Source organism: Microbacterium maritypicum (assembly GCF_008868125.1).
Lineage (GTDB): Bacteria > Actinomycetota > Actinomycetes > Actinomycetales > Microbacteriaceae > Microbacterium > Microbacterium maritypicum.
In genome coordinates, this window is record NZ_WAAQ01000001.1 from 1871381 (window position 1) to 1983322 (window position 111942).

Below are 111942 nucleotides of genomic sequence, written 5' to 3' on the forward strand. Positions count from 1 at the left end.
GGGCATCATCGGCGCCGCATCCCTCGCCGGCGACTGATCCACGCACGTCCCTGACGCCGAATACCCCGATGACTGCCGTAGTCATCGGGGTCTTCGCGTGTTCGCGAAGGTGCGGGCCGGAGCCTCCTCCCCCGCTCAATCGATCGGAGGTTCCCGTCGAACGCGGGTCCTCATGGCCAGACCCACTCCGGCGGCGGCGAGCACGCCGGCGGCGAAGAGCAACGCGGGGCCGCTTCCGAGCCGGTGCGCCGCGGCACCGACCACCGCGCCTCCCGCGAGGGATCCCCACAGCAGGAGAGGGCGGCGCCAGGCGGATCCGGAACGCCCGGTGAGCAGCGCCGCGACCGCGAGACCCAGACTGACCAACGTGCCGGTCGCGTACGTGATGGCGACCCGCGCACGTCCGTCCGAGAGGTACAGGGTGTTCAGCGCCCCCATGGCGAAGGCCAGCATCCAGAACCGAGCAGGGCTCGTCGGTACCACCGCAGCGAGGACGGCGCTCAGAGCGACGGCGGACGCGGATGCCGCCACCGCCCAGGCGCGCCGTCGCCCGTTCCCGCCGATCATCGCGCCGACGGCGACGCCCAGGACGAAAGCCACCACCAGCGTCAAGGGCAGAAGCGACGACGCCAATCCCTGCTCGAGGATGTCCACACCGGCCTGGGTCGAATTGCCGCTCATGAAGGAGACGAAGAAGCCGCCGGTGTCGATGAACCCGATCGCATCCACATACCCCGCGACGCCGCTGAGCACCAATGACAAGGCCAGACCCCGTCGTGTGACATCTCTCATGGCGTAGGCCTCATGGACGTGCCTTTCTGGGTGACTACTCCGAGCCTAGGCGGTGCGGTCCGCCGCGCCCCGGCACGCCCTCCCTGAGAACAGCGCTCTGGGCGCGCTGCCGGGAGTCGGGCGGAAGGAGACCTGATCAGATCTTCTTTATGCGAATGGGCCGACCTGTACGCCGGGTTCTGTTCCGGGGTTCTTCGCCCCTTCGACGGCCATCTCTCTCGGCGACACGTTGCCGTGGCACTCTAGCGGTCTACCCGAGGACTCGGCGAGCCGCGTCAACATCCTCTGTCTGACCTTGCTCCGGACGAGGTTTACCTGGCGGGCCATGTCACCATGGCCCCCGGTGGTCTCTTACACCACCCTTTCACCCTTACCCCTTGCGGGGCGGTCTACTCTCTGTGGCACTTTCTCGCGGATTGCTCCGGGTGGGCGTTACCCACCGTCCTGCCCTGAGGAGCCCGGACGTTCCTCGGTGCGGTTGCCCGCAACGCGGCCGTCCAGTCGACCCATTCGCGTCTCCAGTCTACGTTCTCGGAGACCCGCGGCCTGCGGCTACTTCTGCGCAGACTCCGCGATGCGCAGATCGAGGGGCACGTCGATCGGGAACGAGCCGAACAGTCGCGTCGTCGCCGTGGCCGCCGCCTCGCGCACGGCCTCGGCCGCCGCCTCCGCATGTTCGAGCGGCACGTGCAGGATCACCTCGTCGTGCAGGAAGAACGCCAGGTGCGGGGAGCGTGCGAACGGACCGGAGGCCGCAGCCTCGGCGAAGACCTCGGGGATCTGCTGCAGGCGGTGACGGATCTCGGCCAGCCAGATCAGCGACCACTCCGCAGCCGTGCCCTGAACGACGAAGTTCCGTGTGAACCGCCCCCAGTCGCGCGCCCTGCGCCGAGCGAGGGCCACCACCGCGGGATCGGCATCCGCATCGGTCGCCTCGGATTGCAGTCGCATCCACTCCACGGATGGGCGGGGTGATGATCGACCGAGCCAGGTCGACACGATGCCGCCGTCCTCCCCCGTTCGTGCCGCTGCGTCGACGAGTCCCATGGCGCGCGGGTACACCTTGCGCAGCCGCGGGACCAGTCGGCCGCTGTCGCCCGTCGTGGCACCGTACATCGCACCGAGGACCGCATACTTCGCCTCCTCGCGAGTGGCGACCGCCCCGGAAGCGACGACGCCCGCATAGAGGTCGCTCCCCCTGGCCGCACGAGCCATCGCCTCGTCGGCTGCCATCGCGGCGAGCATCCGCGGCTCGAGCTGCGCGACATCGGCCACGACCAGCGTCCACCCGGGGTCGGCACGCACCGCAGGGCGCAGGCTCCGCGGAAGCTGGAGCGCTCCCCCACCGGCGGAGGCCCATCGCCCGGTGACGACACCTCCGGGGATGTACACGGGGCGGAACCGGCCGTCATGCACCCATTCCGCCAGCCACGCCCACCCGTTGGCGCTGAGCAGCCGGGAGAGCTTCTTGTACGCCAGCAGCGGTTCGACGACCGGGTGGTCGTGCTCGGCGAGCTCCCACCGGCTCGTGGACTCGACCTGCACCCCGACGCGGTGCAGCGCCCTGAGCAGCTTCTGCTGACTGTCCAGGTGCAGCGAAGCATCGCCGAGGAGCTCGCGCACACGATCTCCGAGTTCGAGCATGCGACTCGGCACGCCGCCGGCTACCGGGCGGGTGCCCAGGCTGTCGGTGAGGATCGCGTCGTGCACGCCCTCGTCCCACGGCAATCCTGCGGCCCGCATCTCTTCCGCGATGAGTCCGCCCGCCGACTCCGCTGCGCACAGGAGCGTGAGACGTCCATCCGGCGCCGCGGCGATCACGCGGCGCTGCGCCCGGTACTGATCCAGAGTCGCGGCGATCGCATCCTGACCGCCCACCTCATCGAACACATCGAAGAGGGACGGTGCCGCCACGGTCGGTTCCCGCCGTTCCCAATCCTGAGAGGCCGGGAGTGGCGTCGGCACCGAGGAGGTGTCGCGGAGGATCGCATGACACAGCACCAGGTCGTGACTGCGAGTGATCCGCACTCCGGCTCCAAGGAGGAGCGCGTAGGTTTCGGCGGCGGTCCGCATGATCCATCGCGGGGCGTCTGATGCCTCGGCGGTGCGGACCCAGTCCGGGAGGTCATCGGTACGCAGCGACGTGCGATCCTGCTCCTCGTCGTTCCCGTCGAGCTCGACGGCGACGTACTCGTGAGCGCCGACGGAGATGAGCGCGATGCGTCGTTCGACGCCCGACGCCGGCGCTGTCATCGCCGGCGAGCGGAGGCACCGCTCATGCGAGCCCTGACTCCTCGGTACGCACGAGGATGCACCCGCACTCGGGGCAGGAGACCACGAGGTCGTCCGCCGCGCGGCGGATGTCGTTCAGATCGGTGCTGGGAAGCAGGATGCGGCAGCCTTCGCAGGTGCCACGGGTGAGCAGCGCGGCACCCGCACTGTTCACGGCGCGACGGGCGTACTCCGCCAAGAGCTCGGGCGACACTCCCTCGGCGACGGCCGCACGATCGCGGGAGAGCTGCGCACCCAGGTCTGTGGCGGCAGCGACATCGGCCTTCGCCTGTGCGGTGAGCGTCGAGCCCTCGGCTGTCGTCGCGTCCAGAAGCGCCTGCTGCGCGGCGAGGGCGGCTTCTGCCTCTTCCAGTCGACCCATGACGTCGAGTTCGGCGTCTTCAAGGTCGCTCTGACGCCGGGCAAGGCTCGCGAGTTCGTGCTCGAGCGCCTGCGCGTCCTTCGAGTTCGTCGACGCGGCGAGGCGCTCCGCATCGCGATTCCGACGCGCCTCGACGACGGCGACGTCGGACTCCAGACGCTTCAGCTCGGTGCGCACGTCGTCACGGGTGCCGGCGAGAGCGGTCAGCTCGCGCAGCTGCTCCTGACGGATGGCGACGAGCTCGGTGATCCGCCCCGCCTGGCTCGGCTTCGTTCGGGCACGCTCGGCCTGCGCGATGCGCCGGTCGAGGTCGGCGATGTCGAGCAGGGTGCGCTGGTTCTCGGGGCTGGCGTTCACGCTTCCAAATCTAGTCGCTGTCGCGACATCCGCCCATCAACCCACGTCGCCGTCGACGTAGTACCAGTGCCGGTCCTCGCGCACGAAGCGGCTGCGCTCATGGAGCGAGCCCCTCGCAGCGCCCTGCCGCCAGAACGCCTCGAACTCCACCACGCCCTCGCGGTCGAAGGGGCCTCCGGCCGCGCGATCGATCACCAGCAGCCGTCGCCACTCGAGGTCCGGCTCGAAATCGATCGTCTCCGGCCTCGTGGTCGAGTGCCAGGTGCGCAGGAGGTGCCCGGCGTCCTGGAGGCCGAACGCGGTGTAACGCGAGCGCATCAGGCGCTCCGCCGTCGGCGCGGGCGCACCTTCGAGCAACGGCCCGCAGCAGCCGCCGAACACGTCCCCGGAAGCACACGGGCAGCGATCCTGGTCCTCGATCACGGTGTCATCCGACGCCATCTCCGCCTCCGTCGTCATCCCCTCAGCGTACGCTCGGGGAAAGGCCAAGAAGGAGCACCGTGACCACTCAGCCCGTCGTCCCCTCGTTCACCGCCCACAACGGGTTCGCCCTTCCGGCCATCGGCCTCGGCACCTACGGACTCCTCGGAGATGCCGGGGCAGACGCAGTCGCCGGAGGCATCGGCGCGGGTTACCGTCTCGTCGACACGGCGTTCAACTACGAGAACGAGGGTTCGGTCGGCCGTGGCGTCGCGGCCGCCGATGTGCCGCGCTCCGAGGTCATCGTCACCACGAAGCTCCCCGGTCGCCATCACCCGTCGGCGAAGGCACGCACCAGTATCGAGGAGAGCCGTTCGCGCCTCGGACTCGATGTGACGGATCTGCACCTGATCCACTGGCCGAATCCCCGCCAGGACGAGTACGTCCAGGCGTGGGCCGCGCTCGTGGACGCCCAGTCCCGCGGCGTGGTCCGACAGATCGGCGTCTCCAACTTCCTTCCGGAGCACCTGGAGCGCCTCGAGCAGGAGACCGGGGTGCGACCCGTCGTCAATCAGATCGAGGTGCATCCGTACTTCCCGCAGGAGGAGCAGCTCACGTATCACCGGGAACACGGCATCCTCACCGAAGCGTGGAGCCCGTTGGGGCGGGCGAGGGAGCTCTTCGACGAGGCCGTGATCCACGAGATCGCTGCGGCCCGCGAGATCACGACCGCCCAGACCGTGCTCGCCTGGCACGTCGCCCGCGGTACGGTGTCGATCCCGAAGGCGTCGTCGCTCGCGCACCAGGTGGCGAACCTCGCGGCGGCGCAGATCGTTCTCGACGATGCCGAGGTGGCGGCGATCACCGCGCTCGGACGTCCGGACGGACGCCTGTTCGACGCCGACCCGAGGACTCACGAGGAGTCGTGACGCAGACCCGCCTCAGAGACCCTGCGTCACCCGCCTGCTCACGGCCGCAATGATGCGGCGGCTGCCGTGAGCGCGTCAGCGGACTGACGCAGCAGCGCCAGCTCACCCTCCGAGAATGAGGTGTTCCGGATCGGCACGGCACCCTTCGCGCTCACGATCGACGGCACCGAGAGCGCCACACCGTCCAGCCCGTGGAAGTCGCGCAGCACGGTGCTGACGGGCATCACGGCATGCTCGTCGCTCAGGATCGCTTCGACGATGCGTGCACTCGACAGTCCGATTGCGTAGTTGGTCGCCCCTTTGCCGAGGATGACCTTGTACGCGGCGTCGCGCACGTCGACGGCGATCTCCTGCAGTTCGTCGAGGGTGAAGCGAGGGTGGCCGGGCGTCTCCCACTCCAGGATCGGCACGGTGCCGATCGTCGCACGAGACCAGAGGGGGAACTCGGTGTCGCCGTGCTCTCCGATGATGTGCGCGTGGACGCTGGCGGTGGAGACACCGGCTCGCTGGGCGAGCTTCCACCGCAGCCGCGAGGTGTCGAGCACCGTTCCGGAGGCGAAGATCCGCTCGGGAGGAAGCCCGGTCTCCTCCTGCGCGATGACCGTGAGCACATCGCACGGGTTCGTGACGATCACATAGATCGCGTTCGGGGCGACCTCGAGCAGGTCGGGCATCATGCTGCGGATGATGCCCGCGTTGACCTCGGCGAGCTCGATGCGGGTCTGACCGGGCTTCTGCTTCGCGCCCGCGGTGATCACCACGACGTGCGAGCCGGCGGCGACCGAGATGTCGCTGCCGCCGATGATGTCGCTGGAGCCCGTGAACTGCGTGCCGTGGGCGAGGTCGAGCACCTCTGCCTCGACCTTCTCGGTGGCGATGTCGTACAGCGCGACATGACGGGCGGAACCCCGGATCAGTGCCGCGTAGGCGACACTCGACCCGACGCTTCCTGCGCCGACGACCGTGAGCTTCGAGTTCTCGATGATCTCCATGCGCTCAGTCTCGCAGTGGTGAACCCCGATCAGCGAGCGATCTCGCCGGATCAATGTGGTCCACAGAGAAGGTCACAGAGCGGCGGCGACCGCCTCCGTCGCGGTCGCGTGCGTGAACCGGAACCCCGAGCGCTCCAGCACCAGCGGCTGCACGTCGGCATCGGGAAGCAGCAGCGAATCGGCCGCGTCGCCGAGGGCGAAACGCAACGCCCACGCCGGCGCCGGCACCCAGAACGGCCTGTGCATCCGAGCGGCCAGGGCTCGGCCGATGTCGTTCGCAGACGCCGGTGTCGGTCCCGTGAGGTTGACCGGGCCCGCGATCTTCTTGTCCAGGATGTGGCGGATCGCCCGTACCTCATCGTCGAGCGAGATCCAGGGCCAGATCTGCGTCCCGCGCCCGAGCGGCCCGGAGACGCCGAAACGGGTCAGCTGGATGAGCGGCTTGAGCACTCCGCGCCGGTGGATGACCGGAGCCGTGCGGAGCAGCGCGACCCGGGTGTGGTCTTCGGCCTGACGCGCCTCGGCCTCCCAACGCACGGTCAGATCGGCCAAGAAGGTCTGCCCCGCAGCGGAGTCCTCGGTGAGGACCTCGCCGGGCGCAGAGCCGTAGTAGCCGACGGCCGATGCCGAGATGAGGGCCGGAGCGTCGGAGCGCAGTGCACGAAGCGCGGTGGTCAGGGTACGCGTCGCTCCCAGGCGCGAGTCGATGAGCTCCTGACGGTAGCCACGCGTCCACGGGAGTCGTCCGACGCTGGCACCGCCGAGCGCGACGACCGCATCTGCTCCCGCCAGCACCTCCGGATCGAGCGCGCTCTCCCCCGGCTCCCACTGCGCCTCGTCCTCCGACCGCGGCGGGCGGCGGACGAGGGAGGTGACCTCGATGCCGTCGGTGCGCAGGGATGAAGCGAGGGCGGAGCCTATGAGGCCCGATGCCCCGCTGATGACGATGCGTCGTGCCATGTGTGAGAGCTCCCGTTTCCGATCGCCGAGTCGTGTCGTGCGTTACAGCGTACGCGTCGGCGTGGACAGGCGCCGCCGGACAGGAGAATCGCTGCATGCTCCCGCGCAGCCCACCGGTGAGAGGGAAGGAGGAAGCCCCGTGCGGGCGTCGAGGTCTGCGAACAGACGGCCACCAGGTTCTGCAGGATGAGGGTGTGGGCCCTGCCGGGATCGAACCGACGACATCCACGGTGGAGTCACAGCGGTTGGCACCCATCACCGACATCTTCACAGCGCGTGCATCATGAGCGACGTGCTATTCGACATGGATCCGCCAGCGCTCGTCTACCGCCGTCCGAACACGATACCGATGCACAAGATGCGCTGCCGAGAATGCCATCGGGCAAAGTCGATCAACGGCGGCGGGGCGAATCAAGAGGTCGAGTACGCGATCTGCCATGACTGCTTCACCGCGGCCGGCCGCACGGGTGAGCTTGCCCGCCGTGGCGGCGTCAGCGGACGCGAACTCGTCTACGGCGATACACCGTAGACGCCGACGGCTCGCGTGAACGACGCGCTCAGCGAATCGCCGCGATTCCTGGGCGCGTCGGTCGTCGCGGCCCATTCCCGTGAATCCATACGGTCAGATCACAGGCTCAGAGGGGGCCTCTACCGAGGGAGTAATCATGCAGTTCCAAGACACCACCGCGCTTGAGATGTTCGTCGACTACCAGCGAGCGCAGAACCTCGCAGTGACGACCATCCGCAACCGGCGGAGCATCCTCACCACCTTCGCACGGAAGACCGGCACGCTGGTCGATTGCGACGTGTTCACCCTTCGCCGCTACATCGGCCGCGCCGAGGACGTGAGCCCCGGCACCCGCCGCACCGAGCGCGGAGCACTGATCGCCTTCTACACGTTCCTCCACGACGAGGGGCTCCGCGCCGACAACCCCTCGACCAAGCTCCCCGTCGTGCGCGTGCCGAAGGGCAAGCCCCGCCCGTTCACCCGCGAGCAGATCGACGCGATGCTGAACTCGGGTGCCTACTCCCGCACTCGCGCGATGATCCTCGTCGGCTACTACCAGGGGTTCCGCGTGTCCTCGATCGCGCGCGTGCACGGCCACGATATCGACCTCGCCAGCATGACCATCGGCACCGTCGTGAAGGGCAGCAAGGCCGTGAGGCTCCCGCTGCACGAGGTCGTCGCCGAGCTGTCCCTGACGATGCCGGCAGATGGCTACTGGTTCCCGGCCCGCGACGGATCGGGCGGACATGTGCGGTCGACATCGGTCACCGACCTCATCACGAAGGCGAAGGTCCGCGCCGGGATCACCGATCCGAAGCTCACCCCGCACTCGCTCCGCCACGCCTTCGGAACTGACCTCGTCGAGCAGGGTGTCGATATCCGCGTCGTGCAGGAACTGCTCGTACACGAGAACCTCTCGACGACGCAGATCTACACCGGAGTGAGCGAGAGTCGTAAGTCGGCCGGCATCGCAACGCTGGAGACTCGCTCAGTTCCCGAGCGCTCTGGGAGGGGTGCCGCTAGGATCGCGGCATGAAGCGTATCGGCGCGGTTGCCACCCTCGGTCTTGTTCTGCTGCTCGCGGCGTGCTCGAATTCCAGCGCTCCGCCAGTCGAAACGATCACGCCTTCGGCGGACTCATCACCTGAGACCACCCCCACGCCCGAAGCCGAGCGAGGCTCGCGCGACAATCCACTATCGGTCGGGGAACAGCGCAAGCTCACCGAAGACTCAATGTGGTCGGTCGGCGCGGCCGCTGCATCGCAGGTGGGCGCCGGGTACATCGCCCTGCCGATCCACGTCAAGCTCGATTGGGACGCCGCGAAAGCTCAAGGTATGCCCGAAGGTGAAGGGGTCGACCCGAACATAGCTCTTTGGATCGAGTATGTGTCTGCAAGCGGCCGCAGCTTCAGCACCGACGACGTCGGCATACTCGATGTTCCAGATCCGCTCTACCAAGTCGGCACCGTATACCCGCCACTCGCGGAGCTTTCCGCTAACTACATCGTGACTCTTCCAGACGCCGAGATCGCCGGCGGCGTCTGGAAGGTAGCCAATTCGAAGGGCGACGCCGTCTTCATCGCCGCGCAGTAGTGCTAGAGGTCGCGTCGGAGCATCTCGCCGACCGGGATCGCTCCTGTTTCGGTCGGAACCTGCTTGGCGAGCTCGACGTTCTCGCGCGTGAGCCGGTCGTTCTCTTCGCGGAGCGCTGAGAGGGTGCCGTTCGTCTGGCGGTCGATCTTCTTGATCTGTTCTCCTTGCTTGCCGAGGGCGTAGAACGTTCCCCCGGCGGTGGTGGCGAGGCCGAGGACGGTGATCAGGAGGGTGGTGAAGTCCTGTGAGGACTCCGGGCGGAGGATGAGCAGGAGCACGCTCCCGGCGAGGCCGACGAACGCCAGTGCGGCGAACGTCACGAACATGACCGTCTTGTTCACGGCTTCCTACTTTCCGGAGCGCATCGCCGCGCAGTCCTGCTCGATGCGGCGTGCGTGGTCGCGGGTGATGTGCTTCGCATCGACGGTGATCTGGTATGCCTGTGCGAGACGGGACGCGTAGTCCCCGGAGACGCCGGAGACCGGCGAGTAATAGCCGTTCGTGTCGGTGATGATGTACGTATCGACCGGGTTGCTCGCAGTCGCGGGCAGGTCATTCTTCGTGGTGTAGAACATCGCGGGGGTGCGCATGTCGTCGTCCTCCTCGGACTCAGTAGGGGTTGTGGTGTTCCCGGCGGGTGCCGGGTCGTTTCGGTGCTGGTCGCGCCACCACTGGTACTCGAAGTGGTGGCGCTCGGTCGGATCGTCGGCGGCCGTGCGAATCCAGCCGTGCTCCTCTGCCAGGGCGATATAGCCGGGAGTGGTCCAGTCGTCAGAATCGTCCGCGAGGCCCATGCAGTGCTTGGACAGCCACGGAGCGACGGCGCGCGAGTGGTTCGGCTTGGGGCCTCGGCCCGCGACCCACGCTTCCCACGCCTTCCACATGCGCTCCTGGAGGTCGTAGTCCCGCGTCGACGAGTTGCAGTCGTGCGGGCGCCCGAGGGCGGCCTCCAGGCGGCGCATGGATGCGGCCGCGTCGGGTGCGTATCCGACGCCGGGGCGGAGGTACTCGATGACCGGTGCGCCACCCATCATGCCTCCAGCGCGTCGATGCGTGCGGCGAGGGTCGCGACGGTAGCGGCCATGTCCTGCAGTGCACCGATGGCGACGAGTGCGAGGCGCTCGTAGTGGACGGTATCCGGCTCGCCGTCTGCGTCGTAGTGGACGAACTCCGACAGGCCCGCCTCGATCAGCTCCTCGGCGATCACCCCGACCTCGACGGGTGCTTCTTCCCATCCCTCGCCGAACACCGACGCACGGAGCCGGTAGGTGCGCAGTCGGATCGCGAGGAGGTCGGCGACGGAGTACCCGTGGTCGTGGATGTCTTTCTTGAACCGGCGCGCCGATGGCGACTTCCCCACCCGGCCATCGTTGTTGATGTACGCGGCGACGTACCCGGCTGTGACAGGCGTCGCCGCGGGCACGTAGAGCTGACCCTGCACGTACACGCTGTTGAGGTACTGCGGGTTCGCGCTCCAGAAGCTGTCCACGTACGATTTCGTCGCGAGGTGCGCGGCGGCGGTCGGTGCGGCGCTCGCGAGCTGACCACCCTCGGAGTACTGCGGCACCTTCGATCCCTCGGCGACGTTCGGTGCGGCGAGGTTCACGCCCAGGTTCGAACGTGCGGCCGCGGCGGTGGTCGCCCCGGTGCCACCCTTCGCGATGGAGAGTGTCACCATCGTTCGTCGGGCGAGCTCGTCCGCGAGGCGGTTGATGTACTCGTCGAGATCCGCGCCGAGCCCGGTCCCGGGAACGAGGGGGATGCCGGCGGCGAGAGCGTCGGCGCCGGGTGTGGGGGTGAGAGGCATCGTCGTTCCTTTCAGAGCGCGTTGATCGTGCCAGGCAGGCTGTTGATGGTCCCGGCAAGCAGGTCGATTGCGCCGGCCGGGGTGTCGGTGGTGCGGCTGGTGATTTCCACGGAGTCGTCGCCGAAGTCGTAGCGGACGCTGGCGATGATGCCGGTCTGGATGGGAGTGTCTTCGAGCAGGATGCTGAGCGCCTGGTCCGTGACCTCATCCCACGCGGGGTTCGCCGTCACGGAGACGGTGCGCCCGGTGCCCTGCGCGCGCTCGACCATGTACTGCGCGCGGCCCGGACCCGGGTAGGGGGTGTTGCGCAGCTCGACCTTCGCGATCTTCGACGCACCCGGGAGGGCGAACGCGTCGAGGCGGCGCTGCTCGATGCCGTCATCGTCGGTCCAGATGTACTCGTACACCGCCCCGTCGCGCCAGGAGTTGTCGTCACGAGACAGGCTCTCGCTGGCGGTCTTGATGTTCACCCCGTACCGGTAGGCCTGCGCCCCGCCAGCACGGTAGTCGTTGCCTCGCAGGAACCACCGCCGCTGCTCGTCGCACACGATGCGAAGACCTGCCGACTTCAGCAGCGTCTCCAGGAACGCCATGCCGGAGTCGCCGGCCGACCAGCGGAGCGCCTCTGGGCGCCGCTCCACCGCGGGTGTGCGAGTCGAAGTCGAGGCGTGCACTGCGGCCTGCCACGCGTACGTGTAACCGCCTCCCGCGGCCGTCGCACCGTCGTAGTAAGGGATCACCTCGTTCCCCTCGTGGAACATCGCGCACGACGCGTAGTGCAGGTTCCCCGAGGCGTTGCCAACGGTGTTGATGTACGGGACCGCCTGCTCGGCTCCCGGCGGGCACTGCGCGATCACGGACACACGACGGAACGCGGTGACATCGGACGTGATGAACGCGCCGTACGAGGTGGAAGACGCCACGGATCCGCCCGCGCTCCACCACTGAATCGCCGCGCGAGCCTGCCGGGTTGTTCCCGAGCACAGGTACGCCGTGAACACGTACCACTTGCCTGGCGTGACTCGGTAGAGGGCCGAGAGCGGGACAGCATTGGAATCACCGGCTGCAGCGGTCCACCGGTAGGCCGTGTTGCCCACTGGAGGCAGAGGGGCGGACATCACCAGACGGCCACCGCCGGATGCCCCGGAGCCGGTCTGCCATGCATTCGCATCGTTGGCGAGGCGCGGGTTCGGGACGAGGTTCGTGACGGACCAGTATGCCGTCACGTCCGCGTCGGGGCCGCCGGCTTGCAGCGCGGCGCCGATCTTGCCGAGCACGTAGTTACACACCGCACGTAGCGACGCCTGGTGCGCTCGTGGGCCGTTGTCATCGACCAACTGCGCGTAGTCCATGAGGACCGCTTCATCGGACGCGAGCCGCAACGTCACGGTCCCACCAGCCCTGTCCGGGGTCGCCTCCCGGACCCCGAGATTGAACGTGCGAGGGCTCCCGCCGTCGCGAGCTGCGGTGATGGCCAGTCGGCGGGAGTCGCGCGGGTCGAGGTCTTCGAGCAGCATGGCGTCCTCGACGGCGATCTTCACGGTGCCCTGCACATACGGGAACGCCGCCGAGTCGAGGGTCACCTGTCCCGGGGAGTTCTCCGCCCACGACAGCGGAACATCGCCGCCCGGGTTCAGGAGCCGGACGGAGACCTCGTGCTCGGAGATGGTGGTCATGCGATCTCCTGGAACGGGACACGCAACGACCAGACACCGGCGGAGCTGAGCGCATGGCTGAGGTCGCCGCCCGCGACGACGAACTGCATCGCCACCTCGATCACACCGGAGTTCGAGAGGGTGAGCGGCTGCGGCTCGGAGAGCACCGTCCACGCCGCCGCCGCCGCCGCTCCGGTAGCGAAGACGAGCGTGAACTCACCGCGCCGAAGCCCGGTGGGCCGCAGCGTGATATCCGGATCAGAGCGCCCGAGGATCGGATGCACGATCGAGCGTGTCTCCGCGGACGCATCCCACGCCGCCATCGACGCCGATATCGTGCCGCCGGCATGCGTGATCGTGGTACTCACTGGTTCCACCCCATGTTCGCCGAGAACGCCTGGCTGAGCTTGGCCGTCACGGTCATCGTTCGAGGGCGGGTCAGCGCATCGAGGTCGATACGCACCTTGTCCAGACCGTTCACTCGCGCGTTCACCACGGCCTCCTGGCCGTCAACCTCGTTCACCTTGTCTTCGACTCGCTGGATGTCCTCGGTCGCGCGTTGGGTCTGCGCGTTCACAGACACTTCGGTGTCATCGGGCAGCCGATAGATCGCGTTGCCGAGAGCGTCCGTCTCCCCGGTAGCGACGCCCACGCTCTTCGCGTATTCGTAGTTCGCGCGCTCTGCGACGGCCGCCGCATCTGACCCGCTGATGTAGCCTTCCCCGGTCGCCTTCACTGCCGCTTCGAGTTCCCAGATCCGCCCAGGCGAGAGCTTTCCAGACGCCTCCGCGTTCCGTGCGAAAGCATCAGTCAGCTTCCCCAACTTGTCACCGCCCGAGGCCAGAGCGTCGATCACATCGACCTGATCCAGTCCGGACGCGGCAGCAAGGTCAGTGACCTGCTTGTACTTCTCCGTGCTGCTGGTCCATTCGCTCACGCGCTGTGTGTAACCAGCCGTGGCCATCGCCCCGGCAACGTCGTAGGCGAGCGAGAACGCGGAGTCCCGAGCCTCCTCGGCGGCCTCCTCGACCTTGTTGAAGGTCTCGATCATCGCCCCGCCGGCACCTGCCACAGCGATACCGGCAGCAGCACCCGCGGGACCGAACCCGGCGAAGGCGTTGGCGGCGATCTCCTGCCCAAGTTCGGCGATCGACTCGAAGGAGCCGTCGAAGCTCGCGGCCGTCTCACGGGCAGACTGCTGCGCCTCCTGCTTGAAGTCCTTGACGCCCTCCTCGGCACGCTCCATCCCGCGTCGCGCCTTGTCGCCGGCGTCGTCAGCTTTGTCTCCGAGCTCCTTCGTCTCCCGCTGCGCCTTCTTCAGCGCATCTTCGAGTTTGTCGACGCCCTGCTCGCCCTCACCGGCCCCGCGCTCGCCTTCCCGTCCGGTGTCCTTGAACTCGTCGCCGAGCTTGTCGACGGCGCGGCGGGCGTCGTCTGCTGAGACGCCCATCTGTTTGAGGGCGTCGCGGATCTCGTCGTCGCTCTTCCCGGCCTTGCGTGCGGCATCTGCGAGCTTGTCGGCGAAGCTCGCGACCTGATCCCCAGCCTTGCCAGTCGCGGCCCCTGTGCCGCCGGTAGCGTCGGCGAGGCGATCCATCGCTCCAGCGGCGTCCTCGGTCGGCTTGATGACACCGGACTTGATGCTGTCCTCGAACGCGCGGGTATCCGCACCGATCCCGATCTCATGAACTTTCGCCATCACTGCTTCCCATCGAATGCGTCGAGCAGTGCTCGATAGGCGGACTGGATCGCAACGGACGCGATGCGCGGGATCGACGCGCGTGCGGCCGGGTAGACCACGTTGCCGCCGCGACGCGGGGCGCCGAACACGTTCCCGAGCCGGCGCTTGTACGGCTTGCCCTTCCGGGAGCGCTGCTCGATCTGCTTGTCGGGATTGCCGCCGAACTCCGCGCCGAATGCGACCGTGGGCACGGGCGTGCCGGACGACAGCTTCCCGACCCCGCCAGAGCGGAGGTAGATGTTCCGGGTGGCGACGCCGACCCGGGCCGTGTTCACGAGAGCCCGCTGCTGCAGGCGCGTCGTGGCACGGTCCCGGGTCTCTTCGAACCAGATGGGCTCTGCTTCCTTGCGCATGTACGTGGTGACACTCTTGCGCGCCTCCGCGGGTACTGCCCGCAGAGCGATGAGCAGATCCCGCAGAGGCGAATCGACCAGAAGGCTGATCCGCCCAGTGGGCATGTCAGCCCCCGGCCGGGGGGATGACCGTAGGCTGGCCGACGACACCGAGCCCCTGAGAGACGCTGTGTCGACCGGTGTTGCCGCCGAAGGGCACGTCCTCCCAGCGGATGTTGCCGGAGCGGCCCTCTCCGCCATCCTGCGGGGTGTACGCGAACGGGATGACGTTGCCAGCCATGACGGGCGACTTCCGCGACAGAGAGCCGTCCGTGATGTGGTCCTGGTGGAACTCGATGTTCGCGACCCAGGTCGGCTTGCCGATGAAGATCTGCACGTCGCCGGAGATGTCGACGACGGTCTCTCGCGGCGTCGTCGGGACGAGGCCGAAGGCGGTGACACCGAACTGGGTGTCGCCGTCGAGGACGATGGTTCCGGCCTGCCCGATGTAGGCCTTGTTGGTGATGTTCGACATGACTACTGCTCCTTGGATTCGGTGAGGACGATGGTGTGGACGCGCCAGACCCATTGGCCCGCGGTGAGACGCTGCTTCTCGGCAGTCGACCAGTACATGTCGGACTGGACGTCGATCACCTGCACGAGGGTAAGGGCGAGCTGATCGACATCGTCCTCACCGCCACCTTCAGCGGTCTTCGGCGAGCCGAGCACGATGTCGACCGCGGCGCCGACCTGCCCTGTCCCGAGCGTCTGCCCTTCCGGGGCGGACTCAAGTCGGGTGAATTCGAACGTGACCAGCGGCGAGCGGTACTCGGTGGGCGGCTGACTGAGGTGCTCCTCGATCGACCAATGGTCCGGGAGCGCGGGCGCGAGGCGGGCCTTCAGCGCAGAGCGCACTCCGGCGATGTCAGAAAACACGAGCAACTCCCGACTGCGGGCGGATGATCTTCTGGATCTCCCGAGACAGCGGCCGCGGCACGAAAGCGAACCCGTCCGGGCCGCTCGTGTCGCCGACGATCCGGCCGGCGTTGAACAAGTTCTTCGCCTGCTGCAACTGGGCGAAGACGTACCGGGCGGGGGTTCCCGGGTCGACTTCGCCCAGCGCGGCCACGACCATCGAGATCGTGGCCGCGGGGTATCCGAGCACGGTGAGCAGGCGGGTGACCTGCTCACCGTTGGTCTCGGCCGTGGCGTACTCCAGCACGTCACCGCGCGCGACCTCAAGGAGCGTCTCGCACAGCTCCGGGTCGATCGCGCCCGCGTCGGACCAGGCATCTTCGAGACGATCCCGAGACGCCTGGTCCGACGCGCTGTACCACTCCATGATCAGGCCGCGGTGCCGATGAAGACGGTGGCCTCAGGGCGGACGACGAACGTCTCCAGGAAGCCGACCGTGGCGCGGTCGACGCCGAACTTCGCGACGTTGAGGGCGTCGATCTGGATCGGGGTCTCGCCGAGCTCCTTGAACTCGATGGCGTTCTTCGCTCCGGCCATGACCTGCGGGTCGGTCGCCTTCGTGCCGATGAACGCCGACTGCGGCGCCTTGCGGACGATGATCTTGCCGTCGACGTCCGCCTCGCCCGTGCCGACACCGACAGCGAGAGTGACGAACTCCGGCAGGAGATCCTTCGGCGTGAAGATGAGCTGGGACCACAGGACCGGGTTGACGACAGCCCAGGCCGGGTCGTCGTTTGCGTCGGAGATGGCCTCGAGCGCCTGGATGAGCTGGACCACACCCGGGTAGTACGCGGAGTTCGCGGGGGTGCCGGCAGGCAGCGAGCCGGGTGCCACCATGCGGGAGAGCGCTGCGCCCGTGTCGCGGGAGGCGACGCGGAACATGGTGGCGAGAGCCTCCATATCGGTGACCTTCGCGTAGGAGTTCGCGACGCCCTTCCAGAAGGACTCCAAGACCTCAGCACCGCCGGAGAGGTAGGTCCACTCCGCGGCGACATCGGCGGCGTAGCCAAAGCTGTCGCGGGTGCTCTCGCGCTTGGAGGTCGTGGCAGAACCAGTCGGGAGCTCCGTCTTCTCGCCTGTGCGCTTCTGCACCAGGTCCTCGGTGCCGTCGAGGCGGAATCCCGCGCGGCCGCCGAGGTCGATGGGACCGAAGGTGTGGTTGTTGAGCGGGAGGTACTTGCGCACGTACTCCTTGCCCTGCCACAGCTTGCCGACCCAGTTCGGCTGGATCACGCCAGCGGCGGGCAGTGCGCCGTCCCCGGCGGTCTTGATGTCGGCGAGGGCGAACAGGGCGCTCTCATTGTCCTCGAGCTGGACGCCGGCCTTCACCGCTGCCATTGCCGTGAACACGGCGTGGAGGTCCACGTCCTTGGCGGGCGGCGCGACGTTGGGCGTCACGAGCGGAGCGGGGGTCTGGCCCGCGGCGGATGCAGTCATGTTCTCCTCCTCAGGAGCGTTGGGGTTCTCCTCGTCCGCGGGCGCGGAGTCGGTGATCTTGGTGACGGTGGTCTCTCGCTTCGACGTCTCGACGCGACGCCACTTCACGCCCTCGTCGTCCGTGAACTCGGTCACGTACTCCGAGCTGCTCGACGACTCCGGGGCGGTGTACTCGTCGGACGAGGGAACCTCCTCCGTGAACTCGGCGCTCACGCCCGGGGCGAGGGAGAACAGAGCGGCCGATGCGAAGGCGGCCGCATCGCACACGGTGGCTCCGGTCAGGCGGGAGCGGACGGCGTTGGCACCGTTGCGCACCAGCGAGCCCAGCTCCGCCGACAGCTTCCGCTTCGTCCCGGACGCGAGGAACGCGTCGCCTTCGTCGGTCGTCGCGATGGTGAACTCGGCGACGACTCCGGCTTCCGTGACCTCCAGCGAGGTGGCGCGGCCGATGGGGTTGAAGCGGTCGTGCTCGACGTTCAGGGTCACGATCGACGGGTCACGCGGGATGGTGACGCTCCCGGCGCTGAACATCGTCGGGGGTGTGTTGCTGCTGCTCGGGCTGGACAGCTCCCCGAACGGGAGCAGCAGCCCCTTCACGGTGCGAGAGTTGGCGACGCGGGAAAACAGGCCCGCCTCGTCGGTCACTGGAACACCGCCTTGTTGGCCCACATCAGCGCCTCTTCGAGCGCGGTGAGGGAGAGCGACTTGTACCGGCTGTCGGGAAGCTGGCTGATCTGCTCCGCGGCGGCGGTGATCGCGCCGGCGTTCTGTCGGACGATGGCGACCTGGTCGTGCGAGGGGGCAGCGCTCGTCGCCGCGGTGACGAACCGGGAGGCCAGCTCAGGCGGCAGCGTGGCCGGCGTCTCGCCGGGCTTTTCGTCAGATGCGGGCGCCGGGGTGTTGGTCTTGTCGGACATGTCAGTTCTCCTTGATGGTGGAGGACGCGCTGTCGCCCGCCTCCGGATCGATGGACAGCGGGGCGGGTACTGCAAACGCGGAGGCATCGGCGCGGACCTCTGCGCCCTCACCCACGACGACGTCAGCGGACAGTGCAGCAGCGATCGCGATGGCGTACTCCGACGACCCGAAGGTCCACAGGTCGGAGGTCTCGCCGTTCACGTTCTGGTACTGGACGTTTCCGCCCGACCCTCCGCCCTCCTTGGACGCGCCGACGAAATTCAGCGGGACGCCGGTGTGCATGGCGAGGTCGATGCGGACGGAGTTCTTCGCCTCCTCGAACAGGTCCAGCGAGCCCGAGGTGCCGCGCTCCTTGACCTCGATGTAGGTCGGGGTAACGGAGATCGAGGACTTGTTGCGGCCCTCCTTGTAGTTCGCGATGAGCTTCTGTGTCTCCTCGCGCTCCATGCCATCGAAGGCCGGGTCGGTAATGTGCAACTCGGTCGCGGCGGGCGGGCTGTCCAGGCGCGCCTGCCGCGCGATCTCGATCTTCCGCGCCTGCCGGATCGAGTCGATGCCATCGACGAGGAGGCCGGAGCTACCCAGCGGGACGACGACCGCACGCATCCGATACGCGGCCGGGACGCTCTTATCGATGACGACGGACTGCGTCTCCGGGTCGACCGACCACAGATTCCGGGGAATGGTGATCCAGTCGTAGACGAGCTGAGGATCCGAGGTGTCCAGCCAGCACCCGAGCACGCCGAAGCCCTCGAAGTACAACTCCTCGACGAGCTGCTTCACGGCGAGCCACCGCGACATTCCGGGGTACTCGCAGGAGCTGACCCAGTGCGGCTGATCCTCGGTGCGGGCGGCGGGCGTGCCCGCGACGTACTTCTCGAACCGCAACTTGGTCACGAGCGACTGATGCGCAGCCAGCGCGCGGCGAACCTCAGGCACGCGGCGCGCGACAGCCCGGTTGACCGCCTCGCCGGGGAGCTGTCCGAAGTAGTCGCCGACGATCGCCTGCGCGAGGTGGTCACCGGAGTACGGCGAAGCGAGCATCGGGGGTGCGGCCTGAGTCAGCCGCCTGCCGCCGGTGAGGAAGTTGTAGAGCCCCAACGTCACTCCCCGGTCTCTGAATGCTTCGCGATCACGCGCTCAAGCTAGCATGCCGATTTATCCTTAAGCGGATTATTTGGCATCTTCGGCGTGTCGCGAGCGTCATCCGAAGGTGATGGCGTCGGCGATGTTGCCGCGCTCGCGCTCGTCAGCGAGGAACCGCAGCGCGAGGGCGCACGCCTCCAGCGGTGTCACGTCGGCCTCCGGGTCGCTCTTCGGTGGACCGAACCGGAACGTGCCGTAGTTCCCGAACGCCTGGCGTGTGGCCGTGCGCGCCGCCCGCTCCAGCTCGGGATGGTGGAAGATCACGAGGTCGTCGTCCTCCAACGCCTTCAGGAATCCCACCGTGGACCCAGGGATGTCGGCCGTGACGGTCGGCTTCATCACGATCCGCGGCCGCGCGGTGGCGATGCGTTTCTCCGCGATCTCCTCCGTGTAGCCGCGCTTGTCGTAGTGCAGCGTCGTGGGCCGGCGGCGGATCCGGGACAGCACCTCCCGTTCGAGGTTCGTCGTGCCGGGCTGCCACCACCACAGCGCGACGGCGCGCTTCATCTTCCGGCCTTGTTCCCCCACGAGCTCGAGCGCATCCGTCACCAGGTCGCCGGGCTCCTGGTACTCCCATGCGATAGCGAGCGACGCGGCGTGGCCGAGGTGGTGGACCTTGAGAGCGGCCGAGAACTTCGCAGGCGGCGGCGGGAACTCGGAGCGACGCAATGCGCGCTCCAGGTGTGCGGGCGGGATCAGCACGTCGGCCGCGCCCTCGAACCCGAACTGCCCGCCGTACTCGATGAGGAAGTCATCGAGCGGCACCCGATCGTAGGAGCGCTTCGGGGCTCCCGCGAGCGTCGTGAACCCCATGCCGGGGTGGGTGCGCTCGATCCACTCCCGCATCCGTCCGCCCGTTGCACCCGTCTTCGGGTGCGGGAGATCCGGCTCCCAGGACACGAGCTCGGCGCGGTCGACGTTCTCGGGGATACCGTGCCATGCAACCGCGGCGTCGTCGTCGTGCAGCGTCTCCCAGAGGAGCTGCCCGGTGCGCCACTTCTGACCGGTCCCCGCGATCACGAACTGCGCACCCGGCTTCGTGTCCATCGTCGGGATGACGGCGCGCACGACGTCCGCGCCCTGCTCGACATCGGCCTCGCCACCCTCGTCACCGAAGGCGAAGTCGAACCCGCCCGATCGGAAGCCGTCACCGTTCGGCGTCGACACGACGAGCGTCGCGCCCGTGTGCTTGAACGTGAGCTGCTCGCTGCCCTTGCCGAGGTTGACGGCGATCGGGCTCTCGGACTTCGTCGGGTACAGCTTGTCGAGGTGCGCGACGATGTCCTCACGGAACCGGGCGCCGGCCTTCGCGCCCGTCGTGAACATCGTCCACCCGACGCGGTAGTCCTCCCGAGCCCAGCATCGCCCCATCATGACCGCCTGAACGGCGGTCGTCTTCGTCGACCGGCGGGGCTCGAAGATGCCGTTCATGAACCGACCCGACGCGAGCAGGTCAGCGATGACGAGCTGCATAGGAGAGGGACCGCGCCCCCCGTCCCCTGCCCGCTGACGCTGATCGAGGCGGAGCAGCCGCGCCCCCTGGATGAACTCGCCCCGCGATTGCTCCGTGGTCGTCAGTGTGTCGAGGCGGATCGGCGTCAGATGGTCGATGCGCGAACGCCATTCGAGCCACGTCCCCTCGTCCCACAGGTCCGAGAGCGTAGGCAGTGCGGGAGTCACGATGACCTCCAGTTCAGGGGGAGAATGACGAGTTGGAGCCGAAGGCGGGGGTTGCTCGTCCGCTCAAAAAAAGACCGGATCACCACGGCGCGAGCCCGTCCGACGACCTGCGTCGAGGCGGCGGGGCTGGTCGTGACGCGCGGCGAGCAGCGTTGGTGATCGCGGCACCGCGCCGGCCACCCTCCGATCGGTTGCTCTTCACGGTCTCGGGTGCGAGGTTCGCGATGGAGTGACCGCCGTCCGGGTCGATGTGGCCCACGTCGAACGGGCGACCCGGCACGAGCATCCGACCGGTGCGCCAGCAGTACACGTCCTGCCCGAGACGCCACGACCGCCGCACCCGAGCACGCACGATCTTCGCGTTGCGGATGTACTCGGGGTCGCGGTGCTTGTCGGTCACGATGCTCTCCGGTCAGGGCGGTCAGGGCGGTCAGGGCTGTTGCTCTACTTCTCTTCTCTCTTCTCTTTACGTGAGAGTAAGTAGGAGATAGGGCTGACCGCCCTGACCAGCCCGCCCCCTGCCTGGGTTCGAGGGCTGACCACAGCCCTGACCAGACCCTGACCACAGCCCTGACCACCCCCATTCCATCGGCGAAGCTCAGTTGAATGTGGGGCGCGGGGAGCGGGCCAGGCCCGTTTGCCCTGACCGCGGTCAGCCCTGACCAGCCCAGGACGCTCATGCGGAACCCGGCGTCAGGATCACGCCGATGCCCTGGTAGTGGTGGATGCGAGCGCCGCCGACGCGGGGGCGGGTCGCGGTGACGCCGTGCTGCTTGAGGCGCTGCGCGAGGGAGGCGCTGTTCATGGCCTGGTAGCCGTTGCGCCGCGACCACGACGTGTACGCCTTGTACACATCGTCCTTCGGACTCGACTGGTCCTCACCGAGCCACACAGCGTCGTCCTCGTCGAGCCAGGTGAGGAACGGGTCCGCCTCGTCGTGCAGGCGCTTCGTGACGTCCAGGGCGGCGGCGGGCGGGTCGAACTTCCCGCGCTCCATGACCCGTCGCAGGCCCAGCATGGCCTCGTTGAAGATGCCAGGGGCGTCGTCGTGCAGCACGGACTCGTCGAAGACCGCCCCGGACTCGTTCTCGATCTTGTGCGGGAACTCGATCACCATCCACCGCCGGCGCCACCCGTATGAGGTGTCGGAGACGCGGAAGAACGGCGGGTTCATCGCGAACAGCGGCACCGCGTAGGGCACGTACTCGAACGCCTGGCCGTGCTTGCGCGAGGCGGAGATCGAGTCACCACCGGTGATCTCTTTGAGGATCTGCGGGTCGCGGAGGAACGCCGCGGACAGGTCGCCCGAGATGTTCGCCGTCTTGCCGTAGAGGTTCGAGGACGCGAACCTGTCCTCGACGAGCTGATGCATCGAGACGCTGGAGTAGTTCGCCTTGCCGAGCATCGCCCGGATCAGCCGCATGAGGGTGCCCTTACCGTCGCCACCGCCACCGTAGAGCAGGATGATCTTCTGGAGCGGGTTGCCGGTCATAAGCAGGTAGCCGAGCACCTCCCACATGTGGCGCAGCATCTCATCGTCGCTCTCGAAGACCTGGCTCAGCCAGTCCCGGAAAGTGTGGGGCAACGCGATCGGGTCATACGTGATCGGGAGCTTGGTGAGCGCGCCGAGCATCTCGCTGTGAGGTGTGAACTGGTCGTCTTGCCACCAGTAGACGCCGTTCTCGAGCACGATGTAGTCGAGGTAGCCGCGGGGCAGCTCGGGCAGACCAACCTCGGTGAGATCGATGTTCAGCAGGTGCGCGGCGGCCTGAGTCTCGACGTTCTTCGTGTACGACGCACCGAGGGCTTTCGCGCAGCGGCGGGTGACGACCCGCTCGTCGCGGACGTACACGCCTTCGCGGTACTCATACAGGTCACCCGCGAAATCGCGCCCGAGCTTCGTGGGCTCGTGCGCGATGTGATCCGCGAGCAGCGTGGCATCAAATCGACCCGTCTCCGGATGCAGGAAGCTCGGCAAAGGGGATCACCTCCTCAGAGATGCGTATGCCGCACCGCGCGCAGCGCACGCCCACGACGATGACAGACCGACCACCGCGCACCTCGAAGATCGTGACCGAGTCCGGAACGTGAACCCCGAGCAGGCACGTCAACGCGGTCACGGCTGGCCGCCGCTCTCGACGTCTGGCCAGAGCTCATCGACGACGGCGCGCACGAGCACGCTCACGTCGATTACTCCGTCGATGACGAACAGATCGCCGTCCGCGTCGTGCGGGATGACGTGCGTCACGATCTCGTCCTCGGGCGATTGAATTGCCGCGGGTACGAGACTCTCGGTGAGTGCATCCCAGATACGGGTCTGGAGCGCGGCCTGCTCAAGGATCATGACCGGGTCTCCCGATCGTGCACCCAGCAACCGAGCCGGTACGCGAGATAAGCGCCGACGATGATCAGGAGAATCGAGCCATTGATCATGAGTCCGCACCTTCCGCGAGGGCGAGAGCGAGCATCCCGATTGCCATGCGAGCATCCGTGAGCTGCACCTCGATCGCGCCGAAGTCGATCGCGCCGGCCGGTTTCTCAGGAAGCAACCCGAGGTGGAACTCCACCATCCGGATGTTCTCCAGACATTGCCGCATGTCGCTCCACATCGAGAGCGTGCGGTGCGAGGGCCGCAACTGCTTGATCTTCTCGAACGACGCCTCAACGTCGCGCGTCACCTCGTCGTTCTCACGCTGTCCGGCCATAGCCATGCTCCGTTCTCGTCGAGGCCCTGACTCGCGCGGTGATAGAACTCCGCGATCTGCTCGGGCGTGTAGTTCGCTTTCATGTACCAGTGATCGCGGTCGACCCTGACCGCGAACAGCTCGCGTTCCGCCGACGCCAGCTCCCGTTGCAGACGCTCGATCTCCGAGCGCATGAACAGGAAGCTCGCGGGCGAGATGTGCGGCGTCCGCGACTCGACCGGGAACGTTCGATGCGGGCTCATCGCCGCTCACGCTGCATCCCACGGCTCTCGAGCAAGGATCGCCTCGATGTCGGCGGCGGCGTAGCGACGTTGCGTGCCACCCGGTCTAATCGCGCGAACCTCGCCCCGTTCGGCAAGACGGGAGACTGTCTTGGTCGTCACGCCGAGGGCGGTCGCCGCCTCTGCAGGCGTGATCCAGACGATCTGCTCTGGATCCGGAAGCTGACTTTTTGGCATGTTTCGGACGATAGCAGACAAATTGGCAGTATCGGGAATATCAGGAACTACTCAGGCAGAATGTCCGCTATGTCCGCTAGCATGCCGATATGAGCACAGTGAGCCCGATCCGGACGAGTGAGCCGGTCGATGTCATCGTCGGTCGTCGCATCCACACCCTGATGTGGGAACAGCGCGTGAAGAACAAGGACCTTGCCGAGCTTCTCGGCATCGAGGCGACGGGCGTCGGCAAGAAGCTGCGTGCCGAGCAGCGATTCAGCATCGAGCAGCTCGTCGCAGTGGCGGCCCGCCTGAACACGACGGTGGGCTACCTCGTGGGAGAGGTCAGCGCACCGAATCCGGTGGGCCCTGCCGGGATCGAACCGACGACATCCACGGTGTAAACGTGGCGCTCTACCAGCTGAGCTAAAGGCCCTGGTGTCGTCAGTCTATCGGGAGGCCGATGCGCACCCGTGTCGTAGAAGAGGGATAGGCTGAATCCGGCGCGCGTTGTGCACAGCTGACAAGGCTGCCCGTGTCGCTTCCCGTTTCCTTGGCATGACCTGCCAGCTTGACGAAAGGTTCCCCCGTGACCGTGCACGACCAGGATCCGTACTCCCAGGGCCCCCTCGACAGCGATCCGGAGGAGACCGGCGAGTGGCAGCAGTCCCTCGATGAGCTGGTGGATGCCAAGGGCCACGGCCGCGGCCGCGAGATCATGCTCAGCCTGCTCAAGCGCTCGAAGGAGCTGCACCTGGGCGTGCCGATGGTCCCGACGACGGACTACATCAACACCATCGCATCGGAGAACGAGCCCGAGTTCCCCGGTGACGAGGAGGTCGAGCGCCGCTACCGCGCCTGGATCCGCTGGAACGCCGCGATCACGGTGCACCGCGCTCAGCGACCCGGCATCGGCGTCGGCGGCCACATCTCGACCTACGCCTCCTCGGCGGCTCTCTACGAGGTGGGCTTCAACCACTTCTTCAAGGGTGCGGACAACCCCGGTGGTGCAGACCAGATCTTCATCCAGGGTCACGCCTCCCCCGGTACCTATGCCCGGTCGTACCTCGAAGGACGCCTGACCGAGGACCAGCTCGACGGATTCCGCCAGGAGAAGTCGCACGCCCCCTACGGCATCCCGTCCTACCCGCACCCGCGCCTTATGCCGGAGTACTGGCAGTTTCCGACCGTGTCGATGGGCCTCGGCCCGATCAACGCGATCTACCAGGCGATGTCGAACAAGTACCTCGAGAACCGCGGCATCAAGGACACGTCCCAGTCGCGTGTCTGGGCCTTCCTGGGCGATGGCGAGATGGACGAGGTCGAGAGCCGCGGACAGCTGCAGGTCGCCGCGAACGAGGGCCTCGACAACCTGACGTTCGTCGTGAACTGCAACCTGCAGCGTCTCGACGGGCCCGTGCGAGGCAACGGCAAGATCATCCAGGAGCTCGAGTCGTTCTTCCGCGGTGCGGGCTGGAACGTCATCAAGGTCGTCTGGGGTCGCGAATGGGACGACCTGCTCGCCCGCGACACCGAGGGCGCGCTGCTCAACCTGATGAACGTCACCCCCGACGGCGATTACCAGACGTACAAGGCCGAGTCCGGCGCGTACGTCCGTGAGCACTTCTTCGGCCGCGACGAGCGCGCCGCAGCCCTCGTCAAGGACTACTCCGACGACGACATCTGGAACCTCAAGCGCGGTGGCCACGACTACCGCAAGGTCTACGCCGCGTTCAAGGCAGCGACCGAGCACAAGGGCAAGCCCACCGTCATCCTCGCGAAGACCGTCAAGGGCTACGGCCTCGGTCCGCACTTCGAGGGCCGCAACGCGACCCACCAGATGAAGAAGATGACGCTGGACAACCTCAAGACGTTCCGCGACGCGATGCACATCCCGATCACGGATTCGCAGCTCGAGGAGAACCCGTACCTGCCCCCGTACTACAACCCGGGCCCCCAGGACGAGACGATCCAGTACATGCTCGAGCGTCGAAACGCGCTCGGCGGCTTCCTGCCGGAACGCCGCTCTACCCATGTCGGCCTCTCGCTGCCGGATGACACCGCCTACGCCCTACCCAAGAAGGGCTCTGGCACGCAGGAGATCGCCACGACCATGGCGTTCGTCCGTCTGCTGAAAGACCTGCTGCGTTCCAAGGACTTCGGTCACCGCATCGTCCCGATCATCCCGGATGAGGCACGCACCTTCGGAATGGACGCCTACTTCCCTTCGGCGAAGATCTACAACCCGAACGGCCAGCACTACACCTCGGTCGACCGCGAACTCCTCCTCGCCTACAAGGAGAGCCCGCAGGGCCAGATCGTCCACGTCGGCATCAACGAGGCGGGCGCCCTCGCGGCGTTCACCGCGGCCGGCACGTCGTACGCCACGCACGGCGAGCCGCTGATCCCGATCTACCTCTTCTACTCGATGTTCGGATTCCAGCGCACGGGCGACGCCCAGTGGGCAGCCGGCGACCAGATGGCCCGCGGGTTCATCATGGGCGCGACGGCAGGGCGCACCACCCTCACGGGTGAGGGTCTGCAGCACGCCGACGGCCACTCGCACCTGCTCGCCGCCACCAACCCGGCGACGGTCTCGTACGACCCGGCGTACGGCTATGAGATCGCGCACATCATGCGCTCCGGTCTCGAGCGCATGTACGGCGGCAACCACGAAGACCCGAACGTCATGTACTACATCACGCTCTACAACGAGCCGATGGTGATGCCGGCGGAGCCGGAGAACGTGGACGTCGACGGCATCGTGCGCGGCATCCACCGCGTCTCGGTCGGCGAGGGCGAAGGCCCCCGTGCCCAGCTCTTCGCCTCGGGCGTCGGACTCCCCTGGGCCCTCGAGGCACAGCAGCTGCTGAAGAACGACTGGGGTATGATCGCCGACGTCTGGTCGGTCACCTCGTGGACCGAGCTGCGCCGCGACGGCCTCGCCGCCGACGAGCACAACTTCCTGCACCCGGAGGAAGAGCCTCACACCGCGTACCTCACCCAGAAGCTGCAGGGCGCCGAAGGCCCCGTGGTCGCCGTCAGCGACTTCATGCACGCCGTGCAGGACCAGATCCGTCCGTGGGTGCCGAACCGCTTCGCCACGCTCGGCGCCGACGGTTTCGGCTTCTCGGACACCCGTGCCGCTGCCCGTCGCTTCTTCAAGATCGACGGCCCGTCGATCGTGGTGCGCACCCTGCAGTCGCTCGCCGAAGACGGGGTCGTCGACCGCTCGCTCGCCGCGCAGGCCATCCAGAAGTACAGCCTGCACGATGTGAACGCCGGCACCAGCGGCAACGCGGGCGGCGAAAGCTGAGCCCTCGGTGACAGGTTCTCCTCCTTCCGGCATGGACAAGGCCGCGACGCTCACCTGGCTGCGCCGGATCTCCGGTGACATCGCCTCGGTGACGATCAAGCGCCTGGAGGACACCCTCCCGTGGTACGCCGACATGCCACCAGCCCGCCGCTCTGCGGTCGGGCTGGTGGCCCAGGCGGGTATCACGTCGTTCATCCAGTGGTACGAGGACCCCACCTCCACTCCGTGGATCGCGGCGGACATCTTCGCGGCGGCTCCTCGCGAGCTGCTGCGAAGCGTGAGCCTCCAGCAGACTCTGCAGCTCATCCGCGTGACCGTCGAGGTCACCGAGGAGCGGGTCGCCGGGCGGGGGAACGATCTGCGCGAGGCGATCCTGCTCTACTCCCGCGACGTCGCCTTCGCGGCGGCCGACGTGTACGCGAGGGCAGCCGAGGCCCGCGGCCTATGGGACGCGCGCCTGGAAGCACTCGTCGTCGACTCGATCCTCACCGGCGAGGCCGATGAAGAGCTGCCGAGCCGGATCGCCGCACTCGGGTGGCACGGTCACGGCGAGGTCGCCGTCCTCGTCGGGACGACACCTCCGCAGTTCGACGTCGACTTGGTCCGCCGCACCGCCAGGAAGCTCGCCGTCGACGTGCTCATCGGTGTGCAGGGCTCCCGCCTCGTCCTGGTGCTCGGCCGCGCCAGAGTCGAGGGTCAGGAGCTCGAAGAGGAAGAACTCGGCTTCCAGGAGATCGCCTCCCGCCTGGAACCGTCGTTCGGACCAGGATACGTCGTGCTCGGACCCGAGGTCGCGGCGCTCGTGGACGCGAGCCAGAGCGCCCGTGCCGCCCTCGCAGGATTCGCGGTCGCCCGCGCATGGCGCGGCGCACCCCGTCCGGTCGAGGCCGACGATCTGCTGCCAGAGCGCGCACTCGCCGGAGACCCGTTGGCGAAGCAGACGCTGATCGAGCGCATCTTCCGCCCCTTGCAGGCGCACTCCACCGACTTGGTCACCACCCTCTGGAGCTACCTCGACAACGGGCGCTCCCTGGAGGCCACGGCGCGCGAGCTGTTCGTGCACCCCAACACCGTGCGCTACCGCCTCAAGCGCGTGAGCGAAGTCATCGGCTGGGATGCCACCGGCCCCCGCGAAGCGCTCATCCTGCAGACCGCTCTGATCCTCGGCTCGATCGGTGCGGCGGATCAGGTCCGTCGGCGCGCCCCGCTCCGACGCACCCAGCGCTGAACCCTTCTCTGTACGCCACACACAAGGGTTTTTCGGAATCTTGTGATGGATCATCCACCGCTCTGTCGCAAACGTTGGCAGACTGGGTGGGTGATTGTCGTCGTATGCCCAGGTCAGGGCTCGCAGACCCCCGGATTCCTCGCTCCTTGGCTCGAGCTCGACGGAGTGGCAGAACGCCTCGACGCCTACTCGGACTCCGCGGAGGTCGATCTTCGCGAACACGGCACGGTATCGGACGCCGACACGATCCGGGACACCCGCATCGCTCAGCCGCTGATCGTCGCCGCGTCGCTGATCGCCGGGGATGCCCTCACGCAGCGCGCCGGTCGACGTGCCGACGGCATCGCCGGGCACTCGGTCGGTGAGATCGCCGCACTCGTCGGCAGCCGTGTGATCGATGCCGACACCGGCATGCGCCTGGTGGGCATCCGCGGCCGCGCGATGGCCGATGCGGCAGCGCAGGAGCAGACAGGAATGAGTGCGGTCCTCGGCGGTGACGAGGAAGCCCTTCTCGCGCGCCTCGCCGAACTCGACCTCTCCCCCGCCAACTACAATGGCGGCGGACAGATCGTGGTCGCAGGCGCCCTCCCCGCGCTCGCGGCACTCGCCGAGGAGCCCCTCAAGGGCACCCGCGTGATCCCTCTGCAGGTCGCCGGCGCGTTCCACACGCGGTACATGGCATCGGCCGTCGCCGCGCTCCGCGATGCGGTATCCGACGTCACGCCCGCCAACCCCGACATCACGCTGTGGACCAACCGCGACGGCTCCGCCGTGGCCGACGGAGCGCAGGCACTGAGCTTCCTCGTCGATCAGGTGTCGTCCCCGGTGCGTTGGGACCTCTGCATGCAGTCCTTCGCCGACGCGGGCGTCACCGGTGTCATCGAACTCGCTCCGGCCGGCGCCCTGGTCGGCCTCGCCAAGCGCGGCCTCCGCGGTGTACCGACCGTCGCCGTGAAGACCCCTGAAGACCTTGATGCAGCCGTCGCGCTGCTGAACGGAGAAGCCGCATGAGCGTCACGCTCGCCCAGCTCACCGGTCCCGCGTACACGCGCATCTACTCCTACGGCGCCGCCCGTGGCGAGAATGCCGTGCCGAACGAAGACCTGATCGGCCCCATCGACTCCAGCGACGAGTGGATCCGTCAGCGCACCGGCATCGTCACCCGCGCTCGCGCCGACAAGGGCACCGATGCGATCGACCTCGCGACCGCGGCGGCTGCCGAGGCCATCGAGAAGTCCGGCGTCGCGGCGGACCAGGTCGACCTGGTGATCGTCGCGACCATCAGCAACCCCAAGCAGACCCCCTCGGTCTCGGCCATCGTCGCCGACCGTGTCGGGGCGAACCCCGCAGCCGCCTACGACATCAACGCGGCCTGCGCAGGATACGCCTACGCGATCGCCCAGGCCGACGCGCTGATCAAGGCCGGCGCCGCCCGCTACGCACTGGTCATCGGCACGGAGAAGCTGTCCGACGTCGTCGACCCGACCGATCGCAGCATCTCGTTCCTGCTCGGCGACGGTGCAGGCGCAGCCCTGATCGGTCCGAGCGACACGCCGGGCATCGCACCGGCGGTATGGGGTTCGGATGGCTCGAAGGCCGACGCTGTGGGAATGAACGGCACCCTCACCGACTTCCGCGACGGCGTGGTGCCGTGGCCGACCCTTCGTCAGGAGGGCCCGACGGTCTTCCGCTGGGCCGTCTGGGAGATGGCCAAGGTCGCCCGTGAGGCGCTGGACAAGGCCGGCGTCGAGCCGACCGACATCGCCGCGTTCATCCCCCACCAGGCCAACATGCGCATCATCGACGAGTTCGCCAAGCAGCTCAAGCTGCCGGAGAGCACGGTGATCGCCCGCGACATCGAGACCACGGGCAACACCTCGGCGGCGTCGATCCCGCTGGCCAGCCACCGCCTGATGGCCGAGCACCCCGAGTTGTCGGGCGGTCTCGCACTGCAGATCGGCTTCGGCGCCGGCCTCGTGTTCGCCGCACAGGTCGTCGTCCTTCCCTGAGAATGCGCTGACTTTCCCTAGACTGTTCCACGGTTCCGAAAACAACCCGCAAGAAAGAGGAAGACCACATGGCTTTCACCAACGATGAGGTCCTCGCTGGCCTCGCAGAGCTCATCACCGACGAGACCGGCATCAACGCTTCCGAGGTCGCCCTCGAGAAGTCGTTCACGGACGACCTCGACATCGACTCCATCTCGATGATGACGATCGTCGTCAACGCCGAGGAGAAGTTCGGCGTCACCATCCCCGACGACGAGGTCAAGAACCTGAAGACCGTCGGCGACGCCGTCAGCTTCATCGTCGCGGGCCAGGAGTAATCCCGGCAGGATGCCACCCCCGCACCTCGCGGGGAGTGGCATCCTCCGACCTGCCCTCCCACCCGTTCGACTTCGTTTCGACAAGGAACCACACCCCATGACCAAGCGCATCGTCGTCACCGGCATCGGCGCCACCTCCGCCATCGGCGGAACGGCCCCGGAGAACTGGACGAACCTGCTGGCCGGCATGTCCGGCACCCGCACGCTCGAGCACGACTGGGTACAGCAGTACGAGCTGCCCGTCACCTTCGCCGCCGAGGCGATCGTCCGCCCGGAAGAGGTTCTCCCCCGCCACGAGGCCAAGCGTCTCGACCCCTCGTCGCAGTTCGCGTTGATCGCGGCGCGCGAGGCGTGGGCGGATGCCGGTTCCCCCGAAGTCGCCCCCGAGCGACTCGGTGTCGACTTCGCCACCGGCATCGGTGGACTCTGGACGCTCCTGGACGCCTGGGACACCCTCCGCGAGAAGGGCCCGCGACGGGTGATGCCGCTCACCGTCCCGATGCTCATGCCGAACGCCGCTGCAGGAAACCTGTCACTGCAGTTCCACGCCCGCGCCTACGCGCAGACCGTCGTCAGCGCGTGCGCCTCCAGCACCGAGTCGATCATCCATGCCTTCCACCACCTTCAGGACGGTCTCGCCGACGTCGTGATCGCCGGTGGCACGGAGTCCGCGATCCACCCGATCACGATGGCATCGTTCGCCTCCGCGCAGGCGCTCTCGCGTCGGAACGACGACCCGGCCCACGCGTCCCGACCGGGCGCGATCGACCGTGACGGATTCGTCATGGGCGAGGGGGCCGCAGCCCTGATCCTCGAGACCGAGGAGCACGCGAAGGCTCGCGGCGCCAAGATCTACGGCTATGTGCTCGGCGGAGGCGTCACCGCCGATGCCTACCACATCACCGGCAACGACCCCGAGGGCAACGGTGCCGCACGTGCGGTGACGCAGGCGCTCGAAGAGGCCGGCATCACCGCCGACCAGGTCACCCACATCAACGCGCACGCGACGTCGACACCGGTCGGCGACCCCAACGAGTACGTCGCGCTCAAGAAGGTCTTCGGAGACCGGATCGACGAGATCCCCGTCTCGGCGACGAAGGCATCGACCGGGCACCTGCTCGGAGGCACCGGCGCACTCGAGGCGATCTTCGCGCTCCTCGCCCTGCGCGACCGTGTCGCACCGCCCACGATCAACATGACCGAGCCCGATCCCGCTGTCCCGTTCCGTCTTTCGGGCGACGCCACCCCGTTGGGCGAGGGTCCGCAGTTCGCGATCAGCAACTCGTTCGGATTCGGCGGTCACAACGCCGTGCTCGTGGTCGCCAGCGCCGACTGACACTCCATAACGATGAGCGGCCCTCGGGATTCCGAGGGCCGCTCTTCTCATCTGCATGAGGATCACACGGATGCATGAGCATCCACCGGTACTCAGTCATGCACCTGTGCGCAGGTCATGCAGGTGCGCGGTGATCCGTCAGGCGGAGCGGAGCAGACCGAGCTTCTGCGAACGCGCTTCCCTCATCCGCGTGATGCGCGGCAGGAACCAGCCGATCAACGGCCCGACGCCGAACGCGAAGAGCACGGTTCCCACGCCGACGGGTCCACCGAGCAGGAAGCCGATCAGCAGCACGCCGCCTTCGATCAGTGTCCGCACCAGCCACACCGCCCAGCCGGTACGTCGGACGAGGCCCGTCATCAATCCATCGCGGGGTCCGGGGCCGAAGTCTGCGGCGATGTACAGACCGGTCGCGAAGGACAGCAGCAGGAGTCCGAAGACGAACATGGGGGCGCCGATCCACACCGAAGCGGGCTGCGGGATCAGAGCGAGTGCGAGGTCGGCGCTGGGCCCGACGAGGAGCGCGTTCAAGACGGTGCCGAGCCCCACGCGCTGACGCAGCGGGATCCACAGCAGCAGGACGACGATGGACACGACGACGGTCATGACGCCGTATCGGAGGTCGGTCTGCTCGGCGAGACCGAGCGCCAGCACGTCCCACGGCGCGACGCCGATGCCGCCGCGCACCATGAAGCCGAGGGCCACGCCGTAGAGGAAGAGACCCACGAGCAGCTGTACGAGCCGCTCGACGAGGTCACGCCGACTGGTGGCGGTCACGGGGAGCACGACGGAGCGCAGGAGCATGCTTCCACTCTGGCCCCTGGGCCACGTCCGTCAGCGAATCCACTCAGCGCAAAGTGGCCTGCACTCGTCAGGCCACTTTGCGGCATGCTGGACGCATGGGATCACGACTCGTCGAACAGCTCGGGGCGCACAACGTCGCGGGCTCCGCAGCGACGACGCTCGCCGACCGGATCAGGGCGCTGATCCTCGACGGCCGGCTCACGGTCGGCGAACGTCTGCCGAGCGAGCGCGCCCTCGCGGTGGAGCTTCGCCGTTCCCGCTCCACGATCACCCGCACCTACGGGCTCCTCGAGGCCGACGGCTACGTCTCCCGTCTGCACGGAGGCAGCACGCGCGTCACCCTGCCGAACGGACACGCCGCGCCCGGCACGGATGCCGACGACGACGCCATCGATCTGTCCATCGCGTCGATGGACTCCACACCGGGACTGTATGACGCGACGGTCCGATCCCTCCCCCGTCTTGCGGCCTTGCGCGGCACCAGCGGATATTCCCTCCGTGGCCTTCCGGAGCTCCGAGAGGCCGTAGCGCAGCGGTACCGCGATCGCGGAGCACCGACCTCGGCCGACGAGATCATCATCACCTCCGGGGCGCTCAACGCGGTGAACCTGATCCTCGCGGCGATCGGACGGCGCGGCGAGAGGGCCCTGGTCGAGCAGCCCACGTTCCCGCACGCGCTCGAGGCGCTGCACCGGCATGGATACCGTCTGCTTCCGACCCCCGTCGACGTCGACGGATGGGACACGCGCCATCTGAACGAGACTCTGCTCGGCTCCCGCCCCCATGTCGCCTACCTCATTCCCGACTTCCACAACCCGACCGGCGCCACGCTGCCTGACGAGGAGCGCTCACGCATCGTCACGACGGCGCGCAACGTGGGCACTCAGCTCATCGTCGATGAGACGACCACCGAGCTCGATATCGACCGCGGCTGGTCGCCGGCTCCGATGGCCGCGAGCGGACCCAATGTGATCACGGTCGGATCGATGTCGAAGATCGCGTGGGGCGGGATGCGCATCGGTTGGATCCGTGCGGAGCGCACGGTCATCGCTCGACTGCTCGCCGTTCGTCCCTCCTTCGAGCTGGGCACCGCTCTGCTCGAGCAGTGCATCGCCGTCGAGCTTCTCGCCGACATGCCTGCGCTCACCTCGCACGTCGGTCAGCGTCTGCACGACGGTCGCGCAGCGGTGGAGGCCGGCGTGGCGGGCATCCCCGGCTTCCGGATGCCACCGACACCAGGAGGGCTGTCCGCATGGCTCGACATCGGTGCGCCGCTGTCCACCTCGCTGTCCCTCGCTGCTCGCGAGCGGCAGCTGATCCTGCCTCCCGGACCGCGCTTCACGACGGGCGGCGTGCTCGAACGTCGACTGCGCATCCCCATCACCCTGCCGCCCGAGCGCACGGCTGAGGCCATGCGTCGCCTTTCGTTGGCCTGGGAGGACGTGCGCGGCGCCGGCACGTCCCCGCACGCTGAGCTGCAGCACGCCGCGGTGATCTGACCGACGACGAGGACCCCGCCTCGTCTCCGGGGCGGGGTCCTCGTCGTGCGGAGCGGGGAAACGTCTTCTCAGCGTCCGGGATGACTCACCGGCATCCGATACTCACGCCTCCCCCGTTCCGGCCTGTGGGGTCGGGCTAGCCGACCTTGTGGAGCCAGACGACTCTGGCGTCGTCGCTGGCATGGCGGAAGGGCTCGAGTTCCTCGTCCCACGCGGAGCCGAGGGCGATGTCGAGCTCGCGCTGCAGCTCGACCGCGCTGCCCGCAGCGATCTCCATGGCATAGCGGATGCGGTCTTCACCGATCACGATGTTGCCGGCGGCATCGGTCTGCGCGTAGTGGATACCCAGATCGGGAGTGTGCAGCCAGCGGCCGCCGTCGCTGCGGGGCGTGGGATCCTCGGTCACCTCGAAGCGGAGGTGCTCCCACCCGCGGATCGACGTCGCGAGAGCGGCACCGGTGCCGACGGGGCCGTCCCAGTAGAACTCCGCACGTCGGGCGCCGTCGAGGACGGGCTGCTCGGTCCAGTCGAAGTTCACCGCACGCCCGATAGCGCGACCCACCGCCCATTCGAGGTGCGGGCAGAGCGCGCGAGGCGCAGAGTGGATGAACACCACTCCGCGTGCGTAAGCCGTCGCCATGATCTCTCCGTTTCATCAGGTGCGTCTTCCCCAACGACCTGAACCACGAAATGGCGAGAATATGCGGTTGTGGGCCCATTCTCGCCGAGATCTGCGGAAACCACAAGCATGTCATTCGACGACGAAGGCCCCGGTCATGACGACCGGGGCCTTCGGACCGCGAACGGTCGAGTCGGTGAGGTCAGGCCTCGCTCATGGCCTGCTTGACCTGCTGGCCCTTGGCGGCGTAGTACGCCGCGCGGGCAGCGTCCTTGCGCGCCTGCTCGGCGTAGCCGAACTCGAGCGTCTCCTGGTCGACCTCGTAGTTGGGCACGTCGTCGGTGCCGTGGTACTTCTCGATGTAGGCGTCGAGCTCGGGGCCCGAGGTCCACGACGTGATGAGGCAGTAGCGCGGCTCGGTGCCGTTGTGCGTGGCGGCGTGCCACAGGCGCTGGGTGTCGACGATGAGCTGAGCGCCGGCGGGGAGCGCGATGCGGTACTCGATGCTCGGGTCGGTGCGGTTCTCGCGCAGGACGAAGTAGCTGTCCTTGTCATCGGTGAGGTTGAAGAAGCCGCGGACCACCCAGCCGGTGCCGTCCGGGTTCAGACGGTTGTTGTCGTCCTGGTGGAGGTTGTAGAGGCAGTCTCCGTACGGGGTCGGCTGCAGCTCGATCACGCGGCAACGGCCGACGTTGGCGCCCGGCTCCTGCGCGCGACGCGTCAGGTTCGGGGCCTTCTCGGTCTGCGAGTCGATCCAGACGCCGTCCTTGTCGGTGCGCGGCGGCTTGTGGTTCCAGAACCCGTTGCACTCGATGTCGCCGAAGGCACTGGCGAGCGGCGCGAAGCGGGTGTCACCCGACGACTTCCAGTCGTTGTACTCGATGTCGAGCCATTCCTTGGGGTCGAGCTCCTGGTTGTAGCTGTCGAGGACGACGAATCCCTTTTCCTCGAGGGCAGCGGACTTGATGTAACCCATGATCGAGTCATGTTCCTTTCATCGGGGGCCAGCACGTTTTAACAGGCCCTGATAAGGCAAGCCTAACAGCGTCACCCGCGAGCCCTTCGGAGGTCCGCCGTGCATAACCGAATAGACTGAACGGGGCGCCCGGCGAGTCCTCGGCACCCGTCGCTACGGGAGGACGAGACACCAGCATGAGCACCGCGACCAACGTCGAGGCGACAGCAGTCAACACGATCGAGTGGCTCGCGGCGGGCACCACCGCAATCGTCGTCCCCGTGTATCAGCGGCAGTATCGGTGGGACATCGGGGGATGCGAACGTCTCCTGTCCGACATCCGCGCGGTCGCCCGTGAAGACGACGCCCACCGTCACTTCATCGGTTCGATCCTGTCCGCCGAAGACGGCGCCTCAGCCGATTCGGACCTGATCCTCATCGACGGGCAGCAGCGCATCACCACGCTCATGCTCCTGGTGGCGGCTCTGCATCACGCGGTCCGCGACACCGACCAGGCTCTGGCCGCGGCGCTCGAACGCGTGCTGGTGCGCTCCGATGCCCCCGGCCGCACGAAGCTGCGCCCGCACGACGCCTGGGCAGACCTATACGAATCCGTGGTGCTCGACCGACGCGACGATGCCGACCGCGAATCGCGCTTCGACGACAACTACGCCTTCTTCCGCAGCCAGATCCACGTGGACGAGGTTCCGCTCATCTGGCGCGGGCTGCAGAAGCTCGAGCACGTGTCGATCACCCTCGGCGCGCAGGCGAACGCCCAGCAGATCTTCGAGAGCCTGAACTCGACGGGTGAGCCATTGCGCGACCACGAGCTCATCCACAACTACATCCTCATGGGGCTGAGCCACGCTGAGCAGGTCGATGTCGAATCCCGCTTCTGGGTGCCCATCGAGCGGCACACCGGCGAGGCGATCGGCGCCTTCTGGAGGCACTACCTCGTGCTCGTCACCGGACGTGAGGTCGCGGCGAACGGCGAGCACGGCGTGTACAGCGCGTTCCGGCAGTCGTTCCCCCGCGTCGACCTCTCCCATCTGCAGGCGGATGCGTCCGAGTGGCGGCACCACGCCGAGATCTACGGCATCCTGCTCGATCCGTCGCGGGAGCAGGACCCCGAGATCGCGCAGCAGCTGCGCCACGTCAACACGTTCGGCCGCTCCTCGTATCCGCTCGTGATGAGCGTCTACAGCGATCACGCGCGGGGCGTCATCGACCGCTCCGAGCTCATCGAGACATTGGAGTGGCTGCAGACCCTCTACCTTCGACGCGCACTGGTGAATCTGCCGACCGAGAGACTCGTCGCGAGGCTCTGCCGCGCGCGGCGCGACGGCCGGGACGCACTCGCACGTGCGTTCGCGCGCATCACCCCGTCCGACGAACGTGTGAGCGCCGTCCTGAAGTACAGCGAACTCCCTCACCCGGCCTACGTCCTCGGCAGGCTGGAGGGGGTCGACGACCTCGAGTCCTTCGACGTCGAGCACATCGTGCCTGTCGTGCCGGGTGACACGTGGTCCGGCGATGGCGAACGGCCCTGGATCGAGTACACCGAGGACGAGCAGAACAGCCACCGCGCCCTCGCCCCGACCCTCGGCAACCTGACCCTGCTCGAACAGCCCCTCACCGAGCGGGTGTTCGGCGCCTCGTTCCCCGTCAAGCGCACGGACGCCTACGCCCGCAGTTCCGTACCCGCCACGCGCGACCTCGCCGACGTCGACGCGTGGAACACGGCGGCAATCACTCGGCGCACGATCGCACTCACCGCCGACCTGATCCGCATCTGGGCGCGTCCCGCACTCCCGGAGATCGACGACGACGGCCTGACGCCGATCCTCGATGCCGTCCGCCGTCGCGGATGGCCGACGGGCTGGGAGCGGGAGTTCGACTACGTCGAGTACCGCGGTGAGCGCTGGGAGGTGCCCGACGTGAAGTACCTGTTCAACCGGGTCTTCCGTCGCGCCTGGACGGACACGAGGACCGCCGCGCTCGCGTACTGCGCCGCACACGGGGGCCCGATCTACCAGGACATGGCCTGGAAGGGCCAGTGGGACGAGCTCGACGAGGGCCATTTCCTCTACATGGGCTGGGATTCCAACTACATGATGACCGCTGTGCAGGGTGTGCTCGAGGAGTCGGGCATCGCCTCGGAGGTCTTCGTCAAGTACTCCTATATCGGAAATGTGATGTGAACATGAGCACCGTCATCCGCACGCTGCAGGATCTCACCATCGAAGAGCACACGCTCACCGTCCCCCTGGTGTGGGGCGATCCCGCCGACCACCGCACGATCGACATCTTCGCGCGCGTCGTCGCCCGCGAAGGCGGAGAGTCCCTCCCCTACCTCGTCTTCCTGCAGGGCGGGCCGGGGCACGAGGCACCGCGCCCGTTCCACTCCTCGACGTCGCCGGCCTGGCTCGATGAAGCACTCGCCCACTACCGCCTGGTCCTTCTCGACCAGCGCGGGACCGGACTCTCCACCCCGGTCGGGGATCACGACCTCGCGCGCGGCGCGGAGGCCGTGGCCGAGCACCTCACGCACCTCCGCGCCGACGCGATCGTGCGCGACTGCGAGGCGATGCGGGAGCACCTGGGCGCCACCACGTGGAGCGTGCTCGGGCAGTCGTTCGGCGGCTTCACGACCCTGGCCTACCTCTCCACCGACGCCGCCTCTCTCGAAGACGTCTTCATCACGGGTGGTCTCAGCGCCGTCGGACGCCACCCCGACGATGTCTACGCGCTCTGCTACGACAAGATGCGCGACGCGTCCGAGCGCTACTACCGCCGATTCCCGGAGCACCGCGACGCCATGCGGCGACTCGTCGATCTGGCGGATGCCGGTGGCATCGTCCTTCCCGACGGCGAGGTGGTCTCCCGCTCGCGCCTGCGGTCGGTGGGGTCGGCGCTGGGCACCAACGACGGGTGGCAGACCCTGTGGTCGATCCTGGAGCGCGATCCGTCCTCCAACGCCTTCCGGTACGACCTGATGCACGCGATGCCCTACGACGGCCGCAACCCGCTGTACTTCGCGTTCCACGAATCGAGCTACGCCGACGGCCATGCCACCCGGTGGTCGGCCGAGCGCACCGAGCCGACAGACTTCCGCGACGACCCTACGCTGTTCACCGGCGAGCACATCCGCCGCGAGTGGACCGAGACGGTGCCCGCGTTCCAGCCGTGGCGCGATGTCGCCCTCCACCTCGCCGAGTTCGAGTGGCCGAGCATCTACGATGCCGCCGCCATCTCGGCGTCGGGTGCGACCGGTGCGGCCGCGGTCTACATCAACGACGTCTACGTGCCCTACGAGTTCTCTCTCGAGACCGCGAAGCTGCTCCCGGGCGTGCAGCTCTGGCAGACGAGTGAGCACGAGCACAACGGCCTGCGCAGCGGACCGGTGCTGTCCCACCTGATCGACCTCGCCCACGGCCGCCGCGTGCGCTGAGTATCTCCTCCTCGAGGAGGATGCCCTCGTCCCACCCGACGCCTAGTCTGGAGCGCATGGAACAGGGTGTGGGGGTGATCGTCACGGTCGGAGTGCTGCTGCTCCTGGTCTCCGCCGTGATCGTCATGATCGCCTTCGGCTTCTCGAAGGTACCCATCGAGAAGAAGTACGAGAGCAGTGGTGGCGGCCTCGGCGGCGCGTTCGACGCCGTCTGGTCGCCGACTGCGCATGAAGCGGGAATGGAACGCGACCGCCAGACACAGAGGACAGCTCCGGCACCGGCGCCCGGCGATCCCCCTGACACGATCGACGACGGGCGGATCCGGCTCGACCTCTGACGCCTCGGAGCACGGTCGGATGCGACGTCGACATCTGAGAATGAAGAAGGCCCCACGCTCCGAGGAGCATGGGGCCTTCTTCGTGACGGTCGTTACTTGGACGAGCCGCCGAAGCCCTTGAAGCGCTGGTTGAACTTCTCGACGCGGCCGGCCGAGTCCATGATGCGCTGCTTGCCCGTGTAGAACGGGTGCGAAGCCGAGGAGATCTCGACGTCGATGACGGGGTACTCCACGCCGTCCAGCTCCATGGTCTTGTCGCTCGACACGGTCGAACGGGTGAGGAACGTCTCGCCCGATCCGAGGTCGCGGAACACGACAGCCTTGTACTCGGGGTGAATGTCAGTCTTCATGGGATTCCTTAGTTGCTGCCCTGGATTGTGCCAGGGACGAGGGAAGTCTGCGGTGCAGAGAGCACCAAGGGTCGATTCTATCAGACGCTCATCAGGATGCTGCGCGTGCCGCGTAGCGTCCGTCTTCGCTGGTGAGCACGATCGGCATGCCGAAGGTGTCGGTGAGCGCCTCCGCGGTGAGCGTCTCGGCGATCGGTCCTGCGGCCACGACGGCACCGTCGCGGATCAGCATGACGTGGGTGAACCCCACGGGGATCTCCTCCACGTGGTGCGTCACCATGAGCATGGCCGGGGTCGTCGGGGAGGAGGCGTAGCCGCTGAGGAGCGCGAGGAGCTCTTCCCTGGAGCCGAGATCGAGCGATGCCGTGGGCTCGTCGAGCAGCAGGAGCTCCGGGTCGGTCATCACGGCGCGCGCGATCTGGACGCGCTTCTGCTCGCCGTCACTGAGCGTGCCGAAGGTGCGGTCGGCCAGGTGGTCGAGGCGCCAGTCGGCGAGGACACGGAGCGCGCGACGCTCATCGATGTCCTCGTAGCTCTCGTTCCATCGGCCGAGCACCGAGTAGGCGGCAGTGAGCACGGTGTTGAGGACCGTCTCGTCACGAGGGACCCGCTTGGCCATCGCCGAGGAGGCGAACCCGATACGCGGACGCACCTCGAACACGTCGGTGCGGCCGAGGGTCTCCCCCAGCACCGTCACTGTTCCGGCGGTCGGGTGCATGAGCGTGTCGGCCAGCTGCAGGAGCGTCGTCTTGCCCGCGCCGTTCGGGCCGAGGATCACCCATCGCTGATCATCGTCGACCTGCCAGGTCACGTGATCGATGATGTTGCGCCCCTCACGGCGCACGACGACGTCAGTGAATTCCAGAGCGCTCGGCATGTCCCCAGCCTATCGGCTCAGGCGGTCAGCTCCGCGTAGAGCGCGCGCGTCGTCTCGGCGATCGCCGCCCAGCTGAACTCGTTGCGCGCCCGCTCGCGTCCGGCCTCGCCGTAGGCGCGTGCCCTCTCCGGATCCATCGCCACCTCGGTGAGCACGGCGGCCAGATCCGCGACGTAACGCTGCGGATCGACCGGTGTGCCCGTGCCGTCCTGCACCTGCTCGATCGGGACGAGACGCCCGGTGACGCCGTCGGCGACGGCCTCCGGGATCCCGCCGGTCGCCGTTCCCACCACGGCAGCACCACACGCCATGGCCTCGAGGTTCACGATGCCCAGCGGCTCATAGATCGACGGGCAGACGAACGTCGTCGCTGCCGTCAAGATGGCGGACAGCTCGTCCCGCGGCAGCATCCGCTCGATCCAGATCACACCGTCGCGGTTCTGCTGGAGCAGGCGCACCCCCTCCTGCACCTCGGCCATGATCTCCGGCGTGTCCGGAGCGCCGGCGCAGAGCACCAGCTGCACCTCCGGAGGGAGCAGCCGCGCAGCCTGCAGCAGATAGGGCAGCCCCTTCTGCCTCGTGATTCGTCCTACGAAGACCACCGAAGGACGGTCCGGATCCATCCCGATCGAGCGCAGGAACGACTCGTCCTGCACAGGGCGCCAGCGTTCGACGTCGATTCCGTTGTGGATCACCCGGACCTTCGCCGGGTCGACCTGTGGGTAGCTGCGCAGGATGTCGGCGCGCATCCCTGCGCTCACGGCGATCACGGCTGCGGCGTTCTCATAGGCCAGTCGCTCGATCCCGCTCGAGACGGCGTAACCGCCCCCGAGCTGCTCCGCCTTCCACGGCCGCAGGGGCTCGAGGCTGTGCGCTGTGAGGACGTGCGGGATGCCGTGCAGCTGGGAGGCGAGGTGACCGGCGAAGTTCGCGTACCAGGTGTGACTGTGCACCAGGTCGGCGTCGGCGATGGCCGAGACGATCTCCAGATCGGTGCCGAGCGTCTGCAATGCGGCATTCGCCCCCGCGAGCGCCACGGGCGTGCGGTACGCGAAGGTACCCGCCTCGTCTCGGGGAGCGCCGAACGCGCGCACCTGCACGTCCACGTGCTCCCTGAGGGCCGCGACGAGCTCGGCGACGTGCACGCCGGCACCGCCGTAGACCTCCGGCGGGTACTCCTTCGTGATCATTTCAACTCGCATGTCTGAACGCTAGTACAGCGACGACGAAGGCATCTATGGTGGAGCCATGTCCGCTCCAAAGAAGGTCTTCGGGATCATCCTCGCCGGCGGCGAGGGCAAGCGCCTCATGCCCCTCACGGCCGACAGAGCGAAACCCGCAGTGCCGTTCGGCGGACAGTACAGGCTCATCGACTTCGCCATCTCGAACCTCATCAATTCAGGACTGCGCCAGATCGTGGTGCTGACGCAGTACAAGTCCCACAGCCTCGACCGGCACATCTCGCAGACGTGGCGGATGTCGGCCCTGCTCGACTCGTACGTCACGTCCGTGCCCGCGCAGCAGCGCCTGGGCAAGCGGTGGTTCTCCGGCTCTGCCGACGCGATCCTGCAGAGCATGAACCTCATCAACGACGAGAAGCCCGACATCGTCGTGGTGATCGGCGCCGACCACGTCTACCGCATGGACTTCCGTCAGATGCTCGAAGCCCACATCGAGTCCGGCGCGAAGGCGACCGTCGCCGGCATCCGTCAGCCGCTCGCGCTCGCGTCGCAGTTCGGTGTGATCGACGCCGACGCGGAATCGGGACGGATCAAGCAGTTCCTGGAGAAGCCGACCGACATCGCAGGTCTCGAGGACTCCCCCCACGAGGTGCTCGCCTCGATGGGCAACTACATCTTCGACGCCGACGCGCTGATCGCCGCCGTCGAGGCAGACGGGGAGTCCCCCGTGTCGGGGCACGACATGGGTGGCGACATCGTCCCCTATTTCGTCGAGCGCGGCGAGGCCGGCTACTACGACATGAAGCAGAACGAGGTCCCCGGCTCCTCGCCGCGCGACCGCTCGTACTGGCGAGACGTGGGGACGATCGATTCGTTCTACGACGCGCACCGCGATCTGATCTCCACCCTGCCCATCTTCAACCTCTACAACATGGAGTGGCCGATCCACTCGCAGGCGGTCAACTCCCCGCCGGCGAAGTTCGTCCGTGACTCGGTCGGTCGCATCGGCAACGCGATCGACTCGATCGTCTCGCTCGGATCCGTGCTGTCCGGTACCCACCTGGAACGCAGCGTTGTGGGTCCGTGGACCCTGGCAGGGGGCGGATCGACCATCACGGACTCGGTCGTCTTCGACCACGTGCACGTCGGGCAGGGGGCGCGCATCCATCGGGCGATCCTCGACAAGAACGTGGTGCTGGCCGATGGCGCGACGGTCGGCGTCGATCGCGAACGCGACCTGGCCCGTGGTTTCACCGTCACCGAATCCGGCATCACGGTCGTCGGCAAGGGCGTCTTCATCGAACGCTGAGTGCGTCACGGAGCACGCCGACCGTCCCGGTGATCGCTAGGCTCGACGGGTGACTGCCGCGCGTTTCCTCGTCGTCCTCGATGCCGATTCCACCCTCATCCGCAATGAGGTGATCGAGTTGCTTGCCGACGAAGCCGGACGGCGCTCCGAAGTGCAGGCCGCTACGGAGGCGGCGATGCGCGGCGAGGTCGATTTCGCGACGAGCCTGCGCTCCCGAGTGGCGGCACTCGAAGGCGTTCCCGTCTCGGCGTTTGAGCGTGTCCGGGCGCGGATCGAGCCCACCCCCGGGGTACGTGAACTCACCGCGGCCGTCCACGACCGCGGAGGTGTCGTCGGCGTCGTCTCGGGAGGCTTCCACGAGATCCTCGACAGCGTCGCCCCCGAGCTCGGCGTCGATCGCTGGCGAGCGAACCGCCTCGACGTCGCAGACGGCGTGCTCTCCGGCCGGGTCGACGGCGACATCGTCGACGGCGCCGCGAAGGCATCCTCGCTCCAGGGATGGGCCGCAGAGCTCGGCGTCGGCCCCAGGGCGACCATCGCGATCGGCGACGGCGCGAACGACCTGCAGATGATGGCGGTGGCAGGCCTCGGCATCGCCTTCAACGCCAAGCCCGCCGTGCGCGCGGCCGCCAGCCTCGTGATCGGCCCGCAGGATCTTGCCGAGGTCATCGCACTTCTGCCGTAGACCGAAGCCTGGAGAAAGCCCGGCGCCACCGCTAGCGTCGGTTCATGGACATCCTGCTCATCCCCGGCCTCTGGCTCGACGCATCCAGCTGGGAAGGGGTGGTCCCCGCCCTCGAAGAGGCAGGGCATCGCGCGCATCCGCTCACCCTGCCCGGACTCGATGACCCCGCGTCGACCTCTGCCGAGATCGGCATCGCGCACTGGATCGCGGCAGCGGTGTCCGCCGTGGACGCTCTGTCAGGAGACGTCGTGGTGGTCGGTCACAGCGGGGGCGGGAACGTCGCGTGGGGCGTGGCCGATGCGCGCCCCGAGCGCGTGAGCCGTGTCATCTTCGTCGACACCGCTCCGCCGCCGGCCGGGAGCGGGATCAGCGAGTTCGAGGTCGTCGACGGTGTGGTGCCCTTCCCCGGCTGGGAGTTCTTCCCCGACGAGGACGTCAGCGATCTCGACGAGTCGACGCGAGCGCGTACGGCGCCGCTCACCCGCAGTGTTCCCGCCAGAGTGCCCACCGACGCCATCGCGCTGGTGAACCCTGCGCGGTACCGAGTGCCGGTGACGCTGCTGATGGGTGGCCTGGATCAGGCCGCGTTCGAGGGGATGATCGACCAGTGGGGCGCCTACGCCGCCGAGTACCGTGCGATCGACGACGCCGAGGTCGTGCGCATCGGCTCCGGTCACTGGCCGCAGTTCTCGGTTCCCGAGAGGCTCGCGGAACTCCTCAGCGCGGCGATCGCACGCTGAGATTCGACCTCGGGATCAGTGCCCCATCCCGAGTCCGCCGTCGACGGGGATGACCGCGCCCGAGATGTAGCCGGCGTCATCACCCGCGAGCCAGGTCACCACGCCCGCGACCTCGTCGGGGGTCGCGAATCGTGCCGCCGGGATGCTCGCCTTGTACTGCTTCTGGGTCTCCTCGGGCAGTTCCGCGGTCATGTCCGTCTCGATGAAGCCTGGAGCGACGACGTTGGCCGTGATCCCGCGGGCCCCGAGCTCACGCGTGATCGAGCGGGCGAAGCCGACCAGGGCGCTCTTCGATGCGGAGTAGTTCGCCTGCCCGGCGGAACCGTAGAGCCCCACGACACTCGAGATCAGGATGATGCGGCCGAACCGCGCGCGGAGCATGCCCTTCGAGGCACGCTTGACGACGCGGAACGTTCCTCCCAGGTTCGTGGCGACCACGCTGTCGAAGTCGTCCTCGCTCATGCGCATGAGGAGGGTGTCCTTCGTGATGCCGGCGTTGGCGACGACGATCTCGACCGGACCGAGCTGCTGCTCCACCTCGGTGAACGCGGCGTCGAGGGCAGCGGCATCCGTGACGTCCGCGCGGACGGTGAGCGTTCCCTCCGGCCCTTCGCCGCTGCGGGCGGTGACCGCGACGCGGTACCCATCCCGCACGAAGCGCTCCGCGATCGCGCGGCCGATACCGCGGTTTCCGCCGGTGACGAGGACGACGCGCTCAGCGCTCATGGGGACACTCCTGCTCTGGGCCGGTGGCCCGAGTTCCCGAGCCGTCATCGATCCTACCGACGATGCCCCGCCCGACCACCTCCCGGCGTTTGACAGGCACGGACGGTGCTGGAACTCTGATCGAGACGAAAGGCTTCACCGTGAGCGACAACCGCACTCCCCCTCCTGCCGGCGAGCCACCTCGCATTCCGCCTCGGCCGCCCGCTCCGGCTGCCTTCCCCGTCGTACCGGCCCTTCCCGCGTATCCGGTGCAGCCCGCCCCGCAGCCGGCGCAGAACCAGCCCGTCCCGCCGGCGTACAGCCCGACGACCCCGCCGACCTGGGAGATCCCGCCCGCAGCTGCGACCCCGCCTGCATATGCGCCCTACGGCGCACCGGTCTACCCCGCAGTCCCGGCCCCGCGCCCCACGAGTGGACTCGCGATCACCTCGCTGATCTGCGGCATCGCCGGAGTCGTGCTCGTCTGGGCCATCATTCCGGTGCTGGCGTCGATCGCAGCCGTCATCACCGGTCACATGGCGCTCGGGCAGACCCGGCGTGATCCCGGCATCGGCGGTCGAGGCATGGCCATCGCCGGACTGATCCTCGGCTACGCGATGATCGCGATCGCCGCTTTCACCCTCATCGGCATCATCATCAGCTTCCTGTTCGTCGGAGCGTTCAGCCTGCCCTTCATCTTCTCCCGCTGATCTGCCGCAGAAGGGGCACGCCGACGGGTCGGCAGCGGCGTAGGCTTGAGGCATCGTGAAGAACGCGCGTCAAGTCCCGGCCGTCACCTCCCTGCCGCAGTCTCCGCAGGACGAGGCTGACCATCGCGTGCGCCGATATGTCCTGACGATGACCATCCGCATCGTGTGCTTCGCACTCATGGTGCTCGTCCAGCCCTACGGGTGGTACACCTGGGTCTTCGGGATCTCGGCGGCCGTGCTTCCGTACATCGCCGTGGTGTTCGCGAACGCGGGCAGCGACAGCACCGAAGCCACGGCGGAGTCGCCTTTGCAGGAGCTGGAATCGCCGGGACCGGTTCCGATCGAGCCCGAGGCGACGACCCCGCCGGTGTTCACGATCCATGAAGGCCCCAAGGACCGATGACACAGCTCGAATGCTCGCGCGCCGGGTGCCGGAGCGCGGCGACCAGACAGGTCGTGTGGCGTAATCCTCGGATCCACGCCATTGATCGGGAGAAGATCTGGCTGGCCTGCGATGAGCATGTCGAGTACCTCCGCGACTACCTCGCAGCACGTGAGTTCCCGGTGACTGTTCGAGACGGAGTTCCGGCATGAGCCGACGACTGACCCGGTGGGTCATCTACGTGCTCATCGCGATCGGATTCGGGGTCGCGTGCGTGTTCCTGTCGCATTGGCAGTTCGAGCGGAACGAATCCCGCGCCGCGCAGATCGAACTCGTCGAGCAGAACTACGACGCCGACCCCGTCCCCCTGACCGATCTCATCGGAGACGACGGCGCGCTCGATCCGGCCGATGAGTGGCGCCCGGTGGTCCTGAAGGGCGAATACCTGGCGGAACAGCAGCTGCTGGTCAGGAACCGCCCTCACGGTGGGACCAGTGCTTTCGAGGTGCTGGTGCCGTTCCGTGACGCCGATGGACGCATCTTCATCGTCGATCGCGGCTGGGTGCCGCCCGGCGATGGCGATGCCCCGGATTCGGTGCCGGCCCCTCCCTCGGGGGAAGCCGAGGTCACGGTGCGACTTCGCCCGGGCGAGCAGCTACCGGCCTCGGGTCGCGGGGCACCCGAAGGACAGGTCCCGACCATCAACCTGCCGTCGATCGCGACGCTCGTCGACGGCGATGTGATCACGAGCGCCTACGGACGAGTGATCAGCGAGGAACCGGCAGGGGACGGCGCACTGGGTGGATTCGACTCCCCCACCGACGATCCCGGTCCCCATCTGTCGTACGCGATCCAGTGGATTCTCTTCGCCCTGATGGGCTTCATCTTCATCGGATACATCATCCGCACGGAGATCGTGAAGCACCGCGAAGAGGTCGAGGGCGCGCCGGCCCCGGTCAGGAAGTCGCGTCGCAAGGACCACGATGCCGACGTCGAGGACGAACTGCTCGACGTGCGCTGATCGGTGCAGCCGCTGCGGAGACAGAGCCAGCGCCGTTCATCGCGAGACGTCGAAGCCACCGTGGTGGGTGCGCCATTCCTCGAGCGTCCCGACCTCGACCACCTGACAGTCGCTCATGCACGTCCGTCGACGATCTGATCGCTCTCCACGCCGGTGATCGAGCCCATCACGGTGCGTTGCCAGCCACCCTCCGCGCGACGATAGATGATCCGGTTATGATTCCGGTCCGCTGATCCCTGCCAGAACTCGACTCGCGTCGCAACGATCCTCCAGAGAACCCATTCCCCCGCCGCGATGCCACCGCGGGCCTCGGCCGAGCGCGCGGCGAGATCTGCGGCGCTCTCCACCGGAGAAGCTTCTCGGATCATTCCTCGCACGCGAACGGCTCGCCGGAGCGGCTGCCACCAGAAGTTCAACGCCGCGGCGGGGCGCGCAGCGATCTGCTGGCTCTTGCGGGAAGAGCGCGCCCCGGCGAACGACCATCCCTCCGCATCGACGTTCTTGAGGATCAGTGTCCGCGCATCCGGTATGCCGTCACCGTCCACCGTCGCCAGTGTGGCCGTGTGCGGCTCTGCGACCCCGCTCTCGGCCGCCTCCCCGATCCAGTCGACGAAGAGCGGCTCAGGATCCTCGGGAAGCTCTGCGAGGTCGAGCGTCGGCGCGGCGCCGGTGAGGGAAGGCTGCGCACGCAACCACTCCCTGATGTCTGACAAGGACGGGGGTGGCGCAATCGACATGGTCCCGACTATGCCACGAATACTCTGCGGGCTCACCCGTTCCCGCGAAGGGATCAGGCGAGCTCGATGAGGTCCTGGTACTCCTGGCTCCAGATGTCCTCGACACCGTCGGGCAGGATGAGCACGCGCTCGGGGTTGAGCGACTGCACGGCGCCCGGATCATGCGAGACGAGCACGACAGCGCCCTCGTAGTGCGCGAGCGCACCGAGGATCTCCTCGCGGGAGGCGGGGTCGAGGTTGTTGGTCGGCTCGTCGAGCAGCAGCAGGTTCGCGGACGAGACGACGAGCGTCGCAAGCGACAGACGCGTCTTCTCTCCACCGGAGAGCACTCCGGCGGGCTTGAGCACATCGTCGCCCGTGAACAGGAACGACCCCAGCACCTTGCGGGCTTCGGTCTCGGTGATGTGCGGCGCGGCCGAGACCATGTTCTCCAGCACCGAGCGGTTCACATCGAGGTTCTCGTGCTCCTGCGCGTAGTACCCGACCTTGAGACCGTGCCCCGGCTCCAGCTGCCCCGTGTCCGGCTGGTCGACACCGGCGAGCATGCGCAACAGCGTGGTCTTGCCCGCACCGTTGAGACCGAGCACGACCACCTTGGAACCGCGATCGATGGCCAGGTCGACATCGGTGAAGATCTCGAGCGATCCGTACGACTTCGACAGGCCTGACGCCATCATCGGCGTCTTGCCGCAGGGCGCCGGCTTCGGGAAGCGCAGCTTCGCGACCCGGTCTTCCTGGCGCACCTCGTCGAGCCCCGCGAGCAGCTTCTCGGCGCGCGCGATCATCTGATGCGCAGCAGCGGCCTTCGAGGCCTTCGCCCCGAAGCGTGCGGCCTGCAGCTGCAGGGTCGTCGCCTTCTTCTCGGCGTTCGCACGCTCTTTCTTGCGGCGCTCCTCATCGGCCACCCGCTGGCGCAGGTAGTTCTTCCAGTTCATGTTGTAGGTGTCGATGCTCTGGCGGTTGGCGTCGAGGTAGAACACGCGGTTCACCGTCTCGCCGACCAGCTCGACATCGTGGCTGATCACGATCAGTCCACCCTTGTAGCCCTTGAGGAACTCCCGCAGCCACACGACGCTGTCGGCGTCGAGGTGGTTCGTCGGCTCGTCGAGGATCATCGTCTCGGCGTCGGAGAACAGGATGCGGGCAAGCTCGATGCGGCGACGCTGACCACCGGAGAGCGTCGACAGCGGCTGGTCGAGGATGCGGTCGGGAAGCGACAGGTTGTTGGCGATGGAGGCGGCCTCGGCCTCTGCCGCATAGCCGCCCTGTGCCTCGAACTGCTCGGTGAGGCGGGCATAGCGCTTCATCGCCTTGTCGGCCACCGCCGGGTCGTCGGAGCCCATCGCGAGCGCGGCCTCGGTCATGCCGAGGTTGAGCTGACCGAGCCCGCGAGCATCGAGGATGCGGGTGCGCGCGAGGTCTTCGGGGTTGCCCGAACGGGGGTCCTGCGGCAGGTAGCCGAGCTCGCCGGAGCGGGTCACGCTTCCGCCGGAGGGCAGCACGTCGCCCGCGAGCACCTTGGTGAGCGTGGTCTTTCCGGCCCCGTTGCGGCCGACGAGTCCGATCTTGTCTCCGTCGGCGACGCGGAACGAGACGTTCTCCATCAGCAGGCGCGCGCCAACGCGGATCTCGAGGTCGTGCACGGCAAGCACAGCGGACGTCCGTTCTTTCGGGGAGGTTGTTCGGCCGATCGGCCAGCCTCCCAGTATAAGCGTCGTAGCCGGGCGTCGCGGTCAGCAAGATCAGCCCGGAGAGTGAGCGTCCCGATACCTCAGAGGGATGCCTGTGCCATCGCCTGCCGCATAACGTGCGGGAGTGGACATCCTCAACGAGCTCATCATGCAGGCGATCGCGTCGCCCTGGCTGTATCTGGTGCTGTTCGCCGTCACCATCATCGACGGCTTCTTCCCCCCGATCCCCAGCGAGACCGTGCTCGTGGCCGCGGCGGCCGTCACCGCCTCCACCGGCGAGGGGAATCTGCTGCTGCTCGGTGCCGTCGCCGCGATCGGCGCGGCCATCGGCGACAACATCGCCTTCCTCATCGGCCGCGGGCTGGGCACCACCCGTTTCGCGTGGATGCGACGGCCACGGGTCGCTGCGGCGTTCGCACATGCCCAACGCGCACTCGATCGCCGCAGCGCCACCCTGATCCTCGGCGCCCGGTACATCCCCGTCGGACGGGTCGCCGTCAACATGACGGCTGGGGCCCTCGACTTCCCCTGGCGGCGTTTCCTCCCGCTCAGCCTGATCGCCGGAGTCAGCTGGAGCGTGTTCAGCCTGGCCATCGGTCTGCTCGCCGGCGCCTGGATCAAGGATCAACCTCTGCTCAGCGCCGGGCTCGGCATCGCCATCGCGTTGGTCGTCGGCTTCGTGATCGACAGGATCGCCGCAGCCCGTCGACGCCGTGTGCCGACCCCGCAGCTGGCAGGATGACTGTCATGGCACGCCGCCGCGAGCGCTCACCTCGCCGACCACGGATCAGCCGCCGCACCTCCGCCTTCATTGCGCTGTGTGCGGCGGTCGTGGCGCTGTTCTCGGTGCTGGTGTCGCTGCAGAGCGTGCTGTACGGCACTCCGCTGCCCCTGTCGTTCATCCTCGGCGCGGCTCTGTGCGTCTCTCCGCTGCTGTCGATCTCGCACCCCCGCTGGGCCATCGGGCTCTTCACCGCCGGGGCGCTCGCCCTTCCGCTCACGGTCGTGCCGGAACTGGCGATCCGCTCCCCCTGGCCCTGGTCCGTCCCCGCGCTCCTGACGTTCGTCCTGTTCGTCGGTGTCCTCACGTTCCTGCACGGCGCACGGCTCGGCGCCTTCGCACTGATCCTCGGGGCGATCGCTTCTCTTCTCGCGCCGCTGCTTCGTCCCGACATGGTGGCGCTGCCGGAGTCATCCGCGAGCGCCACAGCCGACCTCATCGTGACGACGGCCGTCGCCTCCGCCATGTTCCTCATCGCGGCGCTCATCGCCGGACGCGCCAGAGTGGCCGCCGAGCTGACACGTGAGAAGGAGCACAGCGCGCTCGAGGAGGCCAGACGCGCTCTCGTGGAGGAGCGCACGAAGATCGCCAGAGAGCTGCACGACGTGGTGGCGCACAGCATGTCCGTGATCCAGGTGCAGGCCTCGACCGCGAAGTACCGGATCCCCGAGCTCGACGATGCGGCGATCGCCGAGTTCGACGACATCGCGGCGACCGCCCGGGGCTCACTCACCGAGATGCGCCGCATGCTCGGCGTGCTCCGCACCGAGGACCAGAGTGCCGAGCTCGCGCCCCAGCAGGGTATCGACGACATCCCTGCCCTGGTCGACAGCATCCGCCGCGCCGGCGTCGAGGTCGGCCTCCTGCTGGAGGGCGGCGAGACCGCCGCCTCGGCCGCCCCCGCCGTGCAGATCGCCGCGTTCCGCATCGTCCAGGAGGCGTTGAGCAACGCCGTCCGCCACGCCCCGGGTGCGCGGATCTCCGTGCGTGTGCGCGCGGAGGCCCGCACTCTCCGCATCCTGGTGCACAGCGCCGCACCACCACACAGCCCGGACGGTCATGGCGGCGGCTACGGCCTCCGCGGAATGCGCGAGCGCGCAGAGATCCTCGGCGGAAGCCTCTCCGCAGGACCGGCGCCGGACGGCGGGTGGAATGTCGACGCCGCGCTCCCCCTCGACGCCGGTGTCGCCGCTGACACGACCGCGGCCCCGTCGCTGAGGAGCCCAGCACTGTCCACCCCCCTCGAGAAGGAGAACCCGTGACGATCAGCGTGCTCATCGCCGACGATCAGGCCATGGTACGAGCAGGCTTCGCTGCGCTCCTCGATGCCCACGACGGCATCCGCGTCACGGGGCAGGCCGCCAACGGTGCGGAGGCGGTCACCCTGGCGGCGCGTCTCGATCCCGACGTGATCCTCATGGACGTGCGCATGCCCGAGCTGGATGGGATCGAGGCGACTCGGCGCATCCTCGGCCCCGCCTACCCCGCGGCGCACGTGCCCCGGATACTGATGCTGACGACGTTCGACATCGATGACTACGTGTACGACGCCCTCGAGGCCGGTGCCAGCGGGTTTCTGCTGAAGGACGCACTACCGGAGGAACTCGTGCACGCGGTGCGGGTCGTTGCAGGTGGAGATGCGCTGCTCGCCCCCAGTGTGACCCGTCGCATGATCGAGCAGTTCGCCGGCCGTCGCCCCCGGGCACCGCGTTCGGCGACAACCCTGGCCGACCTCACCGATCGGGAGCGCGAGGTGCTCGTGCTCATCGGTCGAGGACGCTCCAACACGGAGATCGCCGCCGAGCTCTTCATCGCGGAGCAGACCGTGAAGACGCACGTCGGCAAGGTGCTCGCGAAGCTGAACCTGCGCGACCGCGTGCACGCCGTGATCCTCGCCTACGACACCGGACTCGTAGAGCCCTCATCCTGACTCACCCCGTCGTAGGGGGTCGCAACAGCACCCGAGGGTGATGCCTCCGCCTGCACCGCGTCCATAGTCTCCTGGAACACCGCTTCCGAGGAGGACTCATGACCATCGTCCAGGCACCGCGCGCCGTCAGCACCACGGCTCCCCCGCGCGCATCCCGTGACACCGGGATCGACTTCCTCCGGGCCCTCTGCGTCCTCGGCGTCGTCCTCCTGCACGCGATCATGGTCGGCGTCACCGTCGGCGAGTCCGGCCCGGTCTTCGACAACGCCAGCGACGAAACGGCATGGATCGCACCGCTCAGCTGGTTCCTGCAGGTGATGCCGCTGTTCTTCGTAATCGGAGGCTTCTCCGGACTCCTCGCCTATCAGCGGATGCGTCAGCGCGGAGGAACGGCCATCGGCTTCGTCGCCGGCCGGGTGCACCGCCTGCTGCGTCCGGCGATCTTCACGATCGCCGTCATCGGACTCGCGCTCGCCCTGCTCACCGTCTCGGGCGTCCCTGCCGACCTGATCGCGACGGCCGGCTTCCGCTACGGGCAGCCGCTCTGGTTCCTGGGTGTCTTCCTCCTCTGCCAGGCGCTGCTCCCCCTCCTCGCCGCCTCTCACGAGCGCGCGCCCCTGCGGACCATCGGATCCCTGGCCGTCGCCGCGATTGCCGTCGACGTATTTCGGGCGGCCTCCGGAATCGAAGGCCTGGGCTTCCTGAACCTCGCCTTCGTGTGGATGACCCTCCAGCAGCTCGGCTTCTTCCTCGCCGACGGCAGCATCGACCGGCTCAGCAGACGCGTCCGTGCCGCTGCCGGCATCGCCGCCCTCCTGACTCTGGTGGCGACGTTCGCCTTCGGGATCTACTCCCCCGACCTGATCGCCAACATCAACCCGCCGACGGCCGCGCTCCTCCTGGTCGGCGTCGCCCACACCAGCCTGCTGTCGCTGCACCGTGAGCGTCTCGAGCGGTTCAGCCGTCGGCCGCGGGTCGCCGCGTTCACCGGGTTCGTCACGGTGCGCACGATGACGATCTACCTGTGGCACATGCCGGTGCTGCTGCTCATGGCCGGCTCCACCGCCGTGTTCGCCCTCATGACCGGTATGACGCTGCCGGCGCTGGACAGCGCGGGCTGGTGGGCCGGGCGCCCGCTCTGGCTCGCGACCGCCGTCGCTCTGACGGCCCTCGTAGCCGTCGTGTTCACGCGATTCGAATCGCAGCCCGCACCCCCGGCGACGTTTTCGAGGCGTCGACTCGTCGTGGGAACCCTGAGCGGCCTCGTCGGCGTCGTGCTGCTGCTGGCTCTCGGCACCTCGGTCGCGACCGCACTGATCGCGATCGCACTGATCGCGGCCTCCCTGCGGATGTCGTCGCTTTCCTCCGCAGGGGCGGCGTCTCAGTCGGCATCCCCCACCGCCAGGCTCGTGCCGGCCTGAGTCAGCCCATGCCCCTCGCCGCCAGCGCGTCTCCGACCTCGTCCGCATGCGTGAGCGCGAGCACGAGCAGGGGCACCACGGCGCGGACGCCCAGGCGCACATCACGCGCCTGCTCAGCCTCCCGCACGCGTGCGGCGAACCCGGCGATCACCGGGATGGTGGCGAGGGTCAGCGATATCGTCAGCGCCATCGCCTCCGGGTCCGCCCCGACCCTGCGCAGCGGCCGCAGGAGCCGGTGCAACACCTCGAGAAGGTCTGCCATCCGGGTGGTGAGCGTGAGCAGGCCGGCCAGGAGCAGCACCGCCAGGACCCTTCCTGTGCTGATCCACGCGGCCACCGGCGACACGAAGATCACCAGCGCGGCGGCGAGGACGAGGACGATCCACCGCAGTCGCCACATCTCGACCAGGAGCACGCGGAGCGACATCCCGCTCACGCCGTAGAGCCCGACGACGATCAGGAGCGAGACGGCGATGCTGATCGGGTCGTGCGGATACAGCGAGAGAAAGAGAGCCCCGAACGCGAGCGCCGCGAGCTTGACCCCGGCGGGGAGGCGATGAAGGATCCCCGTTCCCGGGCGGTACAGCGCGATCACGCGCAGGCCTGACGATATGCCGCGATCACCGTCGGTGGCGGGCCTGAGGCGACGATCCGTCCGTCCTCGAAGAGCAGCGCGGTGTCGCAGCGGGCCGCGAGGTCGAGGTCGTGCGTCACCACCACGAGCTGAGCCTGCTGGGCGAGCAGGAGGTCGCCGATGCGGCGGGCGTTGCGCAGATCGAGGAGCGTCGTCGGCTCGTCCGCGACGATGATCCTCGGTGCCGCGATCAGCACCGAGGCCAGCGCGAGCATCTGCTTCTGCCCGCCGGACAGGCTCGACGCGGGTACCTCCGCATGTGCCTCCAGTCCGTGCGCCCGGAGGGCCTGCCTGACGCGTTCGGCGATCTCCTTCCTCGGGAGGCCGCGCAACGACAGCGCGAGGTCTTCGGCAGGGGTCGGCATGAGGATCTGCGCATCCGGGTTGGTGAACACGAAGCCCACGAGTCTGCGCACCGCGGCACGCTCACGCACCGTGTCGAGCCCGTGTACCGACACCGAACCACTGTGGGGCGCGATGAGGCCGTTCAGCACTCTCGCAAAGGTCGACTTGCCGGACCCGTTCGCCCCGATCACGGCGATGGTCGCCGCTGTGAGCTCGGCGCTGACGTCGTGCAGCACCCGACGACCGTCGATCTGCACCGACACCCGGTCGAGGCTGATCGGAGCGATGCCGATCTGAGGGGATGTCGTCACCTTGGGCCTCTCCACGCGTCTCACCTGAACACTGTTCACCTGAACGTCGTTCACTATAATCGGAGCATGAGCCCTGAGCCCAATCCCGCACGTCACGACCGCGACAGCGTGGCCAGGAGTGCCCTCGCTCTGCTCGACGAGGTGGGGCTGGCAGACCTCTCGATGCGGCGTATCGCGGCAGGCCTCGACGTGCAACCGAGCGCGCTCTACTGGCACTTCGCGAACAAGCAGGAGCTGCTCGCGGAGCTGGCCGATCGGATCACCGCGACGATCCCGAGCGAGCCGACCGACGTCGTCGCGACGGCGCGGGGCATCCGTGACGCGCTCTTCACCTACCGCGACGGCGCGGAGCTGGTCCTCAGCACCTACGCGCTCCAGCTCGGCTCCTCGCAGGCGCAGACCGCGTTGGCCGATGCGCTGCGCGCGCAGGGTGCCGCCGATGTGGAGGATCGGAGCGCCGCGATCCTGCACTTCGTGCTCGGCCATGCCACGCTCGTGCAGCAGCGCATGCACGCCGACAGCCACGGCGCCCTGCCGGACACCGATGACGTCGATGTCACCGCCGGCCTCGATCGCGTCTTCGAGCTCGGGGTCACCGCCCTCGCCGGAGTGATCAGCGCGCCGCCGACTCCGCCGCGTGCCCGAGCCTGAGACCGGGCACCAGAGCCAGCACGACGAGGACGATACAGAACGCGAACACCGCGCTGAACGCCCCTGCCCCGCCGCCGAGGGTCGCGACGCCGAGCCCGGCGAGGGCGATGGCGACGGCCGATCCGGACGCATCCGAGATCGACAGCGCCGAGGAGTTGAAGCCCTGGTCGGTGTCGTCCGAGTAGGCCAGCGTCAGCACCGTGAGACGCGGATAGAGCAGCCCCATCCCGCCCCCAGCGAACGCCCAGCCCACCACGACGACGGCGGCCGAGACATCGAACACCGCGGCCGTGAGCACGCACAGCATGGCGATGAGCAGCGAGCTCAGGCTGATCGTCGTGATGCGGTGATTCCCCAACCGCTCCCCGAATCGCCCCTGCAGAGCCGAGGCGCCCGCCCAGGCCAGCGCCGCGAGCATCAGGGCGATGCCCGCCCATGTTGCGGTGAAGTCGAACTTCTTCATCAGCAGATACGGGATGTACGCCTCAGCCGCGAAGAAGGCCCCGGCCACGATTCCCCGCATCAGCACCACGCTCGGGAGCCCCGGTCCGGCGCGGAGGGTGCGCCGTGGCAACAGCGGCATCACGGCGAATCCGATCGCCAGCACGGCGCCGAGCGCCACCGGCCACCTCATCGAGGGCTGCAGATCCGCCGAGAAGCCGACCACGACGGCCAAGACCGCGACCACCACCGCCAGCACCAGCCGGACGACCAGGGTCTTGCGGTCCTGCGGGGTGCCGCGGCCGAGGTCCACACCGCGAAGACGGACGGCGATCATCAGGAATGCCGCAGCCGTGAGCACCGCCACGCCGAGGAACGCCCAGCGCCAGTCGAGATACTCGGCGACCGCACCGGCGAGGAAGGGACCGACCATCGACGGCACGACCCATGCCGCGGCGAAGGCAGCGAAGATCCGACCGTGCAGATGCGGCGGATACAGCCGGGCGACCACGACGTACAGTGCGACCGTCTGCCCTCCGGTCCCGAGGCCCTGGACGAGTCGTCCGATCAGGAACTGATGCATCGTGACGGCGAAGCCGGAGAGCAGCAGGCCGATGATGAAGAGGGTCACGGCGACGTACAGGGCACCGCGTGGTCCGCGGGCATCCGACCATGCTCCGGTCGCGACCATGCCGATCACACTCGTCGCCAGAGTGCCGGCGAAGGCGACGGCGAAGAGAGCCTCACCGTTCAGCGCTGCGCTCACGATCGGCATCACGGTGGTGACCGCGAGAGCTTCGATCGCCCCGAGGAAGATCAGCGCGACCGCGCCGAGGGTCACCCAGATGCGTTGGCGGTCCCAGATCGTCGCGGCGTCCGCCGGGGCGGTCATCGACCGACGAGCGCCGCGATGCGCTCGATGGCCTCGGTGAGGATCTCCGGGCTGGTGCCGAAGTTCAGCCGCACGTAGCCCGCGCCCTCCGCACCGAAGGCCGGCCCGAAGTGCAGGGCGACCTTGGCGTCCTTCAGGATGCGCCGCGCGGGATTGTCTCCCCATCCCAGCGCGGAGAGGTCGATCCACGCGAGGTATCCGGCATCGGGGAGGCGATAGCGCGCGCCGGGGAGGCGCGCGGCGAGAAGGTCTTCGAGCAGCACCCGGTTCTCGTCGAGAGTGCGCAGCAGTCCATCGAGCCAGGCGTCGCTCTCCTCAGAGAAGGCGGCGACAGCGGCGAGCAGACCGAACTGCCCGGTACGCCACTCCACCTCGACCGGAAGCCCGCGCACGACGGCACTCGTCTCGTCGTCGGCCGTGACCATGAGAGCGCACTTGAGCCCGGCGAGGTTGAACGCCTTGCTCGCGCTCACCACGGCGTAGCCCACCCGCTGCGCGGCGTCGTTCACGGCGAGGAACGGGGTGAACCCCGTGCCCGGCTGAGCGAGCGGGGCATGGATCTCGTCCGAGACCACCGCGACGCCGAACTCGTCGGCCAACTCCGCGAGAGCAGCGAGGCTGTCGCGGTCATGCACGGTGCCGGTGGGGTTGTGCGGGTTGCAGAGCAGGATCGCGGTCGCGCCGTCATCGAACGCCGTGCGGATGCCGTCGAGATCGAGCTCCCACCCGGTTCCGGTATCGCGAAGCGGTACACGCTCCACCTCTGCACCGGCCTCGGCCACCAGATCGTAGAAAGGCGGGTACACCGGCGGCGTGACGACGATGCGCTCTCCCGGCTGGGTCACGCGACGGAGGATCTCGACGATCCCCATGCTCACGTCCGCCGTGCTGCGCATCCGGGCGGGATCAGGCTCCCACCCGTAGCGTCGGGACGCGAAGGACGCGAACGACTCGGCCAACGGGGTCCGCGAGGCGATGTATCCCGTGTCGCCAATCTCGACGGCACGGGACAACGCCGTCGAGATGGCCGGAGCCAGCGGGAAGTCGGTCTCCGCGACGAACAACGGCAGGACGTCTGCGGGGTACTCCCGCCACTTCTCGCTGCTGCGCTCGCGGAGCTCCGCCAGAGGCAGGGCCTTCACCTGAAGCATTCTCTCTCCCGAGGTTCCGACACGCGCCGGCGCGGTGTCATCCGATCCGACGCGCGCCGACAACGCCTTCCGGCGATGCTCCTGTGCGGGTCAGATCGCGAAGCCGAGGGCGCGCATCATGTCGCGCCCGTCGTCGGAGATCTTCTCCGGACCCCACGGCGGCATCCACACCCAGTTGATCCGGAAGCGATCGACGACGTTGTCCAGAGCCTGAGCAGTCTGGTCCTCGAGGACGTCGGTGAGCGGGCATCCGGCACTGGTCAGCGTCATGTGGATGACGAGAGCGTCGTTCTCGTCATCCCAAGCGAGATCGTAGATGAGGCCGAGGTCGACGACGTTGATCCCGAGCTCGGGATCCATCACGTCTTTGAGGGCCTCGGTGACCGCGTCGTACTTCTCGTCCGTGAGGGTCGCTGTCATGCGATCAGCCTACGCCTCGATCGGAGCTGCAGGGTCGAGGAAACGGTCGTATCCCTCGTTCTCCAGCCGGTCTGCCAGCTCGGGGCCGCCCTCTTCGACGATCTTGCCCGCGACGACCACGTGGACGAAGTCGGGGCGGATGTAGCGGAGGATGCGGGTGTAGTGCGTGATCAGCAGCACGCCGAGTCCGGTGGACTCCTTCGCGCGGTTGACACCCTCGGAGACGATCTTGAGCGCGTCGACGTCGAGGCCGGAATCGGTCTCGTCGAGGATCGCGAACTTCGGCTTCAGCACCTCGAGCTGCAGGATCTCGTGGCGCTTCTTCTCGCCACCGGAGAAGCCCTCGTTGACGTTGCGCTGCGCGAACTTCGGGTCCATGCGCAGGTTCGACATGGCCGCCTTGACGTCCTTGGTCCAGCCGCGGATCGCCGGTGCTTCGCCGTCGAGCGCCGTCTTGGCGGTGCGGAGGAAGTTCGTCACCGTGACCCCGGGGATCTCGACCGGGTACTGCATCGCGAGGAACAGGCCGGCGCGGGCCCGCTCGTCGACGCTCATCTCCAGGACGTCCTGGCCGTCGAACGTGATGGATCCCGAGGTCACCGTGTACTTGGGGTGACCGGCGATCGTGTAGGCCAGGGTCGACTTGCCGGAGCCGTTGGGGCCCATGATGGCGTGGGTCTCACCGGTGTTCATGGTGAGGTTGATTCCGTTGAGGATCGGGGTGGTCCCCGCCTCGGTCTCGACCGTCACGTGCAGGTCGCGGATCTCGAGAACAGACATTCTTCAGACTTCCTTAATCACAGTCGGATCGATGAGCACGTCATCGCCGTCGATCTGGACGACGTAGACCGGGACGGGCTCATAAGCGGGGAGATTCTGGGGCTTGCCGGTGAGCAGCGAGAAGGCGGAGCCGTGTGCCCAGCACTCCACCGTGTCGCCCTCGACGAAGCCTTCGGACAGCGAGATGTCGCCGTGGGTGCAGGTGTCGCCGATGGCGTGGATGACACCCTCGCCGTCTTTGATCACCGTGATGGGCACGCCGCCCGGGTCCACGCGCAGAGGCATGTCCTGTTCCAGGTCGGCGACGCCGCAGACGCGCTCGGCGGTCATGCACTCACCTCGGCGAGCTCCGTCTCGATGGCTGCGAGCAGCTCGGCCTCGAGGGCGGGGATGCCCAGGCGCTGCACGATGTCGGTGAGGAATCCGAGCACGACGAGGCGTCGCGCCTCTTCCTCGGTGATACCGCGCGCCTGCAGGTAGAACAGCTGCTCGTCGTCGAAACGACCGGTGGCGCTCGCGTGACCGGCACCGAGGATGTCGCCCGTCTCGATCTCGAGGTTCGGGATCGAGTCGGCGCGTGCACCTTCGGTGAGGACGAGGTTGCGGTTCGCCTCGTAAGAGTCGGTGCCCGTCGCGTCGGCGCCGATGAGGACGTCGCCGATCCAGACGCTGTGCGCGCCCTGACCCTGCAGCGCGCCCTTGTAGAGGACGTCGCCCTTGGTGTGCGGGCCCTTGTGGTGCAGGTACACCTGGCTCTCGAGGTGCTGCCCGGCGTCTGCGTAGGAGAGGCCGTAGAGGTAGCCCTCGGAACCGGCGCCGGCCAGCTCGACGTTCGGGTTGACGCGCACGATGCCGCCGCCGAAGCTCACGACGAAGTGCTTGAGCGTCGCATCGGCGCCGACCCGAGCCTGGTGTGCGGCCGCGTGAACCGCGTCGTCCTCCCACTGCTGAAGGCTGATGACCGTGAGCTTCGCGCCGTCGCGGACGATGATCTCGACGTTCTGCGCGTACTGCGCGGAACCGGTGTGCTGGAGCACGACCGTCGCAGAGCTGTGCTCCAGTGCCTCGATCACGATGTGCGCGTCGGCACGGCGCTGCGCTCCGAGACCCGCGATAGAGATGAAGACAGGCTCGGCGACCTCTTCCTCGCGCGGGATGCGCACGTGGAGTGCCTCGGTGCTCCCCTGCCACGCGACGGCGGCCGTCACGTCTTCCGCGAGGAAGACCTCGCCACGGGGAGCCGCACCGATGGCGAGCGGAGCGGCGATGTACTGCTCCCCCGCGCCGTACGTGTAGCTGACACCGTCGTTCGGCGACGCGACCTCGAACAGCGAGGTGAGCTGCGCGACCGGGGTGTGCTTCCAGTTGACCTCGCGCCCTGTCGGGGCGCCGAAGTCGGCGGGCTCGAAGGAGTGCGGCCGCTCCGAGCGGGTCTGCACCGGGACGAAGCCCGCGGCGGCGACCTGGGCCGCCGGGTCGATGTGCGCGCCTTCGGGCGCGTTGCTGTGCTGCGCCTCGGCAGGCGCTGTCGTCGAGGCCGTCACTAGCCGACCGATCCTTCCATGCCCATCTCGATGAGCTTGTTCAGTTCCATCGCGTACTCCATGGGCAGCTCACGCGCGATCGGCTCGATGAAGCCGCGCACGATCATCGCCATCGCCTCGTCCTCTGGCATGCCGCGGGACTGCAGGTAGAACAGCTGCTCCTCACTCACCTTCGAGACCGTGGCCTCGTGGCCGAGCTGCACGTCGTCGACACGGATGTCGATCGCCGGGTAGGTGTCGGAGCGGGACTTGGTGTCCACGAGCAGGGCGTCGCACCGCACGGTGTTCGCGGAGTGGTGTGCCGCAGCATCCACTCGCACCTCGCCGCGGTAACCGGCGCGTCCTCCACCGCGGGCGATCGACTTCGAGACGATCGACGACTGCGTGTACGGGGCCATGTGGATCATCTTCGCGCCGGCGTCCTGGTGCTGACCGGGACCGGCGAAGGCGACCGACAGCGTCTCGCCCTTGGCGTGCTCGCCCATCAGGTAGATCGACGGGTACTTCATCGTCACCTTGGAGCCGATGTTGCCGTCCACCCACTCCATGGTCGCGCCCTCGTACGCCACGGCGCGCTTGGTGACCAGGTTGTAGACGTTGTTCGACCAGTTCTGGATCGTCGTGTAGCGAACGCGGGCGTTCTTCTTCACGATGATCTCGACGACGGCCGAGTGCAGGGAGTCCGACTTGTAGATCGGAGCCGTGCAGCCCTCGATGTAGTGGACGTAACTGTCCTCGTCGGCGATGATCAGCGTGCGTTCGAACTGACCCATGTTCTCGGTGTTGATGCGGAAGTACGCCTGCAGCGGGATCTCGACGTGCACGCCCTTGGGAACGTAGACGAACGAGCCGCCGGACCACACGGCCGTGTTGAGAGCTGCGAACTTGTTGTCGCCGGCGGGGATCACGGTGCCGAAGTACTCCTCGAAGAACTCGGGGTGCTCGCGCAGCGCGGTGTCGGTGTCCATGAAGATGACACCCTGCTGCTCCAGGTCCTCACGGATCTGGTGGTAGACGACCTCGGACTCGTACTGCGCCGCGACGCCGGCCACGAGGCGCTGACGCTCGGCCTCGGGGATGCCGAGTCGCTCGTAGGTCTCACGGATCTCGGCGGGAAGGTCTTCCCACGTCTGCGCCTGCTTCTCGGTGGAGCGGACGAAGTACTTGATGTTGTCGAAGTCGATCTCGCTGAGGTCTGCACCCCAGGTCGGCATCGGCTTGCGCCCGAAGAGCTGGTACCCCTTGAGGCGGGTCTTCAGCATCCATTCGGGTTCGTTCTTGAGGCCCGAGATCCCACGGACGACGTCTTCGGAGATGCCGCGTTTCGCGATGGCACCCGCAGCATCCTCATCGTGCCAGCCGAATTCGTACACCCCCAGACCGTCAAGCTCCGGGCGGTCGATCAGCACATCCGACATCCAACACTCTCCTCACAGGTCCCAAACGGTGTCATCCGCCCCGACACACCTGATCCCCGTCGAGCCTGCGGGAGCGGGTGCCGTTGGTGGGCCCTCATCACCGGCGCTTCCATCGCGCCTAAACTGTTGACGATGCTTCAGCGCTGTCAGCGCTCATCGCAACAATCCGATTCTACAGGTTCCGCCTGACAGACGGGCCATGCCCGCCGCGTCTCGTGCGGTCCGGAGGACTTATGCCCGACACGATGATCCCCGCCACCTCGACGACGCAGGGGGTCCCCCCTCGTTCCTCGTCCTGGGGTCGTGCGTTGACGGTCTTCGCGTGGTTGTCGTTCATCAGCGAGACGATCATCATCGGCACCGGCGGGGCCGTGCGGCTCACCGGCTCGGGCCTCGGGTGCTCGGACTGGCCGCTGTGCACCCCGGACTCCCTCGTGCCGATCCTCGAGGTGCAGGGCATCCACGGGATCATCGAGTTCGGCAATCGACTGATGACGGGCGTCGTCGGCATCATCGCCCTGGCGGTCGTGCTGCTGGTCCTGCATCTGTTCAGCGGAAAGCGCGGCCTGGTCAACGCCCTCTGGTTCGCACTGGGTGGGATCGTCGCGGCTGTCGCAACGTTCGCCATCGCCACTCCCCTGCATTTCCCCGCCTCGCCGATCGCCCTCGCCGTCCTGCTGGTCGCCGTCATCGCTGCAGCCGTCCGCTCGGTGCGCACTACTCCCGCCCGACGCGACCTCGTCTTGCTCGCCTGGCTCACCCTGATCGGCGTGGTGGCCCAGGCGCTCGTCGGCGGTATCACGGTCCTGACCGGCCTCAACCCCTTCATCGTGGGCTTCCACTACACGTCCTCCCTGCTGCTCGTCTGCATCACGGCGGCCTTCCTCGTACGCCTGAAGACCTCGCCCGGACCTCGCGAGCGCGCCGTTCCCGTCTGGTTCGCCGCCGTCACCCACGTGACCGGTCTCGCCCTGGCTGTCACGATCGTCTTCGGTGTGCTGACGACCGGATCCGGTCCGCACTCCGGGGATGCCGACGTGCTGCGCCACGGGTTCGACGCGACCGTGCTCGCGCACGTGCACTCGTGGCCGGGCTACATCCTCGCGGCGCTGGTCCTGTTCCTGACGGTCTCCGCCTGGGTGCTGCGCCTGGAGCCTCGACGCTGGCTGCTCGTGCTCGTGCTGGCGATCCTCGTGCAGGTCGGGGTCGGCATCTGGCAGGCCAGAGAAGGACTCCCCCCGCTGCTCGTCGGCACCCACATGGTCCTGGCCTCGCTCTCGGCGGCCGCCTACACCGTCGTGGTGCTGCGCCTCAAGCGTCCGGTACCCGTCGACGCCTGAGGGCCCGCACAGTCGTTCCATAGCTTTCACATCGCGGACTCATCAGCGCATCCGCGATGGTGGGCGACATGAACAAGTCACTCACACGAAGCATGGGGTTCTGGCTCCTCCTGGTGGTCTCCCTCGCCACCACTGCGGTCGGCGCCTGGTTGATCTCGGGTCAGATCGGCACGATGACGACCACGTTGCTCGATGGCACGGCCACCGGTGTCGAGGTGTACGTCGGCCAGTCGCTCGTCGTGGTGGGTGCCGGAGTGCTCGCGGCCGGAATCGTCGGCATCCTGCTGACGCTCGCGCTCGTCGCCGCGCGATCGCTCGTCCCTGCACCGGCACCGGCGGTCGTCGAGGCCATCGACTGGACCGTCGAGGCTGAGGAGACGCCCGCTCCCGTCGCCACGACCCCGTCTGCGGACACGACCCCCGCAACCGAAGATGTCGTTCACGAAGACGAGGTCACCAGAGACGACGCCCCGGCCACCGACGCGAACCCGGACGGCTCACCCTCGATCACCCGCTGATCGACCACCGGGCGGGAAACGACGAAGCGGCGCCGAGGAATTCCTCGGCGCCGCTTCGTCGTTCGGAATCAGTGTCAGAACGGGAGCAGCGGGTCGACCGCGACCGCGACGAAGATCAGCGTCAGGTAGGTGATCGAGGCGTGGAACACGCGCATCGGACGCGGCTCGGTGCCGTGGACCGCACGGTTGTAGAGGCGGTGCGACTCGTAGATGAACCATCCGCCGAAGACCGCAGCGGAGATCGTGTACACGAGGCCCATGTTCGCGATCGGTACCAGCAGGAGCGAGCAGGCGACGGTCGCCCACGCGTAGAGGATCACCTGGAGGCCGACCTGCGAGGCATTGCGCGTGACGCCGAGCATGGGGACGTCGACGTCCTCGTAGTCGTCCTTGTACTTCATCGACAGCGGCCAGTAGTGCGGCGGCGTCCAGAGGAAGACGAGGAGGAAGAGGATGAATGCCGGCCAGTCGAGCGAACCGGTCACCGCGGACCAGCCGATCAGCACCGGGAAGCAGCCGGCGATGCCGCCCCACACGATGTTCTGCTCGGTGCGGCGCTTCAGGATGATCGTGTAGATCACGACGTAGAAGAAGATCGCCGTGGCCGAGAGGGCCGCCGTGAGCCAGTTGGTCGTGGCGAGCAGCCAGACGGTCGAGGCGATGGCGAGCGTCCACGAGAAGACCAGGGCACCGCGAGGGCTGACCTCGCCTGTGACCAGCGGACGGTTCTCGGTGCGGTGCATGTGCGCATCGATGTCGCGATCGAGGTACATGTTGAAGGATGCGGCGGAACCGGCGCTCAACGAACCGCCGATGACGGTCGCCAACACGAGCCACAGGTTCGGCAGTCCCCCCTGCGCCAGGAACATCACCGGCACGGTCGACACGAGCAGGAGCTCGAGGACACGCGGCTTGGTGAGCGTGATGTAGGCCTTCACCGTGCGACCGATGGACGACTTCCTCACGGTCTGATCAGACATCGTCGAGATCTCGATCGCCTCCTCCGCACGTGTGACCGGACAACCTCTCCAGTGTATGACACCGGATGACGTGTTCCGGCTCGCGGGCCCGCGTAGCGCAAGTCACCTCACCGCTATGCTGAAACCACTCGCGCGCCCGGCGATGTGCACACCTCTCCGTGATGATGCGGATGCGCCAGGGAATACGGGCGCCCTCGAAACTGTCGGAAAGGGCATGAACGTGTCGGAATTGCAGTGGGATGAGATCGATCGGCGCGCGGTGGACACCGCACGAATCCTGGCGGCCGATGCCGTGGAGAAGGTCGGTAACGGTCACCCCGGCACAGCCATGAGCCTCGCTCCGGCGGCATATCTCCTGTACCAGCGCGTGCTGCGCCACGACCCGAACGATGTGGACTGGCTCGGTCGCGACCGCTTCATCCTCTCTGCCGGCCACTCCTCCCTCACCCAGTACGTCGAGCTCTACCTCGGCGGCTTCGGGCTCGAGCTCGACGATCTGAAGGCACTGCGCACCTGGGGCTCGCTGACACCGGGCCACCCGGAGTACGGCCACACCAAGGGCGTCGAGATCACCACCGGTCCGCTCGGACAGGGCCTCGCCTCGGCCGTGGGCTTCGCCTACGCCGCCCGCTACGAGCGCGGTCTCTTCGACCCCGAGGCCGCGGCGGGAACCAGCCCGTTCGACCACTTCGTATACGTGATCGCCGGAGACGGCGACCTGCAGGAGGGCGTGACCAGCGAGGCCTCCTCGCTCGCAGGCCACCAGCAGCTCGGCAACCTGATCGCGATCTACGACTCGAACCAGATCTCCATCGAGGACGACACGAACGTCGCCTTCACCGAGGATGTCGCGAAGCGCTACGAGTCCTACGGCTGGCAGGTGCAGGTCGTCGACTGGAAGAAGACCGGCGAGTACGTCGAAGACGTCGCCGAGTTGCACGCCGCCATCGAGGCTGCCAAGGGCGAGACCGCCAAGCCCTCGCTCATCATCCTCAAGACGATCATCGGCTGGCCGTCGCCCGGCAAGCAGAACTCCGGCAAGATCCACGGCTCCGCTCTCGGCGCCGAAGAGCTGGCCGCCACGAAGAAGGTCCTCGGGTTCGACCCCGAGCAGAGCTTCGTCGTCGCCGACGACGTGATCGCGCACACCCGCGGACTCGCGGCCCGCGCCGCCGAGGCCCGTGCCGCATGGCAGGAGTCGTTCGACGCCTGGGCCGCGGCGAACCCCGAGAAGAAGGCACTGCTCGACCGCCTCGAAGCGCACCAGCTCCCCGACGACATCACGAGCGCGCTGCCCGTGTTCGAGGCGGGCAAGGAAGTCTCGACCCGCGCGGCATCCGGCCAGGTCATCAACGCCCTCGCCGCTGAGCTCCCCGAGCTGTGGGGCGGTTCGGCCGACCTCGCAGAGTCGAACCTCACGACGATCAAGGGCGCGCCCTCGTTCATCCCCGCGGAGTGGTCGACCCACGAGTGGTCGGGCAACCCCTACGGCCGGGTGCTGCACTTCGGCATCCGCGAGCACGCCATGGGCGCGATCATCAACGGCATCGTGCTGCACGGACCCACCCGCGCGTTCGGCGGCACCTTCCTCATCTTCAGCGATTACATGCGCCCGCCCGTCCGTCTCGCCGCGCTCATGAACGTGCCGAGCATCTTCGTCTGGACGCACGACTCGGTGGCCCTCGGTGAGGACGGCCCCACCCACCAGCCGATCGAACAGCTGGCGACGCTCCGTGCGATCCCGAACTTCACGGTCGTGCGACCTGCGGACGCGAACGAGACGGCCGCCACATGGCTGGAGATCCTCCGTCGCCACGAAGGACCGGCAGGCATCGCGCTGACGCGTCAGAACATCCCGGTGTTCGCGCGTGGCGAGGGCGCGGCATCGGGCGACACGTTCGCCTCGGCGGACAACGCGGCCAAGGGCGCCTACGTGCTCGCCGAAGCACCGAACGGCACGCCGGACGTCATCATCGTGGCCACGGGCTCCGAGGTGCAGCTGGCGGTCAACGCCCGTGAGGCACTGGCTGCCGAAGGCGTGAACGTGCGCGTCGTCTCCGCCCCGTCGCTGGAGTGGTTCGACGAGCAGGACGCGGAGTACCGCGAGAGCGTGCTGCCGGCCTCCGTCACCGCCCGCGTCTCCGTCGAGGCGGGCTCGGTGCTCAGCTGGCGCGGCATCGTGGGCGACCGCGGCCGCTCGGTCGGCATCGACCACTTCGGCGCCTCCGCCGACTACAAGACCCTCTTCGAGAAGTTCGGCATCACCACCGAGGCCGTCATCGCGGCCGCCCGCGAGACCATCGCGGCCAACAGCACCAAGGAGAACGCATGAGCACCCCCACCGCACAGCTCGCCGCCGCCGGCGTCAGCATCTGGCTCGACGACCTCTCCCGCACGCGCATCGCCTCGGGCAACCTGGCCGATCTGATCTCGTCGCGCAACGTCGTGGGTGTCACGACCAACCCGACGATCTTCGCGAATGCGATCACCGACAAGAACGACACGTCGTACGACGCACAGGTCACCGAGCTCGCCGCCTCGGGCGCGACGGCGGAGGAAGCGGTCTTCGCCGCGACCACGCAGGACGTCGCGGCAGCCCTCGACGTGTTCCGTCCCGTCTGGGAAGCCTCGAACCACGTCGACGGCCGCGTCTCGATCGAGGTCTCCCCCGACCTCGCGCACGACACCGCGGGCACGGTCGCGCAGGCCAAGGAGCTGTGGGCCAAGGTCGACCGCCCGAACCTGCTCGTCAAGATCCCCGCGACCAAGGCCGGCCTTCCGGCCATCGCCGAGGCGATCGGGGCGGGGATCAGCGTCAACGTCACGCTGATCTTCAGCCTGGAACGCTACGCCGAGGTCATCGAGGCCTACCTCACCGGTCTCGAGACGGCGAGGGCCGCAGGCATCGACCTGTCGACCATCCACTCCGTCGCCTCGTTCTTCGTGTCGCGTGTCGACACCGAGACCGACAAGCGCCTCACCGCGATCGGCACGGAAGCCGCCGAAGCGCTCAAGAGCAAGGCCGGCCTGGCCAACGCACGCCTCGCCTACGAGCTGTTCGAGAAGACCTTCGCCGGCGACCGCGCCACGGCGCTGCTCGACTCCGGTGCGAACCTGCAGCGTCCGCTGTGGGCGTCGACCGGTGTCAAGGACCCGGCCCTTCCCGACACCTTGTACGTCACCGAGCTCGTCGCCCAGGGCGTGGTCAACACGATGCCCGAGAAGACGCTCGAGGCGACGTTCGACCACGGCGTCGTCACGGGCGACACGATCACGGGCGGTTACGAAGAGGCACGCGCCGTGTTCGCCGGCCTCGCCGAGGTCGGGATCGACTTCGCCGATGTCACCCAGGTGCTGGAGGACGAGGGCGTCGCGAAGTTCATCGACTCCTGGCACGACCTGCTGACGCAGGTCGCCGAGGGTCTGGAGTCGCAGCGATGACGTTCTCGATCCACACGTCCGGTGCAGCACGCGCCGCGATCGATGAGACGGTGCCCAGCCTCGTCCACGATCTGGTCGCCTCGCGCATCACCGGCGGGGACGCGACGCTCTGGGGGCCGGCCGCCGAGGCTGAGGCATCCGTCCGGCTCGGATGGGTGGAAGCCGTGTCGATCTCGCGTCCGCTGGTCGCCGAGATCGTCGCGCTGCGCGCCGACCTCAACGCCAAGGGCGTCACGCGCGTCGTGCTCGCGGGCATGGGCGGATCCTCGCTCGCCCCCGAGGTCATCGCACAGACCGCCGGAGTGCCGCTGACCATCCTCGACTCGACGGCTCCGGGCCAGGTGCTCGCTGCTCTCGACGAGGGTCTCGCCGACACGGCGCTGGTGGTCTCCTCGAAGTCCGGCTCCACGGTCGAGACCGACTCGCAGCGTCGTACCTTCGAAGCGGCGTTCCGCGACCTGGGCATCGACCCCGTCGAGCGCATCGTCGTCGTCACCGATCCCGGCTCTCCGCTCGATGTCTCGGCCCGCGAGGCGGGATACCGCGTCTTCAACGCGGACCCCAACGTCGGCGGACGCTACTCGGCGCTCACCGCCTTCGGCCTCGTGCCGTCGGGGCTCGCCGGTGTCGACATCGACGAGCTGCTGGACGAGGCCGAGGCCTCGCTTCTGGAGGTCGCCGTCGACTCGGCAGACAACCCCGCCCTTCGTCTGAGCGCGGCGATCGCGTCGACGACACCCCGCCGCGACAAGCTCGGCCTCATCACCGACGGCACGCACATCAAGGGCCTCCCGGACTGGATCGAGCAGCTGATCGCCGAGTCCACCGGCAAGGAGGGCACCGGAATCCTCCCGGTGGTCCTGCTCCCGGTCTCCCCCGAGCTCGACCCCGTGCCCGCCGACCTGCAGATCGTGCGGCTGGTCGACGACGCCAACGAGTTCCACCTGCACGAGCGTCACGAGGGCGAGATCCTCGTCAGCGGGACGCTGGGCGCTCAGCTCATCGTGTGGGAGTACGCGACGGCGATCGCCGGTCACCTGCTCCACATCAACCCGTTCGATCAGCCCGATGTCGAATCGGCCAAGATCGCCGCGCGCGGGCTCCTCGACGCACGCCCGGAGCCGACGGCTCCCGCGTTCATCGAGAACGGCGTCGAGGTGCGGGTGTCCGACCCGGCTCTCGCCACCTCCGGCAGCGTCGAGGGCGTGCTCGATGCGCTCTGGGCCCAGCTCCCGGCAGACGGATACGTGTCGATCCAGGCCTACGTCAACCGTCTCGAGGTGCCGCAGCTCCAGGGCCTGCGCGAACTCGTCGCGGCGGACTCCGGACGACCCACGACCTTCGGATGGGGACCGCGGTTCCTGCACTCGACCGGCCAGTACCACAAGGGCGGGCCCGCGCAGGGCGTGTTCCTGCAGATCCTCGAGCGCACCGAGGTCGACCTCGAGATCCCGGACCGTCCGTTCACCTTCGGACAGCTCATCCAGGCGCAGGCCGCCGGTGACCCCGCCGTACTCGCCGAGCACGGCCGCCCCGTCGTGACGCTGACGATCACCGAGTCCTCCGACGACGTGCTCGCCCTCTTCGAAGCCGCACAGAAGTAACAGCAGGAGAATCCCCCACCGATGTCTGTTCCCATCTCGCGCGGGCACAACCCGCTGCGTGACCCCGATGACCGCCGTCTCAACAGGATCGCCGGGCCCAGCGCCCTCGTGATCTTCGGCGTCACCGGAGACCTCTCACGCAAGAAGCTGATGCCCGCGGTCTACGACCTCGCCAACCGCGGACTGCTCCCGCCCGGGTTCGCCCTGGTCGGATTCGCCCGCCGGGACTGGGAGGACCAGGACTTCGCGCAGGTCGTCTACGACGCCGTCAAGGAGCACGCGCGCACTCCGTTCCGCGAGGAGACCTGGACCCAGCTGCTGCAGGGCATCCGCTTCGTCTCGGGCGAGTTCGACAATCCGGACTCCTTCCGCAAGCTCCGCGAGACCATCGAGAAGCTCGACGTCGAACGGGGGACGATGGGCAACCACGCGTTCTACCTGTCGATCCCGCCGAAGGACTTCCCGCTGGTGGCGAAGCAGCTCAAGGAGTCCGGTCTCGTCGGCGAGAACAGTGACGACGACGAGCGCTGGCGTCGCGTCGTGATCGAGAAGCCCTTCGGCCATGACCTCGAGTCGGCGCGGGCGCTCAATGCCGCGCTCGAGGTGGCCTTCCCGGCCGACTCGATCTTCCGCATCGACCACTACCTCGGCAAGGAGACGGTCCAGAACATCCTGGCGCTGCGCTTCGCGAACGAGCTGTACGAGCCGATCTGGAACCGCAACTACGTCGACCACGTGCAGATCACCATGGCCGAGGACATCGGCGTCGGCGGACGCGCGGGATACTACGACGGCATCGGTGCGGCCCGTGACGTGATCCAGAACCACCTGCTGCAGCTGTTGGCTCTCACCGCGATGGAAGAGCCGATCAGCCTCTCGGCTGAGCACCTGCGCGCCGAGAAGGAGAAGGTGCTCGCGGCGGTGCACGTCCCGGACGATCTCTCCCTCGCGACCGCTCGCGGTCAGTACGCGGGCGGGTGGCAGGGTGGCGAGAAGGTCACCGGCTTCCTGGAAGAAGAGGGGATGAACCCCGAGTCGACCACGGAGACGTACGCCGCGATCAAGCTCGAGATCGACACGCGCCGGTGGGCGGACGTGCCGTTCTACCTGCGCACGGGCAAGCGTCTCGGACGCCGTGTGACCGAGATCGCCGTCGTCTTCAAGCGTGCGCCTCAGCACCTCTTCGGGCGCGGAAACGCCTCGGAGCTCGGGCAGAACGCCCTCGTCATCCGCGTCCAGCCGGATGAGGGCGTCACGATCCGCTTCGGGTCGAAGGTTCCCGGCAGCGGCACGAACGTGCGCGACGTGACGATGGACTTCGGATACGGCCACGCCTTCACCGAGGCGAGCCCCGAGGCCTACGAGCGTCTGATCCTCGATGTCCTCCTGGGCGATCCGCCGCTGTTCCCGCGGCACGAGGAGGTCGAGCTCTCCTGGAAGATCCTCGACCCCGTGGAGAAGTACTGGGCAGCCGAAGGCGGCCCAGTCGAGCAGTACGCGCCCGGCTCATGGGGACCGTCATCCGCTGACGACCTGCTGGCCCGCGATGGACGAGTCTGGAGACGCCCGTGATCATCGACCTTCCCGACACCACCGTCAGCCAGGTCGCGAAGCAGCTGGTCAAGGTCCGCGAAGAGGGTGGAGCCGTCGCCCTCGGCCGCGTGCTCACGCTCGTGATCGCTGCGCGCAACGGCGTCGCAGAAGCGGCTATCGATGCCGCGAACGACGCCTCACGAGAGCACCCGATGCGGGTCATCGTCATCACAACAGGTGAGGGCGAGTCACGCCTGGACGCGCAGATCCGCGTCGGTGGAGATGCCGGCGCCAGCGAAGTCGTGGTCCTTCGCGCCTTCGGAGACGCCGCCAGCAACGAGGAGAGCCTGATCACCGGCCTCCTGCTGCCCGATGCTCCCGTGGTCGCCTGGTGGCCGGAGGCGGCCCCCGTGGCGCCTGCGCAGTCACCGCTCGGCAAGATCGCGCAGCGACGCATCACCGATGCCGCCACCGCGAACGACGTCCGCGACCGGCTCGCGCTCCTGGGCGAGACCCACGCCCCCGGCGACACCGATCTGTCGTGGACGCGTCTGACCCACTGGCGCGAGCAGCTCGCCGCTGTGCTCGACCAGCCGCCGTACGAGCAGATCACCGGCGTCGAGGTGCGCGGAGCCGCGGCCTCCCCGTCGACCGCGCTGCTGGCCGCCTGGCTGCAGATGGCGCTCGATGTTCCGGTGCGCTGGTCCTACGAAGACCCCGAGCACTGGGCGGAGGGCATCAAGTCGGTGCGCCTGACACGCGAGTCCGGCGACATCCTTCTGGAGCGCCCGACTCCCGGCGTCGCCGTGCTCACGCAGCCGGGACAGCCGAACCACGACCTGCACCTGCCGCGACGCACTCTGCGCGAGTGCCTCGCAGAGGAGCTGCGTCGACTCGACCCGGACGTCCTGTACGGTCGAGTCATCACCGAGGGCTGGGAGAAGCTGGGTCCGCCCGAGACAGGAGAGTGACGTCGATGACGACATCGTCCGCAGAGAAGCGGGTCGTGGTGGAAGCCACGCCCGCAGCCCTCGCCACCCGAGTGGCCGACCGGTTCCTGACACGGGTGCGCGCGCGCACACGCAACGGGCGGATCGCGCACATCGCCCTCACGGGCGGTTCGATGGGCGGTGCGGTGCTGCGTGCGGCGTCCGAGCACCCGCGAGCGGCGGAGATCGACTGGTCGCTCGTGCACTTCTGGTGGGGTGACGAGAGATTCGTGCCGCGCGACGACGTCGATCGCAACTCGCTGCAGTCCCGACAGGCTCTCCTCGACCACATCCCTGTGCCCCAGGAGAACGTGCACGAGGTCGCCGGCCCTGACACCGGCTTGACCCTCGACGAGTCCGCGGCGGCGTACGCGGCGGACCTGGCGCGGTTCGGTACCGACGAGCATCCGTGGCCCTCTTTCGCCGTGTGCTTCCTCGGGGTCGGCCCCGACGGGCACATCGCCTCCCTCTTCCCGGATCGGGAGGAGGTCACTGTGACGGATGCCGCAGTCCTCGCCGTCCGCAACTCGCCGAAGCCGCCGCCCGAGCGTGTCACGCTGACCCGCCCGGTGCTCAACTCTTCGAAGCGGGTCTGGCTCGTGATGACGGGCGCCGACAAGGCTTCGGCTCTCGGCCTCGCTCTCGCGGGTGCGAGCTACTCGAGCGTGCCCGCCGCCGGCGCCAAGGGGCGCAAGCGCACGGTGTTCTTCGTGGATGAAGCCGCAGCCTCTGAGGTCTCGGTCGACCTGATCGATCAGGCCTACTGAGTCGGTGCCGCCACGCGCGGCCGCTCGGTTCGCTGTCGCTAGGGTCGCTCTGACGAACCGTCGTGCCACGGCGGCGTCTGCGGACGTCCCGAGCTATCCGAGTGCTCAGGAGCACTCGTCGCGGCGGGCTGCGACGAGGAAGCCTCTCCAGGGCCGCCCTGCGATGATCCGCCTGGCGTGCTGCCTCGCTGGATTCCCAGATCCTGGCTGTCGCTGAGCACCTGAGGGTGATAGCGGGCGAGCCCGACCACGCCCCAGACGGCGATGCCTCCGGCGACGGCGAAGATCACGAGCACCCACCACGGAGCCGCAGAGGCTTCGCCCAGCACGACCATTCCGATGAGCACGGCGACGAGAGGGTCGACGACCGTGAGCCCGGCGATCACGAGGTCGGGCGGACCCGAGCTGTACGCGGTCTGCACGAAGTATGCGCCGACAGCGGCCGCCGAGACGAGGGCGAGCACGCAGATCCCGGTGATCCATTCGAACTGACCGGCCTCGATGCGCTTGATGACGACCTTGGCCAAGGTGGCGACGAACCCGTAGAGGATTCCCGCGCCGATCACGTAGAACAGGGCGCGCATCCGGCGGCGCAGGATCAGCCAGCAGGCGCCGAGGACGATGATGACTACGAGCAGGAGCGCCAGGATCGTGAAGAGCTCACGGTCGGTGACATCCTGCTCGGTCGCGTAGATCGCCGCGAAGAACACGAAGAGGAAGATGCCACCCACGCAGCACACGATGGCGGTCAGCGACTGCCGCGTCGGCGAGTGGCCGGAGATCCGCGCGTTGAGCAAGGTGGTGATCACGAGGGCGATCGCCCCGAGCGGCTGGACGACGATCAGCGGCGCCTTCACAAGGGCTGCGAGCTGACAGATCACGGCGAGTCCGAGCATCAGCGTGCCGATGAGCCACGACGGACGGGTCAGGAGGCGCTTGAGCTGATCGAGGCTCAGGCCCGAGGCGCCGTTGGCCCCGCTGAGGCGTTCGACCTTCTCGACACCGCGGTGCTGATACTGGGCGCCGAGGGACATGAAGACGGCGCCGGCGAGAGCGAGCGGGATGCCGAGCAGCAGGTCCGGGTTCTGGAACGCGCCGACGAGCTGATCGCCGACGTCCTCGACCGTGTTCATCCACACCCCAGCATTCACAGTACGACCCTACCTGGCGAGTGCCGCCGACTAGGGTTGTGACGTGGCTGTACTTCCGATTCGCATCATGGGCGACCCCGTCCTGCACTCCCCCGCTTCCCCCGTCGACGAGATCACCGACGACGTCCGCGCCCTCGTCGCCGACATGTTCGAGACGATGGACACCGCCCCAGGGGTCGGTCTCGCCGCTCCGCAGGTCGGCGTGCCCCTGCGCATCTACACGTACGCCTATGTCGATGACGACGACCACCCCTGGCGCGGCGTTCTCATCAATCCCACACTCTGGATGGTGCCACTCGAACCGGGTGAACCCGACCCGGATCTCGAATCCGAGGGTTGCCTCTCGTTCCCCGGCGAGCGGTTCCCGCTGCGCCGGTCGGAGCGCGTCCACGTCACGGCCACCGACCTGGAAGGGCAGCCGGTCTCGATCGATGTCGACGGGTGGCGTGCCCGCATCATGCAGCACGAGTTCGATCACCTCGACGGCATCCTGTACGTCGATCGCCTGTCGGACAGCGACTGGAAGACCGCGCAGAAGATCGCCCGAAAGCGCGGGTGGGGACGCCCCGGCGCGAGTTGGATGCCCGGTGTCGACGACCTCGAAGGCTGAGCGCTCCCAGCCGAACCACAGCATCCTTCGAGTTGCGTCACAGACTCGCCGGGGGTTAGCGTGTTCGCGGCGGGGGCTTTTCGCATGCCTCCGCATCACGCTTCGGAGGGGAAACAGATCATGATGAAGATGCGCACTCGACGCGCCCTGATGCTCGCAGGATCGGCAGTGGCGCTCTCGGTCGCCCTCAGCGGGTGCAGCGCTCTCAACGGCATTCTCGGCGGCGGTTCCGGCGACGCCAACCGCGACGAGGAGAGCGGGCAGGTCACGGAGAGCTCGAACGTCGGCGTCTTCTCGGTGAAGCTGGGCGACTGCATGCTCGACACCGGTTCCGGCACGATGACCGAAGCCAACATCCTCCCCTGCACCGACCCGCACGACCAGGAGGTGTACTACGAGATCACGATGCCGGATGGCGAGTTCTCCGACACCGACATCGACGCGGCGACGCAGGAGTGCATCGGAGACGCGTACACGACGTTCGTGGGCGTGGCCTACCAGGACTCCGCATTCGATGTCACCACGCTCGTTCCCACCAAGGACTCGTGGGAGCGGAACAACGACCGCGTGATCCAGTGCATCGTCTTCGACCCGGCTGGACAGACCACGGGTTCGCTGGCCGGCGCCGCGCGCTGATCCACCGTCTCAGAAGAGGGCCTCGCCATCCGGCGGAGCCCTCTTCGTCGTTCCGAGGGGTTCAGCCGTCGGACGCACGCAGCGCGAGCCAGGCGGCCACACGATCATCAGGATCCGACAGCGAGAGACCGATCAGGTCCTCGACCCGTCTGATCCGCGCGGCCAACGTCTGCCGGTGGATCCGCAACCGCGTAGCGCTCTCACCCCAGGCGCTGTTCGTGGAGAGGAAGACGCGCAGGGTCTCGATGAGCTCGGGTTGCTGCTCGACGCCGCGCAATGGATCCAGAAGCCGACTGATCCGCTGCGTCTGGTCCGCATCCAACTGTCCGAGCACGAACGACACCGTCGGGATCGATGCGTAGCGGACGACGCGCTCCCCACCCGCACGAGCCGTCTCGCAGGCCTGTCGGGCCTCGTCGACACTGCGGGCGAGCGCATCCGTCGTGGCCGGGCGCCCGAGTCCGAGATAGAGCGTCGAGGCGAAGGCCTGCGCCCGATGCGCGATCTCCTGCGCATGATCCTCGCGCACGACGCCGCGGATGAGTCCTCGTTGCGCGGCGAAGACATGCTCGGCCCCGAGTTCGTCGAGCCACAGCGCGAGCAGGTGCTCGACGTCCACTCCGCTCGTGCGTGAGGCCAGCGCGAACCCCACGAGGCTCGGCTCGTGCACGCCCCAGCGTCGGAGAAGCCGTGTCGCCTTCTCCCCTCCCTCCAGCACGGTCTCCAGCATCATGGATCGGCCCAGGCGTTCGAGGTGGCTGCTGTCCCGGGTGCGCATCAGGAGATCGAGCAACGCTGCGGCCTGAGAGCTGAGTTCCCTCCCTCGACCGGAGCTGTCGTTGCGCGGCGCGGTGACCAGCTGCGCGGTGATGTCCTGCCCCGGACCGACAGGATGCACCTGAAGCGCGCGGTGGCGCACCCGCACGGGGCGGCCGACGGCGACCGCGATCGCATCGTCGATGTGCAGGCTCCCCGCGCCTGCGGTCGTGATCACCTCTCCGTGGCGGTCGAGGAGCACCGCCCATCCGTCGATCCGGTGCGCGAGTTCGGCGATGACGCCGGTGATCCCGCTGCGTCGAGCGGCGAGCGTGAGCACCCGCATCGCCGAGGTGATCGCTCTCGCCTCGGCCGCCTGGTCGACGGCGAGCAGGGTCGTCAGCGTCGGCATCAGCAGCTCGTGCGACGTGCCCGCTCGGACGATAGCGGTGACGCCGCCCTCCTCGAGCATGCGCCGGACCGCTGGCGTGTCCGCGCCGGTGACCACGACCACGTCCCGGAGGAGGGTGAGCCGGTCCGCATCGTCGGCGAGTTCGTCCCACTGCGCGGCGTCGACGACGACGAGAGTGGCGAACAGGCGGTCTGTCGGAGCGCCGAAGGACTCGAGAGCGACGACCGAGTTCACATGCCGGGCACTCGACACCCCGCCATGCAGCAGCTCGCCTTGGAGGTATCGCGCCACGGAGGCGACATCACGAGCCACACCTTGATCATACAAAGTGTGAACGGGTGGCACCCCATCCACATATTTGTCGGATGCCCGACGGTCAGCACTCTCCTAGCATCGTCGGCATCCCCTCTCCACCCGAAGGATGTCATGAAAGCTGTAGTCTTCCGCGATCCCCAGTCACCGATCGAGTTCGTCGACGTCGACCTCGCACCCCCGCGCGCGGGTGAGGTGCGCGTGCGCATCGCCGCTGCCGGCGTGTGCCACTCCGATCTGCACGTCAAGCGCGGCGAGTGGGATGCCGCCGCTCCCCTGGTCATGGGCCACGAAGGCTCCGGCGTGGTCACCGAACTCGGCGAAGGTGTCACGACCCTCGCTGTCGGCGATCACGTCGTCCTGAGCTGGGTACCGCCGTGCGGTGAGTGCCGCTACTGCCGAGCCGGTCACGAGGCCCGGTGCCAGAAGGTCGCCACGGTCGTCGCTCCCCTCGGAGTGCTGTTCGACGGCACGTCCCGCCTCAGCCGTGACGGTGAACCGCTGCACCACTACCTCGGCGTCTCCTCGTTCGCGGAGGAGGTCGTGGTTCCCGCATCCGGTGCGGTCAAGGTCCGAGACGACGCCCCGCTCGACGTCGTCGCCGTCGTCGGCTGCGCCGTGGCCACCGGCGTCGGCGCGGTGCTCAACACAGCCGCCGTCGAGCCCGGCTCCACCGTCGTCGTCATCGGTTGCGGCGGCGTCGGACTCAACGTCGTCCAGGGCGCACGACTCGCCGGCGCCGAGCGCATCGTCGCGATCGATGTGCGTCCCGAGAAGACCCAGATGGCGCTGCAGTTCGGTGCGACCGACCGTATCGACGCGTCGCAGGGTGACGCCGTCGCCCAGCTGCGTGAGCTCATCCCCGACGGCGTCGACTACGCGTTCGACGCGATCGGTCGCACGTCCACAACCGAGCAGTCGATCCAGATGCTCGGTCTCGGCGGCGCCGCCGTCATCGTCGGGCTTCCTCCCACGGGCGCCCGCGCATCGTTCGAGCCCCTCGTCCTGGCCGAGGCCGATCAGCGCATCCTCGGCTCGAACTACGGCTCCGTGCGCCCCTCGATCGACGTTCCCGCTCTCGTCGACCGGTACATGGACGGCCAGCTCAAGATCGATCCCCTGATCTCGGGGCGGCGCCCGCTGTCCGAAGCCGCCGCCGCGCTCGACGACCTCGAGGCCGGATCCGCGCTTCGCACGCTCCTCATCCCCTGACCGCCCTCGGCGGACCCCACCCCCACCCCTGAAACCCGAATCCAGGAGAACCATGTCAGACACCGTCGTCGCCCCGCCTGGCGCACCCAAGGATGCCGGTCTTCGCACCGGCGTCATGAGCGGACCCGAACTCGCCGCCCAGGCCATCGCCAACATCGCCCCCAGCGCCGTCATCGCCTTCACCGCAGCGGCGATCTTCCTCGGTGCGGGTAACGGCACCATCTACGCCTTCGCTCTCGCCACCATCGTCATCCTGTGCGTGGGCTACTGCGTGGTGGTGTTCGCCCGCAAGCACGCCTCGGCCGGGTCCCTCTACACCTACGTCTCGAAGGGACTCGGCCCGTTCGGCGCGTTCCTCGCCGGCGTCACGCTGCTGATCGGCTGCTTCGGCATCGCCGCGGCCTCGCTCAGCGGATCCGTCAGCTACATGGCGCAGTTCCTGAGCATGCTCGGCCTCCCGGCACAGGGACTCGGCTGGGACATCGGTCTCGCCATCGTGCTCGGTGGCCTGGCGACGCTGTTCACCATCCGCGGCATCCGCCTGTCCGCCCGCGTCTCGCTCGTCCTCGAGCTCGTCTCGGTCGGGATCATCCTCGTGCTGCTGATCGCCGCTCTGGTCTGGGCCGGCCCGGCCGCGTGGGACCCCGCGCAGGTGCTCGCCACCGGTTCGTCCTTCCAGGGCGTCGCCTCCGGCATGGTGCTCGGCATCCTCGGCTTCGTGGGTTTCTCCTCGGCCGACGCGCTCGGTCGTGAGGCCAAGGAGCCGTACAAGGCCATCCCCCGCGCGATCATGTGGAGCGCGCTCGGTGTGGGTGTGCTGTACGTCTTCGCCGCGTACACGCAGATCACCGTGCTCGGAGACGATCTGGCCACCTCGTCCAGTCCTCTGGAGAGCATGTCGGCCCTGATCGGCATGCCGGGCTGGTTCGCCGCCGTGCTCACGTTCGGCGTCTCCGCGTCGTTCTTCGCCGTGGTCGTCGCCCCGCTCAACGTGATCGGACGCATCGTCTACGTGATGGGCAAGGAGGGCGTCGTCGCGGAGCGGTTCGGACGCACGCACGAGCAGCATCTGACGCCGCACCGCGTGCTCATCATCGCCGGCGCTGCGGCCGTCGCGGTCGATATCGTGCTGCTGGTCTCGGGCGCCGCGACCGGAGAGATCCTCGTCTGGGTCAACACCTGGGGCACCTACGGCTACATGGTGGCCTACGCCCTCGTCGCGATCGCCTGCGTCGTCTACACGCAGCGGGCGAAGATGCGCAACGGCCTCGTGAAGGCGTGCGCGACCGTCGCCGTCGTCACGATGGGGTACGTGTTCTTCGCGAACGTCTGGCCGGTGCCGGCATTCCCCTACAACGTGATCCCGTACGTGTTCCTGGCGACGGTGGCCCTGGCCCTCACCCGATACGCCTACCTGGCGCGTCGTCGCCCCGATGTCATCGCCCGCATCGGCAACACCGAGACGAGTGCGATGGAGGGCGTCGGCTGATCCTCTCTCGCCGCCGTGCAGAAGAGCCCCTTCCATCGAAGGGGCTCTTCTGCGTCCAGCCCATTGCTCGACTTCACGGGGAAACGAGAGAAGCCCCCTCCGTGGAGGGGGCTTCTCTCGTTGGCTCCCCGGCTTGGACTCGAACCAAGAACCTGCCGGTTAACAGCCGGCTGCTCTGCCAATTGAGCTACCGAGGAATGTGCACCGCTGAGCGGGCAACTCGACAAGCTTAGCAAACTCCGGGAGGTGTTCACGACACCGAGGCGCCGTTCGGGGATGCCGGGCGTGTCGGACTCAGTGCCGCGAATCCGACTCCGCGTTCGGCACCCAGAGCAGATCCTTGCCCACGCCACGGGCGACCACGTGCCCACTGCGGAGCATCAAAGTCTCGGCATTCAGCTCGCGGATGAAGTCGGCGTCGTTGGTCACCAGGAGAGCGGCCATCGACTGCTCCTTGCGGCGACGGGTGATCGCATCGAAGACGACCGGCCGCACCTCGAGGTCGAGGTTCGCGAGCACCTCGTCGGCGATGAGCACCTTCGGCTCCAGGACGAAGGAGCGGGCGATCGCCACACGCTGACGCATGCCGGCACTGAGCTCATAGGGGAACTTCGCCGCCGTGCCGAGGGGCAGGTGCAGCTCGTCCAACAGCGTCGCCACACGGATCGAGAGCGCCTTCGTGTTCACCCGACGCTCGCGGATGAGGATCGGCTCCGCGATCACCTCGTTCACGGTGAGCCGCGGCGGCAGGTCGGCGCCCGCCCCCTGCGGTACGAATCCGGTGCGATAGGTGAGGATCCGGTGCTTGCGGCCAGGCCGGCGCACATCGACGCCGCACACCTGGGCCCTCCCTCCGACGACCTTGACCGAGGGATCGGTGGAGCCGGCGAGGGCGGCGACCAGCGTCGACTTGCCGGAGCCGGTGGGCCCAGCGACGCAGATCAGACCGCCGGGCGCGAGCGAGAAGGTGACGCCGTCGACGGCACGCGTCGGCATCCCGTGGCCGATGCGGTCGATCACCAGATCAGAGCAATCGATCGCGTTCGTGGATTCGGGCCTGCGGGACATGACTCCATCCTGCCCTCTGCGCGATGCCGGTCGGGGTTACGACTCGGCGAAGCGCTGACGCTCCGCATCGATGTCGCGCAACCGCATCCGCAGCGCGCGGCCTCCGTCGGAATCCGCGGGCACTCGCTGCACCGCACCGAGGAGCTCTTGCTTCTCGCGCTCGAGCTGACGGAGCACGAGTCGACGGGTGAGGTCGGCCACGGTGGCGACGGCTCGCTCTTCGTCGCGGGCGGGGAACGGCGTCATCAGCAGCTCCCCCGCGAGCGAACGGTAGGGCTCACGGACGCTGTTCACCGCCTCGGTCACCCACCCGGCTCTGGTGCGGTCGGGGGCGGCGGCGACGGCCTCGCGCACGGCGTCGAGACCGGGGGTCCGGAACGGCGCCTCCAACGCCCTGTTGAGGAGGGCCTGATCGACCTGATGGCCGTACTGCAGGGCGCCCATCAGCGCGTCGCGTTCGACGGCGACGTCGGGGCTGCGCGGCAGGCTCGACAGAGTGACCGGAGCGACGACCGGAGCGCCCGTCACCGCATCCGTCAGCGGAGCCTCCCGACGCACCTGCTGCGGAGTCGACGCGCCGCGTGCCGCGCGTTCGACCTCGCTGCGCACCTCAGTGGGATCCATCCCGAGCCGGCGCGCCAGCACCCGCTCGTATCCCGGGCGAAGAAGCTGGTCGCGGATCTCGGCCACGATGGGCGCGGCCGCACGCAGCGCGCCGACCCGCCCTTCGACGGTGGAGAGGTCGAAGCCGCCGAGCTTGCGGTCGATCGCGAACTCGAACATCGGCTGCTTCGCGTCCATCAGCCCGCGCACGGCCGCATCTCCGCGCTGGAGTCGCAGGTCGCACGGATCCATGCCGTCAGGGGCGACGGCGACGAAAGTCTGCGCGTTGAACCTGTCGTCCTCCGTGAATGCACGCAGGGCCGCCTTCTGTCCCGCTTCGTCTCCGTCGAAGGTGAAGACGACCTCGCCCGAGGCGTTGTCGTCGCCCATCACCCGGCGCAGGACCTTGATGTGCTCGGTGCCGAACGCCGTGCCGCAGGTGGCGATCGCGGTCGTGAGACCCGCGAGGTGGCAGGCCATCACATCGGTGTATCCCTCAACCACGACGACACGGCGAGGATCCCCGCGAGCGATGTCGCGCTTGGCGAGGTCGAGCCCGTAGAGCACCTGCGCCTTCTTGTAGATCGGCGTCTCGGGGGTGTTCAGGTACTTCGGCCCCTGGTCGTCGTCGAACAGTTTGCGCGCGCCGAAACCGATGGTCTGTCCCGACACGTCCCGGATCGGCCACACCAGCCGCCCGCGGAAGCGGTCGTACACGCCGCGCTGCCCCGTCGAGACGAGACCGGCGTTGCTGAGTTCCTCACGCGTGAATCCCTGCGCGGTGAGGGCCTTGAGCATCCCGTCCCACCCGCGCGGGGCGAAACCGACTCCGAAATGCGCGGCAGCACCAGCATCGAACCCGCGCTCGCCCAGGAAGCGACGCCCGGCCTCGGCATCGGGGGTGAGCAGTTGCGCACGGAAGAACTCCGCCGCCGCGGTGTTGGCAGCGTACAGACGGCTGCGACCGCTGGTCTCGGGAGCCGCTCCCCCGTCTTCGTAATGCAGCGTGTATCCGATACGCCCGGCGAGACGCTCCACGGCCTCGGTGAAGCTGACGTGGTCCATCTCCCGCAGGAACGAGTAGACGTCGCCGGATTCCCCGCAGCCGAAGCAGTGGTAGTACCCCACCTGCTGGCGCACATGGAAGCTCGGGCTCTTCTCGTCGTGGAAGGGACACAGTCCCTTGAGGGATCCGACCCCGGCCGATCTGAGAGCCACACGCTCACCGATGATGTCGGCGATGTTCGTCCGCGCCTTCACCTCGTCGACGTCGGCCTGCAGGATCCGCGGCATCAGTGCGCCCCTTCGACCACGGGCAGCCGCTCGGCGTGCGCCTGCGCGCCCGGACGGGGGTGACGCGGAGTCCAGATCCCGACCTCGGCCGGATCGATCTCGCCGACGAGCCGGTTGTGCCAGTCGATCGCGCTCTGGTCGGTGAGGCTCGCGATCTGATCCACCACGACCCTGGCGCGCTCGGCGTCGTTCTGCGCGGCGACGAAGTCGGCCGCGAATGCAGGCTCGAGCACATCGGAGCCGGCGGACCACAGCGCGTCGGTCGACCAGAGGGCGTCGGCGAGCCGCTTGAGCACGCGTCGCTGCTCCTTGTAGACGCCCTTGCGGGCTTCGATCGTGACGATCGCCTGGCCCATGATGCCCTTGAGGACCGCGATCTCCACCTCGATCACGCGTGGCACGACGACGTGGGCGTTGTAGCGCACCAGGGCGGTCGAGCCGTACGCCTCCTTCGTGGCGGAGACCGAGGCACGGGCGAAACGTCCGATCAGGTCGCTCGTCAGGTTCTTGAGTCGGGCGAGTGCCTGACGGGAGCGGTCGAACGACGACAGCCACATCGGCTGCGATGCCAGGCGGTACAGAGCATCGGCGAGCTCGTCGCGCGTGAAGTCGTAGCCCACCCACTGCTGGATGCGTCCGACGAGGGCATCGTGCTGGCGCGGATCGGCGAGCTGGGCGACGTCGACGTAACCGTTGACGATCGCATCCTCGAAGTCGTGGACCGAGTAGGCGATGTCGTCGGAGAGGTCCATGATCTCGGCCTCGATGCAGCGCAGACGCCCCGGTGCCCCCTCGCGCATCCAGCGGAAGACCGCCTCGTCCTCGGGGTACACGCCGAACTTCAGGCGACCACCCGGGTCCGGAACTGGGCTGTCGACCGTCCACGGGTACTTGCACGTGGCGTCGAGACTGGCGCGGGTGAGGTTCAGCCCGACCGAGCGGTCATCGTCGTCGAGGACCTTCGCCTCGAGTCGGGAGAGGATGCGCAAGGACTGCGCGTTCCCCTCGAACCCTCCGATGGGCTCGGCCCATTCGTTGAGCGCCCGCTCGCCGTTGTGGCCGAAGGGAGGGTGGCCCAGGTCGTGGCTGAGGCACGCGGTGTCGACGACATCGGCCGAGACGCCGAGGGCGACCGCGAGCTCACGCCCGACCTGTGCGACCTCCAGGGAATGCGTCAGGCGGTTGCGCGCAAAGTCGGCTGTGCTGGCGGGGCTGAGTACCTGCGTCTTCGCGGCGAGCCGGCGCAGCGCTGCGGAATGCAGCACCCGCGCGCGGTCGCGGGCGAAGTCGTTGCGCTCGGAACGGTGGGTCTCAGCGAAGAAGCGCTCGGCGTCGCGCGCGTCATAGCCGTCGGCGCGCAGGCCGACCTGGGGATCAACCACCACTGTTCTCGATCTCCGCTCCACGCATCATCTCGGAGGCCGACGATGCGAGCTCCCGAGACTCCAACCACTTGTCGGGCAGCGCCGTGCGCTTGGGGTGACCTGACCGACCGCGCTGGCCCTCGGCATCCGCGCCCGGGTACGGCGCGGTGTGGTCGAGGCGCCCGAGGAAGTCGTCGATCTCCGCGAGGCTGGACGCGGTGGCGAGCCCCGTGCGGATGTCGCCGCCGACCGGATACCCCTTGAAGTACCAGGACACGTGCTTGCGCACGTCGCGGCACCCGCGGTCCTCATCCTCGAAGAACTCGACGAGAAGCTCTGCGTGACGCCGGAAGGCGTTCGCGACGAATCCGAGCGTGGCATCGACGGTCTTGCCCTCGCCGCCGAAAGCCGTCGCCAGCTCGCCGAACAGCCACGGGCGTCCGAGGCAGCCGCGTCCGACCACGACGCCGTCGCAGTCGGTCTGGGCCATCATGCGCACCGCGTCGTCGGCCGACCAGATGTCGCCGTTGCCCAGCACAGGAATGCTCGTGACGGCCTGCTTGAGCTCGCCGATGGCATTCCAGTCGGCGAAGCCGGAGTAGAACTCGCTCGCGGTGCGGGCGTGGAGGGCGACCGCAGCCGCACCGGCATCTTCGGCCGCGCGCCCGGCGTCGAGGAACGTCAGGTGATCGCGGTCGATGCCCTTGCGCATCTTCACCGTGAGCGGCACGTCACCTGCGGCCTTGACGGCCTGGTCGACGATGTCGGCGAACAGCTTCGATTTCCAGGGCAGCGCCGCTCCCCCGCCGCGGCGGGTGACCTTCGGCACCGGGCACCCGAAGTTGAGGTCGATGTGGTCAGCGTGATCCTCGGCCACGATGATGCGCACCGCCTCGGCGATGGTCTTCGGGTCGACGCCGTAGAGCTGGATCGACCGCGGCGTCTCCGACTCGTGATGGCGGATCAGCCGCATCGTGGTCTCGTTGCGCTCGACCAGGGCACGCGAGGTGATCATCTCGCTCACATAGAGCCCGGCGCCGTACTCACGGCACAGACGCCGGAAGGCGGTGTTGGTGATCCCCGCCATGGGGGCGAGGACGACCGGCACGTCGAGATAGATCGGACCGATGCGAAGGGGGCGGGCGGGGGCGGTGGCGAGAGTCATGTCCCCTCCATTCTCCCAGACGCAGAGCCACGAGGGATGCTGCGATCTAAGCTGTGAAGTATGACCGATTCCGCGCTCCGCACGATCCCGTTCACCGACGCGAAGGGCGAGGAGAAGACCCTCGACGATCTCGGCGCCGACGTGGTGCTGGTCGTGAACGTCGCCTCCAAGTGCGGCCTCACGCCCCAGTACGAGCAGCTCGAGGAGCTGCAGCGTCTGTACGGCGACCGCGGGTTCACGGTCGTCGGCTTCCCGTGCAACCAGTTCTTCGGCCAGGAGCCCGGCTCGGTGGACGACATCCTCGAGTTCTGCTCGACGACCTACGGCGTCACGTTCCCGGTCAACGACAAGGTCAAGGTGAACGGGAAGAACGCCGCGGAGCTCTACAAGGCGCTCAAGGAGACCCCGGACGCCGGTGGCAAGGCCGGCCGGGTGGAGTGGAACTTCGAGAAGTTCCTCGTGCTGCCGGACGGGGACGTCCTGCGCTTCCGCCCGAAGCAGAAGCCGGACGCCCCCGAGATCGTCAGCGCGATCGAAGCGGCTCTGACCCGCTAGACCGCTGCGGTCTCCGTCTCGCTCTCTCCGCGCTTCGACCAGAGGTCGCGAAGGACGTTCTCGAATGCGGCGGGCGGCTGGGCGCCGCTGATGCCGTACTGGCCGTCGACGACGAAGAACGGCACGCCCTGGATGCCGTAGGCGCGAGCCTGAGCCTGGTCCTGGCGAACGGCCGGAAGGAACTCTTCGCTCTCGAGCGCCGCACGTGCTCGATCGGCGTCGAGGCCGACCTCGACCGCGAGGTCGACGAGGTCGTCGATGCGCCCGACGTGCTTGCCCTCGGTGAAGTAGGCGGACATGAGCCGCTCCTCCATCTCGTGCTGACGCCCCTCGGCCTTCGCGAAGTGCAGCAGCTCGTGTGCCTTCACCGTGTTGGTGTGCTGCAGCAGATCGAAGCGGTACTCGAGCCCCGCGTTCGCGGCCACGCCGGTCACGTTCGACAGCATTTGCTCGACCTGCTCGCGCGGCATGCCCTTGTGCCCGGCGAGGAAGTCGACCTCGTCACCGTCGAAGTCGACGGGAGTGTCGGGCGAGAGCTCGAACGAATGGAAGGTGATGTTGACCTGCGGCGCATCCTCATCGGCCGCGACCGCTTCGAGACCCTTCTCGAGGTTGCGCTTGCCGATGTAGCACCAGGGGCAGGCGATGTCGGACCAGATGTCGATGGAGATGGGTTCAGTCACACTTTCATCCAACCGCATGCGCCTATGAGCTATTCCTCGGCTGCGGGGACCGGCGGTCAGCCGACTCGATTCCACAGGGTCGGCACCTTGTCCACTTGTCCGCAGTGCGGGCAGCCGGAGGGCCGCGGGCACAGGTCACAATTACCCAGCCTTGAGTACTCTGTCGAGCTACGCTCATGAGAACCGCGCTGGCACTCATACTCACCAGGCGGCGCGATCGCGTCAAAGCGGAACGGCTCCTCAGGGGACAGGTGCGCCCGCGAGCCAATTTCACTCGGTTCCGCAAGACCGTTCGCGATTGCACCGAGTCGTGTGAGCGCGAGCAGGATCTCCGTGTCGCTGCCGCGGATACTTGTGAGGAAGTCCGCGGCCCTGGCACTGGGGTACCCCCTCGCAGTGGATAGCTCTCGGAACTTGTTTCGCGCACTCGGGCTGTCGTGGGCAACGCGATTACGCACGATCGTCAGATCGCGCAGCGTCGAAGCATCCGCGCCATGATAAGCGAGACGGGTGAACGGTTGCCCGTGCTCGAAGAGCCGCTTTGCGCGCACCAGCGTCTTCGCCTGATATGGCAACCAGCTCAAGTACCAGCTCTCACCCGCGACATCCGCTCCGCCAACCATGAGAGTCGCCTCTTCACGGGAACCAACCAGATATGACGCAACGATCTCGGCCCCGAGATGCCCCTGTAAACCAAGAAGGAACAGATCTCCGAGAAACTCTTCGAACAAACCCATAGCCCGCACCAACGCAAGTTCGACAACGTCGTCCCGCGTCGACGAGAGGAGGCTCGCGCGGGCGGTCGCCTGCTCCGCGTCAGTCACGGACGCTCGGAGAGCGTTCAACGACACGAGCAGGCTTGCGGCAAGTGCTTGGCCGTCACTCACGCTCTACATCACCGATCTAAGAAGCCTGATCCGTTGCAGGCGACTGGCCTTGTGAGTTGTCTGGCGGCGCAAACCTTCAGAGAGATCATCTGGGAGGCCCCCTCGCACGGCAATCAGCCGATCAACCTCAAGTAGTGCGGTCGCCAGAACTTCCATGTCAGTGACTCTTGAAGCATTCAGCGACGGCGGGAGGCCTTGCGTGTAGTCATTTCTCGGGTCGGCACCCTCATCGGAAAGACCGGCAACCGTCGCAAAAACAGGGTAGAACCAGGCTGCAGACCTGAACCTGTCGGGCAGACGTACGCCCAGACGTTCATCATAGACGTCAGCGAGGCTGTCGAAAATACTCCGAAAATCGGCGCTAACTGAGTCCTTCTGGTGAAAATCATCGTCGTTTTCTCGATAGAGCTTAGTGATCTGCGCCGCGCTTCTCCCGCTGACACCCCTTATAAGGGCACCAAGCAGATCGCTCGTGAACTCAACCTCGGCCATCTGTCCGATATCTTGACGATCAAAAAGCCCCCAACGGACCCAGCGTTGATTCTGTTCGTAGGCGAGAGCATAGGCGACATCCTTGAACTCACCAAAAAAGGTTCCGTTTCGCACCTCTTGATCTTTTAGCTTCAACCCTGTCGTATTCATCCGCTGAAAGATTTGCAGAACGGTAACATCAGGAATATCGCTGGGAAGCACATTCACCGAGAGAGACGTCTGCAAGATTGTTGTTCGGGCGTCTTCCGGAAGATCAGCAAACGACATACCAGCATACTCACGGTTGTGAGTTCTCTGAATTCGGAAATCATCCCACTCGTCTCGGTCATCGAGGCAGTCGGGGTCGACGAACGACAAGATCGTCCGCAAACGTTGTTGCCCGTCCACTACCTGTCGAACATTTTTCGATGTGTGTATGTCGAGCCTTCGATGAATAAAAATCAGCGGTAGCGGGTACCCCTTGAGGATGGAGTCCATCAAGAGACTCTTCACCCTAGGATTCCAGACTGCTCGACGCTGATAGAAAGGCCGTAGATCGAGCGTCCCCTGCCGCTGCCACTCGAGGAAGTCAAGCACCGAAAAAGCGGTCTTCATGATCTGGAGCGGCTCGGTCATGAGTCGATCATATTGAAAGAATGGACTCAGCCGACGAGATTGAGCTGCTACGCTCGCAGCTCATCCGCAAGTATTGCCGCCCGAGTGAGCATAGCGGCATGAGGCGGATAGGATTCTCGGATGCTCTTCGTGGACGACCGGCTCCCCTTCCGCCCGAAGAGGGTGCTGGTGGCAGGGGTGTCCGGGTCGGGGAAGACCACACTGGCAGGTCGCATCTCGGAGATGTGGGACCTTCGTCACATCGAGATCGACGGCCTGTTCCACGGGGCGAACTGGACTCCGAGGGCCGAGTTCCTCGACGACGTGCGCGCCTTCGCCGCCGAAGATCGATGGGTCACCGAATGGCAGTACACGAGCAAGGGCACCGACGCGATCCTCGCACCGCGCGCCCAGCTCGCGCTCTGGCTCGACTACCCCTACCGTGTGGTGCGCGGCCGTCTGGTGCGGCGCACCCTGGCCCGAGGCGTCCTGCGGCGAGAGCTCTGGAACGGCAACCGCGAGAAGGGACCGTGGAACCTCCTCAACCGCGATCCCGAGGAGAACATCCTGGCGTGGCAGAGGGCGACACTGCACAAATGGGACGAGCGCTTCCCGGAGATGCAGGAGCGCTTCCCGCACCTCACCGTCGTGCGGCTGCGGCATCCGCGGGAGACGGAGCGATGGCTGCGGTCTCAGGCCGACGCGTCAGGAGTGTCGATCGCGCCGCCGAAGCGGCGGTCCCGGGCGAGGTAGACGCCGATCGCCCGCCACAGTTCCTCACGTGAGAAGTCGGGCCAGAGCGTGTCGAGGAACACCATCTCGGCGTATGCCGACTCCCACAGCAGGAAGTTCGAGGTGCGCTGCTCCCCCGAGCTGCGCAGGAACAGATCGACGTCCGGCATGTCGGGCACGTAGAGGTTCCGACGGATCATCTTCTCGCTGATCGCCTTGGGCTTCACCCGCCCGGCGGCGACGTCTTCGGCGATGGCCCGCATCGCATCGACGAGCTCGACCCTGCCGCCGTAGTTCACACACATCGTGAGGGTGAGCACGTCGTTGTCGCGGGTCAGCTGCTCGGCGTACTGCAGCTCCTTGATGACGCTCCCCCACAGCCGGGGCTTGCGGCCGGCCCAGCGGATGCGCACGCCCCATTCGTTGAGCTGGTCACGACGGCGATGCAGCACATCGCGGTTGTAGCCCATGAGGAAGCGGACCTCTTCCGGAGAGCGCGCCCAGTTCTCGGTGGAGAAGGCATAGACCGAGAGGTGCTTCACTCCCGCCTGTATCGCGCCGGCGACTACGTCGAGCAGCACCTCCTCGCCCGCTTTGTGTCCTTCGATGCGAGTGAGTCCCTGGCGGTTGGCCCAGCGTCCGTTCCCGTCCATCACGATCGCGACGTGAGCGGGTACGGCGCGGAACGCGGGCGGATAGACGCCCGTCCAGTCCAGCGGGCGATAGGCCACGGCGTCTTTGTGCGTGTACGGCTTCGGGCTCACCGTTCTCCTCCTGAAGTGATGTCGGACACGTGGGCGAGCGAGCGGATGCCGCGCTCCAGGTGCCATTGGGCGTAGGCGGAGACGAGTCCGGACGCAGCGGCGGTGTCGGCGTGCGGAGCGGCGTCGATCACGTCCCACTCCCCCGCGATGAGAGATCGGAGCAGGCCCAGTGTCTTCTCGGCGACGCGCGGGCTGCCGGCGGGGGCACAGTTCTGGCACACCACGCCGCCCAGCTGCGCGACGAACCGCGAGTGCGGCCCTGGTGTGCCGCACCGTGCGCACTCGTCGAGCGAGGGCGCCCACCCAGACAGCGACATGACCCGCAGGAGGTACGAATCGAGGATGCTCCGGGCGACGTGCTCACCGCGCGATAGCGCCCGCAGTCCACCCACGAGGAGCAGGTACTGGTCGGGAGTCGCCTCCGCGTCGCTCAGGCGATCGGCGGTCTCGACCATGGCGTTCGCCGCGGTGAAGCGGTCGTAGTGCGCGGCGATGTCCGTTCCGTAGGAGCCGAGCGACTCGGCCTGCTGCACGATATCGAGGGAGCGGCCCTGGTAGAGCTGCACGTCGGCCACCATGAACGGCTCGAGCCTGGCACCGAATTTCGACGACGTCCGGCGCACGCCCTTGGCCACCGCCCTGACCTTGCCGTGGCGTCGCGAGAGCATCGTGACGATGCGATCCGCCTCACCGAGTTTGTGGGTGCGCAGGATCACCGCTTCGTCTCGATAGGTGGGCACCCTTCGATTATCCTCCGTGCGCGAGAATGGACGCGTGACCGAACCGCTCTTCACCATTCCGCTGTGGGCGGACCTGCTCGGCGTCGGCCTCGGCGGGGTCCAGGGCGCGATGTTCGCATCGGGGTTCCAGGGCCAGCGTCGGCTCGATTGGCTGGGTGTCGCCATCATCGGCATCATGATCGGCATGGGCGGAGGTCTGATCCGCGACATCCTGCTCGGACAGACGCCCGCGACGCTCCAGAACCAGTGGTATCTGGTGACAGCAGGCGGCGCCGCGCTCCTCGGGATGCTGCTGTCCGGCCTCTTCACCCGCCTGAACACGGCGATCGTCGTGCTCGATGCCGTGGTGATCGGCATGTTCGGCGCTTTCGGGACGAGCAAGGCCCTCGCATTCGGCATCCCCGAGGTGCCGGCCGTCTTCATCGGCGTCTGCGCCGCCGTCGGCGGCAGCGTGCTCCGCGACATGCTGATGGGCTTGCCGACCGCGATCATGCACGTCGGCTCGCTCTACGCTGTGGCCGCCGGCGCGGGGTGCACGTTCATCGTGATCGCCGTGGCGCTGGGGATGCCGATCACACTCGCCGCGGTCGTCGGCATCGCGGTCACCGCTGTCATCCGGGTCCTCGCCGTGACCTTCGACGTCTCCCTGCCGGAGCAGCGGCGGATCTACCGTCGCAAGGTCGCCGCCGAGACGGGTGCCATCGCGATCGTCAAGCCCGGCATCGACCTCTGACGCGGGCGGCATCCCGAGCCCGGCTCACGCCGTGACGACGAGGAGACCGCACGCGCCGACGTGCCCTGCGCGGACGACCGTCAGCGCAGATGCAGGCGACGGCGGCCGGGATCCGCAGGGGATTCCGGCCGCCGCCTGTGCGTGGACGATCAGACCGCCGCGAGCTCCTGCTGACGCGTGCGGATCGAGCGGTTCACTCCCGACACGATCGCCTTGAGCGACGCCGTCGAGATGTCGCCGTCGATGCCGACGCCCCACAGACGCTGGTCACCGACCTGCAGTTCGACGTAGGCCGCGGCCTGCGCGTCACCGCCGGCGCTGAGAGCGTGCTCGACGTAGTCGTACACCGTGATGTCGAAGCCCTGTGCGCGCAGCACCTCGACGAAGGCAGCGACCGGACCGTTGCCGTTGCCGGTGACAGACACCTGCTGGTCGTCGTCGCGCAGCACGACGTCGAGCACGACGTCGCCGGACATGTCGCTGCGGGTCTGCGTCGCGAGCAGTTCGAAGCGTCCCCACTTGGCCGCGGTGTCGGCGGCGGGCAGATACTCGTCGTTGAAGATCGACCAGATCTGGTCGCTCGTGACCTCGCCGCCCTCGGCATCGGTCTTCGCCTGTACGACACCGGAGAACTCGATCTGCAGCTTGCGGGGCAGGTCGATGGCGTGGTCGGCCTTCAGCAGGTAGGCGACGCCGCCCTTGCCGGACTGCGAGTTGACGCGGATGACGGCCTCGTACGAACGCCCCAGATCCTTCGGATCGATGGGCAGGTACGGCACCGCCCACTCGATGTCGTCGACCGTGACCCCCTCGGCCTCCGCACGAACCGCCATGGCCTCGAAGCCCTTCTTGATCGCGTCCTGGTGCGATCCGCTGAACGCGGTGAAGACCAGGTCGCCCGCCCACGGGCTGCGCTCGGGCACCGGCAGCTGGTTGCAGTACTCGACCGTGCGCTTGACCTGGTCGATGTCGCTGAAGTCGATCTGCGGGTCGATGCCCTGGGTGAACAGGTTGATGCCCAACGCGACGATGTCGACGTTGCCCGTGCGCTCTCCGTTGCCGAACAGGCAGCCCTCGATGCGATCGGCACCGGCCATGTAGCCGAGCTCAGCGGCAGCGATCGCGGTACCGCGGTCGTTGTGCGGGTGCAGCGACAGGATCACGTTCTCGCGATGCGCGAGGTGGCGGCTCATCCACTCGATCGAGTCGGCGTAGACGTTGGGCGAGGCCATCTCGACGGTCGCCGGCAGGTTGATGATGACCTTGCGGTCGGGGGTGGGCTCGAAGACCTCGATCACCTGGTTGCAGATGTCGACGGCGAACTCGAGCTCGGTGCCGGTGTAGCTCTCTGGCGAGTACTCGTAGTAGACCTTCGTGTCGGGAATGGTCTTCTCGAACTGACGACACAGGCGTGCGCCCTCGAGCGCGATGTCGATGATGCCCTGCTTGTCGGTGCGGAACACGACTTCGCGCTGCAGCACGCTCGTGGAGTTGTAGAGGTGCACGATGGCCTGCTTCGCGCCGGCGATCGACTCGTAGGTGCGGGCGATGAGGTGCTCACGAGCCTGGGTCAGCACCTGGATCGTGACGTCGTCCGGGATCAGGTTCTCTTCGATGAGCTGGCGGACGAAATCGAAGTCCGTCTGGCTCGCCGAGGGGAAGCCGACCTCGATCTCCTTGTACCCCATGCTGACGAGCAGCTCGAACATCACGCGCTTGCGCTCGGGCGACATCGGGTCGATCAGGGCCTGGTTGCCGTCGCGGAGGTCGACCGCGCACCAACGGGGCGCCTCGGTGATGCGGGCGTCGGGCCAAGTGCGGTCAGGCAGGTGGACGTTGATCTGCTCGTGGAACGGCCGGTACTTGTGGATCGGCATCGCGGACGGGCGCTGAGTGTTCTGCATGATGGGGCTTCTTCTCTTCGTCAAGATGAACGGGCCAACACAAGCGCCGCGACGAGGAAGGCCCTAGCTTTAGGACTCGTCGCGGCAGCTAAGAAGAAGCAGACCGCCGAAAGGCATGAGGTCATGGTAGCAGGGATGCCATCGCGGTTTCGACGAGTGTGAGACGATCCGGACGGTGTCGACACTTGCCGGTATGAGCACATCTCAGCGTCGTCTGGCCATCGCCGCGGCCTCAGCCGTCGGCCTCCTGTTCCTGAGCGCGTGCACGTCGGGCCCCGGAAGCTCCGCGGCCCCTACGAGCACGACAGTGCCCTCCGACCAGCGCCTAGAGAACGTCCGCCCCGATCTCCCTGACGGGCGCGTCATCGGGGTGGGCACGGTGCTGGACGTGGCAGGCGACGTGCAGCTGTGCATGGGCGCGATCAGGGAGTCGTACCCTCCGCAGTGCAGCGGAGTCCCTCTCGACGACTGGTCCTGGGAGGGCGTGGAGGGAAGCGAGTCCAGCGGGGAGACCACCTGGGGCGCATATGCGGTGTATGCGACCTTCGACGGCGAGCGACTCACCAACACCGACGCGCCCATCATGCTCGCGCTGTACGACCCGATCGCCCCGGAGGATCCGACAGGCGGGGTCGACGGCGCGACGCCGAGCGATGAGCTCACCCGGATCCAGGACGACATCTCCGCACGTCTCGGCGAGGAGGCACTCGCTCTCCGCACCGATCGCGGGTACGTCTGGCTGAGTGTCGTGTGGGATGACGGGAGCATGCAGGATGCCGTCGATGCGGAGTACGGTGACGACGTCGTGATCGTGGCCTCCGCGCTCCGCGAGATCGACTGATCTACGGGACCAGCGCGAGCTTGCCGCCGGGATGCCCGGTGGCGAGAAGCCGATGCGCCACGGGTGCCTCGCCCAGGGCAAAGGCGCGGGCTACGGGGACGACGAGATCGCCGTTCTGCGCCAGGGCGATCAGCTCGCTGCGTACCTCGTCGCGGAAGCGGGCGCTTTCGGGCATCGAACCCGCGATGAACGTGATGCCGTCGGTCGCGGCTCTACCGGCAGCGGCGATCGTGACGATCCGCCGACGGTCTCGGACGAGCTCGAGGGACACGTCGACAGCCTCGGTCGTCCCCACCGCATCCAGCGCCGCGGCGATCAGATCGCCTGCCAGATCGCGCACGCGATCAGCGAGCCCGGGCCCGTACTCCACCGGAATGCCCCCGAACCGTCGTACCTCGTCGAAGCGGGTCTCGCTCGCCGTTCCGATGACGCGGATGCCGCGGAGGCGCGCCTGCTGCAACACGCTCATCCCGACAGCGCCGGAAGCGCCATGGAGAAGGATCGTCTCCCCCGGCGCCGCACCGGTGACGGCGAGCATCTCCGCGGCGGTCGTGCCGACTAGCAGCAGGTTCGCCGCCTCAGGATGCGTGAGAGTCGACGGCTTCGCGAACACCTTCTCGGCGGGTACGGTGATCTCTGTCGCGTAGCCGCCGCGCACGCGGAAGGCGATGACCTCGTCACCGATGTCGACGGCGCCCGAACCGATCCGGGTGTCCGCGCCGATCGCCGAGACCTCCCCCGAGATCTCGTACCCGATCGGGACGGGCAGTTCGGCGCCCGGGCGGGCGGCAGCCACATGCTTCGCGTCTGCGGGATTCACCCCCGCGGCGAGGACACGGATCGTGACCTCGCCCGTTTCGGGAGCAGGGACGTCGTGTTCGACGAACTCCCACGTCTCAGGAGGGCCCCACGCCGTCGCCAGCCATCGCCAAGCCATCATCATCCCTTCGCGAGGACGTGTCGAGCATCACCCCGAGAGCTCGAGAGCTCGAGAGCTGCTCAGAGCACGCACCTGATGGAGTTCGGAGTTCCTGCGACGTTCGTCCAGCCTCCCGCATTCGCGGTCGCCAGCACCGTCGTGCCGTTTCGAGCTTGTGCATAGCCCGTGCTGCGGGCATTGGCCAAGGAACGCATGGCGTACTGAGACGAGTTCGGTACGGGGAGACTCGTCGAGCAGGCGCCCCAACTGACATACATATTCACCAGGGACGCGGAAGTATAGGCGCAGATCTTGCCGGTAGCACAGCTCCCAACTGATCGGGCCGCCAGCCCCGCGGAGCCCAGCACCCGCAGATCCATGTCCCACTCCGCCCAGTAGGCGTGGGTGGCATCGACCGCCACGCCGCCGGGTATCTCTTCCAGGGCCTGGGCGATGTCCGGATGGAGGTCAGCCACGTCCGTGCTCGCGCTCGCCATCGGCGGCGCGACCATGGCCGCCAGAAGCACCGCGATCGTCATCGCGGCAAGACCGGTCAAATGTTCACTCCGCCGCACCTTCACCCAGACCCCACATGCGATAACCCGTCACTGCCCCGACGGGGGCCCCTCCGACGTCACGCAGGGCTATGGTCTCCAGCCCGACGATCCGCCCGGTGTCAGCCGATACGAGAAGCACGTTGCTCGCGTCACCGTCTCCCGACACCATCCGCATCCCTAGAACGGAACGGCCGAGTCGGTCGGTCGCGATGCCGAGTCCCTCGACTCCCGCCGTGTTCTCGACGATGGACAGGAGTTCGGCATGCTGCGCGTTGGTGAGAGTCCACTGCTCGATGAGCGATGTGATCGCCGTGGCGACCTCGAACGCGTTCGGCGAATCCGGCATCCCGAATGCGTGGAGCGCCGCCATGAGCTCATCGTGCGACGCACCCGGTGCCTCCGGAACCGGCGTGCTGAACTCTCCTGGTGCCATCACGAGATCCATGGTCACCTCACCGCTGCTGCGGACCTCGGCGCTGTTGTTCGCGACGGCGTCAGTGGATTCATACGGCACGCCGGCGTACATCACCACCCGCCCGGAGAGATCCGCGTTCCAGGTGAGCACAGAGAACTGCGGCGTGATCTTCGCGTCATCGAGAGAGAGGGTCCACGATGCGGCGCGCACGTGACGCTCCGGTTCCGCGGGCCCCGGAACCGCCGCGAGATCGACCTCGGCGGCATCGACGATCTCCGCAACCGTCTCCGATTCACCGAAGGCCAACGGAGACGGAGTCCCTGCGACCGCGGCTCCCGTGGGCATCATCAGCGTGAAGGCCACCGCAGCGCATGCGGCCGCGGCGACGAGACCCGAAGCCCATCCGACAGCACGCACTCGACGACGACTCGGTGCCGTGCTCGTGCGGAGGATGCGGTCACGTGTGGCAAGCGCCCGCGCATCGGGCGCAGCGTCACGGGGCGTCGGCGCGGGGTCGGCTTCGCTCAGCATCCGTTCGAGCACGGCGTTCTCAGTCATCACCCGTTGTCGCCCCCTCCAGGCCCAGCTCCGCGCACAGGCGATGCCGCGCGCGTCCCAGCGTCTTGCGCACTCGGTACTCGGAAGCGCGCATCAACTCCGCGATCTCCCCCACCGTGAGTCCGTCCCAGTACGTGAGCATGATGATACGCCGCTGAGCTGGGGTGAGGACAGACAAGGCCCGGAGGACTTCGACGCGGTTCCGTTGATCCGGCGGAGCATCATCCCATGAGAGTCCCAGATGCACCGCGTCGAGCGCGCCATACGGAGTGGACGATCGACCCGAACGCGCACGTAGCCGCCGATCCGCGGCGCGCAGCAGCCAGACGCGACTGGGCGGTCGCGCGGGTCTGAGCTTCTTCCACGCGAGAAGGAACACCTCCGAGACGATCTCGGTGACTTCCTCCTCCGCACCGACCACACCCTCGATGTGATGGCGCACTGCCGCCCAGTGCTCGTCGAACACTCGGGTGAAGACCTCGGTGCGCAGCGGATCCGGGTCTTCGCTGCGACCGCTCATGTCGCCGGGGTCGGCGGTCTTCCCGCCGCCATCGACGTGGTGCCGGACGTCATCTCAGAATCCGAGCCTGCCCAGCTGCTTCGGATCGCGCTGCCATTCCTTCGCGACCTTCACATGCAGCCCGAGGAACACGCGTGTCCCCAGCAGCTCTTCGATCCCGACACGCGCGCGTGCACCCACCTCGCTGAGCCGCTTTCCCTTATGCCCGATGATGATCGCCTTCTGGCTGTCCCGTTCGACCACGATCGAGGCATGCACGTCGGTCAGGTCGGTGCCCTCCCGGGGTGCGATGTCGTCGATCACGACGGCGATCGAGTGCGGAAGCTCATCGCGCACGCCCTCGAGGGCGGCCTCGCGGATCATCTCCGCGATCCGATCCTCTTCCGACTCGTCGGTCGTGATGCCCTCCGGATACAGCGCAGGACCCTGCGGCATCAGCGAGAGGATCTCGTCAGAGAGCACGTCGAGCTGCTCACGGGTCAGTGCAGACAGCGGGATGACCGCGGCCCAGTCCTCCCGGAGCGAGTCGACCTCCATCAGCCGCTCGGTGACCTCGTCGCGCCCGGCCGCATCCATCTTGGTCACGATCGCGATCTTCTTCGCGCGCGGGTAGCCGTCGAGGGAGGCGGCGATCCGCCGGTCTCCGGGGCCGACCTTCTCGTTGGCGGGTACACAGAAGCCGATCACGTCGACGTCGCCCAGCACCTGCTCGACGAGATCGTTGAGCCGCTCGCCGAGCAGCGTACGCGGCTTGTGGATGCCGGGGGTGTCGACGATGACGAGCTGCCCCTCCGGCCGGTTGACGATTCCGCGGATCGCCCGACGCGTCGTCTGCGGCTTCTCGCTGGTGATCGCGATCTTCTCGCCGACGAGCGCGTTGGTGAGCGTCGACTTCCCGACATTGGGGCGGCCGACGAAGGTCACGAACCCGCTTCGAGTGTCGTCAGTCATCGTCTCGATCTCCTTCATCCTGCGCATCGTCGGGTTCCCCCGCCGCACGTTCCACGAACACCGTCGCGATCCCTCGCCCACGACCGCGCGATGCGCCGCCCGTGAGCACCAAGCCTTCCACGGTGGCCGTCGCCCCGGGCTGCGGAACCTGTCCCAGCGCCTTGCCGAGCAGCCCGCCGATCGAATCGACGTCCTCGTCCTCGAGCTCGAGACCGAACAGGTCGCCGACATCCTCGAGCGAGAGTCGGGCGCTCACGCGGTATCGCCCGTGACCGAGATCGACGAATTCCGCCGATACCTGATCGTACTCGTCGGAGATCTCGCCGACGAGTTCCTCGATCAGATCCTCCAGAGTGACCAGGCCAGAGATCCCCCCGTGCTCGTCGATCACCAGACACACGTGCACGGCGTCGCGCTTCATCTGCTGCAGGAGCGTCTCCGCGCGCATCGACTCGGGGACGAAGGTCGCAGGGCGGGCGATCGGCCGGATGGACGCCGCGCGCCACGCACTGTCGTCGCGGTACGCGAACTGCACGAGATCCTTGAGGTACAGCACTCCGACGACGTCGTCGGCATCGTCATCGACGACGGGCATTCGGGACACACCGCGGTTCAGGAAGAGCGACATCGCCTCGTCCGTGGTCGCCGTCGCATCGACCGTGACCATCTCCGTGCGGGGCACCATCACGGCGCGGACGAACTGATCGGTGAAGTCGAAGACCGAGTGGATGAGATCGCGGTCGTCCTCCTCGATGAGGTCGTTCGACGCCGCCTCGTCGACCATGCTGAGCAGTTGGTCCTCGCTGGTGAAGGAGCTGCGGCCCGTGCCGGGCGTCACGCGGTTGCCGAGCAGGACGAGCCCCTGTGCAAGCGGCCCGAGGAAGATACGGAGGCCTCGCACGATCGAGGCCGTGCCGCGGATCATCGCCTCGGCGTGCTGGCGACCGAACGACCGAGGACTCGCTCCCACGAGCACGAACGTGATGGCCGTCATGAGGACGGCGGCGGCGAGCATCGCCCACCAGTTGTTCTCGATCAGGATCGTGAATGCCACCGTCACGAGCACGGCCGCTGTGACCTCCGCGAGCACGCGGATGAAGGCCACGGCGTTCACGTGCGCGTCGAGGTCAGCGGCGATGCGACCCAGCGCCTTGGCTCTGCGACCCTCTGTCGCCATGTCGGCGAGCCCGGCGCGCGATGTGACTCCGTATGCGGCGTCGATCGCAGACATGAGACCGCCGAACGCCACCAGCAGAACGGCGGCGATCAGGAGGAGAGCCGCGGTCATCGCCGGCGTTCAGCTGCGGCGAAGCCCTGGATCAGCTCCTTCTGCAGCCCGAACATCTCACGCTCCTCGTCGGGCTCGGCGTGATCGAAACCGAGGAGGTGCAGCAGCCCGTGAGTGGTGAGCAGGATGAGCTCGTCCATCAGGGTGTGCCCCGCAGCCTGCGCCTGCGTCTCAGCCACCTGCGGGCAGAGCACGATGTCGCCGAGCAGGCCGGGAGCCGTCGGACGGTCCTCGGTTCCGGGACGCAGCTCGTCCATCGGGAAACTCAGCACGTCGGTGGGACCGGGCTCATCCATCCACTGCACGTGGAGGGCTTCCATGGCTCCCTCGTCGACGAGGACGATCGCCACCTCGGCATCCGGGCTGACGTGCAGCTGCGCGAGGTTGAAGTCCGTCAGCCGCTGCAGCACGGCCTCGTCGACGTCGATGGCCGACTCGTTGTTGATCTCGATCATGAGAGTCCTCGTTTCGGCGCGCGGTCACGCGGTCCTGGTCGTTGTGCTCCCCTGCGCTCGGCCCGATTGGCGAACTCGGCCGCCTGTTCGCGCTCGAACCGCTGCGCGGTGCGTTTCTCGTCGTATTCGCTGTACGCGTCGACGATGCGTCCGACCAGCGAATGCCGCACGACGTCGTCACTCGTGAGCCGGGAGAAGTGGATGTCGTCGATGCCGTCGAGCACGCGGGTCACCAGGCGGAGTCCCGAGGATCCCTGCGGAAGGTCGACCTGCGTGATGTCACCGGTAACGACCATCCGCGTGCCGAAGCCGAGACGGGTCAGGAACATCTTCATCTGCTCGGGGGTGGTGTTCTGCGCCTCGTCGAGCACGACGAAGGAGTCGTTGAGGGTACGGCCGCGCATGTAGGCGAGAGGTGCCACCTCGATCGTGCCGGTCGCCATGAGGCGCGGGACGATCTCCGGGTCCATCATCTCGTTGAGCGCGTCGTACAGCGGGCGCAGGTACGGATCGATCTTGTCGGTCAGGGTGCCGGGAAGGAAACCGAGCCGCTCCCCCGCCTCGACGGCGGGACGCGTGAGGATGATGCGGGTGACCTCTTTGCGCTGGAGCGCCTGCACGGCCTTCGCCATCGCGAGGTAGGTCTTGCCGGTACCGGCGGGACCGATGCCGAACACGATCGTGTTCTCCTCGATCGCGTCGACGTACTCCTTCTGCCCGAGGGTCTTCGGACGGATGACCTTGCCGCGGGTCGTCAGGATGGCCTCGCCCAGGACCTCGCTCGGACGCGGGCCCCCCTCCTGCCGCAGCATGCGTGCTGAGCTGGAGACATCGCTCGGGGCCAGATCATGCCCTGCCCTGGTCATCTCGAGAAGCTCTTCGACCAGTGTCTTCGCCTTCGCGACCGCATCGGCGGTGCCGCTGAGTGTGATCTCGTTGCCGCGCACCAGCACCTGGACGTCACGGTGCTCCTTCTCCAGCATCCGCAGAAGCCGGTCCTGCGGCCCGAGCAGCTGGACCATCGCGACGCCGTCGGCGTAGATCTTCTCGACCGCCTCGGGAGGCTGGCCGCCGAGGCTCCGCTCCTGGGGTTCGTGGTTCTCAGGCACCGACGCTCTTCTCGGTCAATCCGCCGGCCAGCACATGCGCGTGGACGTGGAAAACGGTCTGTCCGGCGTTGGCGCCGGTGTTGAAGACGAGGCGGAAGTCGCCGTCTTCGGTGTGCTCCTTGGCGAGCGTCCCCGCGAAGGCGATCATCTCGGCCAGCAGAGCGGGATCCCCCGCAGCGAGTTCGGTGACATCGCGGTACTCCGCGGACTTCGGCACCACGAGCAGATGCACCGGTGCCTGCGGGGCGATGTCGCGCAGAGCGAAGAGGCGGTCGGTCTCGCCGATGATCTCGGCAGGGATCTCCCCGTTCAGAATGCGCGTGAAGATCGAGGTGTCCGTCATGCCGACAAGTCTACTGACCACAGCGACCCCGCAGCCGTGAGCCCGTCGTCGTGTGCTCGCGGTGCCGTCACCATCGCCCGAGCGCGACCGACAGCACGGCGATCGCGGCAGGTCCCGCCGTCGAGGTGCGCAGCACCGTGTCGCCGAGGAGCACACGTTCGGCCCCCGCCTCCGTCAACCGGCGGAGCTCCTCCTCGGAGATCCCTCCCTCCGGCCCCACGACCAGCACCAGGTCACGGTCGTCCGGCTCGATCTCCGAGAGTCGCACGGGCGCGGTCGGATCGAGCAGCAGAACGCGTTGCTCACGCGCCCGCTCGGCGAGCTGCGCGGTCGACACCGGCGCGACGACGTCGGGGAGCCAGGCGCGGTGAGCCTGCTTGGCGGCCTCGCGCACGATGGTCGCCCAACGTTCGCGCCCCTTCACCGCCTTCGGTCCCTCCCAGCGCGACACGCTCCGGCTCGCCTGCCAGGGCACGATCTCGTCGACGCCGAGTTCGCACGCGGCCTGCACGGCGAGCTCGTCGCGATCGCCCTTCGCCAGCGCCTGGACCAGGACGATCCGGGGCGTGTGCGCAGGATGCTCGACGCGCTCCGCGATGCGCACATCGACGCGAGCGGGAGACACCTCCTCGGCGGTCCCGGCCAACCACACTCCGGCACCGTCGCCGACCGTGACCGCCTCGCCGACGCGAAGTCGTCTCACGACGGCTGCGTGCTTCGCCTCGGCCCCGGTCAACGACACGAGGTCGCCGACGGCGGCATCCGTCGACGACTCGACGAGGAAATGCAGTGCCATGATCAGTGGCTGCGGAAGCGGTCGCGGAGCTTGGAGAAGAGTCCCTGCTGGAACTGTGCCAACTGCGGCTCGGGCGACTTCGCCTTCTTCGCGAAATCCTCGATGAGCGCCCGCTGCGCGGAATCCAGCCGCGTGGGGGTGAGCACCTGCACGCCGACGCGCAGGTCGCCCCGCTGCGTGCCACGAAGCGGGGTGATGCCCCGGCCCTTGATCGTGAGCACGTCGCCGGACTGCACGCCGGGGCGGATCTCGAGGTCGACCTCGCCGTCGAGCCCCTGGATCTTGGTCTCGGTGCCGAGGATCGCATCCGTCATGGACACCTCCAAGGTCGCGAGCAGGTCGTCGCCGTCACGGCTAAAGGCCGCGTGCGGGTTGACCGTCACCTCCACATAGAGGTCTCCGTTCGGTCCGCCCGCCTTGCCGACCTCGCCGGAGCCGGGCAGCTGCAGACGGAGCCCGGTCTCGACGCCGGCCGGGATGTCGAGCGACACCGTACGGCGCGAACGCACACGGCCCTGGCCGCCGCAGGTGCCACAGGGGTACGGGATCGTCGTGCCGTAGCCCTCGCAGGTGCCGCAGGGCTGGGAGGTGACGACGTTGCCGAGCAGGCTGCGAACCTGACGCTGCACGTGACCGGAGCCGCCGCAGATGTCGCAGGTGACCGGGGAGGTGCCCTCCTGGCAGCACGAACCCTGACACGTCTCGCACAGCACCGCCGTGTCGACGTCGATGTCACGGTGCGCTCCGAACACGACGTCGCCGAGATCGAGCGTCACGCGGACGAGGGCATCCTGGCCCCGCTCTCGGCGTGAACGCGGACGCGCACCGCGTCCGCCGCCCTGCGAGGCGCCGAAGAACGTCTCGAAGATGTCGCCGAACCCGCCGAAGCCGCCGAAGTTCCCCGCAGCGCCGTCTCCGCCGCCCATGTCATAGCGTCGGCGGGAGTCGTCGTCGCTGAGCACGTCGTACGCGTGCGTGACGAGCTTGAACTTCTCCGCAGCGTCTTCTCCCGGGTTCACATCCGGGTGCAACTGCCGTGCGAGACGTCGGTACGCCTTCTTGATCTCGTCGGTGGAAGCGTCTCGGGACACCCCGAGAACCTCATAGTGGTCCGCCACGATCGCCTTTCTGCGTGTGTACTGTCGGCGACCGCGTCAGCGGCCGGCCTCGTCTTCATCGAGCATCCGCGACAGGTAGCGGGCCACGGCCCGCGCTGCGGCGAGGTTGCTCGGGTAGTCCATGCGCGTCGGCCCCATCACGCCGACGCGCGCCGTGCCACTGGGCGCGGCGTAGTTGCTGGCGACGATCGACGCCTCACCGAGCCCGAACGGGGCGTTCTCGGTGCCGATGCTGGCGGCGAGCCCGTGCTCGTCCGTCACCATCTCACTCATCAGACGCAGCAGCGTGACCTGCTCCTCGATGGCTTCGAGGAGGGGGTGGATGCTGCCGCGGAAGTCCTGCTCCCGGCGCGCGAGGGTCGCCGCTCCCGCCATCACCAGACGCTCCTGGCGGAATCCGCCGAGCTCGTCCACGACGACACCGGCGAGCGTGCGCAGCACCGCATCCTGGGGCTTCTCCTCGGCGGCCAGCAACGCCTGCAGACGGTCGGAGGCCTCGCCGATGCCCTGACCGGTGATCAACGCGGACAGTCGGGCGCGAAGCACCGCCATATCGGCGTCGTCGATCGCCTCCGGGAGGACGGCCATGCGCTGAGAGACTCCACCCGCATCCGTCACCAGCACGATGAGAAGCCGATTCGGCGCCAGCGCGACCAGCTCGACGTGCGTGACGTGCGCGCGCGCGAAGGAGGGGTATTGGGCGAGCGCGACCTGTCCTGTCAGCTGGGTGAGCACCCGCACCGTGCGGACCATCAGGTCATCGAGGTCGGCAGGCTCGCCGAGGAACGACTCGATCGCCGAGCGCTGAGCCGACGAGAGCGGTCGCAGCTGGGCGAGGTGATTCACGAACACCCGATAGCCCTTGTCGGTGGGCACGCGCCCTGACGAGGTATGCGGAGCCGTGATGAGCTCTTCGTCCTCGAGCAGCGCCATGTCGTTGCGGATCGTCGCCGCGGAGACGCCGAAGGAGTGCCGGTCGACGATGGATCGGCTGCCGACGGGCTCGTGGGTCTCGACGTAGTCCTGCACGATCGCGCGGAGAACCTGGAGTCCTCGCTCTGTGACCATCACCCTTCCCTTCCGCTGGCACTCGGACGTTCAGAGTGCCAATCCTACCCCGTGCAGCTCGGGATTCTCCGTACCTCGGACGCACGACCCTATGATGACGCTCATGACCACCTCGCCCCAGGCCACCTTGTCGAGCGGCATCGTCCGCGGCACCGAGGAGGCCGGGATCATCCGCTACCTCGGCATTCCCTACGCGCAGGCGCCGTTCGGGGAGAACAGGTTCCGCGCGCCGCGTCCGGCCGTGGACTGGGAAGGGGTGAGAGATGCGACGCGGTTCGGCCCGACCCCTCCCCAGGTTCCCTACGCCGGTGCCATCGGCGAGCTGCTGGGCTCCGTGCGCATCGACGGCGACGACATCCTCACCGCGAACGTGTGGGCGCCATCGGACGCTTCCGGTGCGCCGGTGCTGCTGTGGATCCACGGCGGCGCCTTGGAACGAGGCACCGCTGCGCTGCCCCTCTACGACGGCACGGTCTTCGCCACGGCGGGCATCGTCTTCGTCTCGATCAACTACCGACTGGGTTCGGAGGGTTTCTCGGTGTTGGAGGGCGCGCCCCGAAACCTCGGTCTGCGCGATGCCGCCGCCGCGCTGGAGTGGGTGCACCGTGAGATCAGCGCGTTCGGCGGTGATCCGGCGCGGATCACCGCGATGGGCGAGTCGGCCGGCGGAGCGATCGTCGCCGGCCTCCTCGCTCGCGACAGCTCCCGCGAGCTGATCAGCAGGGCCATCATCGAATCAGGACCGCTCCAGGCGCAGACGGCGCGGAAGGCGGGACGGGTGACCGCACAGCTCGCGAAGCGGCTCGGGGTACGAGCGGACCGCGAGTCCTTCGCGGCGCTGACACCCGAGCAGCTCCTGGAAGCGCGGAGGGCGCAGGCCGCGGGGTCGTCGCCGCTCGGCGGAGCACCGGGCTTCCAGTTCGCGATCGACCCCGACAGCCTTCCCCGGTCGCCGCACGAGGTTCTCGCAGAGATCGACACTCCTCTACTCATCGGCAGCAACACCGACGAGTATCGGCTCTGGTTCCCACCCGAGGCGCTCGCGGGCATCAGCGAGTTCAAGATGCAAGCCGCCCGGATCGTCTCCCGGATTCCCCGGCGCGCGGTCGCCGAGTACCGCTCGGCCTTCCCCGGAGCGATCACCGGAGAGATCTTCGGGCAGCTCGTCACCGACATGATGCTGCGGGCGCCCCTGAGTCGGGTGGCGGCCGCTCGCCCAGACGCGACGCACGTCTACGAGTTCGCATGGCCGAGTCCGGTCCGAGACCTGCGTGCGGCCCACGCGCTGGAACTCGGCTTCGTTTTCGACCGGCTTGAGGATGCCGAGGCCCAGCGCATGGCCGGCCCTGACGCTCCCCGTGGACTCGCCGCCGAGATGAACGCCGCGTGGGTCGCGTTCGTGACCACGGGCGACCCCGGCTGGCCCGCGTACGGATCGGGTCGCCGGGCGCGACTCTTCGATGCGGACAGTACGACGGTGGCGCAGCGACGAACAGCCGCGATGGATCTGCTCCCCGGCTGACGGCGGCCGTCGGTCAGTCGGTCAGTTCGCGAACCACGGCGTCGGCGAGAAGGCGACCGCGCAGGGTCAGCCGGATGCGTCCCTGGAGCGCCGCGACCGGGTCGATGAGCCCGTCGGCCATGAGCCCGGCGACTCTGCTCCGGTTCGCGCTCGGCACGTCATCGACCGCGATCCCCTCGCGGATGCGGCTGAGCAGCAGGATGCGCTCGAGCGTGCGCGACTCGTCGTCCGGGCGCTCGGTTCCGGCTGCCGGCGATTCGGCTGCCGCGAGACGCTGCGCGTAGGCGGCCGGGTGCTTCACGTTCCACCAGCGCAGACCGGCGACGTGGCTGTGCGCACCGGGACCGAAGCCCCACCAGTCGCTCCCCCGCCAGTACGCGAGGTTGTGGCGGGAACGGCGATCGGGCGTGCGCGCCCAGTTGCTCACCTCATACCAGTCGAAGCCGCCGTCCGCGAGACGGGCATCGGCGAGCTCGTACATGTCGGCCTGGAGGTCGTCATCCGGAGTCGGAACCTCGCCGCGGCGGATCTGGCGGGCGAGCTTCGTGCCGTCCTCGATGATGAGCGCGTAGGCGGAGATGTGGTCGGGTTCGAGCACCAGCGCGGCATCGAGGGAGGCCTCCCAGTCGGACAGCGACTCCCCCGGGGCCCCGTAGATCAGGTCGACGCTCACCGCGAGCCCCGCGTCCTTCGCTGCGGCGACGGCGGTGCGCACGTTCTCCGGGCGATGGGTGCGATCGAGCGCGGCGAGCACGTGCGGAACAGCCGACTGCATGCCGACCGACATCCTCGTGACTCCGGCTCGCGCCAGAGTGCGGGCCACCTCGGGCGTCACGGTGTCGGGATTCGCCTCGACCGTGACCTCCGCTCCATCGGCGAGGCCGAAGGCACCGGTCACCGCTTCGAGCATGCGCGCGAGGTCACCTGCGGGAAGAAGAGTCGGCGTACCGCCGCCGAAGAAGACCGTGTCCATCGGCCGCAGCGCTCCCGCGTCGCCCAGCACTCGACGGGCGAGCGCGATCTCGGAGATCAGGGTCGACGCGTAGTCCTCCTGCTTCGCCCCGCGCAGTTCGGTCGACGTGTAGGTGTTGAAGTCGCAGTACCCGCAGCGCACAGTGCAGAACGGAATGTGCAGATACGCGGAGAACGGCACCGTCGTATCGATCGGAAGATCGGCCGGCAGGTGCCCGTCCACGGGCGCGGGGTCTCCGAGAGGAAGCGGTCCCGCCATCAGAGCGGGGTCGCGTAGAGCGGGGAGATCGCCCGGAGGTAGCGTGCGAAGAGCTCACGGCGGCGACGCTTCACGAGCGCCGGAATCGTGCGGTAGAGAAGACCGTTCGGCGCGTCGAACGCGCGGACGGTGAACCACACCTCGTCGTTGTCCTCGCGCCAGTCCACATCGAAGGACTCCTCGCCGCTGACCACCGATCCGCCGACCGTCCCGAGGACGAAGCCGACGCGTCGGGTCTCCTCCGTGACGGAGATCACTCGCAGCTCGGAATCGGCGCGCATGCCGGCGACGCGTCCTCGAAGGTGCAGCGTCATCCCCGCCCCGACGAAGGGCATGCCCTCCGCGTCGTAGCGGGGCTCGACGTCGCGCTTGCTCGGCGCGATCGGATTGCCTTCGGCATCGAAGCTCACGCCCGCATAGGCAGGCCCTGGCGCAGGACGCACGTCTTCCACCGACAGTCCGGCCGCACGCTGCGCGGTCCACGACAGAAGGGCTTCACCGGCGGTCTGGAAACGTTCGACACCGCTGCCGATGCGCCAGGACTCCTCCGCCGGGATGCTGCGCTCCGGCGGGTACTGCATCAGGTCGGGCGCATGGGTCGCACCCACGGCCGCATAGTCCACCGTGTCGTCTCGGAAAGTCCCGCGCCGCATGACTTCCACCCTACTTCGCGTTACCTGAGCGAACACCCCCACGCGCCGCGGGGCGTCATATCCCCCGGGCGCGATCGAGGCTCGCTACTTCTTGTCCTTGCCTTCGACGTCGCCCGAGAGCGCGGCGATGAACGCCTCCTGGGGGACCTCGACGCGGCCGACCATCTTCATGCGCTTCTTGCCCTCTTTCTGCTTCTCGAGGAGCTTGCGCTTGCGGGTGATATCACCGCCGTAGCACTTGGCGAGCACGTCCTTGCGAATAGCGCGGATCGTCTCGCGCGCGATGATGCGGGCACCAATCGCGGCCTGGATCGGCACCTCGAACTGCTGGCGAGGGATGAGCTTGCGCAGACGCTCGGCCATCATCGTGCCGTAGGCGTAGGCCTTCTCACGGTGGACGATGGAGCTGAACGCGTCGACCTTCTCGCCCTGGAGGAGGATGTCGACCTTCACGAGGTCGGCTTCCTGCTGCCCTGAGGGCTCGTAGTCGAGCGAGGCGTAGCCCTGCGTCTTCGACTTGAGCTGGTCGAAGAAGTCGAACACGATCTCGCCGAGCGGCATGTTGTAGCGCAGCTCGACGCGCTCCTCGGAGAAGTACTCCATGCCGAGCAGCGTTCCACGACGCGACTGGCACAGCTCCATGACCGTGCCGACGTAGTCCTTGGGCAGCAGGATCGCCGCCTTGACCATCGGCTCCGACACCGAGCCGATGCGCCCGTCGGGATACTCGCTCGGGTTGGTCACGGTGACGGTCTCGCCGGTGTCGCTCGTCAGTACCTCGTAGATCACGCTGGGCGCGGTCGTGATGAGGTCGAGGTTGAACTCGCGGGCCAGACGCTCGGTGATGATCTCGAGGTGCAGCAGTCCGAGGAAGCCGCAGCGGAAACCGAAACCGAGCGCGACCGAGGTCTCCGGCTCGTACACGAGGGAAGCGTCGGAGAGCTTGAGCTTGTCGAGGGCCTCGCGCAGCTCGGCGTAGTCGCTGCCGTCGATCGGGTACAGCCCGGAGAAGACCATCGGCTTCGGGTCGGTGTATCCCGGCAGGGCCTCGGATGCCGGCTTCCGCGACGTGGTGATGGTGTCGCCGACCTTCGACTGGCGCACATCCTTCACACCTGTGATGAGGTAGCCCACCTCGCCGACGCCGAGCCCCTTGGTCGGAGTCGGCTCCGGGCTCGACACGCCGACCTCGAGGGCTTCGTGGTTCGCTCCGGTGGACATCATCTGGATGCGCTCGCGCGGTGACAGGCTTCCGTCGACCATGCGCACGTAGGTGACCACACCGCGGTAGGCGTCGTACACCGAGTCGAAGATCATCGCGCGGGCCGGAGCATCCGCGTCGCCGGTCGGCGCGGGGATCTCCTGGACCAACCGGTCGAGCAGCTCTTCGACGCCGACACCGGTCTTGCCCGAGACGCGCAGCACGTCCTCCGGCTTGCCGCCGATGAGTGAAGCCAGCTCCTTGGCGTACTTCTCCGGGTCGGCGGCCGGCAGGTCGATCTTGTTGAGCACCGGGATGATGTGCAGGTCGTTCTCGAGCGCCAGGTAGAGGTTCGCGAGAGTCTGCGCCTCGATGCCCTGTGCCGCGTCGACGAGCAGGATCGCTCCCTCGCAGGCCGCGAGCGAACGCGAGACCTCGTAGGTGAAGTCGACGTGACCGGGCGTGTCGATCATGTTCAGAGCGACGGTCTGACCATCGAGCTCCCACGGCATCCTGACCGCCTGGCTCTTGATGGTGATGCCGCGCTCGCGCTCGATGTCCATGCGGTCGAGGTACTGCGCACGCATGTCGCGATCGGAGACGACTCCGGTGATCTGGAGCATGCGGTCGGCGAGCGTCGACTTGCCGTGATCGATGTGGGCGATGATGCAGAAGTTACGGATCTGCGCAGCCGGCGTCGCAGCAGGCTGAAGAGGAGTGAGAGCGCGTGGGGACATGTCCACTCGATTCTACGGTCAGGGGAGGCTAATCCCCGATTCGGCCATACCGGTGATAGTCTCCCGAAGTTGCCAGGGAAAATCCGTGACACCGGATCCCGCAAGCGATAAGACTCCGTCATACACCCCGTGATGGTCGTCGCGTCGCAGAGTTCGGTGGATGGCGATTGTGTATCCAACTGACTCAGCGTTGCGTCGGCAGATCCCGAGCGCGTCTGTAGAAGAGAAAGACTGACCCCCCTTGATCAAGTACCTCCTGCGCCGAGCACTCGGCTGGCTGCTCATGATCGTGGTCGCCACGAATCTCACGTTCTTCCTGGCGTGGGGCTTCCTGGATCCGCGCAGCAACTACGTCGGGCGCCGACCTCCGCTTTCCCCGGAGCAGATCGACAACGTCCTCATCCCCCGCAACCTCAGCGACACGGTTCCGCTGATCGAGCGGTGGTGGAACTGGTTCAGCGGCATCCTGATCCGCTGGGACTGGGGTGTGAGTCCCACCGGTCAGTCGGTGAACGAGCAGGTCTCGTACCGCATGTGGGTCAGCGCCGAGCTCGTTCTCGGGGCCACGATCATCGCGGCGGTGCTCGGCATCTGGCTCGGTGTCTACACCGCCTCGCGTCAGTACAAGCTCGCCGACCGCATCGGCCAGGCGACCTCGATCATCACGATGAACGTGAACATCATCGTCGCCGGACTCGCCGTGGTGCTCCTCGCGATCTCCCTCAACGAGTGGACCGGCGTCCGCATCTTCTACGTCACCGGCTCCTCGAGCCCCGGCGTCACCGGCTTCTTCCCCGTGCTGGTCGACACCCTGCAGCACCTCACGCTGCCCACGATCGCGCTCGTGATCGTCGGCTACGCCCAGTACCACTTCCTGCAGCGGTCGCTGCTGCTGGACAACATCAACGCCGACTACGTGCGCACCGCCCGGGCCAAGGGGCTGACCAAGGCGCAGGCGGTCCGCAAGCACGCCCTGCGCACGTCGCTCATCCCGGTCGCGACGCAGGTCGCGTTCACGATCCCGACGATCTTCACCGGCGCGATCCTGACGGAGCGCATCTTCGCCTGGCAGGGCATGGGGCGGTACTTCCTCGACACCATCAACAACAACGACATCAACGGCGTCGTCGCCGTCGCCGCCTTCGGCGCCGTGCTGACAGCGATCGGTGCGGTGCTCGCCGACATCATCGTCGTCGTTCTCGACCCGCGAGTGAGGGTGAGCTGATTATGACCACCGATATGATCGACCCCCTCGTCGAGCCGCCGGCAGCGCCGTCCAGCGCCGACCGCGCCGCGGACAAGTCGCTGTCCAAGTGG

At 67.7% G+C, this 111942-nt stretch carries 119 protein-coding genes, 2 tRNA genes and 1 other RNA gene (2 of these 122 only partly in view); 47 read left to right on the forward strand and 75 right to left on the reverse strand.

The genetic code is table 11. From position 1 onward, the window contains the following. Window positions 1-37, forward strand: the 3' portion of a protein-coding gene (gene ppgK / locus F6W70_RS09005; RefSeq protein ID WP_055867859.1) for a polyphosphate--glucose phosphotransferase. Its footprint begins 710 nt before the window's first position; only the last 37 of its 747 coding nucleotides appear in the window; its start codon lies off the left edge, out of view; it ends in the stop codon at window positions 35-37. A gap of 98 nt (window positions 38-135) precedes the next feature. Here ppgK and F6W70_RS09010 read toward each other — a convergent pair whose 3' ends face one another. From F6W70_RS09010 to F6W70_RS09030, 5 genes are all read right to left on the reverse strand, one after another. Then, entirely contained in the window at window positions 136-792 is a 657-nt protein-coding gene (locus tag F6W70_RS09010) for a YoaK family protein (RefSeq protein WP_318278845.1), read from the reverse strand. A 152-nt stretch (window positions 793-944) separates the two neighbouring features. Then, window positions 945-1301: RNase P RNA component class A (rnpB, locus tag F6W70_RS09015), an RNA gene on the reverse strand. Window positions 1302-1344: 43 nt separating this feature from the next. Beyond that, on the reverse strand, window positions 1345-3045 hold the full coding sequence (locus F6W70_RS09020; protein ID WP_151486422.1) for a bifunctional 3'-5' exonuclease/DNA polymerase: 1701 nt from the start codon (window positions 3043-3045) through the stop codon (window positions 1345-1347). Between the two features lie 22 nt (window positions 3046-3067). Then, complete coding sequence (locus F6W70_RS09025; protein ID WP_151486423.1) at window positions 3068-3802, reverse strand: zinc ribbon domain-containing protein; 735 nt, start codon at window positions 3800-3802, stop codon at window positions 3068-3070. A 36-nt stretch (window positions 3803-3838) separates the two neighbouring features. Then, a complete protein-coding gene (locus F6W70_RS09030; protein WP_151486424.1) occupies window positions 3839-4261 on the reverse strand; it encodes a YchJ family protein in 423 nt (140 codons plus the stop codon). 41 nt (window positions 4262-4302) lie between these two features. Between F6W70_RS09030 and F6W70_RS09035 the strand changes: the two genes are divergently transcribed. After that, entirely contained in the window at window positions 4303-5151 is an 849-nt protein-coding gene (locus F6W70_RS09035; protein ID WP_151486425.1) for an aldo/keto reductase, read from the forward strand. Between the two features lie 38 nt (window positions 5152-5189). Here F6W70_RS09035 and F6W70_RS09040 read toward each other — a convergent pair whose 3' ends face one another. Both F6W70_RS09040 and F6W70_RS09045 read right to left on the reverse strand, forming a co-directional pair. Further along, window positions 5190-6143: an L-lactate dehydrogenase gene (locus tag F6W70_RS09040; RefSeq protein ID WP_017830455.1), complete on the reverse strand. Its 954-nt coding sequence runs from the start codon at window positions 6141-6143 to the stop codon at window positions 5190-5192. A 72-nt stretch (window positions 6144-6215) separates the two neighbouring features. Then, window positions 6216-7103 carry a TIGR01777 family oxidoreductase gene (locus F6W70_RS09045; RefSeq protein WP_151486426.1) on the reverse strand — a complete coding sequence of 296 codons (888 nt, stop codon included), beginning with the start codon at window positions 7101-7103 and terminating at the stop codon, window positions 6216-6218. Window positions 7104-7386: 283 nt separating this feature from the next. Here F6W70_RS09045 and F6W70_RS09050 point away from each other — a divergent pair, with 283 nt between their 5' ends. From F6W70_RS09050 to F6W70_RS09060, 3 genes are all read left to right on the forward strand, one after another. Then, window positions 7387-7632, forward strand: coding sequence for a hypothetical protein (locus F6W70_RS09050; protein WP_151486427.1), 246 nt, complete (start codon window positions 7387-7389; stop codon window positions 7630-7632). A 136-nt stretch (window positions 7633-7768) separates the two neighbouring features. Then, window positions 7769-8647: a tyrosine-type recombinase/integrase gene (locus tag F6W70_RS09055; protein WP_151486428.1), complete on the forward strand. Its 879-nt coding sequence runs from the start codon at window positions 7769-7771 to the stop codon at window positions 8645-8647. After that, a complete protein-coding gene (locus F6W70_RS09060) occupies window positions 8644-9204 on the forward strand; it encodes a hypothetical protein (protein ID WP_151486429.1) in 561 nt (186 codons plus the stop codon). The genes F6W70_RS09055 and F6W70_RS09060 overlap by 4 nt, the downstream gene beginning before the upstream one ends. 2 nt (window positions 9205-9206) lie before the next feature. Here the strand turns inward: F6W70_RS09060 and F6W70_RS09065 are convergent, their stop codons facing one another. From F6W70_RS09065 to F6W70_RS09160, 20 genes are all read right to left on the reverse strand, one after another. Next, window positions 9207-9545, reverse strand: a complete 339-nt coding sequence (locus F6W70_RS09065) for a hypothetical protein (RefSeq protein WP_151486430.1) — start codon at window positions 9543-9545, stop codon at window positions 9207-9209. A 6-nt stretch (window positions 9546-9551) separates the two neighbouring features. Beyond that, complete coding sequence (locus F6W70_RS09070) at window positions 9552-10238, reverse strand: hypothetical protein (protein WP_151486431.1); 687 nt, start codon at window positions 10236-10238, stop codon at window positions 9552-9554. Continuing rightward, window positions 10235-11011: a tail fiber domain-containing protein gene (locus tag F6W70_RS09075; protein WP_151486432.1), complete on the reverse strand. Its 777-nt coding sequence runs from the start codon at window positions 11009-11011 to the stop codon at window positions 10235-10237. The genes F6W70_RS09070 and F6W70_RS09075 overlap by 4 nt, the downstream gene beginning before the upstream one ends. An 11-nt stretch (window positions 11012-11022) precedes the next feature. Next, on the reverse strand, window positions 11023-12687 hold the full coding sequence (locus tag F6W70_RS09080; protein WP_151486433.1) for a hypothetical protein: 1665 nt from the start codon (window positions 12685-12687) through the stop codon (window positions 11023-11025). Beyond that, entirely contained in the window at window positions 12684-13034 is a 351-nt protein-coding gene (locus F6W70_RS09085; protein WP_151486434.1) for a hypothetical protein, read from the reverse strand. The genes F6W70_RS09080 and F6W70_RS09085 overlap by 4 nt, the downstream gene beginning before the upstream one ends. Further along, on the reverse strand, window positions 13031-14365 hold the full coding sequence (locus F6W70_RS09090; RefSeq protein ID WP_151486435.1) for a hypothetical protein: 1335 nt from the start codon (window positions 14363-14365) through the stop codon (window positions 13031-13033). The genes F6W70_RS09085 and F6W70_RS09090 overlap by 4 nt, the downstream gene beginning before the upstream one ends. Beyond that, window positions 14365-14865: a hypothetical protein gene (locus tag F6W70_RS09095; RefSeq protein ID WP_151486436.1), complete on the reverse strand. Its 501-nt coding sequence runs from the start codon at window positions 14863-14865 to the stop codon at window positions 14365-14367. The genes F6W70_RS09090 and F6W70_RS09095 overlap by 1 nt, the downstream gene beginning before the upstream one ends. Window position 14866: 1 nt before the next feature. Beyond that, window positions 14867-15274, reverse strand: coding sequence for a hypothetical protein (locus tag F6W70_RS09100; RefSeq protein WP_151486437.1), 408 nt, complete (start codon window positions 15272-15274; stop codon window positions 14867-14869). 2 nt (window positions 15275-15276) lie between these two features. Further along, complete coding sequence (locus F6W70_RS09105) at window positions 15277-15675, reverse strand: hypothetical protein (RefSeq protein ID WP_151486438.1); 399 nt, start codon at window positions 15673-15675, stop codon at window positions 15277-15279. Next, on the reverse strand, window positions 15665-16081 hold the full coding sequence (locus F6W70_RS09110) for a hypothetical protein (RefSeq protein WP_151486439.1): 417 nt from the start codon (window positions 16079-16081) through the stop codon (window positions 15665-15667). Before F6W70_RS09110 ends, F6W70_RS09105 begins: the two co-directional genes overlap by 11 nt. A 2-nt stretch (window positions 16082-16083) precedes the next feature. Continuing rightward, window positions 16084-17796, reverse strand: a complete 1713-nt coding sequence (locus F6W70_RS09115) for a hypothetical protein (RefSeq protein ID WP_151486440.1) — start codon at window positions 17794-17796, stop codon at window positions 16084-16086. Then, window positions 17793-18068: an Acb2/Tad1 domain-containing protein gene (locus F6W70_RS09120; protein ID WP_151486441.1), complete on the reverse strand. Its 276-nt coding sequence runs from the start codon at window positions 18066-18068 to the stop codon at window positions 17793-17795. The genes F6W70_RS09115 and F6W70_RS09120 overlap by 4 nt, the downstream gene beginning before the upstream one ends. 1 nt (window position 18069) lies before the next feature. After that, entirely contained in the window at window positions 18070-19176 is a 1107-nt protein-coding gene (locus F6W70_RS09125) for a hypothetical protein (protein ID WP_151486442.1), read from the reverse strand. Window positions 19177-19272: 96 nt separating this feature from the next. After that, the gene (locus F6W70_RS09130; RefSeq protein WP_151486443.1) at window positions 19273-20895 is read right to left on the reverse strand and encodes a hypothetical protein; all 1623 of its coding nucleotides are present in this window, start codon (window positions 20893-20895) and stop codon (window positions 19273-19275) included. Between the two features lie 79 nt (window positions 20896-20974). Beyond that, the gene (locus F6W70_RS09135) at window positions 20975-21295 is read right to left on the reverse strand and encodes a hypothetical protein (RefSeq protein ID WP_151486444.1); all 321 of its coding nucleotides are present in this window, start codon (window positions 21293-21295) and stop codon (window positions 20975-20977) included. A gap of 276 nt (window positions 21296-21571) precedes the next feature. Beyond that, the gene (locus F6W70_RS09140) at window positions 21572-22873 is read right to left on the reverse strand and encodes a DNA primase family protein (RefSeq protein ID WP_151486445.1); all 1302 of its coding nucleotides are present in this window, start codon (window positions 22871-22873) and stop codon (window positions 21572-21574) included. Window positions 22874-23011: 138 nt separating this feature from the next. Then, window positions 23012-23239, reverse strand: a complete 228-nt coding sequence (locus tag F6W70_RS09145) for a hypothetical protein (protein WP_151486446.1) — start codon at window positions 23237-23239, stop codon at window positions 23012-23014. A gap of 85 nt (window positions 23240-23324) precedes the next feature. Next, a complete protein-coding gene (locus tag F6W70_RS09150; RefSeq protein WP_170287872.1) occupies window positions 23325-23600 on the reverse strand; it encodes a hypothetical protein in 276 nt (91 codons plus the stop codon). Beyond that, window positions 23570-23842, reverse strand: coding sequence for a hypothetical protein (locus F6W70_RS09155; protein ID WP_151486448.1), 273 nt, complete (start codon window positions 23840-23842; stop codon window positions 23570-23572). The genes F6W70_RS09150 and F6W70_RS09155 overlap by 31 nt, the downstream gene beginning before the upstream one ends. A 6-nt stretch (window positions 23843-23848) precedes the next feature. Continuing rightward, complete coding sequence (locus tag F6W70_RS09160; protein WP_151486449.1) at window positions 23849-24058, reverse strand: helix-turn-helix domain-containing protein; 210 nt, start codon at window positions 24056-24058, stop codon at window positions 23849-23851. 161 nt (window positions 24059-24219) lie between these two features. Here F6W70_RS09160 and F6W70_RS18040 point away from each other — a divergent pair, with 161 nt between their 5' ends. Beyond that, complete coding sequence (locus F6W70_RS18040; protein ID WP_353936669.1) at window positions 24220-24441, forward strand: helix-turn-helix domain-containing protein; 222 nt, start codon at window positions 24220-24222, stop codon at window positions 24439-24441. Here F6W70_RS18040 and F6W70_RS09170 read toward each other — a convergent pair. After that, window positions 24401-24473, reverse strand: a tRNA-Val gene (locus tag F6W70_RS09170). The two genes, F6W70_RS18040 and F6W70_RS09170, sit on opposite strands and share 41 nt — an antisense overlap. A 153-nt stretch (window positions 24474-24626) precedes the next feature. Between F6W70_RS09170 and aceE the strand changes: the two genes are divergently transcribed. From aceE to F6W70_RS09200, 6 genes are all read left to right on the forward strand, one after another. Then, window positions 24627-27353 carry a pyruvate dehydrogenase (acetyl-transferring), homodimeric type gene (gene aceE, locus F6W70_RS09175; RefSeq protein WP_151486450.1) on the forward strand — a complete coding sequence of 909 codons (2727 nt, stop codon included), beginning with the start codon at window positions 24627-24629 and terminating at the stop codon, window positions 27351-27353. Window positions 27354-27384: 31 nt separating this feature from the next. After that, window positions 27385-28581: a PucR family transcriptional regulator gene (locus F6W70_RS09180; RefSeq protein ID WP_055867830.1), complete on the forward strand. Its 1197-nt coding sequence runs from the start codon at window positions 27385-27387 to the stop codon at window positions 28579-28581. A gap of 90 nt (window positions 28582-28671) precedes the next feature. Continuing rightward, entirely contained in the window at window positions 28672-29592 is a 921-nt protein-coding gene (locus F6W70_RS09185) for an ACP S-malonyltransferase (RefSeq protein ID WP_151486451.1), read from the forward strand. After that, window positions 29589-30590 (forward strand): beta-ketoacyl-ACP synthase III, encoded by a 1002-nt coding sequence (locus F6W70_RS09190; protein ID WP_055867826.1) that lies wholly within the window; start codon window positions 29589-29591, stop codon window positions 30588-30590. The genes F6W70_RS09185 and F6W70_RS09190 overlap by 4 nt, the downstream gene beginning before the upstream one ends. 68 nt (window positions 30591-30658) lie before the next feature. Next, complete coding sequence (locus F6W70_RS09195) at window positions 30659-30907, forward strand: acyl carrier protein (RefSeq protein ID WP_017830435.1); 249 nt, start codon at window positions 30659-30661, stop codon at window positions 30905-30907. Between the two features lie 97 nt (window positions 30908-31004). Then, window positions 31005-32243, forward strand: coding sequence for a beta-ketoacyl-[acyl-carrier-protein] synthase family protein (locus tag F6W70_RS09200; protein ID WP_017830434.1), 1239 nt, complete (start codon window positions 31005-31007; stop codon window positions 32241-32243). A 138-nt stretch (window positions 32244-32381) separates the two neighbouring features. On the opposite strand, the gene yczE is transcribed toward F6W70_RS09200, so the two are convergent. Then, a complete protein-coding gene (gene yczE, locus F6W70_RS09205) occupies window positions 32382-33047 on the reverse strand; it encodes a membrane protein YczE (protein WP_151486452.1) in 666 nt (221 codons plus the stop codon). A 95-nt stretch (window positions 33048-33142) separates the two neighbouring features. Here yczE and yczR point away from each other — a divergent pair, with 95 nt between their 5' ends. After that, window positions 33143-34546 carry a MocR-like transcription factor YczR gene (gene yczR / locus F6W70_RS09210; protein WP_151486453.1) on the forward strand — a complete coding sequence of 468 codons (1404 nt, stop codon included), beginning with the start codon at window positions 33143-33145 and terminating at the stop codon, window positions 34544-34546. 136 nt (window positions 34547-34682) lie between these two features. On the opposite strand, the gene F6W70_RS09215 is transcribed toward yczR, so the two are convergent. Both F6W70_RS09215 and F6W70_RS09220 read right to left on the reverse strand, forming a co-directional pair. Continuing rightward, a complete protein-coding gene (locus tag F6W70_RS09215; protein ID WP_017830431.1) occupies window positions 34683-35186 on the reverse strand; it encodes a DUF3145 domain-containing protein in 504 nt (167 codons plus the stop codon). A 181-nt stretch (window positions 35187-35367) separates the two neighbouring features. Further along, window positions 35368-36141: a hypothetical protein gene (locus tag F6W70_RS09220; RefSeq protein WP_021200730.1), complete on the reverse strand. Its 774-nt coding sequence runs from the start codon at window positions 36139-36141 to the stop codon at window positions 35368-35370. A 176-nt stretch (window positions 36142-36317) separates the two neighbouring features. Between F6W70_RS09220 and F6W70_RS09225 the strand changes: the two genes are divergently transcribed. The 3 genes from F6W70_RS09225 to F6W70_RS09235 are packed head-to-tail and all read left to right on the forward strand — an operon-like array spanning window position 36318 to window position 39909. Further along, on the forward strand, window positions 36318-38321 hold the full coding sequence (locus F6W70_RS09225) for a DUF262 domain-containing protein (RefSeq protein WP_151486454.1): 2004 nt from the start codon (window positions 36318-36320) through the stop codon (window positions 38319-38321). Further along, on the forward strand, window positions 38318-39571 hold the full coding sequence (locus F6W70_RS09230) for an alpha/beta fold hydrolase (RefSeq protein ID WP_151486455.1): 1254 nt from the start codon (window positions 38318-38320) through the stop codon (window positions 39569-39571). Before F6W70_RS09225 ends, F6W70_RS09230 begins: the two co-directional genes overlap by 4 nt. 56 nt (window positions 39572-39627) lie before the next feature. Beyond that, window positions 39628-39909 (forward strand): hypothetical protein, encoded by a 282-nt coding sequence (locus tag F6W70_RS09235; protein ID WP_017830427.1) that lies wholly within the window; start codon window positions 39628-39630, stop codon window positions 39907-39909. A 92-nt stretch (window positions 39910-40001) separates the two neighbouring features. Here F6W70_RS09235 and F6W70_RS09240 read toward each other — a convergent pair whose 3' ends face one another. From F6W70_RS09240 to glgA, 3 genes are all read right to left on the reverse strand, one after another. After that, the gene (locus F6W70_RS09240) at window positions 40002-40259 is read right to left on the reverse strand and encodes a type B 50S ribosomal protein L31 (protein WP_017830426.1); all 258 of its coding nucleotides are present in this window, start codon (window positions 40257-40259) and stop codon (window positions 40002-40004) included. 91 nt (window positions 40260-40350) lie between these two features. Further along, complete coding sequence (locus F6W70_RS09245; protein WP_017830425.1) at window positions 40351-41136, reverse strand: ABC transporter ATP-binding protein; 786 nt, start codon at window positions 41134-41136, stop codon at window positions 40351-40353. A 17-nt stretch (window positions 41137-41153) separates the two neighbouring features. Continuing rightward, the gene (gene glgA / locus F6W70_RS09250) at window positions 41154-42338 is read right to left on the reverse strand and encodes a glycogen synthase (protein ID WP_151486456.1); all 1185 of its coding nucleotides are present in this window, start codon (window positions 42336-42338) and stop codon (window positions 41154-41156) included. A gap of 46 nt (window positions 42339-42384) precedes the next feature. On the opposite strand from glgA, the gene glgC reads away from it, so the two are divergent. The 3 genes from glgC to F6W70_RS09265 are packed head-to-tail and all read left to right on the forward strand — an operon-like array spanning window position 42385 to window position 45051. Beyond that, window positions 42385-43626, forward strand: coding sequence for a glucose-1-phosphate adenylyltransferase (glgC, locus tag F6W70_RS09255; protein ID WP_017830423.1), 1242 nt, complete (start codon window positions 42385-42387; stop codon window positions 43624-43626). A 49-nt stretch (window positions 43627-43675) separates the two neighbouring features. Further along, complete coding sequence (gene serB / locus F6W70_RS09260) at window positions 43676-44311, forward strand: phosphoserine phosphatase SerB (protein ID WP_151486457.1); 636 nt, start codon at window positions 43676-43678, stop codon at window positions 44309-44311. Between the two features lie 44 nt (window positions 44312-44355). Continuing rightward, on the forward strand, window positions 44356-45051 hold the full coding sequence (locus F6W70_RS09265; RefSeq protein WP_151486458.1) for an alpha/beta fold hydrolase: 696 nt from the start codon (window positions 44356-44358) through the stop codon (window positions 45049-45051). A gap of 15 nt (window positions 45052-45066) precedes the next feature. Here the strand turns inward: F6W70_RS09265 and F6W70_RS09270 are convergent, their stop codons facing one another. Continuing rightward, window positions 45067-45777, reverse strand: coding sequence for a beta-ketoacyl-ACP reductase (locus F6W70_RS09270; protein ID WP_017830420.1), 711 nt, complete (start codon window positions 45775-45777; stop codon window positions 45067-45069). Window positions 45778-45917: 140 nt separating this feature from the next. Between F6W70_RS09270 and F6W70_RS09275 the strand changes: the two genes are divergently transcribed. The 4 genes from F6W70_RS09275 to F6W70_RS09290 are packed head-to-tail and all read left to right on the forward strand — an operon-like array spanning window position 45918 to window position 47869. Then, the gene (locus F6W70_RS09275; RefSeq protein WP_170287874.1) at window positions 45918-46466 is read left to right on the forward strand and encodes a DUF4190 domain-containing protein; all 549 of its coding nucleotides are present in this window, start codon (window positions 45918-45920) and stop codon (window positions 46464-46466) included. Window positions 46467-46521: 55 nt separating this feature from the next. After that, entirely contained in the window at window positions 46522-46869 is a 348-nt protein-coding gene (locus tag F6W70_RS09280; protein ID WP_151486460.1) for a DUF3099 domain-containing protein, read from the forward strand. After that, entirely contained in the window at window positions 46866-47060 is a 195-nt protein-coding gene (locus F6W70_RS09285) for a hypothetical protein (RefSeq protein WP_082524193.1), read from the forward strand. The genes F6W70_RS09280 and F6W70_RS09285 overlap by 4 nt, the downstream gene beginning before the upstream one ends. Beyond that, window positions 47057-47869: an SURF1 family cytochrome oxidase biogenesis protein gene (locus tag F6W70_RS09290; protein ID WP_055872418.1), complete on the forward strand. Its 813-nt coding sequence runs from the start codon at window positions 47057-47059 to the stop codon at window positions 47867-47869. The genes F6W70_RS09285 and F6W70_RS09290 overlap by 4 nt, the downstream gene beginning before the upstream one ends. 113 nt (window positions 47870-47982) lie before the next feature. On the opposite strand, the gene F6W70_RS09295 is transcribed toward F6W70_RS09290, so the two are convergent. Then, window positions 47983-48606, reverse strand: a complete 624-nt coding sequence (locus tag F6W70_RS09295; protein WP_270408894.1) for a pyridoxine/pyridoxamine 5'-phosphate oxidase — start codon at window positions 48604-48606, stop codon at window positions 47983-47985. A gap of 53 nt (window positions 48607-48659) precedes the next feature. Beyond that, entirely contained in the window at window positions 48660-50258 is a 1599-nt protein-coding gene (gene abc-f, locus F6W70_RS09300) for a ribosomal protection-like ABC-F family protein (protein WP_055867785.1), read from the reverse strand. 163 nt (window positions 50259-50421) lie between these two features. Here abc-f and F6W70_RS09305 point away from each other — a divergent pair, with 163 nt between their 5' ends. From F6W70_RS09305 to F6W70_RS09320, 4 genes are all read left to right on the forward strand, one after another. Further along, window positions 50422-51039, forward strand: a complete 618-nt coding sequence (locus tag F6W70_RS09305) for a DedA family protein (RefSeq protein ID WP_127482279.1) — start codon at window positions 50422-50424, stop codon at window positions 51037-51039. 5 nt (window positions 51040-51044) lie between these two features. Then, on the forward strand, window positions 51045-52340 hold the full coding sequence (locus tag F6W70_RS09310) for a sensor histidine kinase (RefSeq protein WP_151486461.1): 1296 nt from the start codon (window positions 51045-51047) through the stop codon (window positions 52338-52340). Then, the gene (locus tag F6W70_RS09315) at window positions 52337-53008 is read left to right on the forward strand and encodes a response regulator (protein ID WP_055867766.1); all 672 of its coding nucleotides are present in this window, start codon (window positions 52337-52339) and stop codon (window positions 53006-53008) included. Before F6W70_RS09310 ends, F6W70_RS09315 begins: the two co-directional genes overlap by 4 nt. Window positions 53009-53106: 98 nt before the next feature. Continuing rightward, window positions 53107-54429, forward strand: coding sequence for an acyltransferase family protein (locus tag F6W70_RS09320; RefSeq protein WP_151486462.1), 1323 nt, complete (start codon window positions 53107-53109; stop codon window positions 54427-54429). A gap of 1 nt (window position 54430) precedes the next feature. Here F6W70_RS09320 and F6W70_RS09325 read toward each other — a convergent pair whose 3' ends face one another. Together F6W70_RS09325 and F6W70_RS09330 are read right to left on the reverse strand one after the other, a co-directional pair. Then, window positions 54431-55024: a CbiQ family ECF transporter T component gene (locus F6W70_RS09325; RefSeq protein ID WP_151486463.1), complete on the reverse strand. Its 594-nt coding sequence runs from the start codon at window positions 55022-55024 to the stop codon at window positions 54431-54433. Then, window positions 55021-55719, reverse strand: coding sequence for an energy-coupling factor ABC transporter ATP-binding protein (locus tag F6W70_RS09330; protein WP_151486464.1), 699 nt, complete (start codon window positions 55717-55719; stop codon window positions 55021-55023). Before F6W70_RS09330 ends, F6W70_RS09325 begins: the two co-directional genes overlap by 4 nt. Window positions 55720-55785: 66 nt before the next feature. Between F6W70_RS09330 and F6W70_RS09335 the strand changes: the two genes are divergently transcribed. Beyond that, complete coding sequence (locus tag F6W70_RS09335) at window positions 55786-56370, forward strand: TetR family transcriptional regulator (protein WP_141387642.1); 585 nt, start codon at window positions 55786-55788, stop codon at window positions 56368-56370. Here F6W70_RS09335 and F6W70_RS09340 read toward each other — a convergent pair. From F6W70_RS09340 to sufB, 7 genes are all read right to left on the reverse strand, one after another. Further along, on the reverse strand, window positions 56333-57703 hold the full coding sequence (locus F6W70_RS09340) for an MFS transporter (RefSeq protein WP_127482276.1): 1371 nt from the start codon (window positions 57701-57703) through the stop codon (window positions 56333-56335). The two genes, F6W70_RS09335 and F6W70_RS09340, sit on opposite strands and share 38 nt — an antisense overlap. Further along, window positions 57700-58854, reverse strand: a complete 1155-nt coding sequence (locus tag F6W70_RS09345) for a MalY/PatB family protein (RefSeq protein WP_151486465.1) — start codon at window positions 58852-58854, stop codon at window positions 57700-57702. Before F6W70_RS09345 ends, F6W70_RS09340 begins: the two co-directional genes overlap by 4 nt. A gap of 90 nt (window positions 58855-58944) precedes the next feature. Next, entirely contained in the window at window positions 58945-59274 is a 330-nt protein-coding gene (locus tag F6W70_RS09350) for a metal-sulfur cluster assembly factor (RefSeq protein ID WP_017830405.1), read from the reverse strand. Between the two features lie 9 nt (window positions 59275-59283). Further along, a complete protein-coding gene (sufC, locus tag F6W70_RS09355; RefSeq protein WP_017830404.1) occupies window positions 59284-60054 on the reverse strand; it encodes a Fe-S cluster assembly ATPase SufC in 771 nt (256 codons plus the stop codon). Between the two features lie 3 nt (window positions 60055-60057). Continuing rightward, a complete protein-coding gene (locus F6W70_RS09360; RefSeq protein ID WP_017830403.1) occupies window positions 60058-60384 on the reverse strand; it encodes a non-heme iron oxygenase ferredoxin subunit in 327 nt (108 codons plus the stop codon). Next, the gene (sufD, locus tag F6W70_RS09365; protein ID WP_055867751.1) at window positions 60381-61598 is read right to left on the reverse strand and encodes a Fe-S cluster assembly protein SufD; all 1218 of its coding nucleotides are present in this window, start codon (window positions 61596-61598) and stop codon (window positions 60381-60383) included. The genes F6W70_RS09360 and sufD overlap by 4 nt, the downstream gene beginning before the upstream one ends. Further along, window positions 61598-63016, reverse strand: coding sequence for a Fe-S cluster assembly protein SufB (gene sufB / locus F6W70_RS09370; protein ID WP_055867748.1), 1419 nt, complete (start codon window positions 63014-63016; stop codon window positions 61598-61600). The genes sufD and sufB overlap by 1 nt, the downstream gene beginning before the upstream one ends. 233 nt (window positions 63017-63249) lie before the next feature. Here sufB and F6W70_RS09375 point away from each other — a divergent pair, with 233 nt between their 5' ends. Together F6W70_RS09375 and F6W70_RS09380 are read left to right on the forward strand one after the other, a co-directional pair. Then, window positions 63250-64356, forward strand: coding sequence for a COX15/CtaA family protein (locus tag F6W70_RS09375; protein WP_151486466.1), 1107 nt, complete (start codon window positions 63250-63252; stop codon window positions 64354-64356). 68 nt (window positions 64357-64424) lie between these two features. After that, a complete protein-coding gene (locus tag F6W70_RS09380; RefSeq protein WP_288967681.1) occupies window positions 64425-64874 on the forward strand; it encodes a tetraspanin family protein in 450 nt (149 codons plus the stop codon). 74 nt (window positions 64875-64948) lie between these two features. Here the strand turns inward: F6W70_RS09380 and F6W70_RS09385 are convergent, their stop codons facing one another. Further along, window positions 64949-65869, reverse strand: a complete 921-nt coding sequence (locus tag F6W70_RS09385) for a heme o synthase (RefSeq protein ID WP_371861307.1) — start codon at window positions 65867-65869, stop codon at window positions 64949-64951. Window positions 65870-66074: 205 nt separating this feature from the next. Between F6W70_RS09385 and tkt the strand changes: the two genes are divergently transcribed. From tkt to pgl, 6 genes are read left to right on the forward strand one after another with little or no spacing between them, the layout of a single operon-like run. Continuing rightward, a complete protein-coding gene (gene tkt, locus F6W70_RS09390) occupies window positions 66075-68186 on the forward strand; it encodes a transketolase (protein ID WP_055869143.1) in 2112 nt (703 codons plus the stop codon). Then, the gene (gene tal, locus F6W70_RS09395; RefSeq protein ID WP_151486467.1) at window positions 68183-69295 is read left to right on the forward strand and encodes a transaldolase; all 1113 of its coding nucleotides are present in this window, start codon (window positions 68183-68185) and stop codon (window positions 69293-69295) included. The genes tkt and tal overlap by 4 nt, the downstream gene beginning before the upstream one ends. Next, window positions 69292-70899, forward strand: a complete 1608-nt coding sequence (locus F6W70_RS09400; protein WP_151486468.1) for a glucose-6-phosphate isomerase — start codon at window positions 69292-69294, stop codon at window positions 70897-70899. The genes tal and F6W70_RS09400 overlap by 4 nt, the downstream gene beginning before the upstream one ends. A 21-nt stretch (window positions 70900-70920) precedes the next feature. Continuing rightward, entirely contained in the window at window positions 70921-72471 is a 1551-nt protein-coding gene (gene zwf, locus F6W70_RS09405) for a glucose-6-phosphate dehydrogenase (protein ID WP_017830394.1), read from the forward strand. Next, entirely contained in the window at window positions 72468-73403 is a 936-nt protein-coding gene (locus F6W70_RS09410; protein ID WP_055867726.1) for a glucose-6-phosphate dehydrogenase assembly protein OpcA, read from the forward strand. Before zwf ends, F6W70_RS09410 begins: the two co-directional genes overlap by 4 nt. 5 nt (window positions 73404-73408) lie before the next feature. Next, window positions 73409-74188 carry a 6-phosphogluconolactonase gene (pgl, locus tag F6W70_RS09415; RefSeq protein ID WP_031206051.1) on the forward strand — a complete coding sequence of 260 codons (780 nt, stop codon included), beginning with the start codon at window positions 73409-73411 and terminating at the stop codon, window positions 74186-74188. A 38-nt stretch (window positions 74189-74226) separates the two neighbouring features. Here the strand turns inward: pgl and F6W70_RS09420 are convergent, their stop codons facing one another. After that, complete coding sequence (locus F6W70_RS09420; RefSeq protein ID WP_151486469.1) at window positions 74227-75321, reverse strand: DMT family transporter; 1095 nt, start codon at window positions 75319-75321, stop codon at window positions 74227-74229. A gap of 61 nt (window positions 75322-75382) precedes the next feature. Here F6W70_RS09420 and def point away from each other — a divergent pair, with 61 nt between their 5' ends. After that, complete coding sequence (gene def, locus F6W70_RS09425) at window positions 75383-75949, forward strand: peptide deformylase (RefSeq protein WP_082524191.1); 567 nt, start codon at window positions 75383-75385, stop codon at window positions 75947-75949. Window positions 75950-76078: 129 nt separating this feature from the next. Further along, window positions 76079-76585, forward strand: coding sequence for a septum formation family protein (locus F6W70_RS09430; protein WP_235562496.1), 507 nt, complete (start codon window positions 76079-76081; stop codon window positions 76583-76585). Between the two features lie 61 nt (window positions 76586-76646). Here the strand turns inward: F6W70_RS09430 and F6W70_RS09435 are convergent, their stop codons facing one another. Then, a complete protein-coding gene (locus F6W70_RS09435) occupies window positions 76647-78065 on the reverse strand; it encodes a PucR family transcriptional regulator (protein WP_151486470.1) in 1419 nt (472 codons plus the stop codon). A gap of 114 nt (window positions 78066-78179) precedes the next feature. Between F6W70_RS09435 and F6W70_RS09440 the strand changes: the two genes are divergently transcribed. After that, window positions 78180-79277, forward strand: coding sequence for an alcohol dehydrogenase catalytic domain-containing protein (locus F6W70_RS09440; protein ID WP_055867714.1), 1098 nt, complete (start codon window positions 78180-78182; stop codon window positions 79275-79277). Between the two features lie 52 nt (window positions 79278-79329). Further along, window positions 79330-80766, forward strand: a complete 1437-nt coding sequence (locus tag F6W70_RS09445) for an APC family permease (protein WP_055867711.1) — start codon at window positions 79330-79332, stop codon at window positions 80764-80766. A 121-nt stretch (window positions 80767-80887) separates the two neighbouring features. On the opposite strand, the gene F6W70_RS09450 is transcribed toward F6W70_RS09445, so the two are convergent. The 5 genes from F6W70_RS09450 to dusB form a co-directional block, all read right to left on the reverse strand. Continuing rightward, window positions 80888-80963, reverse strand: a tRNA-Asn gene (locus F6W70_RS09450). A gap of 97 nt (window positions 80964-81060) precedes the next feature. Continuing rightward, entirely contained in the window at window positions 81061-81834 is a 774-nt protein-coding gene (locus tag F6W70_RS09455) for an ATP-binding cassette domain-containing protein (RefSeq protein ID WP_017830385.1), read from the reverse strand. 36 nt (window positions 81835-81870) lie between these two features. Then, window positions 81871-83730 carry a DNA primase gene (gene dnaG, locus F6W70_RS09460; RefSeq protein WP_055867709.1) on the reverse strand — a complete coding sequence of 620 codons (1860 nt, stop codon included), beginning with the start codon at window positions 83728-83730 and terminating at the stop codon, window positions 81871-81873. Further along, the gene (locus F6W70_RS09465) at window positions 83730-85115 is read right to left on the reverse strand and encodes a deoxyguanosinetriphosphate triphosphohydrolase (RefSeq protein ID WP_055867706.1); all 1386 of its coding nucleotides are present in this window, start codon (window positions 85113-85115) and stop codon (window positions 83730-83732) included. The genes dnaG and F6W70_RS09465 overlap by 1 nt, the downstream gene beginning before the upstream one ends. Beyond that, the gene (gene dusB / locus F6W70_RS09470) at window positions 85105-86259 is read right to left on the reverse strand and encodes a tRNA dihydrouridine synthase DusB (RefSeq protein ID WP_151486471.1); all 1155 of its coding nucleotides are present in this window, start codon (window positions 86257-86259) and stop codon (window positions 85105-85107) included. Before dusB ends, F6W70_RS09465 begins: the two co-directional genes overlap by 11 nt. A gap of 60 nt (window positions 86260-86319) precedes the next feature. On the opposite strand from dusB, the gene F6W70_RS09475 reads away from it, so the two are divergent. Beyond that, entirely contained in the window at window positions 86320-86814 is a 495-nt protein-coding gene (locus F6W70_RS09475; RefSeq protein WP_017830381.1) for a glutathione peroxidase, read from the forward strand. Here the strand turns inward: F6W70_RS09475 and F6W70_RS09480 are convergent. The 3 genes from F6W70_RS09480 to F6W70_RS09490 all read right to left on the reverse strand — a co-directional run bounded on the left by F6W70_RS09480 (window position 86811) and on the right by F6W70_RS09490 (window position 89491). Beyond that, window positions 86811-87497: a DsbA family oxidoreductase gene (locus F6W70_RS09480; RefSeq protein ID WP_055867703.1), complete on the reverse strand. Its 687-nt coding sequence runs from the start codon at window positions 87495-87497 to the stop codon at window positions 86811-86813. The genes F6W70_RS09475 and F6W70_RS09480 overlap by 4 nt on opposite strands. Before the next feature lie 56 nt (window positions 87498-87553). Next, a complete protein-coding gene (locus tag F6W70_RS09485; RefSeq protein WP_170287875.1) occupies window positions 87554-88321 on the reverse strand; it encodes a hypothetical protein in 768 nt (255 codons plus the stop codon). A 66-nt stretch (window positions 88322-88387) separates the two neighbouring features. Further along, window positions 88388-89491, reverse strand: coding sequence for a DUF262 domain-containing protein (locus F6W70_RS09490; protein ID WP_151486473.1), 1104 nt, complete (start codon window positions 89489-89491; stop codon window positions 88388-88390). A 120-nt stretch (window positions 89492-89611) separates the two neighbouring features. Here F6W70_RS09490 and F6W70_RS09495 point away from each other — a divergent pair, with 120 nt between their 5' ends. Beyond that, on the forward strand, window positions 89612-90223 hold the full coding sequence (locus F6W70_RS09495) for a P-loop NTPase family protein (RefSeq protein ID WP_151486474.1): 612 nt from the start codon (window positions 89612-89614) through the stop codon (window positions 90221-90223). Here F6W70_RS09495 and F6W70_RS09500 read toward each other — a convergent pair. Together F6W70_RS09500 and recO are read right to left on the reverse strand one after the other, a co-directional pair. After that, on the reverse strand, window positions 90163-90966 hold the full coding sequence (locus F6W70_RS09500; protein WP_055867699.1) for an isoprenyl transferase: 804 nt from the start codon (window positions 90964-90966) through the stop codon (window positions 90163-90165). The genes F6W70_RS09495 and F6W70_RS09500 overlap by 61 nt on opposite strands. Beyond that, a complete protein-coding gene (recO, locus tag F6W70_RS09505; protein WP_055867697.1) occupies window positions 90963-91706 on the reverse strand; it encodes a DNA repair protein RecO in 744 nt (247 codons plus the stop codon). Before recO ends, F6W70_RS09500 begins: the two co-directional genes overlap by 4 nt. 34 nt (window positions 91707-91740) lie before the next feature. On the opposite strand from recO, the gene F6W70_RS09510 reads away from it, so the two are divergent. After that, complete coding sequence (locus F6W70_RS09510; RefSeq protein WP_055869141.1) at window positions 91741-92439, forward strand: trimeric intracellular cation channel family protein; 699 nt, start codon at window positions 91741-91743, stop codon at window positions 92437-92439. A 149-nt stretch (window positions 92440-92588) separates the two neighbouring features. Here F6W70_RS09510 and leuA read toward each other — a convergent pair whose 3' ends face one another. Next, entirely contained in the window at window positions 92589-94343 is a 1755-nt protein-coding gene (gene leuA, locus F6W70_RS09515; RefSeq protein ID WP_127482268.1) for a 2-isopropylmalate synthase, read from the reverse strand. 193 nt (window positions 94344-94536) lie between these two features. On the opposite strand from leuA, the gene F6W70_RS09520 reads away from it, so the two are divergent. Further along, window positions 94537-95184 carry a hypothetical protein gene (locus tag F6W70_RS09520; protein WP_256934339.1) on the forward strand — a complete coding sequence of 216 codons (648 nt, stop codon included), beginning with the start codon at window positions 94537-94539 and terminating at the stop codon, window positions 95182-95184. Window position 95185: 1 nt separating this feature from the next. Here F6W70_RS09520 and F6W70_RS09525 read toward each other — a convergent pair whose 3' ends face one another. From F6W70_RS09525 to hrcA, 12 genes are all read right to left on the reverse strand, one after another. Beyond that, window positions 95186-96121 (reverse strand): quinone oxidoreductase family protein, encoded by a 936-nt coding sequence (locus F6W70_RS09525; RefSeq protein ID WP_151486688.1) that lies wholly within the window; start codon window positions 96119-96121, stop codon window positions 95186-95188. A gap of 62 nt (window positions 96122-96183) precedes the next feature. Further along, on the reverse strand, window positions 96184-96660 hold the full coding sequence (locus tag F6W70_RS09530) for a hypothetical protein (protein WP_318278846.1): 477 nt from the start codon (window positions 96658-96660) through the stop codon (window positions 96184-96186). Window positions 96661-96664: 4 nt separating this feature from the next. Further along, entirely contained in the window at window positions 96665-97633 is a 969-nt protein-coding gene (locus tag F6W70_RS09535; RefSeq protein WP_151486476.1) for a hypothetical protein, read from the reverse strand. Continuing rightward, window positions 97626-98153, reverse strand: a complete 528-nt coding sequence (locus F6W70_RS09540) for an RNA polymerase sigma factor (RefSeq protein WP_151486477.1) — start codon at window positions 98151-98153, stop codon at window positions 97626-97628. Before F6W70_RS09540 ends, F6W70_RS09535 begins: the two co-directional genes overlap by 8 nt. 54 nt (window positions 98154-98207) lie before the next feature. Continuing rightward, window positions 98208-99104, reverse strand: a complete 897-nt coding sequence (era, locus tag F6W70_RS09545; RefSeq protein ID WP_031206042.1) for a GTPase Era — start codon at window positions 99102-99104, stop codon at window positions 98208-98210. Further along, a complete protein-coding gene (locus F6W70_RS09550) occupies window positions 99097-100392 on the reverse strand; it encodes a hemolysin family protein (protein ID WP_151486478.1) in 1296 nt (431 codons plus the stop codon). Before F6W70_RS09550 ends, era begins: the two co-directional genes overlap by 8 nt. Continuing rightward, complete coding sequence (ybeY, locus tag F6W70_RS09555; RefSeq protein ID WP_017830368.1) at window positions 100389-100847, reverse strand: rRNA maturation RNase YbeY; 459 nt, start codon at window positions 100845-100847, stop codon at window positions 100389-100391. Before ybeY ends, F6W70_RS09550 begins: the two co-directional genes overlap by 4 nt. Continuing rightward, the gene (locus tag F6W70_RS09560) at window positions 100844-101869 is read right to left on the reverse strand and encodes a PhoH family protein (RefSeq protein WP_229778869.1); all 1026 of its coding nucleotides are present in this window, start codon (window positions 101867-101869) and stop codon (window positions 100844-100846) included. Before F6W70_RS09560 ends, ybeY begins: the two co-directional genes overlap by 4 nt. A 79-nt stretch (window positions 101870-101948) precedes the next feature. Continuing rightward, complete coding sequence (locus F6W70_RS09565; RefSeq protein ID WP_017830366.1) at window positions 101949-102299, reverse strand: HIT domain-containing protein; 351 nt, start codon at window positions 102297-102299, stop codon at window positions 101949-101951. A gap of 67 nt (window positions 102300-102366) precedes the next feature. Next, complete coding sequence (locus F6W70_RS09570) at window positions 102367-103095, reverse strand: 16S rRNA (uracil(1498)-N(3))-methyltransferase (RefSeq protein ID WP_151486479.1); 729 nt, start codon at window positions 103093-103095, stop codon at window positions 102367-102369. A 2-nt stretch (window positions 103096-103097) separates the two neighbouring features. Further along, window positions 103098-104213 (reverse strand): molecular chaperone DnaJ, encoded by a 1116-nt coding sequence (dnaJ, locus tag F6W70_RS09575; RefSeq protein ID WP_031206040.1) that lies wholly within the window; start codon window positions 104211-104213, stop codon window positions 103098-103100. A 36-nt stretch (window positions 104214-104249) separates the two neighbouring features. Further along, complete coding sequence (gene hrcA / locus F6W70_RS09580; protein ID WP_055872396.1) at window positions 104250-105281, reverse strand: heat-inducible transcriptional repressor HrcA; 1032 nt, start codon at window positions 105279-105281, stop codon at window positions 104250-104252. Between the two features lie 103 nt (window positions 105282-105384). On the opposite strand from hrcA, the gene F6W70_RS09585 reads away from it, so the two are divergent. Next, window positions 105385-106803: a carboxylesterase/lipase family protein gene (locus F6W70_RS09585; RefSeq protein ID WP_318278847.1), complete on the forward strand. Its 1419-nt coding sequence runs from the start codon at window positions 105385-105387 to the stop codon at window positions 106801-106803. 13 nt (window positions 106804-106816) lie between these two features. Here the strand turns inward: F6W70_RS09585 and hemW are convergent, their stop codons facing one another. The 3 genes from hemW to lepA form a co-directional block, all read right to left on the reverse strand. Continuing rightward, window positions 106817-108034, reverse strand: coding sequence for a radical SAM family heme chaperone HemW (gene hemW / locus F6W70_RS09590; RefSeq protein WP_151486480.1), 1218 nt, complete (start codon window positions 108032-108034; stop codon window positions 106817-106819). Continuing rightward, entirely contained in the window at window positions 108034-108687 is a 654-nt protein-coding gene (locus F6W70_RS09595) for a DUF1990 domain-containing protein (protein ID WP_017830360.1), read from the reverse strand. The genes hemW and F6W70_RS09595 overlap by 1 nt, the downstream gene beginning before the upstream one ends. Window positions 108688-108771: 84 nt before the next feature. Further along, window positions 108772-110625, reverse strand: coding sequence for a translation elongation factor 4 (lepA, locus tag F6W70_RS09600; protein WP_017830359.1), 1854 nt, complete (start codon window positions 110623-110625; stop codon window positions 108772-108774). Between the two features lie 241 nt (window positions 110626-110866). Between lepA and F6W70_RS09605 the strand changes: the two genes are divergently transcribed. After that, a complete protein-coding gene (locus F6W70_RS09605) occupies window positions 110867-111850 on the forward strand; it encodes an ABC transporter permease (protein ID WP_055867654.1) in 984 nt (327 codons plus the stop codon). Window positions 111851-111852: 2 nt separating this feature from the next. Then, on the forward strand, window positions 111853-111942 hold the beginning of the coding sequence (locus F6W70_RS09610) for an ABC transporter permease (protein ID WP_055867651.1). It continues 840 nt past the right edge of the window; the window shows 90 of its 930 coding nt (coding positions 1-90); the start codon lies at window positions 111853-111855; the stop codon falls past the right edge of the window.

Excerpts from the sequence above, each read along its gene's own strand:
- F6W70_RS09010 (WP_318278845.1), bottom strand. The coding sequence starts at position 792 with ATGAGAGATGTCACACGACGGGGTCTGGCCTTGTCATTGGTGCTCAGC.
- F6W70_RS09020 (WP_151486422.1), bottom strand. The coding sequence starts at position 3,045 with ATGACAGCGCCGGCGTCGGGCGTCGAACGACGCATCGCGCTCATCTCC.
- F6W70_RS09030 (WP_151486424.1), bottom strand. The coding sequence starts at position 4,261 with ATGACGACGGAGGCGGAGATGGCGTCGGATGACACCGTGATCGAGGAC.
- F6W70_RS09040 (WP_017830455.1), bottom strand. The coding sequence starts at position 6,143 with ATGGAGATCATCGAGAACTCGAAGCTCACGGTCGTCGGCGCAGGAAGC.
- F6W70_RS09045 (WP_151486426.1), bottom strand. The coding sequence starts at position 7,103 with ATGGCACGACGCATCGTCATCAGCGGGGCATCGGGCCTCATAGGCTCC.
- F6W70_RS09050 (WP_151486427.1), top strand. The coding sequence starts at position 7,387 with ATGAGCGACGTGCTATTCGACATGGATCCGCCAGCGCTCGTCTACCGC.
- F6W70_RS09055 (WP_151486428.1), top strand. The coding sequence starts at position 7,769 with ATGCAGTTCCAAGACACCACCGCGCTTGAGATGTTCGTCGACTACCAG.
- F6W70_RS09060 (WP_151486429.1), top strand. The coding sequence starts at position 8,644 with ATGAAGCGTATCGGCGCGGTTGCCACCCTCGGTCTTGTTCTGCTGCTC.
- F6W70_RS09070 (WP_151486431.1), bottom strand. The coding sequence starts at position 10,238 with ATGATGGGTGGCGCACCGGTCATCGAGTACCTCCGCCCCGGCGTCGGA.
- F6W70_RS09075 (WP_151486432.1), bottom strand. The coding sequence starts at position 11,011 with ATGCCTCTCACCCCCACACCCGGCGCCGACGCTCTCGCCGCCGGCATC.
- F6W70_RS09080 (WP_151486433.1), bottom strand. The coding sequence starts at position 12,687 with ATGACCACCATCTCCGAGCACGAGGTCTCCGTCCGGCTCCTGAACCCG.
- F6W70_RS09090 (WP_151486435.1), bottom strand. The coding sequence starts at position 14,365 with ATGGCGAAAGTTCATGAGATCGGGATCGGTGCGGATACCCGCGCGTTC.
- F6W70_RS09095 (WP_151486436.1), bottom strand. The coding sequence starts at position 14,865 with ATGCCCACTGGGCGGATCAGCCTTCTGGTCGATTCGCCTCTGCGGGAT.
- F6W70_RS09100 (WP_151486437.1), bottom strand. The coding sequence starts at position 15,274 with ATGTCGAACATCACCAACAAGGCCTACATCGGGCAGGCCGGAACCATC.
- F6W70_RS09110 (WP_151486439.1), bottom strand. The coding sequence starts at position 16,081 with ATGGAGTGGTACAGCGCGTCGGACCAGGCGTCTCGGGATCGTCTCGAA.
- F6W70_RS09120 (WP_151486441.1), bottom strand. The coding sequence starts at position 18,068 with ATGTCCGACAAGACCAACACCCCGGCGCCCGCATCTGACGAAAAGCCC.
- F6W70_RS09145 (WP_151486446.1), bottom strand. The coding sequence starts at position 23,239 with ATGATCCTTGAGCAGGCCGCGCTCCAGACCCGTATCTGGGATGCACTC.
- F6W70_RS09150 (WP_170287872.1), bottom strand. The coding sequence starts at position 23,600 with ATGGCCGGACAGCGTGAGAACGACGAGGTGACGCGCGACGTTGAGGCG.
- F6W70_RS09155 (WP_151486448.1), bottom strand. The coding sequence starts at position 23,842 with ATGAGCCCGCATCGAACGTTCCCGGTCGAGTCGCGGACGCCGCACATC.
- F6W70_RS09160 (WP_151486449.1), bottom strand. The coding sequence starts at position 24,058 with ATGCCAAAAAGTCAGCTTCCGGATCCAGAGCAGATCGTCTGGATCACG.
- F6W70_RS18040 (WP_353936669.1), top strand. The coding sequence starts at position 24,220 with ATGTGGGAACAGCGCGTGAAGAACAAGGACCTTGCCGAGCTTCTCGGC.
- F6W70_RS09180 (WP_055867830.1), top strand. The coding sequence starts at position 27,385 with ATGGACAAGGCCGCGACGCTCACCTGGCTGCGCCGGATCTCCGGTGAC.
- F6W70_RS09190 (WP_055867826.1), top strand. The coding sequence starts at position 29,589 with ATGAGCGTCACGCTCGCCCAGCTCACCGGTCCCGCGTACACGCGCATC.
- F6W70_RS09195 (WP_017830435.1), top strand. The coding sequence starts at position 30,659 with ATGGCTTTCACCAACGATGAGGTCCTCGCTGGCCTCGCAGAGCTCATC.
- F6W70_RS09200 (WP_017830434.1), top strand. The coding sequence starts at position 31,005 with ATGACCAAGCGCATCGTCGTCACCGGCATCGGCGCCACCTCCGCCATC.
- yczE (WP_151486452.1), bottom strand. The coding sequence starts at position 33,047 with ATGCTCCTGCGCTCCGTCGTGCTCCCCGTGACCGCCACCAGTCGGCGT.
- yczR (WP_151486453.1), top strand. The coding sequence starts at position 33,143 with ATGGGATCACGACTCGTCGAACAGCTCGGGGCGCACAACGTCGCGGGC.
- F6W70_RS09215 (WP_017830431.1), bottom strand. The coding sequence starts at position 35,186 with ATGGCGACGGCTTACGCACGCGGAGTGGTGTTCATCCACTCTGCGCCT.
- F6W70_RS09220 (WP_021200730.1), bottom strand. The coding sequence starts at position 36,141 with ATGGGTTACATCAAGTCCGCTGCCCTCGAGGAAAAGGGATTCGTCGTC.
- F6W70_RS09225 (WP_151486454.1), top strand. The coding sequence starts at position 36,318 with ATGAGCACCGCGACCAACGTCGAGGCGACAGCAGTCAACACGATCGAG.
- F6W70_RS09235 (WP_017830427.1), top strand. The coding sequence starts at position 39,628 with ATGGAACAGGGTGTGGGGGTGATCGTCACGGTCGGAGTGCTGCTGCTC.
- F6W70_RS09240 (WP_017830426.1), bottom strand. The coding sequence starts at position 40,259 with ATGAAGACTGACATTCACCCCGAGTACAAGGCTGTCGTGTTCCGCGAC.
- F6W70_RS09245 (WP_017830425.1), bottom strand. The coding sequence starts at position 41,136 with ATGCCGAGCGCTCTGGAATTCACTGACGTCGTCGTGCGCCGTGAGGGG.
- glgA (WP_151486456.1), bottom strand. The coding sequence starts at position 42,338 with ATGCGAGTTGAAATGATCACGAAGGAGTACCCGCCGGAGGTCTACGGC.
- glgC (WP_017830423.1), top strand. The coding sequence starts at position 42,385 with ATGTCCGCTCCAAAGAAGGTCTTCGGGATCATCCTCGCCGGCGGCGAG.
- F6W70_RS09265 (WP_151486458.1), top strand. The coding sequence starts at position 44,356 with ATGGACATCCTGCTCATCCCCGGCCTCTGGCTCGACGCATCCAGCTGG.
- F6W70_RS09270 (WP_017830420.1), bottom strand. The coding sequence starts at position 45,777 with ATGAGCGCTGAGCGCGTCGTCCTCGTCACCGGCGGAAACCGCGGTATC.
- F6W70_RS09285 (WP_082524193.1), top strand. The coding sequence starts at position 46,866 with ATGACACAGCTCGAATGCTCGCGCGCCGGGTGCCGGAGCGCGGCGACC.
- F6W70_RS09290 (WP_055872418.1), top strand. The coding sequence starts at position 47,057 with ATGAGCCGACGACTGACCCGGTGGGTCATCTACGTGCTCATCGCGATC.
- F6W70_RS09295 (WP_270408894.1), bottom strand. The coding sequence starts at position 48,606 with ATGTCGATTGCGCCACCCCCGTCCTTGTCAGACATCAGGGAGTGGTTG.
- F6W70_RS09310 (WP_151486461.1), top strand. The coding sequence starts at position 51,045 with ATGGCACGCCGCCGCGAGCGCTCACCTCGCCGACCACGGATCAGCCGC.
- F6W70_RS09320 (WP_151486462.1), top strand. The coding sequence starts at position 53,107 with ATGACCATCGTCCAGGCACCGCGCGCCGTCAGCACCACGGCTCCCCCG.
- F6W70_RS09335 (WP_141387642.1), top strand. The coding sequence starts at position 55,786 with ATGAGCCCTGAGCCCAATCCCGCACGTCACGACCGCGACAGCGTGGCC.
- F6W70_RS09340 (WP_127482276.1), bottom strand. The coding sequence starts at position 57,703 with ATGACCGCCCCGGCGGACGCCGCGACGATCTGGGACCGCCAACGCATC.
- F6W70_RS09345 (WP_151486465.1), bottom strand. The coding sequence starts at position 58,854 with ATGCTTCAGGTGAAGGCCCTGCCTCTGGCGGAGCTCCGCGAGCGCAGC.
- F6W70_RS09350 (WP_017830405.1), bottom strand. The coding sequence starts at position 59,274 with ATGACAGCGACCCTCACGGACGAGAAGTACGACGCGGTCACCGAGGCC.
- sufC (WP_017830404.1), bottom strand. The coding sequence starts at position 60,054 with ATGTCTGTTCTCGAGATCCGCGACCTGCACGTGACGGTCGAGACCGAG.
- F6W70_RS09360 (WP_017830403.1), bottom strand. The coding sequence starts at position 60,384 with ATGACCGCCGAGCGCGTCTGCGGCGTCGCCGACCTGGAACAGGACATG.
- sufB (WP_055867748.1), bottom strand. The coding sequence starts at position 63,016 with ATGTCGGATGTGCTGATCGACCGCCCGGAGCTTGACGGTCTGGGGGTG.
- F6W70_RS09375 (WP_151486466.1), top strand. The coding sequence starts at position 63,250 with ATGCCCGACACGATGATCCCCGCCACCTCGACGACGCAGGGGGTCCCC.
- F6W70_RS09380 (WP_288967681.1), top strand. The coding sequence starts at position 64,425 with ATGAACAAGTCACTCACACGAAGCATGGGGTTCTGGCTCCTCCTGGTG.
- tal (WP_151486467.1), top strand. The coding sequence starts at position 68,183 with ATGAGCACCCCCACCGCACAGCTCGCCGCCGCCGGCGTCAGCATCTGG.
- F6W70_RS09400 (WP_151486468.1), top strand. The coding sequence starts at position 69,292 with ATGACGTTCTCGATCCACACGTCCGGTGCAGCACGCGCCGCGATCGAT.
- zwf (WP_017830394.1), top strand. The coding sequence starts at position 70,921 with ATGTCTGTTCCCATCTCGCGCGGGCACAACCCGCTGCGTGACCCCGAT.
- pgl (WP_031206051.1), top strand. The coding sequence starts at position 73,409 with ATGACGACATCGTCCGCAGAGAAGCGGGTCGTGGTGGAAGCCACGCCC.
- F6W70_RS09420 (WP_151486469.1), bottom strand. The coding sequence starts at position 75,321 with ATGAACACGGTCGAGGACGTCGGCGATCAGCTCGTCGGCGCGTTCCAG.
- F6W70_RS09430 (WP_235562496.1), top strand. The coding sequence starts at position 76,079 with ATGCGCACTCGACGCGCCCTGATGCTCGCAGGATCGGCAGTGGCGCTC.
- F6W70_RS09440 (WP_055867714.1), top strand. The coding sequence starts at position 78,180 with ATGAAAGCTGTAGTCTTCCGCGATCCCCAGTCACCGATCGAGTTCGTC.
- F6W70_RS09445 (WP_055867711.1), top strand. The coding sequence starts at position 79,330 with ATGTCAGACACCGTCGTCGCCCCGCCTGGCGCACCCAAGGATGCCGGT.
- F6W70_RS09455 (WP_017830385.1), bottom strand. The coding sequence starts at position 81,834 with ATGTCCCGCAGGCCCGAATCCACGAACGCGATCGATTGCTCTGATCTG.
- dnaG (WP_055867709.1), bottom strand. The coding sequence starts at position 83,730 with ATGCCGCGGATCCTGCAGGCCGACGTCGACGAGGTGAAGGCGCGGACG.
- dusB (WP_151486471.1), bottom strand. The coding sequence starts at position 86,259 with ATGACTCTCGCCACCGCCCCCGCCCGCCCCCTTCGCATCGGTCCGATC.
- F6W70_RS09475 (WP_017830381.1), top strand. The coding sequence starts at position 86,320 with ATGACCGATTCCGCGCTCCGCACGATCCCGTTCACCGACGCGAAGGGC.
- F6W70_RS09490 (WP_151486473.1), bottom strand. The coding sequence starts at position 89,491 with ATGACCGAGCCGCTCCAGATCATGAAGACCGCTTTTTCGGTGCTTGAC.
- F6W70_RS09495 (WP_151486474.1), top strand. The coding sequence starts at position 89,612 with ATGCTCTTCGTGGACGACCGGCTCCCCTTCCGCCCGAAGAGGGTGCTG.
- leuA (WP_127482268.1), bottom strand. The coding sequence starts at position 94,343 with ATGCAGAACACTCAGCGCCCGTCCGCGATGCCGATCCACAAGTACCGG.
- F6W70_RS09520 (WP_256934339.1), top strand. The coding sequence starts at position 94,537 with ATGAGCACATCTCAGCGTCGTCTGGCCATCGCCGCGGCCTCAGCCGTC.
- F6W70_RS09525 (WP_151486688.1), bottom strand. The coding sequence starts at position 96,121 with ATGGCTTGGCGATGGCTGGCGACGGCGTGGGGCCCTCCTGAGACGTGG.
- F6W70_RS09535 (WP_151486476.1), bottom strand. The coding sequence starts at position 97,633 with ATGACTGAGAACGCCGTGCTCGAACGGATGCTGAGCGAAGCCGACCCC.
- F6W70_RS09540 (WP_151486477.1), bottom strand. The coding sequence starts at position 98,153 with ATGAGCGGTCGCAGCGAAGACCCGGATCCGCTGCGCACCGAGGTCTTC.
- era (WP_031206042.1), bottom strand. The coding sequence starts at position 99,104 with ATGACTGACGACACTCGAAGCGGGTTCGTGACCTTCGTCGGCCGCCCC.
- F6W70_RS09550 (WP_151486478.1), bottom strand. The coding sequence starts at position 100,392 with ATGACCGCGGCTCTCCTCCTGATCGCCGCCGTTCTGCTGGTGGCGTTC.
- ybeY (WP_017830368.1), bottom strand. The coding sequence starts at position 100,847 with ATGATCGAGATCAACAACGAGTCGGCCATCGACGTCGACGAGGCCGTG.
- F6W70_RS09560 (WP_229778869.1), bottom strand. The coding sequence starts at position 101,869 with ATGGTCCAGCTGCTCGGGCCGCAGGACCGGCTTCTGCGGATGCTGGAG.
- F6W70_RS09565 (WP_017830366.1), bottom strand. The coding sequence starts at position 102,299 with ATGACGGACACCTCGATCTTCACGCGCATTCTGAACGGGGAGATCCCT.
- F6W70_RS09570 (WP_151486479.1), bottom strand. The coding sequence starts at position 103,095 with ATGGCACTGCATTTCCTCGTCGAGTCGTCGACGGATGCCGCCGTCGGC.
- hrcA (WP_055872396.1), bottom strand. The coding sequence starts at position 105,281 with ATGGTCACAGAGCGAGGACTCCAGGTTCTCCGCGCGATCGTGCAGGAC.
- F6W70_RS09585 (WP_318278847.1), top strand. The coding sequence starts at position 105,385 with ATGACCACCTCGCCCCAGGCCACCTTGTCGAGCGGCATCGTCCGCGGC.
- hemW (WP_151486480.1), bottom strand. The coding sequence starts at position 108,034 with ATGGCGGGACCGCTTCCTCTCGGAGACCCCGCGCCCGTGGACGGGCAC.
- F6W70_RS09595 (WP_017830360.1), bottom strand. The coding sequence starts at position 108,687 with ATGCGGCGCGGGACTTTCCGAGACGACACGGTGGACTATGCGGCCGTG.
- lepA (WP_017830359.1), bottom strand. The coding sequence starts at position 110,625 with ATGTCCCCACGCGCTCTCACTCCTCTTCAGCCTGCTGCGACGCCGGCT.